Annotated in this window: 90 protein-coding genes and 1 tRNA gene (2 of these 91 cut by a window edge); 39 read left to right on the top strand and 52 right to left on the bottom strand. The window is 65.0% G+C overall.

The features are described from left to right. Positions 1–803, top strand: the 3' portion of a protein-coding gene (locus VFA60_11590) for a UDP-glucose--hexose-1-phosphate uridylyltransferase (GenBank protein HZQ92428.1). The gene continues 259 nt to the left of window position 1, outside the view; only the last 803 of its 1,062 coding nucleotides appear in the window; its start codon lies beyond the left edge, outside the window; its stop codon occupies positions 801–803. Between the two features lie 68 nt (positions 804–871). On the opposite strand, the gene VFA60_11595 is transcribed toward VFA60_11590, so the two are convergent. From VFA60_11595 to VFA60_11660, 14 genes are all read right to left on the bottom strand, one after another. Continuing rightward, a complete protein-coding gene (locus VFA60_11595; protein ID HZQ92429.1) occupies positions 872–1,918 on the bottom strand; it encodes a Gfo/Idh/MocA family oxidoreductase in 1,047 nt (348 codons plus the stop codon). Between the two features lie 21 nt (positions 1,919–1,939). After that, the gene (locus VFA60_11600; GenBank protein ID HZQ92430.1) at positions 1,940–2,812 is read right to left on the bottom strand and encodes a sugar phosphate isomerase/epimerase family protein; all 873 of its coding nucleotides are present in this window, start codon (positions 2,810–2,812) and stop codon (positions 1,940–1,942) included. 2 nt (positions 2,813–2,814) lie between these two features. Next, positions 2,815–3,783, bottom strand: coding sequence for a sugar phosphate isomerase/epimerase (locus VFA60_11605; protein ID HZQ92431.1), 969 nt, complete (start codon positions 3,781–3,783; stop codon positions 2,815–2,817). A gap of 208 nt (positions 3,784–3,991) precedes the next feature. Continuing rightward, positions 3,992–5,245 carry a Gfo/Idh/MocA family oxidoreductase gene (locus VFA60_11610; GenBank protein ID HZQ92432.1) on the bottom strand — a complete coding sequence of 418 codons (1,254 nt, stop codon included), beginning with the start codon at positions 5,243–5,245 and terminating at the stop codon, positions 3,992–3,994. Beyond that, complete coding sequence (locus tag VFA60_11615) at positions 5,242–6,297, bottom strand: FAD:protein FMN transferase (GenBank protein ID HZQ92433.1); 1,056 nt, start codon at positions 6,295–6,297, stop codon at positions 5,242–5,244. The genes VFA60_11610 and VFA60_11615 overlap by 4 nt, the downstream gene beginning before the upstream one ends. Before the next feature lie 114 nt (positions 6,298–6,411). Beyond that, on the bottom strand, positions 6,412–6,855 hold the full coding sequence (locus VFA60_11620; GenBank protein HZQ92434.1) for a cupin domain-containing protein: 444 nt from the start codon (positions 6,853–6,855) through the stop codon (positions 6,412–6,414). A 144-nt stretch (positions 6,856–6,999) separates the two neighbouring features. Beyond that, the gene (locus VFA60_11625) at positions 7,000–7,776 is read right to left on the bottom strand and encodes an alpha-L-fucosidase (protein HZQ92435.1); all 777 of its coding nucleotides are present in this window, start codon (positions 7,774–7,776) and stop codon (positions 7,000–7,002) included. A 54-nt stretch (positions 7,777–7,830) separates the two neighbouring features. Beyond that, positions 7,831–8,169 carry an L-rhamnose mutarotase gene (locus tag VFA60_11630; protein HZQ92436.1) on the bottom strand — a complete coding sequence of 113 codons (339 nt, stop codon included), beginning with the start codon at positions 8,167–8,169 and terminating at the stop codon, positions 7,831–7,833. Further along, positions 8,166–9,476, bottom strand: coding sequence for an L-fucose:H+ symporter permease (gene fucP / locus VFA60_11635; protein ID HZQ92437.1), 1,311 nt, complete (start codon positions 9,474–9,476; stop codon positions 8,166–8,168). Before fucP ends, VFA60_11630 begins: the two co-directional genes overlap by 4 nt. A gap of 9 nt (positions 9,477–9,485) precedes the next feature. Further along, the gene (locus VFA60_11640) at positions 9,486–10,268 is read right to left on the bottom strand and encodes an SDR family oxidoreductase (protein ID HZQ92438.1); all 783 of its coding nucleotides are present in this window, start codon (positions 10,266–10,268) and stop codon (positions 9,486–9,488) included. 64 nt (positions 10,269–10,332) lie between these two features. Further along, a complete protein-coding gene (locus VFA60_11645) occupies positions 10,333–11,214 on the bottom strand; it encodes an amidohydrolase family protein (GenBank protein ID HZQ92439.1) in 882 nt (293 codons plus the stop codon). Between the two features lie 30 nt (positions 11,215–11,244). Beyond that, positions 11,245–12,066: an SDR family oxidoreductase gene (locus VFA60_11650; GenBank protein HZQ92440.1), complete on the bottom strand. Its 822-nt coding sequence runs from the start codon at positions 12,064–12,066 to the stop codon at positions 11,245–11,247. Next, the gene (locus VFA60_11655; protein ID HZQ92441.1) at positions 12,042–13,730 is read right to left on the bottom strand and encodes an altronate dehydratase family protein; all 1,689 of its coding nucleotides are present in this window, start codon (positions 13,728–13,730) and stop codon (positions 12,042–12,044) included. Before VFA60_11655 ends, VFA60_11650 begins: the two co-directional genes overlap by 25 nt. Positions 13,731–13,936: 206 nt before the next feature. Beyond that, positions 13,937–17,683, bottom strand: a complete 3,747-nt coding sequence (locus tag VFA60_11660; GenBank protein ID HZQ92442.1) for a TonB-dependent receptor — start codon at positions 17,681–17,683, stop codon at positions 13,937–13,939. Between the two features lie 305 nt (positions 17,684–17,988). On the opposite strand from VFA60_11660, the gene VFA60_11665 reads away from it, so the two are divergent. Together VFA60_11665 and VFA60_11670 are read left to right on the top strand one after the other, a co-directional pair. Then, positions 17,989–18,792 carry an IclR family transcriptional regulator gene (locus VFA60_11665; protein ID HZQ92443.1) on the top strand — a complete coding sequence of 268 codons (804 nt, stop codon included), beginning with the start codon at positions 17,989–17,991 and terminating at the stop codon, positions 18,790–18,792. A 122-nt stretch (positions 18,793–18,914) separates the two neighbouring features. Then, positions 18,915–20,723, top strand: coding sequence for a glycoside hydrolase family 36 protein (locus VFA60_11670; protein ID HZQ92444.1), 1,809 nt, complete (start codon positions 18,915–18,917; stop codon positions 20,721–20,723). A 134-nt stretch (positions 20,724–20,857) separates the two neighbouring features. On the opposite strand, the gene VFA60_11675 is transcribed toward VFA60_11670, so the two are convergent. The 10 genes from VFA60_11675 to VFA60_11720 form a co-directional block, all read right to left on the bottom strand. Continuing rightward, complete coding sequence (locus tag VFA60_11675; protein ID HZQ92445.1) at positions 20,858–23,149, bottom strand: LUD domain-containing protein; 2,292 nt, start codon at positions 23,147–23,149, stop codon at positions 20,858–20,860. Beyond that, complete coding sequence (locus tag VFA60_11680; protein HZQ92446.1) at positions 23,146–23,670, bottom strand: LUD domain-containing protein; 525 nt, start codon at positions 23,668–23,670, stop codon at positions 23,146–23,148. The genes VFA60_11675 and VFA60_11680 overlap by 4 nt, the downstream gene beginning before the upstream one ends. 42 nt (positions 23,671–23,712) lie before the next feature. Then, positions 23,713–24,513, bottom strand: a complete 801-nt coding sequence (locus tag VFA60_11685) for a fumarylacetoacetate hydrolase family protein (GenBank protein HZQ92447.1) — start codon at positions 24,511–24,513, stop codon at positions 23,713–23,715. Continuing rightward, positions 24,510–26,786: an endo-alpha-N-acetylgalactosaminidase family protein gene (locus tag VFA60_11690; protein HZQ92448.1), complete on the bottom strand. Its 2,277-nt coding sequence runs from the start codon at positions 26,784–26,786 to the stop codon at positions 24,510–24,512. Before VFA60_11690 ends, VFA60_11685 begins: the two co-directional genes overlap by 4 nt. A gap of 148 nt (positions 26,787–26,934) precedes the next feature. Beyond that, positions 26,935–28,311: an amidase gene (locus VFA60_11695; GenBank protein HZQ92449.1), complete on the bottom strand. Its 1,377-nt coding sequence runs from the start codon at positions 28,309–28,311 to the stop codon at positions 26,935–26,937. 115 nt (positions 28,312–28,426) lie between these two features. Continuing rightward, a complete protein-coding gene (locus tag VFA60_11700) occupies positions 28,427–29,299 on the bottom strand; it encodes a hypothetical protein (protein ID HZQ92450.1) in 873 nt (290 codons plus the stop codon). Between the two features lie 55 nt (positions 29,300–29,354). Then, positions 29,355–29,852, bottom strand: a complete 498-nt coding sequence (locus VFA60_11705) for a hypothetical protein (GenBank protein ID HZQ92451.1) — start codon at positions 29,850–29,852, stop codon at positions 29,355–29,357. Positions 29,853–30,088: 236 nt separating this feature from the next. Continuing rightward, entirely contained in the window at positions 30,089–30,880 is a 792-nt protein-coding gene (locus tag VFA60_11710; GenBank protein HZQ92452.1) for a hypothetical protein, read from the bottom strand. A gap of 4 nt (positions 30,881–30,884) precedes the next feature. Continuing rightward, the gene (locus VFA60_11715) at positions 30,885–31,412 is read right to left on the bottom strand and encodes a DUF488 domain-containing protein (GenBank protein ID HZQ92453.1); all 528 of its coding nucleotides are present in this window, start codon (positions 31,410–31,412) and stop codon (positions 30,885–30,887) included. A 9-nt stretch (positions 31,413–31,421) separates the two neighbouring features. Beyond that, positions 31,422–31,772, bottom strand: a complete 351-nt coding sequence (locus VFA60_11720; protein HZQ92454.1) for a hypothetical protein — start codon at positions 31,770–31,772, stop codon at positions 31,422–31,424. A 111-nt stretch (positions 31,773–31,883) separates the two neighbouring features. Between VFA60_11720 and VFA60_11725 the strand changes: the two genes are divergently transcribed. Then, a complete protein-coding gene (locus tag VFA60_11725; GenBank protein HZQ92455.1) occupies positions 31,884–32,732 on the top strand; it encodes an IS1 family transposase in 849 nt (282 codons plus the stop codon). Positions 32,733–32,902: 170 nt separating this feature from the next. Further along, positions 32,903–33,610 carry an NYN domain-containing protein gene (locus VFA60_11730; protein ID HZQ92456.1) on the top strand — a complete coding sequence of 236 codons (708 nt, stop codon included), beginning with the start codon at positions 32,903–32,905 and terminating at the stop codon, positions 33,608–33,610. Positions 33,611–33,724: 114 nt separating this feature from the next. On the opposite strand, the gene VFA60_11735 is transcribed toward VFA60_11730, so the two are convergent. Continuing rightward, the gene (locus tag VFA60_11735) at positions 33,725–36,205 is read right to left on the bottom strand and encodes a DUF993 family protein (protein ID HZQ92457.1); all 2,481 of its coding nucleotides are present in this window, start codon (positions 36,203–36,205) and stop codon (positions 33,725–33,727) included. Continuing rightward, positions 36,202–37,446, bottom strand: coding sequence for an MFS transporter (locus VFA60_11740; protein ID HZQ92458.1), 1,245 nt, complete (start codon positions 37,444–37,446; stop codon positions 36,202–36,204). Before VFA60_11740 ends, VFA60_11735 begins: the two co-directional genes overlap by 4 nt. Positions 37,447–37,575: 129 nt before the next feature. On the opposite strand from VFA60_11740, the gene VFA60_11745 reads away from it, so the two are divergent. The 11 genes from VFA60_11745 (at position 37,576) to VFA60_11795 (ending at position 50,935) form a co-directional block, all read left to right on the top strand. Next, entirely contained in the window at positions 37,576–38,370 is a 795-nt protein-coding gene (locus tag VFA60_11745; GenBank protein ID HZQ92459.1) for a cytochrome b/b6 domain-containing protein, read from the top strand. A gap of 7 nt (positions 38,371–38,377) precedes the next feature. Further along, positions 38,378–41,419 carry a molybdopterin cofactor-binding domain-containing protein gene (locus tag VFA60_11750; protein HZQ92460.1) on the top strand — a complete coding sequence of 1,014 codons (3,042 nt, stop codon included), beginning with the start codon at positions 38,378–38,380 and terminating at the stop codon, positions 41,417–41,419. A 112-nt stretch (positions 41,420–41,531) separates the two neighbouring features. Further along, positions 41,532–42,527: a xanthine dehydrogenase family protein subunit M gene (locus VFA60_11755; GenBank protein HZQ92461.1), complete on the top strand. Its 996-nt coding sequence runs from the start codon at positions 41,532–41,534 to the stop codon at positions 42,525–42,527. Next, complete coding sequence (locus VFA60_11760; protein ID HZQ92462.1) at positions 42,524–42,763, top strand: hypothetical protein; 240 nt, start codon at positions 42,524–42,526, stop codon at positions 42,761–42,763. The genes VFA60_11755 and VFA60_11760 overlap by 4 nt, the downstream gene beginning before the upstream one ends. 165 nt (positions 42,764–42,928) lie before the next feature. Next, complete coding sequence (locus VFA60_11765) at positions 42,929–44,176, top strand: efflux RND transporter periplasmic adaptor subunit (GenBank protein HZQ92463.1); 1,248 nt, start codon at positions 42,929–42,931, stop codon at positions 44,174–44,176. 81 nt (positions 44,177–44,257) lie between these two features. Next, on the top strand, positions 44,258–44,980 hold the full coding sequence (locus VFA60_11770) for an ABC transporter ATP-binding protein (GenBank protein ID HZQ92464.1): 723 nt from the start codon (positions 44,258–44,260) through the stop codon (positions 44,978–44,980). Then, positions 44,977–46,116, top strand: coding sequence for an FtsX-like permease family protein (locus VFA60_11775; GenBank protein HZQ92465.1), 1,140 nt, complete (start codon positions 44,977–44,979; stop codon positions 46,114–46,116). The genes VFA60_11770 and VFA60_11775 overlap by 4 nt, the downstream gene beginning before the upstream one ends. A 2-nt stretch (positions 46,117–46,118) precedes the next feature. Continuing rightward, a complete protein-coding gene (locus tag VFA60_11780; GenBank protein HZQ92466.1) occupies positions 46,119–47,288 on the top strand; it encodes an ABC transporter permease in 1,170 nt (389 codons plus the stop codon). Between the two features lie 733 nt (positions 47,289–48,021). Next, positions 48,022–49,278 (top strand): tetratricopeptide repeat protein, encoded by a 1,257-nt coding sequence (locus VFA60_11785; protein ID HZQ92467.1) that lies wholly within the window; start codon positions 48,022–48,024, stop codon positions 49,276–49,278. Between the two features lie 65 nt (positions 49,279–49,343). Beyond that, positions 49,344–49,709, top strand: coding sequence for a hypothetical protein (locus VFA60_11790; protein ID HZQ92468.1), 366 nt, complete (start codon positions 49,344–49,346; stop codon positions 49,707–49,709). Positions 49,710–49,747: 38 nt separating this feature from the next. Further along, positions 49,748–50,935, top strand: coding sequence for an AAA family ATPase (locus tag VFA60_11795; GenBank protein HZQ92469.1), 1,188 nt, complete (start codon positions 49,748–49,750; stop codon positions 50,933–50,935). A gap of 59 nt (positions 50,936–50,994) precedes the next feature. On the opposite strand, the gene VFA60_11800 is transcribed toward VFA60_11795, so the two are convergent. The 6 genes from VFA60_11800 to VFA60_11825 all read right to left on the bottom strand — a co-directional run bounded on the left by VFA60_11800 (position 50,995) and on the right by VFA60_11825 (position 58,770). Then, positions 50,995–53,031, bottom strand: a complete 2,037-nt coding sequence (locus VFA60_11800) for a diguanylate cyclase (GenBank protein ID HZQ92470.1) — start codon at positions 53,029–53,031, stop codon at positions 50,995–50,997. Between the two features lie 389 nt (positions 53,032–53,420). Further along, on the bottom strand, positions 53,421–54,092 hold the full coding sequence (locus tag VFA60_11805; protein HZQ92471.1) for a hypothetical protein: 672 nt from the start codon (positions 54,090–54,092) through the stop codon (positions 53,421–53,423). A gap of 413 nt (positions 54,093–54,505) precedes the next feature. Further along, the gene (gene yiaK, locus VFA60_11810) at positions 54,506–55,534 is read right to left on the bottom strand and encodes a 3-dehydro-L-gulonate 2-dehydrogenase (protein ID HZQ92472.1); all 1,029 of its coding nucleotides are present in this window, start codon (positions 55,532–55,534) and stop codon (positions 54,506–54,508) included. Between the two features lie 76 nt (positions 55,535–55,610). Next, positions 55,611–56,423, bottom strand: a complete 813-nt coding sequence (gene cobA, locus VFA60_11815) for a uroporphyrinogen-III C-methyltransferase (GenBank protein ID HZQ92473.1) — start codon at positions 56,421–56,423, stop codon at positions 55,611–55,613. Beyond that, positions 56,420–57,070, bottom strand: a complete 651-nt coding sequence (locus VFA60_11820; GenBank protein ID HZQ92474.1) for a bifunctional precorrin-2 dehydrogenase/sirohydrochlorin ferrochelatase — start codon at positions 57,068–57,070, stop codon at positions 56,420–56,422. Before VFA60_11820 ends, cobA begins: the two co-directional genes overlap by 4 nt. Further along, positions 57,067–58,770, bottom strand: coding sequence for a nitrite reductase (locus tag VFA60_11825; GenBank protein HZQ92475.1), 1,704 nt, complete (start codon positions 58,768–58,770; stop codon positions 57,067–57,069). The genes VFA60_11820 and VFA60_11825 overlap by 4 nt, the downstream gene beginning before the upstream one ends. Before the next feature lie 298 nt (positions 58,771–59,068). Here VFA60_11825 and VFA60_11830 point away from each other — a divergent pair, with 298 nt between their 5' ends. The 3 genes from VFA60_11830 (at position 59,069) to VFA60_11840 (ending at position 63,952) form a co-directional block, all read left to right on the top strand. After that, complete coding sequence (locus tag VFA60_11830) at positions 59,069–60,289, top strand: TIGR00300 family protein (GenBank protein HZQ92476.1); 1,221 nt, start codon at positions 59,069–59,071, stop codon at positions 60,287–60,289. 568 nt (positions 60,290–60,857) lie between these two features. Next, positions 60,858–62,132 carry a porin gene (locus tag VFA60_11835; protein HZQ92477.1) on the top strand — a complete coding sequence of 425 codons (1,275 nt, stop codon included), beginning with the start codon at positions 60,858–60,860 and terminating at the stop codon, positions 62,130–62,132. A gap of 176 nt (positions 62,133–62,308) precedes the next feature. Then, positions 62,309–63,952, top strand: a complete 1,644-nt coding sequence (locus VFA60_11840) for an ammonium transporter (protein HZQ92478.1) — start codon at positions 62,309–62,311, stop codon at positions 63,950–63,952. Positions 63,953–64,016: 64 nt separating this feature from the next. Here the strand turns inward: VFA60_11840 and VFA60_11845 are convergent, their stop codons facing one another. Genes VFA60_11845 through VFA60_11860 form a run of 4 tightly spaced genes read right to left on the bottom strand, consistent with a single transcriptional unit; the run spans position 64,017 to position 67,553 of the window. Next, entirely contained in the window at positions 64,017–64,679 is a 663-nt protein-coding gene (locus tag VFA60_11845; GenBank protein HZQ92479.1) for a methyltransferase domain-containing protein, read from the bottom strand. A gap of 21 nt (positions 64,680–64,700) precedes the next feature. Then, positions 64,701–65,501: a hypothetical protein gene (locus tag VFA60_11850; GenBank protein HZQ92480.1), complete on the bottom strand. Its 801-nt coding sequence runs from the start codon at positions 65,499–65,501 to the stop codon at positions 64,701–64,703. Continuing rightward, complete coding sequence (locus tag VFA60_11855; GenBank protein HZQ92481.1) at positions 65,498–66,823, bottom strand: hypothetical protein; 1,326 nt, start codon at positions 66,821–66,823, stop codon at positions 65,498–65,500. The genes VFA60_11850 and VFA60_11855 overlap by 4 nt, the downstream gene beginning before the upstream one ends. Then, positions 66,810–67,553 carry an ABC transporter ATP-binding protein gene (locus VFA60_11860; GenBank protein HZQ92482.1) on the bottom strand — a complete coding sequence of 248 codons (744 nt, stop codon included), beginning with the start codon at positions 67,551–67,553 and terminating at the stop codon, positions 66,810–66,812. Before VFA60_11860 ends, VFA60_11855 begins: the two co-directional genes overlap by 14 nt. 100 nt (positions 67,554–67,653) lie before the next feature. On the opposite strand from VFA60_11860, the gene VFA60_11865 reads away from it, so the two are divergent. The 13 genes from VFA60_11865 to VFA60_11925 all read left to right on the top strand — a co-directional run bounded on the left by VFA60_11865 (position 67,654) and on the right by VFA60_11925 (position 82,755). Next, positions 67,654–69,051, top strand: a complete 1,398-nt coding sequence (locus VFA60_11865) for an alpha-L-fucosidase (GenBank protein HZQ92483.1) — start codon at positions 67,654–67,656, stop codon at positions 69,049–69,051. Between the two features lie 209 nt (positions 69,052–69,260). Then, on the top strand, positions 69,261–70,154 hold the full coding sequence (locus tag VFA60_11870) for a xanthine dehydrogenase family protein subunit M (GenBank protein HZQ92484.1): 894 nt from the start codon (positions 69,261–69,263) through the stop codon (positions 70,152–70,154). Next, positions 70,147–70,629: a (2Fe-2S)-binding protein gene (locus VFA60_11875; protein ID HZQ92485.1), complete on the top strand. Its 483-nt coding sequence runs from the start codon at positions 70,147–70,149 to the stop codon at positions 70,627–70,629. The genes VFA60_11870 and VFA60_11875 overlap by 8 nt, the downstream gene beginning before the upstream one ends. Beyond that, a complete protein-coding gene (locus VFA60_11880; protein ID HZQ92486.1) occupies positions 70,629–71,108 on the top strand; it encodes a DUF2505 family protein in 480 nt (159 codons plus the stop codon). Before VFA60_11875 ends, VFA60_11880 begins: the two co-directional genes overlap by 1 nt. Beyond that, on the top strand, positions 71,101–73,704 hold the full coding sequence (locus tag VFA60_11885) for a xanthine dehydrogenase family protein molybdopterin-binding subunit (protein HZQ92487.1): 2,604 nt from the start codon (positions 71,101–71,103) through the stop codon (positions 73,702–73,704). Before VFA60_11880 ends, VFA60_11885 begins: the two co-directional genes overlap by 8 nt. Then, positions 73,701–74,699, top strand: a complete 999-nt coding sequence (locus VFA60_11890; protein ID HZQ92488.1) for a ketopantoate reductase family protein — start codon at positions 73,701–73,703, stop codon at positions 74,697–74,699. The genes VFA60_11885 and VFA60_11890 overlap by 4 nt, the downstream gene beginning before the upstream one ends. Before the next feature lie 4 nt (positions 74,700–74,703). Then, positions 74,704–75,909, top strand: coding sequence for a Xaa-Pro peptidase family protein (locus VFA60_11895; protein HZQ92489.1), 1,206 nt, complete (start codon positions 74,704–74,706; stop codon positions 75,907–75,909). 2 nt (positions 75,910–75,911) lie between these two features. After that, positions 75,912–77,210, top strand: a complete 1,299-nt coding sequence (locus VFA60_11900) for a M20/M25/M40 family metallo-hydrolase (GenBank protein HZQ92490.1) — start codon at positions 75,912–75,914, stop codon at positions 77,208–77,210. After that, complete coding sequence (locus tag VFA60_11905) at positions 77,207–78,361, top strand: M24 family metallopeptidase (protein HZQ92491.1); 1,155 nt, start codon at positions 77,207–77,209, stop codon at positions 78,359–78,361. Before VFA60_11900 ends, VFA60_11905 begins: the two co-directional genes overlap by 4 nt. A 42-nt stretch (positions 78,362–78,403) precedes the next feature. Then, the gene (locus VFA60_11910) at positions 78,404–79,378 is read left to right on the top strand and encodes a 2-dehydropantoate 2-reductase (GenBank protein ID HZQ92492.1); all 975 of its coding nucleotides are present in this window, start codon (positions 78,404–78,406) and stop codon (positions 79,376–79,378) included. 23 nt (positions 79,379–79,401) lie between these two features. Beyond that, positions 79,402–80,409, top strand: coding sequence for a fumarylacetoacetate hydrolase family protein (locus tag VFA60_11915; GenBank protein ID HZQ92493.1), 1,008 nt, complete (start codon positions 79,402–79,404; stop codon positions 80,407–80,409). Positions 80,410–80,427: 18 nt separating this feature from the next. After that, the gene (locus VFA60_11920; GenBank protein HZQ92494.1) at positions 80,428–81,648 is read left to right on the top strand and encodes a hypothetical protein; all 1,221 of its coding nucleotides are present in this window, start codon (positions 80,428–80,430) and stop codon (positions 81,646–81,648) included. Between the two features lie 21 nt (positions 81,649–81,669). Beyond that, on the top strand, positions 81,670–82,755 hold the full coding sequence (locus tag VFA60_11925; protein ID HZQ92495.1) for an LLM class flavin-dependent oxidoreductase: 1,086 nt from the start codon (positions 81,670–81,672) through the stop codon (positions 82,753–82,755). A 13-nt stretch (positions 82,756–82,768) separates the two neighbouring features. Here VFA60_11925 and VFA60_11930 read toward each other — a convergent pair whose 3' ends face one another. From VFA60_11930 to VFA60_11980, 11 genes are all read right to left on the bottom strand, one after another. Then, entirely contained in the window at positions 82,769–85,480 is a 2,712-nt protein-coding gene (locus VFA60_11930; GenBank protein ID HZQ92496.1) for a phosphoenolpyruvate carboxylase, read from the bottom strand. A gap of 363 nt (positions 85,481–85,843) precedes the next feature. After that, positions 85,844–87,007 carry a M20 family metallopeptidase gene (locus VFA60_11935; protein ID HZQ92497.1) on the bottom strand — a complete coding sequence of 388 codons (1,164 nt, stop codon included), beginning with the start codon at positions 87,005–87,007 and terminating at the stop codon, positions 85,844–85,846. Between the two features lie 180 nt (positions 87,008–87,187). Then, positions 87,188–87,850, bottom strand: a complete 663-nt coding sequence (locus VFA60_11940; GenBank protein HZQ92498.1) for a hypothetical protein — start codon at positions 87,848–87,850, stop codon at positions 87,188–87,190. Further along, the gene (locus tag VFA60_11945) at positions 87,837–89,267 is read right to left on the bottom strand and encodes a sodium:solute symporter family protein (GenBank protein HZQ92499.1); all 1,431 of its coding nucleotides are present in this window, start codon (positions 89,265–89,267) and stop codon (positions 87,837–87,839) included. Before VFA60_11945 ends, VFA60_11940 begins: the two co-directional genes overlap by 14 nt. A gap of 47 nt (positions 89,268–89,314) precedes the next feature. Next, positions 89,315–90,073 carry an aspartate/glutamate racemase family protein gene (locus tag VFA60_11950; protein HZQ92500.1) on the bottom strand — a complete coding sequence of 253 codons (759 nt, stop codon included), beginning with the start codon at positions 90,071–90,073 and terminating at the stop codon, positions 89,315–89,317. Continuing rightward, positions 90,070–91,047: a GntR family transcriptional regulator gene (locus VFA60_11955; protein ID HZQ92501.1), complete on the bottom strand. Its 978-nt coding sequence runs from the start codon at positions 91,045–91,047 to the stop codon at positions 90,070–90,072. The genes VFA60_11950 and VFA60_11955 overlap by 4 nt, the downstream gene beginning before the upstream one ends. Positions 91,048–91,105: 58 nt before the next feature. Beyond that, positions 91,106–92,332 carry a membrane dipeptidase gene (locus VFA60_11960; protein ID HZQ92502.1) on the bottom strand — a complete coding sequence of 409 codons (1,227 nt, stop codon included), beginning with the start codon at positions 92,330–92,332 and terminating at the stop codon, positions 91,106–91,108. A gap of 36 nt (positions 92,333–92,368) precedes the next feature. Beyond that, positions 92,369–94,276: a S9 family peptidase gene (locus tag VFA60_11965; protein ID HZQ92503.1), complete on the bottom strand. Its 1,908-nt coding sequence runs from the start codon at positions 94,274–94,276 to the stop codon at positions 92,369–92,371. Beyond that, the gene (locus VFA60_11970) at positions 94,273–96,279 is read right to left on the bottom strand and encodes a prolyl oligopeptidase family serine peptidase (GenBank protein ID HZQ92504.1); all 2,007 of its coding nucleotides are present in this window, start codon (positions 96,277–96,279) and stop codon (positions 94,273–94,275) included. The genes VFA60_11965 and VFA60_11970 overlap by 4 nt, the downstream gene beginning before the upstream one ends. Before the next feature lie 64 nt (positions 96,280–96,343). Continuing rightward, complete coding sequence (locus tag VFA60_11975; protein ID HZQ92505.1) at positions 96,344–99,517, bottom strand: carboxypeptidase regulatory-like domain-containing protein; 3,174 nt, start codon at positions 99,515–99,517, stop codon at positions 96,344–96,346. A gap of 200 nt (positions 99,518–99,717) precedes the next feature. After that, a complete protein-coding gene (locus VFA60_11980; protein HZQ92506.1) occupies positions 99,718–100,401 on the bottom strand; it encodes a TetR/AcrR family transcriptional regulator in 684 nt (227 codons plus the stop codon). A 165-nt stretch (positions 100,402–100,566) separates the two neighbouring features. Here VFA60_11980 and VFA60_11985 point away from each other — a divergent pair, with 165 nt between their 5' ends. The 5 genes from VFA60_11985 (at position 100,567) to VFA60_12005 (ending at position 107,310) form a co-directional block, all read left to right on the top strand. Continuing rightward, positions 100,567–103,920 (top strand): TonB-dependent receptor, encoded by a 3,354-nt coding sequence (locus VFA60_11985; protein HZQ92507.1) that lies wholly within the window; start codon positions 100,567–100,569, stop codon positions 103,918–103,920. A gap of 169 nt (positions 103,921–104,089) precedes the next feature. Then, positions 104,090–105,361, top strand: coding sequence for an amidohydrolase family protein (locus VFA60_11990; GenBank protein ID HZQ92508.1), 1,272 nt, complete (start codon positions 104,090–104,092; stop codon positions 105,359–105,361). Positions 105,362–105,384: 23 nt separating this feature from the next. Next, positions 105,385–106,782: an amidohydrolase family protein gene (locus VFA60_11995; GenBank protein HZQ92509.1), complete on the top strand. Its 1,398-nt coding sequence runs from the start codon at positions 105,385–105,387 to the stop codon at positions 106,780–106,782. 205 nt (positions 106,783–106,987) lie between these two features. After that, complete coding sequence (locus VFA60_12000; GenBank protein ID HZQ92510.1) at positions 106,988–107,221, top strand: hypothetical protein; 234 nt, start codon at positions 106,988–106,990, stop codon at positions 107,219–107,221. A gap of 12 nt (positions 107,222–107,233) precedes the next feature. Continuing rightward, positions 107,234–107,310: transfer RNA gene (locus VFA60_12005), tRNA-Ile, on the top strand. A gap of 3 nt (positions 107,311–107,313) precedes the next feature. Here the strand turns inward: VFA60_12005 and VFA60_12010 are convergent. Continuing rightward, positions 107,314–107,589, bottom strand: coding sequence for a hypothetical protein (locus tag VFA60_12010; GenBank protein HZQ92511.1), 276 nt, complete (start codon positions 107,587–107,589; stop codon positions 107,314–107,316). An 862-nt stretch (positions 107,590–108,451) separates the two neighbouring features. Between VFA60_12010 and VFA60_12015 the strand changes: the two genes are divergently transcribed. Both VFA60_12015 and VFA60_12020 read left to right on the top strand, forming a co-directional pair. Next, the gene (locus tag VFA60_12015) at positions 108,452–109,816 is read left to right on the top strand and encodes a copper oxidase (protein HZQ92512.1); all 1,365 of its coding nucleotides are present in this window, start codon (positions 108,452–108,454) and stop codon (positions 109,814–109,816) included. Between the two features lie 196 nt (positions 109,817–110,012). Continuing rightward, positions 110,013–111,302 carry a TolC family protein gene (locus tag VFA60_12020; protein HZQ92513.1) on the top strand — a complete coding sequence of 430 codons (1,290 nt, stop codon included), beginning with the start codon at positions 110,013–110,015 and terminating at the stop codon, positions 111,300–111,302. Positions 111,303–111,494: 192 nt separating this feature from the next. Here the strand turns inward: VFA60_12020 and VFA60_12025 are convergent, their stop codons facing one another. The 4 genes from VFA60_12025 to VFA60_12040 all read right to left on the bottom strand — a co-directional run. Then, a complete protein-coding gene (locus VFA60_12025) occupies positions 111,495–112,817 on the bottom strand; it encodes a Zn-dependent hydrolase (protein HZQ92514.1) in 1,323 nt (440 codons plus the stop codon). A 63-nt stretch (positions 112,818–112,880) separates the two neighbouring features. Next, positions 112,881–113,474 (bottom strand): YceI family protein, encoded by a 594-nt coding sequence (locus tag VFA60_12030; GenBank protein HZQ92515.1) that lies wholly within the window; start codon positions 113,472–113,474, stop codon positions 112,881–112,883. A 12-nt stretch (positions 113,475–113,486) separates the two neighbouring features. Then, entirely contained in the window at positions 113,487–114,119 is a 633-nt protein-coding gene (locus tag VFA60_12035; protein HZQ92516.1) for a hypothetical protein, read from the bottom strand. A gap of 94 nt (positions 114,120–114,213) precedes the next feature. Then, on the bottom strand, positions 114,214–115,343 hold the final stretch of the coding sequence (locus VFA60_12040; protein HZQ92517.1) for a 2-oxoglutarate dehydrogenase E1 component. It continues 1,342 nt past the right edge of the window; the window shows 1,130 of its 2,472 coding nt (coding positions 1,343–2,472); its start codon lies off the right edge, out of view; its stop codon occupies positions 114,214–114,216.

Below are 115,343 nucleotides of genomic sequence, written 5' to 3' on the forward strand. Positions count from 1 at the left end.
TCTTCGACAACGATTACCCGGCCATGCTGCCTGAGACCGGCGACGCAGCGCTCGATCGGGACGGATTGATGGTGGCACGCGCCGAGCGCGGGTTGTGCCGTGTGCTGTGTTTTTCACCGCGTCACGATCTGACGGTTGCGACCTTGAGCACGGAAGATCTGCGGCGCGTGGTGCAGGTGTGGACGGAGCAGTATCGCGAGATCGGCGAGCTGCCGTGGGCGCGGTACGTGCTCATCTTCGAGAACCGCGGCGTGATGATGGGCGCGAGCAATCCGCATCCGCACTGCCAGATCTGGGCGAACGCGACGCTGCCGAACGAAGCGGCGGCTGAGCAGGCCGCGCAACTGCAGCACATGCAGACGCGGCGCTCGTGCCTGCTGTGTGATTACCTGCGGCTCGAGCAGACGCAGCGCGAGCGCCTGGTGTGCGAAAACCAGAGCTTCGCGGCGCTGGTGCCGTTTTGGGCGGTGTGGCCGTTCGAGATCATGGTGATCAGCAAGCGGCACACCGGCGGCATGGACGATCTGGGCGCGGGCGAGCGCGATGCGCTGGCCGACATCCTGCAGCAGGTCACGCGGCGCTACGACAATCTCTTTGGCGTCACGGTCCCCTACTCGATGGGTTTCCATCAGCGGCCCACGGACGGCGAGCCGCATCCGGAGTGGCATTTTCACGCGCACTACTATCCGCCGCTTCTGCGCTCGGCGACCGTGCGGAAGTGGATGGTGGGATACGAAATGCTGGGCTCGCCGCAGCGCGACCTGACGCCGGAAGTGGCGGCGGAGCGGCTGCGAACCACCTGACGCAAAAGGAAAAAGTAAAAAGGCAGACCGCTCTCGAAACGCAGCCCTTTTTTTCGCCTTTTGCCGCTTCAAGGCTTCCCTGCGCCGGCAGCCGCCCTCACGCGTTCCAACGCGCCGCTCTTGGCGGCGGCGTAGATCGCTTCTACAACGGCGACGCTGCGGCGCCCTTCATGTCCATCGCAGCGCGGCGGGCGATTGTCACGGACGGCTTCCAGAAAATCTTCGAGTGCGGCTTTGTGTCCGCGAATGTCGGAGACGACGGGAGAGGTTGCGCTCGGGTTGGCGTCGGCCGATTCGCTGCTTATTTCAAAGCGCGGGCTGCCGAACCGCAAGTCGGCGGCGATGACGCGGTCGTTCTCGATGACCAGTGTGCCGTTGTCGCCGGAGATTTCGACGCAGCGCGGGTAGCCGGGGTAGATCGAAGTTGCCGCCTGCAAAATCCCCTGTGCGCCGGAGCGAAATTCCAGCAGGGCAGTGAGCGTGTCTTCGACTTCGATGTTGTGCAGCGCGGTGCGCGACTGTGCCTGGACGGTCGCGACGTCACCGAGCAGCCAGAGGACCAGATCAACGGTGTGGACTCCCTGGTTCATGAGCGCGCCGCCGCCGTCGAGCGCGCGGCGTCCCCGCCACTTCGAGCCGGAGTAGTACTCGGGCGGGCGGAACCATTTGACGCGCGCGTCCACCAGATGGATGCGGCCCAGGCCGCCGGAGGCAAGAAACTCACGGGCGCGCTTCAGCTCGGGCTTGAAGCGGTCCTGAAAAAAGACGCCGAGCTTCACGCCGGCTTGCGTTGCGGCGGAGATGAGCGCGTCGGCGCGGGCGACGCTGACGTCAATCGGCTTTTCGGTGAGGACGTGCAGGCCGCGGCGGGCGGCGGCGATGCCCTGCTCGGCGTGCAGCGCCGAAGGGCTGCCGATGGCGACCATGCTCATGGGGCGGTGCGACAGAAAACGATCGAAATCGAAATAGGCCGCGGCGCCGAATTCCTTCGCGAACGCCGGGACGCGCTCCGGGTTCGTGCCGAAGACGGCGGTGACTGGAATTCCAAGCGCCTGTGCGGCCTGCGCATGCGTCTGGCTGATGTTGCCGCCGCCGATGATGCCGAGAGAAACCATTTGCGATTTGTGATTTGTGATCTATGACGCGGCGCCGGCTTTGATCAACAGCTCGCGCATGCCGGCCCAGCTTTGCCGCGTGGATTCTTCCGGCGTGCCGGCGCCGCGCCAGTGCGTTTCGAGGCTCACGGCGAGACGGTAGCCGTCGCGTTTGAGCGCGCGGAACTGGCCAAGCCAGTCCACAAGGCCGCCATTCATCGGCGCCCAATCGCGCTCTCCGCCAGGTTTCTGGAGAACGTCTTTGCAGTGCACGTGTCCGATGCGGTCCTTGGGAAGCTTCTTGTATCCGTCGGGGAAAGGCAGGTCGCCAATCCGGGCCGCGTTGCCGGGGTCCCAGTTGAGCTTGAAGTTCGGCGAGCGGACTGCGTTGAGCGTTCGAACGGCTTCGTCGGCCGTGGCGGTGTTGCAGGCGTGCTCGTTTTCGAGAATGAGGATGACGCCCTTCTTGGCCGCTCTCTCGGCTGCTTCGTTGAGTTTGGCGTCCATGGCGGCGCGAAACGGCGCGGGGTCCTGGATGCGCCAGAAGTCGAAGCCGCGCAGGCGATCGGTGTTGAAGGCGCGGCATAGTTCGAGCGCGCGCTCCAGGACTTCGTCCTGTTGCTCGTAGGTAAAATCGGCGCCGAAGCGGTCTTTGGGGGCGTTCGAGGGCGGTGCGCCCCGGAAATCGCACTTGAACAGCGGCGAGGCAACGTCCGTGACGCGCAGTTTGTACTTCTCGAGCAGCGCGCGAGCCGAAGCGATCTCGGCGGCGTCGAGCAGCATGATGTTCTTGTTCCACAGCGTGCGCAGCTCGACCCACTCAAGGCCGAAGTCGCGCGCGATGATACTGAGGCCGCGATCGAAGTCCTGCGTGATCTCGTCGGAGATGACGGCGACACGGAAGTCGGATCTCATCGTTAGCTGACCTTGTAACCCAGCTTCTTTTCCAGATAGTCCTTGCTGGCCACCGCCGACTCGGCGGGCGTGTGGATGGGCGCGAGCTGGCCGTCGAGTTCCACGATGGCCCATCCGCGGAACCGCGCTTTCTTCAGCGCGGCAAAGACGCCCGGCAGGTCAACGCGCCCGCGGCCGAGTTCCACGAACTCGTAGTTCTTGCTGCTCCCCTCGCGCGGCGTGACGTCGTGCACATCCTTGATATGCAGGAAGAGCAGGCGGTCGTGGTAGCGCCCGATGGCTTCGGCGGGGTCGCCGCCGCCCTGCGCGTAGTGCGCAATGTCGAGCTCGAGCTTGACCCACCGCGGGTCAGCGAGCGCGAGCAGGCGGTCCACTTCCTCGGGGCGCTCCCCCATGCTGTTCATGTGGTTGTGGTACCCGAGCTGCACGCCCAGGTCGGCGGACTGCTTGGCGATTTCCGTCATCAAGCGGGCCAGGCGCTTGTAGTCGTCGAGTGTGGCGGCACGGTCTTTGGGCTTGGTGTCGGTGACCTGGAGATAGAGGCCGCCGGCGTCGTGCAGGAATTTTGCGTTCGCCACGTGCCTGGCGATTTCGTCTTTTTCGTCGGCCGTGTCGGCGCGCACGCCGCCCGAGGAGAGCGCGACAAACGTGAGCTTGTGCTTCTCCAGGTCGGCGCGCAGTGCGGCGGGATCGTTGTTGTACTCGGCGATGACGTTGGAGCGGATTTGAATGCCGGGATAGCCTGCCGCGGCGATCTCCCGCATTGCCTTGCGGTCGTCGCCGTTCCAGGTGATGGCGGCGTAACCGAAGCGAATGGCGCTTGGCCCCTTGGCAATCCGCTTCTGGAAATAGGAGAGGTCGAGCGGCGGGTAGAGCAGGCCGGGCGCGGCGTGCAGGCGCAAAGGAACAGCCGATGCGGCGGCGACCGCGCCGGCGCCGATGAGGAATTCGCGGCGGTTGAAGCGATTCATTGGGTGACCTCCGGGGCCAAAGCCCCGACTCTTGTGTCCTAAAGCGCGCGGCTGAAGCCGCCCTCCCCAAAAGTGATTTCTGTGTGCGGCGCCGCCCTTGGCTGTACGGCACGGTGAAACAACTACATTGGTCCTGAGCGCGCAGAATACGCGCGCTCAGGATGACCTCAAAGATCGAACGACCCGGAAACAGAGGTCAACGCAGCCGCTACGCCGGCTTCTTCACATGCTCGGCGAACACGATGCGCTGCCCGCTTTCAATCGCCTCGTTGCCGAGTGCAACGGCCACGCCGGAGATCCATCCCCACATCTCGTCGGCGCCGGGCTTCTTGTTGTTGCGCACGCAGTCAATAAACGAAGCGCACGCGAGATAGTCGGCGTTACCGCGCACGTCTTCGGGGACTGGCAATGGCGTTCCCTGCCCGCCGTATGGCTTTTCCGCGCGGAAGCTGGCCGTGGTGGTGACGCCGCGCTCCACCACGAGTTCCTGCGGGACGGCTGAGTTGGCGCCCTGCGCCGGCTCGTAATACGACATACCGTCGGCCTGCGTGAACACAATCGTGCCCCCCGTGCCGTACACCTTGATCTGCGCGCCTTCCAGGCGGTTGGTGGTAATCGCGCTGAAGAAGAGCGTGCGCCCGCCGGGATAGCGATAGACGACCTGCACGTTGTCAGCGACTTCGCGCCCGTCCTTCCAATAGTCGATGCCGCCGGCGCCGATGACCGACTCGGGCACGTCGCCGAAGACCTGGTTCGCAAGGTGGATGTGGTGTGTGCCGAGTTCGGCGAGAAGTCCGCCGGAAAACTCCTTGTACATGCGCCAGTTGAACAGGCGCTCGAGCTTGGGGTCCTTGGGATCGGGCACGGCGCGGCGCCAGTTGTTGTTGCGGTGCCAGTAAGCGTAAATCTGCGTGACCTGTCCGATCTTGCCGGCGCGAATCTGGCGCAGGCCTTCCTGGTACCAGGGCGCGTAGTGATATTGCAGCCCCACCTGGTAGAGCTTGCCGGTGCGGCGCACCGTGTGAACGACTTTGTCGCATTCGGCGACGGTCTTGGCCTGGTCTTTCTCACCGTAAACGTGGCGCCCGCTTTCGAGGGAGTCGGTGACGTGCGCTGCGTGGAACGAAAGCGGTGTCGCGATGACGATGGCGTCGAGATCTTTGGCTTCGAGCAGACGGCGGTAGTCGGCGAACCCCGGCGTGTCCTCGCCGGTGATCTTGCGGGCGGCGGCCAGGCGCGGCTCGTAGACGTCGCACAGCGCGCGGAACTTCACGCCGGGCACGCGCAGGAATGCGCGCATCAGTGCTGAGCCGCGGCTGCCCGGGCCGATGATGCCGAGGTTGACCTGATCAGACGGCGGAACGGCCGCGGCCGCTCCTGAAGATGCCGCCAGCGCGCCGGCGAGCGCGCCAGCCGATGTGCCGATGAATTCGCGACGATTGATCCGAAAGTGATCGTTCATTGCGGTTGCGTCCTTCCTGCATGTTTGCGTTCGTTCGAAGAAACGGCGGGCCCGGAGGCGCGCCACGGCAGCCCCGCCTCGGTGGGCCAGCGGAACGAATAGAACGCCGTGGAGTGCTCGGAGCCCGCGTCGCCGGTGATGAACAGCGCCCGCGCGCCGGGGATCGTTTTCAGCAGCGCGGCGCCGCGCTCGCGCCCCATGACGAACGTCGCGGTGGAGAGCGCGTCGCTGTCAGTGGCGCTGGGAGCGATGACGGTGGTCTGCATCATGCCCTGCACCGGCTCGCCGGTGCGTGGATCCATGATGTGGCAGTACATGCGCCCGCCGAGGCGGAAGAATTTCTCGTAGTTGCCCGACGTGGAAAGCGACTCGTCGCGCAGCAGGACGTCCGAGACAACGGCTTCGCGACGCTCGGGTTGCGAGATGTGCACCAGCCATCCGGCTTTGCCGGGCGGCGTTCCGATGGCGTAGAGCGTGCTGCCGCCGGCGTCAATGAGCGCGGCGGTAACGCCTGACTCGCGCAGCAGCGCGGCGGCGCGGTCCACGGCGTAGCCCTTGCCGATGCCGCCGGGATCGAGTTCCACACCGCGGCGGGCAAAGCGGACCGTACGCGCGGCCGGGTCGAGCGCGACCAGTTGCCAGCCGACTTTGGAGCGGGCGGCCGCGAGCGCTTCGGCGCTGGGATAGCTTCCCTGTCCGCGGAAAAATCCCCAGGCGCGCATGAGCGGCCCCACGGTGATGTCGAACGCGCCATCGCTCCGGCGGGAGAAGTCGAGGGAGCGCTGGAGTAGCGCGAAGACTTCAGGGTCCGTGGTAACGGATACGACCGCGGCATCGCGGTTGATGCGCGAGAGCTCGCTCGACGGGCGATAGTTGCTCAGCGCCTCCTCGATGCGCTCGACCTCGTCGAACGCGGCGTCGAAGTGAGCGGAGGCCTGCCGTGCGTCCGGCGCGTAGAGGTGGATGGTGAAGATGGTGCCCATCGCCGGGCGCGAGTCGGTGAAGAGCCGGGGCTGCTGCGCGTGGGCGAGCGTGGCCAGCGCGAGCGCCACGCATGCTATCCGAGTTGGTCTTCCTCGCAGCAACTGCATCCCTCGGGAACTAATGCCCCTGCGCGTTTTTGCCTTACAGCGGCGCGGCTGGAAGCCCCGCCATTCAAGGCCCGCTCAGCGTCCGCCGTCGGCCCCTGGGCCAATCGCTACCACAAAATAGCGCGCCGGCGTGGTGCCCACGTTCTTAATGCCGTGCTCGTCGCCCGACTCGACGAATCCAATGGAGCCTGGTCCGAGCCGCTGCGCTCTTCCGTTGATGGTGAGTTCGGTTTCGCCTTCGCGGATGAGCCACATCTCGCTGTGCACGTGGTGGTGCGCGGCGTGCGGCATCCCTCCCGGTGGCAGTACGGTGGCGTGCACCTCGACCGGCTCGCCGGTCTTCAGCTTGCCCTTGAAGACGGCGCGCGTCTCCGAGCCATTGGCGTTCTTCTTCACCGGAAGCTCATCGTAAGGAAACGTGGCGGAGGGCAGCGCGCTGGCGGTTCCCTGCTGCGCCCACGCCTTGAGGACGAACGCGCCCGGCAGCAACGAGCAGAGCGCGCGACGGGTGATTGGCATGTGGTTCTCCTTGCTGTGCACATCCCCGGCCGGCAACGGCCGGTGGCGGCGTTCACGCACTACACAAAATCCTTCGCTTCGCTCAGGATGATGCTCCTGAGGTTTGACCGGAGACGCGGCAAGCCACGTCTCTACGAAAAACTTCTAAACACCCATGCGCGGCTTTTCGCGACGCACAAAAATGTTGTCCTGCACCGGCTCGGCATCGCACTCCAGCGCGATCGTGGTGACCGGCGAATCCGGCGGGTCGTGCGGCAGGCCGGTGATGCGAACGCGGTACGGGTCCTGCTCGAACTTGAGCGGCTGGCCGGTGGCGAACATGCGCGCCGATTTCACCTTGACACGCATGCCGCAGATGGCGGCGACCTCGTGAGGCCACCAGTAAAAGTGCGCGAACAGCGTGTCGCCGTTGCGGGTGAAGCTGGCGGTGTGGCTCCGCGAAGGCTGGGCGGGCTGCGTGTCGTAGATGGTGCCGCCATTGCGCTGCATCCAGCGGCCGACTTCGGTCAGGATGCGGACTGATTCTTCCGGAATCGAGCCGTCGGGCTTGGGCCCGATATTCAGCAGGTAGTTGCCGCCGCCGTGCGCGCACGTGATGAGGTTGCGAATCACGGTGCGCGGGGACTTCCAGTTGTCGTCCACGTCGTGGTAGCCCCCCGGAATGCCCTCGTTCTCCATGACCCACTCGTGGCGTCCGATAATGCTGTACAGCCCCCAGTGAATGAACATGCCGAAGCGAGCGGCGTGCCACCACGCCATGCGGCGTTCGCGATCGGCCTGCTCGGCAGCCGACGCTGGTTGCGTAGCCGTGGTGGGTTGTTCAGAAGCCAGCTGCGCGCTTGCGGGCAGCGCCGTCAGCGCGGCGGCGGAAGCGGCGCCTGCCAACAGGTCGCGGCGCGTCAGGCCGTTGGTCGGTTGCATCGTGTTCTCCATCGAGTTTCTAGCTTCTCGTTTCTGGAAACTGAAAACTGGTCTTCATGCTTCGAGCTTGAAAATCCTGTCCATGAGCAGCCACTTCTCGCCGGGACGCGCCTGCGGCAGCGGCTTCTGGAACTTCCACATCAGCTGTTCCCAGTCCTGAACTTTTTGATTGGCGGCGTCGGCTTTCGCTTTGGCTTCGAAAGAAAATCCCGGGCCGACTTCCATGATCATGAACATGCGCGTGCCGAGCAGGTAGATTTCCATGTCCTCGATGCCGGACTCGCGGATGCTGCGCGTGATCTCCGGCCAGATTTTTTCGTGGTGGCGCTTGTACTCGGCGATCAGCGCCGGGTCGTCCTGCAAATCGAGCGTCAGGCAGTAGCGGCGGTTCATGGGCGCACCTCGGCGGCAGCGCCGCCGGCCAGACCGGCAGGGCGATGGCCGGCAACGGCGAAGTAGAGAATGTAAACGTAGCAGACAAGCGGCACGATGAATGCCGTCTGGATGTTGGTCGCGTCGGAGATGCGGCCCATGATCGCCGGGAAGAGCGCGCCGCCGATGATGGCCATGACCATGAAGGACGATCCGCGCTTGGTGTGCGCGCCCAGGTCCTTGATGCCGAGCGCGAAGATGGTCGGGAACATGATCGAGTGGAACAAGCCGATCAGCACCACGGCCCACACCGGCACGATGCCGCTGGCGATCAGAGCGACGCCGGCGCACAGCACGCATCCGGCGGCGAAGATGGCGAGCAGGCGCGCTGGCGCAACCGCCTTCATGATGGCGGAGCCGGCGAATCGGCCCAGCATGAATCCGAGCTGATGCCCGAGCAGGTAGTAGGCGGCCACCTTCGCGGCCATTCCCGGCACAGCGTGCTGCGCGAAGCGGATGACGAAGCTGGCCACTCCGACCTGCGCGCCCACATAGAAGAACTGCGCGATCACGCCTTTCACCAGGTGCTTGTGGGCAAAGATGCTGCCGGTGGGCGCGTCGGAATGGACCGTGTCAGTCTTTTCGGACACTTCCGGCAGCCGGGCCATTGCGATGAGCACGCCAACGAAGACGAAAATTCCCGCGATCAGCAGATAGGGCAGCTTCACCGTGCTGGCTTCGGCCGCGCGATACGCCTGCAGTTCCGCGGCGGACATGGCCGCGATCTGCGCCGGCGTGTATTCCACGCCGGTGAGAATGAGCGCGCGGCCGAGCAACGGCGAGACAACGGCTCCGACCGAGTTGAACGACTGCGCGAAGTTCAGGCGGCGTTCCGAGCTGGCCCCCGGGCCGAGAATCGTGACGTAAGGATTGGCGCCGACTTCCAGAAAACTTTGCCCGCAGGCCATCACGAAGAGCGCGAAGAGGAAAAAGTCATAAACGCCGGCCGAGGACGCGGGCACGAAAAGCACGGCGCCGGCCGCGCACAACCCAAGTCCGGCGAGGATGCCACGCTTGTAACCGATGCGCTCCATCAGCCACCCGGCTGGAAACGCGGCGACGAAGTATCCGCCGAAGAAGGCCACCTGAATGAATGAGGACTGAAAGTCGGTCAGGCCGAAAGCCTTCTTCAGGTGCGGGATCAGAATGTCATTCAAATTGACGCCGAACGCCCACAGGAAAAACAGGCTGGTGATGAGCACCAGCGGCAGCGCGAAGCGCGGTTCGGTGAGTGGCGCGGAAGCCTTCGCGGGTTGCGGTGCGGCCATTCGTTTCTCCTAGGTGAGGGCGCGGTCCAGGTGCACGTATCCGCCGTCCACGAACACGTGCTGGCCGGTGATGTGTCCGGCCTGGCTGGAGATCAGGAACAGGACCATGGCAGCGATTTCGGCGGCGGTGGTCATGCGCTTTTCCAGCGGAATCTTGGCAACAATGCCGCGAAGTTTCGCTTCGGGATCGGGAAACGTCTTGAGCCACTGCTGGTAAAGCGGCGTCATGACTTCGGCCGGGACAACGGCGTTGACGCGGATGCCGTAGGGCAGAAGTTCGGCGGCCCACTCGCGCGTGAGGGCGAGGATGGCGCCTTTGGCCGAGGCGTAGCCGCTGGTGTTGCCCTGACCGGTCATGGCGACCTTGGATCCGACGTTCACGATGGCGCCGCGCGCCTGCTTGAGTGCGGGCAGCGCGTAGTGCGCCATGTTGTAGTAGTGCAGCAGGTTGCGCTCGAGCGAGGCGACGTAGTCGCGCGGCGAGCCGCGCTCCAGGCCGACGCCGTCGTTCACGCCGGCATTGTTGATGAGCGCGTCCAGACGGCCGCACGTATTGAGCGCGAGTTCGACGGCGCGCTGGCAGTTCTCGGCGGCAGCGAGCTCGACGGCGACCACCTGGCTGGTCTGGCCCTGGCCGCGCAACTCGGCCTGCAGCTCGCGCGCGGCGTCGGTGTCGCGGTCCACGATGACCGGCACGGCGCCTTCCTGCGCCAGCGCGCGCACCACCGCGGCGCCGATTCCCTTCGCGCCTCCGGTCACAAGCGCAACCTTATCTTTGAGCCGCAGGTCCATTGATCAGTCACCCATGTTCAGCGACTTATTCGTCAGTAGACTCATGCGTCGGTGGACTCATGCGTCAGTTGGCGGGGCCTTCGACTGCGGCCAGATGGCCGGCCGGCAGTCCGTAAAATCGGACGGCGTTCCCGCCGAAGATACCTTCACGCTGTGCCAGCGGCAACGGCGCAACGTAATCGGCGATAAGCTTCTTCACCTGCGAGTAGCTGGCTGCGAGCAGGCACACCGGCCAGTCGGAGCCGAACATGAGCCGGCCGGCGCCGAAGGCGTCGAAGACGACGTCGAGATACGGCGTGAAGTCGCCGGGGCGCCAGGTCTTCCAGCTGGCCTCGGTGACCAGGCCGGAAAGCTTGCAGAAAACTTCCGGGCTGCTCGCGAGGCGTTGGATGCCGCTCTGCCAGTCAGCGAATTCGCCCGGGCCGCGCTGCCACTTCGCGATGGCCGGCTTGGCAATGTGGTCGAGCACGAAGCGCTGGCCGGGACACGCGGCGACGAAGTCGATGGCGGCGGGAAGCTGGTTGGCGTAGATCAGGATGTCATAAGTAAAGTTGTGCTGGCGCAGGGTGCGCACGCCAGCCAGAAAGTCAGGGCGCAGGAGAAACCGCCGATCGGGTTCGGCCTGCACAATGTGGCGAAAGCCGCGCAGCTTCGGTTTACGCGCGTAGTGCTCCAGCCGCTCGGCCAGGCGCGGCGAGCGCAGATCGGTCCAGCCGACGACGCCGGTGATGGCCACATTTTTCGCCGCCAGGTCGAGCAGAAAATCGGTTTCGGCTTCGGACTGGTCGGCTTGGACGGCGATGCACGCGTCAACGCCGCCCGACGCCATCTCGCGCGTTAACTCAGCGGGCAGGAAGTCGCGGCGCAACACTTGCATGTCTTCGGTGATCCAGGAGTCCCTGACGGGATCGAAGCGCCAGAAGTGCTGGTGCGAATCAATGGTCATGGCTGAGCCGGTATGCCGCGAGGTCGCCCGTCACCCGCGGAGGTTGAAGAAGCCTCCGTCAATGGGATAGTCGGTGCCGGTGATGAACGATGCTTCGTCGGAGCAGAGGAACAGCGCCAGCGAGGCGACCTCTTCGGGCGCGGCCATGCGTCCGACCGGCTGCGACTGCGCCAGTTTGCTCAGCATCTCCTGCTCCTGCCCCGGGTAGTTCTTGCGCACGAAACCTTCGACGAAGGGCGTGAGCACGCGCGCCGGCGAGATGCAGTTGCAGCGGATGTTGTCCTTCAGGTAGTCCTTCGCCACCGAGAGCGTCATGGAAACGACCGCGCCCTTGCTCATCGAGTAGGCGAACCGCTCGGGGAGCCCGGCGGTGGCCGCGATAGAGGCCAGGTTCAGGATGACGCCGCCGCCGTTGGAGCGCATGTGCTCCACGCAGGCGTGCATGCAGTTGTACACGCCCTTCACGTTGACCCGAAAAACGCGATCGAAATCGGGCTCAGCCGTCTGGTGCAGCGTGCCGACATGGGCGATGCCGGCGTTGTTCACCAGGATGTGGATGTGCTCGCGCGCCGAGATCTGGCGAAACACGCTGTTCACCTGCTGCTGATCAGAGACATCGCAGGCGTAAACGCAGACGTCGCCGCCGGCGCCGCGGATTTCCGCGGCCACCTCCTCGGCGTGCTGGCGGTCGAGGTCGAGGATGCGCACGCGCCCGCCGTGCGCCGCAAAGCTGAGCGCGATGGCGCGCCCGATGCCGCTGGCGCCGCCGGTGACGACCACCACTTTGCCGTCGAGGCGGAAGCTGCCCGCGTTGTTGCCGTTCGTGCTCAGAGCGAGACACCTCGCTTCCAGGGAATGAAGTCGTCCTGGCGGAGCTGCTCCGCCTTGGTTTGCACTTCGCCGGACGCCACCTTGACGACGAAGTCGAGGATCTGTTCGCCCGCCTGCTCCACCGTCGCTTCGCCCGCGACGACCGCGCCGGTGTCCACGTCAATGATGTCGGCCATGCGCTCGGCGAGCGACGAGTTGGTGGCGATCTTCACCACCGGCGCGATCGGATTGCCGGTGGGCGTGCCGAGCCCGGTTGTGAAAAGCACCACGCTCGAGCCGGCGCCAACCTGCGCGGTGACGCACTCCACATCGTTGCCGGGCGTGCACAGCAGATTGAGGCCGGACGTCGTGCAGTACTCGGGATAGTCGAGCACCGCGGTGACCGGCGACGAGCCGCCCTTGCGCGCGGCGCCGGCTGACTTCATGGCGTCGGTGATCAGTCCGTCGCGGACGTTGCCGGGCGAGGGATTCATGTCAAACCCGGCGCGGACGGCTTTCGCGCGCGCGGCGTAGTCGCGCATGAGCTGAATGAACCGGTCGGCAACCGCGTCGCTGGTGGCGCGGTCAATCAGCTCCTGCTCAACGCCGCAGAGTTCGGGAAACTCGGCCAGGATCGTGCGGCCGCCCAGCGCGGCAATCACGTCAGAGACGTGGCCGATGGCCGGGTTGGCGGAGATTCCGGAGAAGCCGTCGGAGCCGCCGCACTTGAGCGCCACGCAAAGGTCTGAGAGCGGCGCCGGCTGGCGGCGGAGCTGGTCGGCTTCGGCGAGCGCGACGAAGGTGCGCCGGATGGCTTCGTCGAGCATGGCGGCTTCCGACTTGCTCTGCTGCTGCTCCAGCACGATCAAGGGCTTGGAAAAATGCGGATCGCGCTTTGCGATTTCCGCCTGGAGGATCTCCACTTGCGAGTGCTGGCAGCCCAGGCTGAGCACAGTGGCGCCCGCGACGTTGGGATGGTGCAGGTATCCGGCGATGAGCGCGCACAGGTTGTTGGTGTCCTCGCGCGTCCCGCCGCAGCCGCCTTCGTGCATCAGGAACTTGATGCCGTCCAGGTGCGGGAACAGCCGGGGCGCTCGCGCGCCTTCCACGGCCGCGCTTAACTCGAACGCCTTCACCTGGCTGAGCTTGCCCTCGCGGTAGAGCTTCGCCATCTCCGCCACGCGCCGGCGATACGGCTGCGGCGCGGCGAACCCGAGCTCTTCCTCGAAGGCCTGCTTGAGCACCGCGATGTTGCGGTTCTCGCAGAAGACCAGCGGCACAACGAGCCAGTAGTTGCGCGTGCCCACCTGACCATCCGCGCGGCGGTATCCGTGGAACTTGCTCGAGGCCCAGCGCGACACGTCGGGCGCCTTCCAGTGAATCGCCTTCGACTTCTGGTGAAACGCATCCGCCTCGTGGTGCAGGTTGCGGGTCGTAATGGCCTCGCCGCGGCGAATGGGCTGCATCGCCTTTCCGACAAGAACGCCGTACATGATCACACGATCGCCGACGGCCAGGTCCTGGGTGGCGAACTTGTGCTTGGCCGGGACATCGGAAACCAGCGTGTACTCGGCGCCGTCGAAGCCCACCGACTCGCCTGTGCGCAGGCTGGAGAGCGCAATGAGCACGTTGTCCCGCGGATCGAGCTGCAACACCTTGGCCGGCATGGTTGGGGTACTCGCCTTGATGGCCAATAGTGTATGCATTTCGGCGCGTCTCAGAAACGCTTCACGCGGCAGCGCGTGTCCGCGCGGAAGCGGTCGAGCGGCACATCGCGCAGCCGAAACGGGCGGCGCCTCAGGCAAGACGCACGCCGCGCTTCCGCCGCGAAGACCCGGGCAGGAGGGCAGCCTGTCCGAAGTAAGCAGAAAGCCGGAGGCGGCCGATGCAAGCCGCCTCCGGGACACAGCGTTTAGAACTGGAACCGCAGACCGAACTGCAACTGCCGCGGCGTGGTGCCCTGCGCGAGCGAGGTAATTCTGCCCGCGCCGGTCGCCATCGTCGTGGCGTTGGTATTCACCACCAGGTTGTTGTTGCCCGTCGGCTTGGGCACGTCGTAGTTCTGGATGTTGAACACGTTGAACGCTTCAAAGCGAAGCTGCAGACTCATGCCTTCGCGATGCAGGGGCAGCGTCTTGAACATGGAGAAGTCCATGTTGGTGACGTGCGGCCCGCGGAAAGCGTTCTTGCCCAAATTGCCGAACGCGCCCGACGGAATACCGAACGCGCAGGTGTTGAACCAGCTGGCCACCGTGTGCGTAGCGTCAGCCGCCTTGCCGCCCTGCGAGATGGTCTTCTGGCAGAGCGGGTCGGGATTGGCCGCCACCGGACCGGCAGCGAACGGATCGGCGATCAGGTTCGGACGCAGATACGTTCCCGGTCCCGCTGGCGCGCTGCCGCGGATGTTGGCCAGGTCGCCGGTGATCTGCAGGTTGTACGGCTGTCCGGAGCGGACCTGGAAAATGGAGTTCGCCTGCCAGTCGCCGAGCAGCCAGGCCAGCGGCCCGCTGTTGAGGAACCGCTTGCCGTGGCCGGCCGGCAGGTCGTACATCGTCGCCCACGAGACAAAGTGCGGAATGTCGTAGCCGGAGACACCACGTGCCGTGTTGAAGTCGTAGAAGTTCTGCACGGTCGAGCCGCCGCCCACGCCGTTTTCCACGTTGAAGTAACCGCTGGAAACGTCAGTGGACTTGCTCCAGGTGTACGACAGCAGCGAGAACAGCCCGTTGGAGAAACGCTTCTGGAAGCGCGTCTGCAAAGCGTTGTAGTGGGCGAAGCCGATGCTGCGGGTGTAGGCCAGTCCGGCCGAGACCCAGGGCATCTGCCGCGCCGCGTCCACCGTTGCCGTGGGCGTGCCGTTGGGAAAGGCCTGATTGGCCGAGTTCGCCTGGCCGGTGTACGGCAGGCGTCCGCTCTTGCTGCCGACGTACGCGGCTGAAACCATCATGGTTGAAGTCAGCTCGCGCTGCAGTTCGAAGTTCCACTCCTGCGCGTAACCGTCACGATAGTGGGCCGGATCGTCGAAGAAGTTGTTGTTGGGTACCCACGGCTGGCCGGTCGCGCCCGAGTACGACGGCAGCGGCGTGGCAAAGCCGCGTCCCTGCTGCGTGATCAGGTCAACCGCGGTGCCGTTGGTGAAGGCGCAGGCCCCTCCGTTGGTGCAGGCGTTGGCCGAGCCGCTGAACGCAGTGGCGTCGGGCCACACGGCCGCTTCCAGGTCGTTCTGCGCGTACTGGCTGCGCGCGGTGAGTGAATCCCAGTAGAGACCGTAGCCGCCGCGCATGACGGTCTTGGGCGTGATTTGCCACGCCAGACCTACCCGCGGGCCCCAGTTGTCTTTGATCGGAGGCGGGGCGAAGAACGGCTTGCCTGCCGCCACCACGTTGGCCCGGTGCGGATCGTTCAGGAAAGCGTCGGGCAGACATGGCGCCGAGCCGACCTTGCTGCACACATCGGGCAGCTGCGTTGCCCCGACGATGTAGAGCTGCCGCGCGATGTCGAGCGAGTTCCACAGTCGGCCATCGAGCGTGTGCGGCTGCGTCACGTAGTCGTACCGCAGGCCGTAGGTCAGCGTGATGCGCGGGGTGATGCGCCACTCGTCCTGCAGGTAGGCGGCCCACGACGCGTATCCGAACTTCACCGGCCCGCCGTGCAGGATGGGCAGCTGCGCCTGGAACGAGCTGGGGAAGCCCAGCAGCGCCGAGGCAAGCGAAAGTCCCGTTGTGCTGGCGCATTGGACCCCGGCCACCGTGATCGTCGAAGACGAGCAGGCGGTCTGCGCGTCGGAGAACGTGTAGGTCTGAAAGGTGTTCAACTGGATGCGTTTCGCGTTGATGAACCAGAAGCCGGTCTTGATGTTGTGACGCCCACGCAGCCAGCTCAGGTTCGGGTTCACGCTCCAGCTCGGGTTCTCGCGCGGCGCCGGGCCGCGGATGCCGAAGTTGTTGTTGCCGCCATTGGTCCAGTTCGAAAGCGCGACCAGCAGGCCGTGATACTTGTCCACGTCCTTGAATCCGGCCGTGTTCAGCGGATCGAGGCCGGCAGGATGGTCGTTCTGCTGGCCGGCATCCACCGCCGGACGGCCGGCGTACCCGCCGCGAACATCGAGGATCAGGTTCGGATTGAAGATGTGCGTCCAGCCGCCACCGTAGTTGCGGCCCTGCGATCCGCCGCCGGTAGAACCCACGGTGCCGATTGGCGTCAGGATCGTGTTGCGCTGCTCCGTGTAACGGAAGAAACCGTTGTCGCGGTCGTTGAACTTGTGGTCCACGCGCGCGGTGTAGCCGTTCGAGTTGTTCAGGGTCGGCCGCGAACGTACGAAATTGTTATTGCCGGCCGGGTCCACAAAGTTGGGGACGGCCGAGTAGGTCTGGAAGAACTTCTGCATCGCCGGATTGATCAGCGCGGCGGGAAGCTTGTTGCAGATGACGCCCACGTTCTGCGCCTGCTGCTTGGTCACCGGATCCACCGGAAGCGGATTGCCGGCCGCGTCGCAGCGGAACGCGTCGCGGATGAAGTTGGTGCCCGACGCCCGCGACGAGAACGGATTGTAGATCTGTCTGCGGAACGCCGAAGTGGTATTGGTAAAGTCGCCGGCCAGCTCCGCGGCCGTGGGAACATAGGACTGCGCCAGGTCGGCCTGGCTGAAACGCCAGCCGTCGTATCCGCCGGAGAAGAACGTCTTGTTTTTGATGATCGGGCCGCTGATCACGGCGCCGAATTGGTTCTGGTGGAATGGCGCCGGCCCGCTCACCGGAGTCGTCGCGAAGTTCGCCGGCGCAACCTTCGGGCAGCGCGGCGCGCTGCACACCGCGTCAGTGATCGAGTTGCGCGCGTCGAAGAAGTTGCTGCGCACGTACTCGAAGGCCGAGCCGTGGAAAGCGTTGCCGCCGCTCTTGGAGACCAGGTTCACCACGCCGCCCGTGGCGCCGCCGTATTCGGCCTTGGCGTCGTGACCCACGACCTTGAACTCCTGCACCGCATCGACGTTGGGGATGAGGATGTATGTCGGTCCGCGGATGTTGGTGTTGATGATTCCGTCGTAGAAGTAGAGCTTGGAGCGGTTCGCCTGGCCATGGAACGAACCGTCGGAGAAGCCCGACCCCGGAATGCCGACGTTGCCTTCACAACAGCCCACGCTGTTGTTCTGCGAGGTGGAAACCGGTGTCACGCCCGGTGTGAGCGTGAGCAGCTGCGTGAAGTTGCGCCCGTTCAGCGGCAGGTCGTTCACGACCTTCTGGTCGATGACCGTTCCCAGCTCCGTGGTGGTAGCGTCTACCAGCGCCGCCTCGGCGGTGACCTGCATGGTTTCGGTCACGGCCCCCACCGCAAGCTTTAGGTCCTGCTTCACGGCCTGGCGCACGCCGATGGGAAACGCAGCCGTCTGCACGCTCTTGAAGCCCGCCTTTTCCGCGCGCAGCGTGTACGTGCCGGGCTGCACGTTGATGAAAAGATATTCGCCCGAATCGTTAGTGGTGCGCACGGTCTCGACGCCCGTCGCCTGGTTGATGAGCCTGACGGTGGCGCTGGAAATGACCGCGCCCGATGGGTCGGTAACGGTCCCGTTCGCTTCGCCCGCCGCGGTTTGCGCTACCAGTGTCGTGCCCGAAGCCAGCAGCACAACGAGCAGGAAAGTTGCGGCTGCTTTCGCCCAACGCATACTTTGCCTCCTACCGAACTTGCTGAAATGTCCCCTGCACGACGTGATTGCAGAACCACTCGCCCCCGCGCGGTTCTTCGTAGGAACGGCCCGAAGCGCTGCCGGGCCGCCGAAAAAACTGGCGTCCATATAGCACCCTTCCAGACTAGAATTCAATATTGAAAATTTATGTTTTACGTATTAAAACAACCGTGGCGCTCCGCCTGGCGCGGGCCCGGCAGTCACGAGGCCGCGCTTGCTGCTTTGCTGAGGATGCAATCCCGGGGAACGCCTTTCCGCGTCGCCCCGGATGGAGGAAACATCAGATGATCCGCGCGCGCGAATCCAAGGCTGCTCCCGTCGGCGTCGTTTCAAAAGTATTGCGAATTCTGGAAGTGCTCGACCGGGCGAACTCGGGGTTGCAACTTCGCCAGATTGCCCAGCAGACAGGAATTCACAAGAGCACGGCCTACCGCTTCCTGGCGCACCTGGAATCGGAGGGCTATCTGTTCCGCGACAACACCGGCGCCTACCTAGTTGGGCCGAAGCTGGCACGGCTGGGATCGGGGATCGCCTACCACGCCACGCTGCGCACCGTCAGCCATCCGGTGCTGCAGGAACTGTGGGCGCTGACGCGCGAGACGGTGAACCTGGCGGTGCTGGAAAACCATCAGGTGCTGTACCTCGACGTGATGGAGAGCACGTACACGTTCCGGCTGGTCTCGCAGGTGGGCGCGCGGCGTCCTCTCTATTGCACGGCGCTGGGCAAGGCGATGCTGGCGTTCATGTCGGAGACCGAGCGCGAGGCGGCGCTGGCAACCACGCGCTTTGAGCGCATCACGCCACACACCGTCGGCGACCTGCCGCGGCTGCGCCGCGAGCTGGTGAAGATCCGCCAGCAGGGGTTCGCCCTCGACGATGAAGAGGCTGCCGTCGGTGCTCGCTGCGTGGCAGCGCCGATCCTCGACGAAAGCGGAAAGGTGGCGGCGGCGATCAGCGTCTCGGGGCCGATTGCGCGCATCGGGCGCGAGAAGATCCCCAGCTTCGCGGTGGCCATCAAAGACGGCGCCCGCGTGATTTCGGCGCGGCTGGGATTCAGCGAAGCGCCGGCGGCCGCGACAGCGTCATAAAAGCAGTTTCAAGTTTCACGTTTCCGCCTCTGGTGCGGGCGCCCGGGGCGGGGCTCTGCCGGCTGGAAGCAATCAGCCGCAAAATCTCTGTAGCGGCGAACGTTTGTCCTGCGGGAGGCTGCATGGATCGCAGAGAATTTCTGCGGGTGTCGTCAGGTGCGGCGGCCGGGTGCATGCTGCTGCCGCCGGCGCTGGAGGCGGCGCTGGCGCCGGGGTTTGGCGCGGCGTTTCGTGCTGATCAGGGCAAGGTCGTGCCGCTCGACGCCGCGGCGAACGTGGACAAGATCGTGCTCGTGCGCCGATGGCGCGGCGACGTGCTCACGTCGCAGGTGGTGAATCGCAGCAAGCAGCCGGTGCGCATCCGCGAGATTGTGCTGGCGAGCGCGCAGCATGGCATGCCCGCTGAGGCGCGGCTCTACGGCGAGAGCTTCCAGATGCTCTCGCAAACTTCCGGCACGCTCGCCCGGCCCGAAGACATGGGCTACTCCGAGCGCAAGCACTACCGCATTCCCCAGCCCGAAGACGCGACTTCGATTTTCAGCCTGCTCATGCTCACACCGCCCGGCGGCAAGACGACGATGGCGGCGTTCACCTCGTGCCGCCGCTTCATTGGCCGGTTCTATCTGCGCCCGCAAACGCTCGACACGGTGATCGACACCGAGGGCCTCGAGCTGAACCCGGGCCAGTCCTGGGAGCTGGAAGAATTCATGCTCGGCGAAGGCGCCGGCCGCGCCGGCCTGCTCGGGCAGCTCTCGGCGCGTCTCGTACAGAACCATCCGCGCAAGCCGTTCACGCCAATTCCGACCGGGTGGTGCTCCTGGTATCACTTCGGCCCGCGGGTGACCGCAAAGAACGTTCTCGACAACCTGGAGTACATCGCCGAAAACATTCCCGGCCTGCGCTACATTCAGATTGACGACGGCTACCAGGCCGCGATGGGCGACTGGCTGGAAACGGGCAAGGCCTTTGGCGGCGACGTGGTTTCGGTGCTGAAGGAAATCAGGAAGCGCGGCTTCGAGCCGGCCATTTGGGTGGCGCCCTTCATCGCACAGAAGGATTCGCACGTCTTCCAGCAGCATCCGGAGTGGTTCATCATGGATGTGGACGGCAATCCTCTCGCGTCCAACACCGTCACGTTCGGCGGATGGCGCTTCGGGCCGTGGTACGCGCTCGACGGCACGCATCCCGAAGTGCAGAAGCACTTCGAAGAATTCTTCGGCCAGATGCGGCGCGACTGGGGCTGCACTTACTTCAAGCTCGACGCCAACTTCTGGGGCGCGATGCACGGCGGCCGCTTTCACGACCCGCGGGCGACGCGCGTGGAGGCGTACCGGCGCGGCATGCAGGCGATCCAGCGCGGCGTCGGCGACGGGTTCATTCTGGGATGCAATCATCCCATGTGGCCGTCGCTCGGGCTGATTGACGGCTCGCGCTCGTCCGACGACATCAAGCGAACGTGGGCGAAATTCCGCGGCGCCGGCCGGCAGAACCTGGCGCGCGGATGGCAGAACGGCAAGCTGTGGTGGAACGATCCCGACGCGGTGGTGCTCACCGGCGAGATGAGCGATGACGAATACCAGCTGCACGCCACCGTGATCTACGCCTGCGGCGGCATGACGCTCAACGGCGACGACCTGACGACCATCTCGCCGGCGCGGCTGGAGATGCTGCGCAAGCTGCTGCCGCCCACCGGCGTCGCTGCCGAATTCGAAGATGACTCGCTGCGCGTTGGTTACATCCGCCTGCCCAAAGCGCTCATGGTTTGCCTGTTCAACTGGGAGGAGACGCCGCAGACTTTGTCGTTCCGGCTTCCGGCCGGCGGACGGCGCGTCTCCGATTATTGGTCGGAGGAGGACATGGGACGGCGCGACGGCGTGGTTGAGGTCAAGGACATGCCGCCGCACTCGGCGCGGCTGTTCAAGTGCGTGTGATGTCACAGGAGCCATGCTGAGCGGAGGCTCGCGTAGCGGGCCGGAGTCGAAGCATCTCTGCCTTCAGCACGGCTCGTGGCACGAGCAGGGATCCTTCGACTCGCCCCTCGCCAAAGAGCCGGCTCGGGGCTCGCTCAGGATGACAGCATCAGAGGCTGCGCAATCTCCGCCAGCAGGTCCATCGGGTGGTAGACCGTTCGGCTCAGTCCCTGATGCAACTGCTCCTGGCATGAAGTTCCTGTCGCCACCAGCACACGCTTACCGTCGCGCTCGGCTTCTTCCACCTGCTTGAACAGGTAGCTGCCCACGTTCATGCTCAGATCGTAGAAGTCCTTCTTGTAGCCGAAGCTGCCGGCCATGCCGCAGCACTCCACCTGCGATGTTACGACGTCGAAGCCGCAGGCGCGCAGCAGTTCTTCGGTTGCGGTCGCTGCGCCGACCGTCTTCTGCTGGCAGTGGCTGTGGTAGAACAGGCGCGTGCCGAGCTGCAGGCGGTGTGCCGGAAACTGCCGCGCCGCATCGAGACGCTCGCGCTGCGCCAGGCGCCACACGTACTCGGCCGAATCGAAGCAGCAAGTGCGAAGCTGCTCGAACAGCTTTCGACCGGCGTCATCGGGAAACAGGCGGCCGAGGTCGAGACGAAACGTTGCCAGCACGCTCGGCTCCACGATCACCACGTCGCGATCGTTCGCCACGTAATCCCGCAGCAGTTCGGCAGCGCGGCGCGCCTGCTGCGTGGCGGTGGCGATCAGGCCCTGCGAGAGTGCGGCGCGCCCGTCGGGCAGCGAGTCGCTGACCACCACGTCCACGCCGAGGCTGCGCAGCACGCGCAGCGTCGCTAATCCGCGGCAAGGTGAGCCGTAGTTGGTAAAGACGTCGGCGAAGAGCACCACGCGCGCGCGCGCCGGTTCGATGGGCGCGGGCCTTTCCGCGCGGCACAGCTCGGCCATCGTCCGCGCGGCGAACGGCGGCAGCGCGCGGCGGCGATCGAGGCCCACAACCTTTTCCATCAGCGCGCGGCTGGCGCCGAGCTTGCCCATGCGGTTCGCCAGGCCTGCCATGCGCGACCCCCACCTGCCAAACAGGTCGTAGTGGCCGAAGAAAATCTTGGAGAGCGGGGCCGCTCCGTCTTCGCGCGGCAGCCCGGGCATGACCGCCTCGAGCATTTTTGCGCCCGCCGACGCGTCCTTCTGGTTCAGCCTTTGGCGGAGCACGATGTTCAGCCAGGGAATGTCAATGCGCACCGGGCAGTTCGGCAGGCAGCGCGAGCAGCCGGTGCAGAGTTCGCTGAAGCGTCCGTGCTCGAGCGTGCGCGTGCCCGCCTCCCACGGTCCGCCGATGCCGCCCGAGTAGGTTGCGCCCCCGAACGCATGCCCGCCCACCGACTGAAAGTTGGCGCACGAGTTCAGGCAGGCGCTGCAGCGGATGCAGTAGAGCGCTTCCCGAAGCTGCGGGTCTTCACGCATGCGCAGCCGGCCGTTGTCGATCAGGACTAGGTGGAACTCGCGGCTCGCGTTCGGTGCGTCCAGCAGCGGCGCCTTCAACGGCGGGCTGAAGATGCTGGTGTACACCGAGAGCGGCTGGCCGGTGCCGCTGGCGGCGAGCAGTTCCACAAACGGCGCCAGTTCTTTGCGCGATGGAATCACTTTCTCCACGCCTGCAATCGCGATGTGCAGCGGCGGCAGGATGCATGAGGCCCGGATATTGGCTTCGTTTTCCACGAGCGCGATCGTGCCCGAGTCGGCGCAGACGAAGTTCGCGCCGGAGATGCCGGCGCCCGCGGCGAGGAATTTTTCGCGAAGACGCTCGCGGGCGAAGCGGGTCAACTCTTCCCCGCTCTCGAGCTGCTCGGTTGTTTTGAAGACGCGCTGGAAGAGCGCGCGAATCCGCTCCGGGCTGTAGTGCAGCGCCGGCCCGACGATGTGCGAGGGCTGCTCGTCGGCAATTTGAATGATGAACTCGCCCAGGTCGGTCTCAACCACCTCGACGCCGGCGGCCTCCAGCGCGCGATTCAGGCCGATCTCCTCGGTGGTCATGCTCTTCGCTTTCACCGCGAGTTTGGCGCCGCGCCGGCGGCAGACCTCGGTGGTGTAGCGGGCAGCGTCTTCGGCGTCGCGCGCCAGGTGGAAGTGGCCGCCGTTGCGCTTCACGGCCGCTTCCACGGTTGCGATCAGTTCCGGCAGGCGCTCGATCGCGTCCTCTTTGATGGCGCGGGTGCGGTCCTTGAGCTGCTGGTAGTCGGGAAGAAGCGAAATGGCGCGGTAGCGTGCCGCGTTGTGATGCTGGACGTTGTGGTGGACAGCTTCGCTCTCGTCGCGCAACGCCATGCGGATGGCGGCGAGCAGCCTTCCCTTGGCGCTCTTGTCGGCGAACTTGCGCGGAGACTCGGACGCGGCGCCCTGCGCGTTGGAGGCGGGAGCGCTCATACCAGCACCAGAACGTGAATGCGATGCGGACCGTGCGCGCCGCGCACCAGTTCGCCCATGTCGCCGGTGGCGCTCGGCCCGGTGATGAAGACAAAGTTGCGCGTCAGGCCGGCGCCGCCGAGCACATCCGGACGAAACAGGTCGGCGGGGCGGGCGACGATTCGCGCCGAGTCGAGCACGGCGACGTGCGCGCGCGGCAGCAGGCTCACGTAACCGGCGTCCTCGTGATCAATGTCCAGGCACACCGAACCGGTGCGCGCCACGCCGGCAAACACGTCGGTAAGGCCGGCGTCGGCGGCGGCGAACTCTTTCTTGCCTCCGCCGGAAAACGCGCCCGGAAGACGGCGGCATGCGGAAAACAGCTCCGCGTCGACGTCCATTGGCTCGGCAATCGCGATTCGCTTCGCGCCAGGTTCGAGCCTTTGCACGGCGGCTGCGATCGCGTCCGCAGAGCGCGGCACGCGGTCCACCCTGGCGGCAGCGGCGCGGGCTGCCGCTTCAAACTGTTCCACAAGCTGCATTACCGGCGATTGTGCCACGAACGCAAACATGGATGCGGGCCGCTAGCTTACCCCGATCACGGGATTGGTGAGCGTGCCGATGCCCTCGATCACGATGCTGCACCGGTCGCCATTCTTCAGATAGCGCGGCGGCTTGCGCGCGAAGCCGACGCCGTCGGGCGTGCCGGTGAAAATCGCGGTGCCCGGCGCAAGCGTGGTCCCGGCGCTGAGGAATTCAATGAGCGTGGGCACGTCGAAGATCATATTGCGCGTGCTGGAGTCCTGCATGACCTGGCCGTTGAGCACGGTTTGGATGCGCAGCGCGCCGGGATCGGGAATCTCGTCTTTCGTCACGAGACATGGCCCGATCGGCGCGAACGTATCGAACGTCTTGCCGCGGCACCACTGGCCGCCGCCGGTGGTGAGCTGCCAGTCGCGCGCGCTGACGTCGTTGCCGCAGGTGTAGCCCAGAACGTACTCCAGGGCGGAGTCGCGGGTCGCGTCTTTGCAAGGCCGCCCGATGATGACCACCAGCTCGCATTCGTAATCAACTTCATTCGGTGCGGCCGCGGGCAGCAGAATGGGCGCGTCCGGATGCTGGATGGAATTCACGCCCTTGGCGAAGACGACGGGAACGGTCGGCTCATCCATGCCGGCTTCGGCCGCGTGCGCACGAAAGTTTTTTCCGATGCACCAGATGGTCGTGGGCACAACCGGCGCCAGCAGGTAGCGAATACGCGCCGGTTCCTGCGTGGGGCGCAATCCGCCGTAGATGTCGCCTTCCAGGCGCAGGCGCTCGCCGCCAGGCTGCTCGGCGGCGCAGTGAATGCGGCCTTCCGGATCACGGTAGCGGATGATCTTCATGCGCGCGCGTCCCCCAGCAAGCGGCGGCGGGCGGCGTCGCCGTCGCGATAAATTATGACCGGCCGGCGCGCCGCCACGGCGACGCGCAGCTTGCCCGCCTCGAGCTTCACCGGCACTTCTTCCGGCTTGGCGGTTGAAAGAACAATCGCGGCAACCTTGCTGATGTCCCATCCTTTCGGCAACGCGGGAACCAGTTCGCCCGCGCTCACGCTGTAGAGCGCGATGCGGCCTTCCCCGAAGGGGCAGTAGATGCTCGTATCGCGCGCCACTTCGTTTCCGGCCAGCGAAAGGGTGTAACTCTTCGCGGACCAGTCAACCTCCAGCAGCGCATCGCCCTCGAAGCCGATTTGCGTGCGCTCGCCCTCGCGGCGGAAGCTTTCGACGTTGCGCTCGTGCATCAAAAACCACGGCGCCATGATGAGGTAGTAGTTGTCGGTTATCTCGCCGCGGTCGATGTCGGCGCGCAGGATCATGTGCGCGCGGGCGTTGTAGAACAGCATGTTGAGCAGGCGCTCGTTGAGCGGGGCATTGCGCTGCCCGCCGGAAAGTCCCCAGGCGGCGCTCTTGCGGTAAATGGTGGCGAGCAGCGGAATCGCTTTGCCGCCGAAGGGACACGCGCGCGGCCCGGTCATGTACCAGAAGCAGCTGATGCGGCCGATGAACGGATAGCGCAATGCTTCCGAGCTTACGTCAACGCCGCGCTGGCGGAATTCGTCGAGGATCCGGCAGCGCGCTTCGAAATTCTTGATCGCCCCCGCCGGGCGCCGCCGGTCCCAGTCATTGCGCATGGCGTAGTAGGAGAGCACGTCAACGTGCGTGCTCTCGCGCAGCTTGTAGCGCTCGCATGTGTACCTGATCCGCTCCCGGCCTGGGCCTTGCATGTATTTCGCCAGGCCGATGATGTAGGAGTTTTCGCCCGTCCAGTTGCGGCTCAGCCACAACTCGCCGTCGGGGCGGCGCGCAATGATGGCTTCGTCCCACTCCGGGCTGCTGCGGTAGGCGTCGTCGTAGTTGTCGGAAAAGGTGACGTTGCAGTTCAGCGGGCGCATCTCGTCCATGAGCCGCATCATGCGGTCGAAGCCGCCGAGGCGCTGGTTGACCTCGCGGACGGCGGGGTAACCGGTGTCCTTGCCTTTGTACTGCCAGCCCCACAGGTGCGCGACCTGGGGCGCGTGATCGGTGAGCGCGGCCACGTCGCGGATGAGTTTGTCGCAGTCATCGAACGTCGCGCTCGGCTGCGGGAAGCGCGGCTCGTCGCAACGGATGCCGTAAGTGAACTTGTCGTCGTAGTAGCGCGTGGGGATGGCCGGCATGCGCGCGCGCACGAGCTTGGCGCCGAGGAGCCAGTCGGCTTTCCCCCCGGCGGGAGCTTCGACGAAGTCGAGACGACATGACGACGGCTGCTCGATGAGCAGGTTGGGCGTCGTTGCCGTGCCGCAATTCTTCGGCGGCTTGTCGGGGTCGGAGTTCATGTCGTAGCAGCCGCTGCCGTCCACGCGATGCGTCTTGACGGTGCCGAGCGACGCGCGCCGCGGACCCGCCCCGCCGGAAACGGTGAGCTCGGTGCCGTCCATGTAGGCCGTCGTCTCCTGCACGCAGAGCGCGCGGTCGGTGCCGACCATGACGAATGGCAGAGTGCCAAGCACTTTTCCCCAGAAGCGGTTCGGCGGAAGGCTCCCTGGCTTGGCGTCGGCGAGCTGCGCGACGTTGCCGCCTTCGTCGCCGTGCGCAAGCCACGCGCCGGGATCTGACTCGGTAACGGTCACCAGGCGCGGCATGGCGACCTCGATCAGCTCGTAACCGTCGTGCTCCTGCACGTCGAACATTGAGACGATCACCGTCGCGCCGGAAAGTTCGTAACCAATGGAGAAACTCGCTGCCGGGCGCGATTCGTGGGCGACGTCGAAAACGAATTCAGCGTGGCGGGCGTTGCGCTCCGGCTTCATCACCGCGCGTGTGGTAACGGGAATGTTGGCGAACTGCCATTCAGCTTTGCGACAAACACGCGCCGTGATCGGCTGGCCCAGGTCTTCGCCGAGCATCACCGTGCGGCCGGGGAGCAGCCGGTACTGGTACGGCAGCCCGTGGGCGGAATCGAGCGTGAGTTCGAGCTTGCCGGTGCGCAGCACGACCGGCTTTGCCGGCGCGGCGCGCCACGTGGGCCTCGCCTCGGGCAGTTGCGCGAACAGCGGCGAACTCGCGATGGCCGCGACACCTGCGCCGCCAATTTTCAGAAATTCACGCCGCTGAAGCCGCTTCCGCTCCTCGTGCATGGTTCTCCCGCTGGTCTCGGAATGAACGCTTGTTGGAATGAAGCTCGCAAGAATAACTCAGCGGGGTTGCGCGCCGTAGCGGGGCCCGAGAAAAAATTGCGCCAGTTTCAGGTTCTGAAATCAACACGCGACCTTTCTTTGACCTTCGTCAGAGCGCCGGCCGGCGCGTATGCCACTCGGTTGCGCGCTCGTAGGCGTGCGCCAGGCGCAGCACATCGGCCTCGCGCCACGGCGCGCCGGTGATCTGCATGCCGATCGGCAGTCCGCCGCGGGTGAAGCCGCACGGAATCGAAATGGTCGGCAGCCCGAGGGCGTTGAACGGACGTGTGTTGCGCAACATCACGATCTCCTGCTTGCGCAGGTTCTCCATGTCGGCGAGCAGATCGTCAATGCGCGGCGGCGGAATGGCCGTCGTCGGCGTGATCAGCAGGTCCACGTCGCGAAAGAGCTCTGCCGGCGAATGCCGCAGCGCGTCGACTTCCCTCCGGTGGGCGATGTACTCCGCCGCGCTGATTTCGGCGCCGGTGCGGATGCGGCGCAGCGTCTCTGGCTGGTAGAGCTCGGGAGAGCGCTCGACGTTCTCGCGATGAAACGCGTACGCCTCGGCGCGCACCAGCGTGCGGTCGTTGCTGGCGGGAATCGTGATGTCGCGAACGCTGGCGCACAGACTCCTCAAAACATCGATCGCGGCTTCCAAAGCCGAGCCGATCCCGCCGTCAATCTCCTCGAAAAAATACGCTCGAGGAACGCCGAGGCGCAGAAGCTTCGGGTCCTGCCGAAGCGCAGCCGTGTAGTCGGGAACGGGAACGTCCGCGCTCGCCGGGTCGGCTGGATCGTGCCCGGCGATGGCCTGAAGCATCACGGCTGCGTCGGCCACCGTGCGCGTCATCGGGCCAACGTGGTCGAGCGTCCAGGCAAGCGGCACTACGCCGCGCGTGCTCACGCGGCCGTACGTCGGCTTCAATCCCACAATGCCGCAATAGGCGGCGGGCTGGCGGATGGAGCCGCCGGTGTCGGAGCCCAGCGCGCCATAGCAGAATTGCGCCGCCACCGCCGCGGCTGAGCCGCCGGAAGAGCCGCCCACGCTATGATCCGGCGACCACGGATTGCGCGTTGGCCCGAAAGCGCTCACCACCGAGCTGCCTCCGTAGGCGAACTCCTGCATGTTCAGCTTGCCCAGCAGGACTGCCCCGGCGGCCTTCAGCCGACGAACGACTTCAGCATCCTCGGCTGCGATCCGGTCCTTATATAGGTTGCTGCCGGCCGTGGTGGGCAGGCCGGCGACGTCAGCCAGGTCCTTGAGCGCGATCGGAACACCATGCAGAGGCCCGCGGTACTCGCCGCGCTGGATTTCCACTTCGGCGGTTTTCGCTGCGGCGAGTGCCGACTCCGCGGTTACGCGAATGAAGCTGTTGAGCTTGCCGTCGAGGCGCTCGATGCGGCTGAGGCAGCCCTGGGTCAGCTCGACGGGCGAAAGTTGTTTCGCGGTAAGAAGTTGAGCGGCCCAAATGATTGAGCCAGCCACAGGAAATGACGAAATCTGCAACTGTGACACTTGCGGCATTGTAATAGCGCGGAGTGTGTCCCCTGCGAGTCGGGGCCTAGACACACCTTCTTGTGTGAAGCTCACGATGCACAGCTTATTTTACGAGCTTCGCCTTAATCAGCCGCAGGGTCGGCGCACCGATGGCGCCGTAAAGATTGTCGTCGTCGTCCTTCGCCATCAACATCCCGAATCCTAGGGCTGGAACGAAAGCAGTGTGCTTGAATGACGGGTCCAGGACGTCCAGAATGAGGGCTTGCTGCCATACCGCGTTGCCCTGCTGGTGCGCCCTGACTGTGAGCACTACGTAACTGCCGTCGTGCAGCTTGAAGAAGCGGGCAGTGTAGTCCGAAGGTAGGAACTGCGTACCGCGGGCAGAGGTTGTTACCCGCGTCGGCCCGAACGTCACATCGGGCTCGTGCACCGAACGCGGTGTTCCCTCCATGTCAAGTACATGGATACGGTACGGATTCTCCGGCTTATACAGAATCTCACGACGCTCTTCATCAACGACGAGTGAAGTTGACACCGTGTTGAAGTTAGCGGTGATCGGGTTGGGATATCGAGGCATGTCGCCAAACGATACCAACGTTCCGCTGGGTGACAGGCGATGAATCAGCTTTCCCTGCCACAACCCGGCGCCATAGATATTCCCCTCACGATCCACAGAAATGAAGCGGAAAGGCCGCGGGAACTTCACGGCGCGCACCACGGTCAGCTCATGAGAATAGACGAGGACGAAGTTGGACTGGCGAATCCCAGCATAGATATATTCCCCCTGGCAAGCTAAGCTGCTTACACCGCTGATGGAAAAGTCGGTCTTTGTCTGCTGAATCTGACCATCAGCGGATACGACGGTCCAGCTCCCCTCTGGATGAGCTACATAAACCATCCCCGCCGAAACGCACACGGCTGGTCCTCTCGCTTGAGCGTCGCCAATCGAAATGTCCCACGCCTTCTCCAGGTGCATCTCCGCTGCTAGCGAACAGCAGCCGCAGAGCAGAAGAGGAGCGAGGAGGAGCAACCTAAATGGATTGCCTCGACGACGCTGCGTCATCGCCCTTGCGCGAAAACGACGCTCGATTGCGTTTTGCTTTAGGTTTTGAGGCTTTGACATTGTGGAACTCCTTAATGCCCGATGGCACAACACAGCCCTGGCCGTCGCGCCACAGTCTGGTGAACCAGTCGCTTTTTGCCGGGCGCACGATCAGGCGCGCGAAGCCGCAGTCGCAGGCCGTTGCAAAGCAGTTCTTGTTCTCCACCGAACCCCCGCCAGGACATTGGCAGAACAGGTCATTGTCGGTGTAGCAATTGGCACACATTTCGTTCCCTGGATCTTGTTCCGCCGGTGGACACTGGTTGCACATTCCTTGACGCTCGCAGATACGGTCCGGACAGTAGCCATCAGGGCACTTTGGGAGGTCATAGACGCAGGTGCGATTATCGCAATCCCAAATCTGGGCAACACTGACTGGAGCGGGCAGGAACAAAGCAACTGCGGCGAGGTAAACGAAACGGGGCATCGCGCTCCTCCAGCGCATCCGAGTGGCTGACACTGGGGCCTAACGACCCGACAGGTGGGTAGTGGTGCAGTTTGAGAGTCACGGGATATAGCGGGCAGTCGCGGGATGTGGCAGGATGGCGACATGTCCAAGAAAAAGAAATCTCCCAAAAAGCCCGCCAAGCGCAAGCCCGCCCGCAAGCGTGAGGATTTCAGCCAAGCTGCCGCCCGGATCGTGCGAGAGGCAACAGAGCGAGGCTAAAACAGAGCGGCCTGCGCTACCTTTGGCGGGTAAAACAGCCCTACGATTATCCAAGTGCCCGGGTGCTGGTGGACGGTGCCGACATAAAAGCTCGTATCGTATTTTTCGATCATCTCCTTCTCATATCGCTGTCGGAACTTCTCTTCCCATTTTTCGCTGTAATCCTGCTTCCATCTGCGGTACGACTCAGCCATTTCCCAATCGGTACAAATCATCGTGTGACCACTGCAGGAACTGTCATCGCAGCCGAACTTGTACTGAAACCTAAACGGGATTTTTTCTAGCTGCTTCTTCGGCTTCTCTGCGAACAAGTGTCCCTGCTCAAGGATCGCGCGTTGCGCTGCCGTCCAGTCTGGCGTATCGGGCGCGATAATCAGCTTCTCGATGTGCTTGGGGCGGAAGATGCCGAGCGTCGGATGGCCCTGCGCATCGCGCTGTTTTGCAAGGCAGCACAGGCAGTGGGCGCGCAGGGGTTCAATAATCTCCTTTCGCGGTCGCCAGTCATGGTCGGTTGGGAGGGGTTCCGAAAGAATCTTGATGCCATTCTGTTTTAGTTTGTAACTCTCTGGTCGCGGGTCGGTGGCCTTTTCCACCGTAAGCTCTACGTGCTGATAGCGTCGGAATTGCTGTTCTGCGGCCAGGTATCGCCACGGCACAGGGAACAGGCGCAGCCACTCGCCTTTGTCGGTGATCGCAGCGGTGCAGGAAACTTCCGCGCCATTCTTTGCCGGCGTCGGATAAGTTCTAACAACAATCAGGGCTTTCTTGATTTCTGTCTTTGCGGCCATGAGTTCATATGTCGAAACCCCTCATGCCGAGCTCTTCCAGCGCCAGCGCCACGCGATGCCGATGGCATTCCTTGGGGTCCATCTCTGTACACATGAGGGCGACGGGATGCTCAAAGCCGTTAATGAAGAAATGCAGATTACGACCAAAGAATGATTCCACTACATTGTCGTCGTACCACTCCCAGATGACATCCCGCGTACCCGCTTCGATAGCTTTGGCGCGAATGTCGCGCGGGACGCCAAGCTGCGGCAGATGAACGTAAGCGATGCCGTGCTCCTCTAGCAGCGTCGCTATATTTCTTTTGCTCAATTCAGGCCTGTACATACTGACTGGGTTCTGGCGAATATCAATCAGCGTCCTAACGCCGAACGACTTGAGAGCCTCGATGATTTCATGTGTTTTCCTGCCGGAATATCCGAGCGTGAAAAAGTCAGCATCATCGGCAGAACGGGTTTCATTCCACACGTCCCTGCCATCACACTGATCCTTGAGCGAGCCAGTAGGAAGGCTTAGCCGATTCTCTTGTGGCATGAGCACAGTCTAGCCCACCTTCCACTTGATGATGCCGTTCTTATCTTTGTTCCGCTTCAGTGCTATGTCCGATTCGAGGCGATGCACCCATTTGTTATTCGGGAACTTCTCAGGGAGCCTTGCTTCGGTTCGGAGTTCCGTCCAAGTTAGCGGCCCAGACTTGCGCAACGTGTATTCGATCTTGTCGCGGAAGTCCTCATAAGTAAGCATCGGGGCTGCACGGCGCGGACGGTTCCAATAGGGACTTTTGCATTTTGGGCAGGCGACGGGTTCTTTGTCAGAGGCGGGGTCTTTCGGTATCCACTCCCCGCCGCAGCGCTCACAGCGGTATCCCATTACAGTGATCGGTACTTTTGGCATATTATCCCCCTCTCCTTACCTTCCGAGATATTAGCCGAATCGGGTTATATTAGTCAAGAAAATACTTGACAATATATCCTATCAAGATAACATATCAGGCAGGATAAGGACATGAATCGCCTCAAGACCGAAAAGCGGATTCAGGTAATAGCGGCTCTCGTTGAAGGAACGTCCATCAATGCGACTTGCCGCATGACAGGCGTTGCCAAGCACACCGTCTTGAACCTCCTGCGCGACCTCGGCTGCGCTGCCGCTGCCTACCATCACCACAACGTTCGCGGCCTCAGCGTGCGCCGTTTGCAGTGCGACGAAATTTGGGCATTTGTCGGTTGCAAGAAGAAGAACGCCACACCCGAACAAAAGCAGCAGGGCTGGGGTGATGTTTGGACGTGGACGGCCATTGATGCCGACACGAAACTCTGTGTCACGTACCTGATTGGCCTGCGCGATAAAGCGTGCGCGATGGAGTTCATGCAGGACTGCCGCGACCGCATCGTTAATCGCCCGCAAATCACTACCGACGCGCACAGGCCGTACATGGACGCCGTTGACGCCGCGTTCGGTATGGAAGTGGACTATGCCCAATTGCACAAGGTTTTCGGGGCACCGTCCGATGAAGAGCAGCGCCGCTATTCACCCGCGACCTGCATCGGCTGCGACATGAAAACCGTGACGGGCGACCCCGACCCAAAGCACGTCAGCACGTCATTTGTCGAGCGTCAAAATCTGACAATGCGCATGTCCATGCGCAGGTTCACACGGCTCACAAATGGCTTCAGCAAAAAGCTGGACAACCACGGTCACGCTGTTGCCCTATATTTCATGCACTACAACTTCTGCCGCGTGCATAAGACGCTGCGCGTTACGCCCGCGATGGAAGCAGGCCTAGCAGATCACATTTGGACGCTTGAAGAGCTGGTGGGATTGCTCGTACCAGCACAGGCTACAGCAGTTGCTTAGGGAAGCACCTTGGACGTTACTAAGGGCATCTGTTAGCATTGGATTTGTCATCAAAACTGTTGACACGGCTGGGCGGCGTGAATACGCTTTCAGCCGAAGTTCTGCCCTCTGTTACGCCCATGATCCAAGTAGGCAGCGATGCCTCGCGTGATGGAGGGCATTAATTTTTTATGGCCGAAAGAGTGGTCGTTCTGCTCGACGGAGGTTTTGTAAAGAAAAAACTAGAAGAAACGAGCCGTCATTTCCCGACCGTTGCCGAGATCGTTGCGCTGTGCGGCGGCATCTTGGCCAAACCGTCACTCGCAGGTAAAGACCTCTTCAGAATCTACTACTATGACGCTCCGCCGTTTGAGGGCAGCGTCCGCCACCCGCTGACGCGCCTGAATGTAAATTACTCAAACACGCCAGTTGCCAATCAGAATAAGTCGCTAATTGATTCGTTAGAACTGCAACCGGATTTTGCAGTGCGACGGGGAACCCTCAAGTGCTCCGGCTGGAAGCTTGGGCGTACAGCCCTGCGACGCCTGAGCAGGATCGCTCCCGTCGCTGCTCCTGGAGCCGTGGTGGCCCCTCCAGTTCCTCAGCAAGGTGTAGCGCTGGCCGCCGTAGCGGTCGCCGCGCCCGCCCCGAATCTTGCTGTTACCCCGACCGATTTCGTGCCCAACATGCAACAAAAGGGGGTGGATATGCGAATTGGCCTCGACATGGCATGGATTGCCCTCAAGCGTCTGGCGGAAATCCTTGTGCTCGTGACCGGCGATTCAGATTTCGTTCCCGTGATGAAGTTTGCCCGGAAGGAAGGCATGCGCGTATTCCTCGAATGCATGAATCATCCCGTGTCTCGGGATTTGAAAGCCCACGCCGACCGCGTGCTCTGAGGCCAAACTGCACCACTACCGACAGGTGGTGGAGTCTATCAGGCGAGCGAGGGGAGGCAAGCGTCAGAATGCGTCAAGTTAGATAGGTCACTGTGCCTATCGCCAATTGGTCTTTCATCTTTCCGAAGTGGCATGTAACTTGGCCGTATTCACCTCGTATCCCAACCTGCGCGCGCAGTCGGCCAGGATTTCAGCCTCCCACTCCGGACGCCGCGGGCTCTTCGGATGCGGTTCAGAACTGGGAATGCGCCCGATCAAGTGGAGGAACACGGCAGCGGAGTGCTTGTACGCTGGGACGGGATCGCGGAACGCGATGTTGCCCAGGTGCTGCAGCGCGTCGGAGAACTCGTAGTAGCCGGTTTCGCCCTCGCTCCACAGGCGGTCGCGCTCGGCGAATTTCTCCGGCGCGAAGGTGGCGAGCCCGAGCAGGTAGTCGGAGCCGTACTCGATCATGCTGATGCCCAGGTCGTTGCCCGTATAGATCTTGAAGTCGGGCCGCTCCACGTCGCGCAGCCGCAGCCGTGCCAGCTCCTGCGTGCGGTCCAGCGAGGAATGCTTGATGCCGATCAGCTCGGGAATCTCCATCAGCCCGCGAATGGTGGTTTCGTCGAAGATCTCGCCGTTCGGTCCGAACATGCGGCCAAGTTCGAACGCGATCACCTGCTTGTAGCCGCTGCAAATGGAGCGATACACGGCCAGCTTCTCGCCAGACTCCTTGCCGTGCAGGCGCTTGGTCTGGAAGATGATGGGCGTGCCGCCGCGTTCGGCGATGGCGTCCATCTGCTTGCGGTAGAGCTTCACGATGTCGCCCTCGCGGCCCTCGATGTAAGCGCCGGCGATGAACGGCGTGTTGGGCCCGACGGCCTGCCGCGTCCAGTCGAGCACCAGCCGCATCTCCTCATCGTCGAGCAGGTTGACGTAGCCGGTGTCCATGTTGACGGCGTTGGTCAGGCCGGCGCGATGCGTAAACGCCAGGTGCGCCTGGAAGGACTCGACCGCGATGCGCCCGTCGGCGCCGTACGGCAGCAGCGCCGCCGCAATTCCCTGCGGCTTGCGGCCGGGGCGGCGTTGCGCTTCGTAGTCGCGCAGCGCGGGCCCGGTGCGCGCCGCCTGCGCTTTGTACTCCTTGCCCTCCTTCAGCTCTTTCAACTGCGCCGAAAGGTGCGAGTTCTTGTAGTAGTCATCGAGCGGATAGCAGCCGGAAGGTAGGCCGTTGCGCGGGGCCGTGGTGCAATCGCTGAAGGTCCGGCAAATCCGCTTGCGCTCGAGCGGCTTGCCCTTCGTGGCGTCAAGCAGGATCTCCGGATACGGCAGCACCATGCGCCCCAGCCCGACCAGGTCGGTCCAGCCTTCTCGCACCGCGGCCTGCGCGACGTTCGGCAGAAACTCCTGGAGATACGTGTATCCGGTTCCCACGAAGATCAGCTTGGGGAAGCGGTGCTTGAGCCGGCGCGTCACGTCGAGCTGCCGCGCCACCTCGACCAGCGGGTCGGCTGGCGGCAGGTAGCCGTCGGAGGGCGGATAGAGCGCCGGCCGTTGCAGGTGCGGATTGTAATAAGGACTGCCCGCCGAGATGTTGACCAGGAAAATCTCAAGCTGCTCCAGCAGCTTCAGGAATTTCGCCGGCTCGTTCAGGTCGGCCTCGAGCGGCTTCAGCGGGTTCACGCCGAATCCCCAGCGATACGGCGTGTAGCGCGCCATGTCTTCGGGAATCCCGACGCCGGCGTGGTTCTCGTCGGCAGTGAGCGGATCGGGCATGAACGGAGCGATGTCGAAGGCGGAGAGCCGCACCGCGATCTTCAGGCCGGGCGCGGCGCTGCGGATGCCGGCGACCACATCGCGCAGGAACCGCGTGCGGTTTTCCAGCGCGCCGCCGTACTTGCCGGGACGCGTGTGCGCGCTGAGGAACTCGTGGCCCAGATAGCCGTGGCAGTGCTTGATGTCGACGAAATCGAAGCCCAGCTCGCGCGCGATGTGTCCCGCGCGGTGAAAGTCGGTGATGATGCCCTCGATTTCGCCGTCGGTGAGCACCGGGTAGCGCGAGCTGAGGCCCAGCCGCCGATCGAGAATCGGATGCCGGTACAGGATGCGCGCCTCGCGGCGGCCGTGCTCGTTGGGACACGAGTAGCGCCCGGAATGCGTGAGCTGGAGGCCGATCACCAGACCTTCGGCCGAACCGGTTGTCTTGCGGTGGTGTTCGATGAGCGTGCGGCGCAGCCGGGACAGCCCGGCTTTCGTGTGCTCGGCAATCAGCAGCTGATTGGGATTGGCGCGCCCATCATGCCGGACCGCCACCGCTTCCCCGCCCCAGATGAGTTTTGCGCCGCTCTCGCCAAAGCGCTGCCAGCGCCGCAGCGTTGCGCGCGTCGGATTTCCTTCCGATGTGCCGTCCCATCCCTCCATCGGGTGGACCGCGATGCGATTGCCGATGCGGATCGATTCGTGGACGAGGGGCTTCAACAGCGGCGACTCGTCGCCGGTAACAACTTCGTCGTCGCAGGGCAATTCGATGTTGAGCTTGTCGAGGTGCTCGCGGAAGCGGGCAATGTCGTGCAGCCCGCCGACGCGGACGATGTTGGGCGAGGTCGTGCTCATGCCGTCCTCCGGCGTGCGGGCAACGCGGCCACCGCCAGCGCCCCGGCGAGCGCGGCCGCGATGAGTACGGCGAAGCCGGGACCGTAGCTGCCGGAGGCGTCACGCATCCGCCCCACCAGCCACGGCGCGACCGCTTCGGCAACGCCATCGGCGGTAATGATGATCCCCATCAATCTTCCTAGCACGGCGACGCCGAAGACTTCCGCGGTCATGAGTGGAATGATCATATAGTCGCCGCCCAGCGCGATGCCCGAGATCACCGCGTAGACATAAATCACCGCGCGCGATTCGGCTATGAACAGCAGCGGAATCGCCGCCGCCACCAGACCGTAGATCAGCAGCATGACGTACTTCTTCGGGAAGCGGTCGGCAAGCGAGCCCATCAGCAGCCGGCCGGCAATGCTGGAGGCGAGCACCAGCGAGAGCACGCGTGCCGTCTCCGACTGCGAGTAGTGCCGGTCGAGGCTGAGAAACAGCTTCAGGCTCTGCTGCGCGCCGGCCACCGCCGCAATGGAGCACATGCTGCCGATCGCGAGCAGGTAAAATGCCGGCGTCTTCAAGGCGCCGGCAGCGGATGTCGGCGCGGTGGCGGTTCGCGCGCCTGCCGGTGCCTCCTTCAGCACAAAGGCGAGCGGCAGGGCAATCAGGATGACGAGCCCTCCCAGAATCTGCAATGCTGCGTGCCATCCGAAGCGCTGCGCCAGTTCATTGGCGATCCAGGGCACGGCCGCGCCGCCAAACCCGATGCCAAGGTACGCAATCCCCATCGCCTTGCCGCGCGCGCGATCGAAGTTCCGCGAGAGCAGCACCTGGCACGGCAGCGGACCGCCGCACACGTATCCCAGAGCGTTGCCTATATAGAAGATGTAGAACAACCCCAGCCTCGAAACCGTGCCCAGCCCCGCGAGCGCCGTCCCGGCGAGCAAGATGCCGGCCATCATCAGGCGTCGCGGACCGAAGCGGTCCACCAGATATCCGGCAACAAAGCCGAAGGCCGGGCCCACGATGAGCTTGCCGAGCGCGTTGCCTGACGTGACCTGCGCGCGCGTCCAGCCGAACTCACGCACCATGAAGTCGTAGAAGAACGGCGGCCCCCACACGGCGAAGCCGACGATAGTGAACAGCGCGAAGAACGCCGTCCCCAGCACCTGCACCGAGCGGGCGTCGCGAAATAATTCAGAAGCTGCGGCCCCGTGGGCGGGTGCGACGGCGGGTTCGGATGTTGCAACACGGGCCGGCATGCTGCTGGCGGAGTATAGCGCGAGAAGCAGCTGCTGGCTGCTGGCCTCGCGACGGCGAGAATTCTTTCGAGCAGCTGGCAACCGGCAGCCGGCGGCGTTTTGCGCTATCATGCGCGGCAACCCTCGCCCATGTGCCTGTTTCGCTACGCGCGCGACTACTACGATTCCGCGACGGCGCAGCAACTCCTTTCGGCGGCGGCCTGCCTGACGGTCGCGCTGGTGTTCGTCTTCATCGCCATCCACTTGTTGCGGCGCGCGGCGGGGTACCCGGTCGGGCTCCAGGACGGGGCCAAGCTTTCGCCCCAGGCCCGGGTTGAGAAATATCAGATCGGCGCGCGGCTCTACCACTGGGGCAATTCGCTGTTTCTCCTTGGGCTCGTGGTAAGCGGCCTTGCCCTGTTCGCGCCCGCGTCCCTGGGTCCGGCGCCCTGGCTGCGCGTGCATGAAGTCTTTGCGGTGCTGTTCATCGGCGGCCTCGTGCTGCACATCGTGGTGGCGCCGCGGCGCGGCGATGGACGCGCTATGTGGTTCGAGCGCCGCGATTGGGCCGACCTGAAGCAGATCGCGGCGAACTTCTTCGGCCGCACGCGCGAGTATCCCGCATTCGGGAAATACGACCCGTTGCAGAAGCTCTATCACGCGCTGCTCACGCTGGTGGCGGCGGCGGCCGTGGTGAGCGGCGCGTATCTGCTGATCAGCGCGGAAGTGTTGGCCACCTTCACCCATGAGCTGATGCGCCGGATGCGCCTGACGCACGACGTTGCGGCCTTCATCTTCATCGCCGTGGTGATCGGACACATTTACTTCGGCATCATCCGCGTGAACTGGCCGCAGCTGCGCGCCATGATCACCGGCCGGCTGCGCGGCGCCGAGTTCAACCTGTATCACGACGCGGAGCGCTGGCAGCCGAAAGGGGACGACTAGAAAACACTTGGCCGACGACCCAAAAGGCGAAGCCGCCAAGCTCCACCGCGATCCGACCGACGGGCTCGCAGGCGACGTCTCCCGCCGATCGTTCCTGCGGGCCGCTTCCGGCGTGGCCGTTGCGACGGCGGCGGTGGCCGCCACGCGCCAGCAACTGGTCCAACTGGGTGGGCCGCCGCATGCTCCCAAACTGCGCGACGCGCCGTATGGCGATTACCCGGCGCACGTGGCCAGCGTCACGCTGAACGTCAATGGCAGCGCGCACACGTTGCAAGTGCCGCACCATCGCACCCTGTTGCTGGCGCTGCGTGAAGATTTGGGCCTGACCGGCGCCAAGAAAAGCTGCAACCTGGGCCAGTGCGGCGCCTGCACCGTGCTGCTCGACGGCGCGCCGGTGTACTCCTGCTTCGTGCTCGCGGCCGATGCCCAGGGGCGCCAGGTCCGCACGATTGAGGGACTGAGTGAAGGCGGAAAGCTGCATCCCGTGCAGCAGGCCTTCTGCGATCACATGGGCAGCCAGTGCGGACACTGCACGCCGGGCATGATCATGTCCGGCGTCGCGCTGCTGGAGCAGAATCCGCGCCCCACAGAGGACGAAGTGCGCGCGGCCCTGGCGGGGAACCTGTGCCGCTGTGGAAATTATCCAAATGAGATCGCGGCGGTGCTGGCGGCGGGAGGGGCGCCAGTCAAAGCGGCGGCCAGTGCGACCGCCCCTGGGCTTCCGTCGCATGTGCAAACCCTCGACGCGCGCGCCAAAGCTACCGGCGAGGCCAAATACGCAGGCGACTACGGCTTCGGCAGCGCCGACCTGCCGGCCCGTCCGCTGTTTGCCAAGGTCGTGCGCTCGCCATACGGTCTGGCCGACATCGCTGACATTGACGACAGCGAAGCGCGGACTGTTGCCGGATTTCGCGGCATGGTCACCTTTCGCGACGTTCCCGGCTACCGGGCGCACATAGAGGACCCACACTCGCCCGTCACTACCGACCGCTGGTGCATGAATGGCCGCGCCCGCTATGTGGGCGACGCGATCGCCGCCATCGCCGCTGACGATCTGTACGCCGCCACCGAAGCGGTGCAGCGCGTTCGCGTGGACTACCGCGTACGCAAGGCGCAGCCCGACGCTGAGTACAACCTGCGCAACAACGTGCGCGCCATCCACCAGGGCGGCGCCGTCGCCGGCTTCGGCGGCCCGCAGCCGGCGGACAAGCCCACCATCGAGTACAAGCGCGGTGACATCGCGGCCGGATTCAAGCAGGCAGACTTGATCGTCGAGCAGCGCTACGTCACGCCGATTCAGTGCCACGTCCCCATCGAGCCGCACGCGGTCATCGCGCACTGGGCGGGCGACCGCGTCACCTTCTGGGACTCGCAGCAGAGCGTCTTCGCCGCACAGGAGACCATCGCCAACGCGCTCGCGCTGAAGGCCGATCAGGTTCGCGTTATCGCCCACTACGTAGGCGGCGGCTTCGGCGGCAAGTGTACCGATACGCCCGGCAAGACCCTCTACCAGGCCATCGCGGCGCTGCTCTCGCGCAAGACCGGGCGTCCCGTCCGGCTCGAATACACGCTCAAGGAGCTGATGTTCGCCGAGGACACGCGCAATCCGTTCATCTTTTATTTCAAGACCGGAGTGAAGAAGGACGGCTCGATTACGGCGCTTGAGTGCAAGGCGATCCAGCCCACGGGCGGTTACGCGTCCAGCGGCCCCCCGGTGGTGAGCGTGGCCGGCGAAGGCGTGGTGGACACCTATCGCATCCCCAACTATTGGTTTCACGGCTACTCGGTGTACACCACGTCACCTGTGGGCGGCGAGTTCCGCGGCTTCGGACATCCGCAGGCGGTGTTCGCGCGCGAAGTCCACATGGACGAGGTCGCCGAAGCGATCGGCATGGATCCGGTCCAGTTCCGCCGCAGGAACACGCTGCACGCCGGCGATGTGATCGATACCGACGTGGTCCCCAACGTGCCGCTGCTCGCCATCGGCGCCGAAGAGTGCCTGCAAAAGGGCGCCGAAGCGATTGACTGGAAGCGCTGGCAGCCGCCGTCGAAGAAGTCGGGGCGCATCCGTCGCGGGCTCGGCATGCGCTTCAGCCAGGAGCACACCGGCCGCAACGCCAGCAACGGCCTGGTCTGGATGGGCCGCGACGGCAAGGTCCACGTGCCCATCGGCTCCGGGAACCTCGGCACCGAATCGCACACCGGTATCGCCGTGATCGTTGCCAACGTGCTCGGTGTTCCCGTCGAACAGCTCGATGTCAGTTGGGGCGACACCGACACCTCGGCGTGGGATTTTGTCAGCGACGCCAGCCGCGCCATCCACTGCCACGGCAAGGCGATGTACAACGCCGCGCTCGACCTGAAGCGCCAGCTCGACGCCCAAAAGCGTGGACAGCTCACGCCGCGCACAGACTTCACGCCGCTCTGCGACGCCAGGAACGACATGAGCCCGTACCTCGACGAAACAACCGGCAAGGTCATGAAACCGGCGGCCCCCAAACTCAGTCCGGCCACCGAAGCGATGGCACGCGCCATCGTCGGCGAAGGCGGCATCGTCGGCTTGGGCTTCTATGTCTGGAACCCGGGTGTTGAGGCTTGGGGCGCGAGCTTCGCCGAAGTCGAAGTGGACATGGAGACCGGCCAGGTGCGCGTGCTCAAGCTGGTGGCCGCGCACGATTGCGGACGCGTCATCCATTGTCCCGGCGCCGTCGCGCAGGTGCAGGGCGGCGGCATCATGGGCCTCGGCTACGCAACCACCGAAGAGCTGGCGATCGATCCGCACACCGGCATCCCGGTGAACCAGTCGCTGTACGAGTATCGTCCGCCAACCGTGCTCGATGTCCCCGAACTGGTGCCGATCCTGGTGGAAGCCCCGGTCGATCCGGGTCCGTTCGGCGCCAAGGGACTGGGCGAGAATCCGATGTTCGACGCGGCCGCGGCCGTGGGCAACGCGATCTACAACGCCACCGGCGTGCGCATGCGCGAAATTCCGTTCACCGTCGGACGCGTTTATGCGGAGCTGAAGCGGGCGGGAAAGCTCGAAAGCTAGTTGCCGGTTGCCAGTTTTCGAGAGCGCCACACCGCTGAGGAGCACCGGAATCGGCAAGCGCACGGCGGAAAGCGTTTTTACTGGCAACTGACAACTCGCAACGGACAACTGCATGTGGTCCATCGCCATTGACGAGCCGAAGCCGTTCGAGCTGCTCTCGCCGCGCACGCTCGATGAAGCCCTGGAACTCGCCTCCCGTCACGGCGTTGATGCCGCCTTCCTGGCGGGCGGCTGCGATCTGATCGACCAGCTCAAGCACCAGTGGAGCACGCCGCACTACGTCATCAATCTGAAGACCATTCCCGGCCTGCGCTACGTGGAGCCCGGGTCGCAGGCGATTCGCATGGGCGCCCTGAGCACGCTGGCGGAGCTGGAGCGCAACCGTGAAATCAGGTCGGCCCTGCCCGGATTGGCGCGCGCGGCGGCGCGCGTGGCTACGCCGCAGATCCGCAACCTGGGGACGCTCGGCGGCAACCTGCTGCAGGATTCGCGCTGCCCGTACTATCGCGGCCCATGGTACTGCTATCGCCACGGCGGCATCGTGTGCGATGCGCGCCACGGCGTCAACGCCGAGCACGCCATTTTCGGCGGAAACCGCTGCTACACCGTCACGCCGTCGGATACCGCGCCCATGCTGGTGGCGCTCGACGCGCGCGTCACCATCGCCGGGCGCGATGGCCCGCGCGAGATGCCGCTGGCCGAGATGTTCGTGGGGCCCGAGGAAAATATCCTCGTCATGCACCGGCTTCGCCCCAACGAGATCCTGGCCAGCGTGACCGTCCCGCGGCGCCCGGACCAGCGCAGCACGTTCATCAAGTACGCCATGCGCGGCTCCTGGGACTTCGCGCTGGCCAGCGTCGCGGTGGCGTTCACCGCCGGCGGCGGCTACTGCCGCGACGCGCGCATCGTGCTCGGCGGCGTGGCGCCCGTGCCGTGGCGCAGCGCGGCAGCGGAACGCGAGATCGAGGGCAGGCCGCTGACAGCAACGAACATCGAATCGGCGGCACGCGCCGCCATCGCGGGCGCCGAGCCCCTGGCGCATAACGAGTACAAGCTTGGCTTGGTGAAGAAGCTGGTGCGCGCGGCGCTGACGGAGCTGGCCTCATGAACAACTTCTTTCGCGACTGGTTCTCCCGGACCCGCACCGAGACCGCGCCGCGCTCCACCGCCGGACGCGAGGTCGCTTGGGCGGGCGGATACAGCCTGCTCGAACTGGAGCGCGCCGGAGTCACGCCGGAGCAGGCTGCGGCAGCCGGGCTGGCCATCGACCGCGAGCGCGGGTCGGCCCTCGGCTGCAACGTCCTGCAACTGGAAAAGCTGCGCCGCATCCACGGCTGGCGCTGAGCGGTTCACCGTGACCTTTTCCGCTTTCGCCGGTTTTCCCTTGCAAGGGCCGTGCCGGTGGGCGAGCGTGTGCCACGGTTCCACACAATGGCGAAACAAAAGCGAATGACTCCGCCGGTTTTTTCGGCTAATATCGTCGATTAGTCACTCGAGGCCCATTCGCACATGGCGCATCCAGAACCGGCCGAACGCCGGCCCGCGGGCGGTCCCGACCTCTCCGGCCTGAGAATCGCCGACACGGCGCGCAGCGGCGGCGGCTCGCGCTGGCTGCGCTGGTTCGCCGCCGCGCTGGGTGTGGCGGTGCTTGCCTTGGGCGGCGTTCTCGCCCTGCGCGGCAAAACGCCGACCGTTGAAGTTGTCACCGTGCATGCCTCCACGCCCGGCGCGCGCGCCACGCTGCTGAACGCGTCGGGCTACGTGACGCCGCGGCGGCGCGCGACGGTGGCCGCCAAGATCACCGGCCGCGTTGAAGAACTGCACGTCGAAGAAGGCATGCGCGTGAGCGAAGGTCAGGTGCTCGCGGTCCTCGACTCATCGGACGCGCGCGTGCGGCTCGCCTCCGCCAAGGCCGACCGCGACGCGCAGTCGGCGCAGTTGCGCGACCTCCAGGTCAACCTGGGAAACGCCGAGCGCGAGCTGGCGCGTACCGAGTCGCTGGTGAAGCAGGGCGTGAGCACCGACCAGGCGCTCGACGCCGCCCGTACGCTGGTCGACAGCCTGCGCGCGCGCATCGCGCTCACCAACCAGCAGGTGCAGGCGGCCGAGGCGCGGATCAAAGTCGCGCAGCAGGACCTGGACAACACGATTGTGCGCGCGCCCTTCGCCGGCATCATCGTCTCCAAGGACGCGCAGGTGGGCGAGATGGTCTCGCCGGTTTCGGCCGGCGGCGGCTTCACCCGCACGGGAATCGCCACCCTGGTGGACATGAACTCCATCGAGACGGAAGTGGACGTGAACGAGTCGTACATCGCCCGCGTCAGGCCCGGCATGCCGGTCACCGCCACGCTCGACGCTTATCCCGACTGGCAGATTCCGTCCAAGGTCCGCACCGTGATTCCCACCGCCGACCGCCAGAAGGCGACGGTGAAGGTGCGCATCACCTTCGACAAGCTCGATCCGCGCATCCTGCCCGACATGGGGGTAAAGGTCGCGTTCCTGGAAGACGCGCCAGCGGCGGCGCAGTCCTCGGCCGCGCCCAGGATCACCGTTCCCGCCAGCGCCGTGAAGCAGGAGAACGGCAGCGCCGTGGTGTACGTATATCGCGATGGCAAGGTGGAGCGGCGCGCGGTGCGCACCGGCTCCAGCCGCGGCGACTCGCGGGAGATCGTGGCCGGCTTGAACGAGGGCGACCAGGTCGTGGTGCGCGGCAGCGAAGATCTGCGCGACGGCGCGAAGGTGGCGCTGAAGCAGTGAGCTTCCCCGCGTTCGCGCCGCACAAACCGCGGCGCGAACGTGGGGCGCCATGGCGACATTATCGAGAGTGATGGAGGAGTGATGGTACGAGTTGACGGCAAGGGCGAGAGCAGCCTCATCCGCGTGCGCGGGCTCGACAAGAAGTACGTCCGCGGCAGCGAAGAGATACACGTCTTGCAGGGACTGGACCTCGACGTGGACAAGGGCGACTTCGTCGCCTTCATGGGCCCGAGCGGCTCGGGCAAGACAACGCTGCTCAACCTGCTGGGCGGGCTCGACGTGCCTTCGGCGGGCAGCATCAGCGTGGCGGGCGACGAGATTACGCGCATGTCGGCGAGCAAGCTGACCACCTGGCGCGCGCGCCACGTTGGTTTCGTCTTCCAGATGTACAACCTCATCCCCGTGCTCACCGCCTTTCAGAACGTTGAGCTGCCGCTGCTGCTCACCAAGCTGAGCAAGGCGGACCGCGAGAAGCACGTCGCCACCGCCCTCGAAGTCGTCGGGCTCAGCGACCGCATGCATCACTATCCGCGGCAGCTCTCCGGCGGACAGGAGCAGCGCGTGGGCATTGCCCGCGCCATCGTCGCCGATCCGACCTTCCTGCTGTGCGACGAGCCGACCGGCGACCTTGACCGGCGCAGCGCCGACGAGATCCTCGGCCTGCTGGAGAAGCTGGTGAACGACTACGGCAAGACCGTGCTCATGGTGACCCACGATCCGCTGGCCGCCGAGCGCGCGCAAGTGACCCTGCACATGGACAAGGGCGTGCTTCGCGAGGCCGAAGAAGTAGGAGCGGTGCGATGAGATACCTGCATCTGATCTTCGCCAACCTGTTTCGCAAGAAAATCCGCACCACGCTCACGGTGGGATCGTTCGCGGTGGCGCTGTTCCTGTTCGGCCTGCTGGCCATCGTGCGCGCGGCCTTCGGCCAGGGCGTGGAGGTTGCGGGCGCCGACCGCCTGGTGGTGGTCAACAAGACGGCGATCATCCAGCCGCTGCCGCTCTCCTATCGCGACCGCATTCTCGGCATCCAGGGCGTAAAAGGCGTGACGTTCGCCAACTGGTTCGGCGGCGTTTACCAGGACGAGAAGAACTTCATCCCGCAGTTCGCCATCGATCCAGACACCTACCGCCAGATGTACCCGGAATTCGCCATCAGCGACGAGGAGTGGAAAGCGTTCGTGGCCGACCGCGAAGGCGCCATCGCCGGCGAGGGCACGGCGAAGAAGTTCGGCTGGAAGGTCGGCGACCGTATTCCCATCAAAGGCACGATCTTCCCGGGGCAGTGGGAGTTCAACCTGCGCGGCATCTACCACGGCACGCGCCAGGCCGACGACGTGACCCAGTTCTGGTTCCAGTGGAAGCTCCTGGACGAGCACAAGCAGTTCACCAAGGGACTGGTGGGCTGGTACGTGCTGCGCATTGATAATCCCGACAACGCGGTGCGCATCTCGCGCCAGATTGACGAGATGTTCTCCAACTCGCCCTACGAAACCAAGACCGACACCGAGAAGTCGTTCGCCGCGGGCTGGGTGAAGCAGATGGGCAACATCGAGTTCCTCATCCTGTCGATCGGCGCGGTCGTGTTCTTCACCCTCCTGCTGGTTACGGGCAATACCATGGCGGTCGCGGTGCGCGAGCGGGTCCGCGAACTGGCGGTGCTGAAGGCGGTCGGCTTCTCCAACCGCTTCGTGCTGGTGCTGGTGCTGTGCGAGTCGTTCGTGATCGCCGGCATCGGCGGCGCGCTCGGAATTCTTCTGGCGAAGCTCTTCTCCTTGCGCGGCGATCCCACCGGCGGCATGCTGCCTTACTTTCACCTCGACACGCTGGCCATGGGCCTGGGCGGAGTGCTGGCGCTGGCGGTCGGCCTGGTCTCCGGCATCCTGCCGGCGGTGTCCGCCAGCCGGCTGCGCGTGGTTGACGCGCTGCGGAGGGTCTGACGATGGCGATTCCCATCAACTACAACCTGCGCAGCCTGCGCGTGCGCTGGAACTCGACCGTGGTCGCCGTCCTGGGCATTGCCGGCACGGTCGGCGTGTTCGTCGCCATGCTCGCGATGGCGCGCGGCTTCAAGGCCACGCTGGTCAACTCCGGCTCGGCGCAGAACGCGATTGCCCGTCGCGCGGGCGCGACCAGCGAGATGGACAGCTCGGTCACGCTCGACCAGGTGCGCGTGCTCTCCGATGCGCCGGGCGTGGCGCGCGATGCGAACGGCGCGATCGTCAGCCCCGAAGTGGTGGTGATTGCCGCCTTCCCGCTGAAAGCGACCGGCACCGACGCCAACGTCCAGGTGCGCGGCCTTTCGCCACGCGTGCTCCAGGTGCGCGACACCGTGAAGGTGGTCGAAGGGCGCTTCTTCCGGCCCGGCCTGAACGAGCTGGTGGTGGGCCGCAACGTGGCGCGCTCCTACCAGGGTTTTGACCTGGGAAGCAACATCAAGTTCGGCGGCGGCGACTGGAAGGTGGTCGGCGTGTTCGACGCCGGCGGCAGCGCCTTCGATTCCGAAGTGTGGTGCGACCACACCGTGCTCAGCGAGGTCTACAAGCGCCCCGCCAACATCTTCCAGTCGGTCACCGCGAAGCTCGCGTCGGCCAACGACCTGACGCGCTTCAAGGACTCGCTCACCTCCGATCCGCGGCTCACGGTGCAGGTGGACCGCGAGGTGGAGTATTACGAGAAGCAGTCGCGCATGTTCACCACCCTGATCACGGTGCTGGGATCGCTGGTGGCCGCGGTCATGGGCGTGGGCGCGGTCTTCGGCGCGCTCAACACCATGTACTCGGCGGTGGCGGAGCGCGCCAGAGAAATCGCCACCATGCGAGCGGTCGGGTTCGGCGCCGGGGCGGTGATCACCTCTTTTGTCTTCGAGTCGCTCTGCATCGCCGCGGTGGGCGGCGCGCTGGGCTGCGTCGGTGTGCTGCCGCTCAACGGCCTGACCACCGGCACCATGAACTGGCAGACGTTTTCGCACCTGGCGTTCGCGTTTCGCGTCACGCCACTGCTGCTGGTGGTTGGGATCGTGTTCGCGCTGCTGATGGGGCTGCTGGGCGGCGTTCCGCCGGCCGTGCGCGCGGCGCGCGGACCGATTGCGATGGCGCTTCGCGAACTCTAGCTCTTGCCACCGACTTACGCGGAGTCTCACCGATCAGCGTCAAGCCCGCCGTGTCGACCCGGGCCGACCTCACCCGCGTTGCTTGACCCGCCCCCCCTGCTTCTATTGCCTGCAATAACTTGGCGGGGCGGTTCGCTGCATGATATTGAGCAGCAGGAGCTTGAAACCGAGGTCTTAAGCCCTTTCTTTCCAGTGATTGTTTGGGACCACCGCCGAGGCCTCTTCTTGGCCCTCTTACTTCCAGCGTAGCAGGTTGGGCGGAGTGAATGGGAAGGCGACGAGGAAAAATTGTGCCCGCGTTTCCACGCAGTTAGCGGGAAAACTGGGGTTGCCGGGGCTTGACAAGGATCGGACACGATGGCGCTTCCCGCCAGGGCGCGCGGGCGGGGTGGCGCATCTGCACCGGGTCCGTGCTCGCACACCGGTTTGTTGAAGCGTGCCGACGGCGAGGGCGCCCGCCGCTACATCATGGTAAGCACGGAAACCGGGCATTTGGAGCGGGATACGGCCTCAATCCGGGAAAAATCGGCTAAAAAACCCGGATTCTCAGGTCCAGGGGCTTGTGTTTCGGCTGTATACTTGGCGGCAACGCTGGCCCAGCTTCAGAGCGCGCACGCCCTCCCTCTGCAACGCGGCCTGTACCGCATACGAGGATTTCCTGACGGCTCCTGCCATCGCGACCATTGGTCCCGGAAAGGCGCCCACACCACCGGACCCGAAGAATCTCGCAACCATGCTGCGCGACTGGTTGGGACAGGAACGGCTCAACTGGTCGGGCACGCCGGGCGAGCTGGCGTCGGCGCTGAAGGTCAGCGTGCCCGAACTGCTCAGCCTCATCGAAAACAGCGGGCCCGCGCTGGAGCGCCTGGGAGTGCAGGCCATGGTGCGCACCCAGAAGAGCGGAATGCGCCAGGTGGTGCTGTCGCGCAGCGATGCGCGCGCTTCGGCTGCCGCAAGTGCGCCGGGACCGGCTTCGAAGACCATCCAGCCGCCTGCGGCGTCGCGCGAAATGGCGAGCGCGACGGTAGTTGATCCGCGGAGCGTGGTGGTCCGGCCGCCGGCGGAGGAGGTTGCTCGCCGTCCGGCGACCGCTCCCGCTGCGCCGGGCGCTTCGCCGGTGACCGCCGCCAACACGCCCGCACCGGTGGCTGCTTCAACAGCGGCGGCAAACACGGCCTCGGTGGCCACAATTGCGGCTCCCGATACAACCGCCGCGCTGACGGCTGCGCCGCGTTCGAGCGCCGCGGCCGCCCCGGCCGTCGACTACGGGCGGCTGATGGGTTCCGCGCCGGACCCGGCCGGCGCCGAGTCCGCGCGCCGCATGCGGCTGTTTGGCGCCAGTGCCGCGGCCGCGCTGCTGGGGGCAGTGGCCCTGCTCTGGCTGTTTGCCGGCAGCAACGGTCCCAGGGGCCTGGTGCAATCCGAGCAGGCAGTGCAAACCGGCGACGTGGGCGCGAACAATCCCGCGCTGCTGGAGGCGGCGAAGGCGGGCGACACCTCGGCGCAGTACACGCTGGCGATGAAATATCTGCGCGGCAACGGCGGCGACATCGACCGGACGGCGGCGGCCGAATGGCTGCATCGCGCGGCGCGCAGCGGACACGCGGCCGCGCAGTTTGAGCTAGGCAATGCCTATGCCGCCGGCAAAGGCGTGCGGGCGGACCAGCGCACTGCCTACGCGTGGCTGGCCGTCGCCGAGGCCAACGGCGAGCAGCGTGCGGCCGATGCGCTGCGCCAGGTGGCGGAGAACATGTCGCGTCCTGAAGTGGGCGAGGCACGGTTCAAGGTGGGCGACATGTATGCGCGCGGCGTCGGGGTGCGGCGCGATTCGGTGGCCGCCTACTCCTGGTATGCCCTGGCTGAACAGGCCGGCAATGCGAGCGCCAAGCGGACCACGGCGGGACTGGCCGGCCATATGTTGCCCAGCGACGTCGCGGCCGGACGCAGCCGCGCCGCCGACTGGCTGCAAGCGCACGGCGGCGGCAAGTAGGCGCCGTGGGGTGGAAGTCTTGAGCAAAGGTTGATTTTTCAAATCCGTGAGTAAAGGACTGGCAAATGCCCGACAGCGTGTACGACATTGCAGTTGCCGCCGCAAAGACGACGGGACCCGATAAGCCTGGTTCATCGGATACGTACTACAAGGTCCAGGTGAGGGCGTGGACCAAGTTCGATCCGACCAATGCCGAGCTGATCGATATCGCCAGCGCAGTGGAACAGGGGACCGCGTTCCTGACCGCCATCGAAGTGGCCCGCGTGGCGACGGGCACGCACGAGATTGACGATCCCGACGTGCGTGAGCAGTTCGAGAACGTGGCGGCGGCGGAGCGTGTCGTGCGGCACCTGGAGGACCTGCCGGACGCGGTGCGCGACAAACTGCGCAGCGCGCTGGCCGGCGGACAGGCCAAGCGCGTCGCCGGGTAGATTTCTGCTCCCTCGCTATGCCTGCCGGCACGGATAGAGTGCTCACCGAACCCGCGGCCAACGCCTCTCTGTATCTGGGCGGACGATACGCCCAGGCGCTGGAATTTCTGTGCGCGGCACGCGAAGGCCCGGCCAACATCACGCTCCTGATCTCGGAACCGGGACTGGGCAAAACCTGCCTCTTGCGCGCCGCCCTGGCGCGCCTCGAACCAGGCTCGCGTACCGCATTCGTCTTCTGGACACAACTGGAGCCGCTGGAGTTCATCCAGCATCTGCTTTCGGCGGCCGGCGTGTCCGAACCGGCGGGCGACGTGGCGACGGCGCAGAAACAATTGCAGGAAGTGCTGCAGGATTCCGCCCGCGCCGGGAAGCGCTTCGTGCTGGCGATTGACGAAGCGCAGAACCTTTCGCCCGAGGCGCTGGAAAAACTCTCCGCCGTGCTGGACTTCGGACTGGCGAAGACCGGGCGGCTGCACGTCATTTTCGCGGCGCTGCCCGGCTTTACCGCCTCGCTGGAAAGACCGCAGGCGCGCCGCCTGCAGGAGCGCGTGGGGGGAGTGGTGTCACTGGCGGCGCTCACCCACAACGAGACGGCGGAGTACATCGAATTCCGCAGCCGGCGTGCGGGCGAAGCGCGCCTTCCGCAGGAAGAGGCCCGGAGGATCGTTTCGGGCAGCGGCGGCGTTCCGCGAGTGATCGATCAGCTCTGCGATGAGGCGTTGCGCCGCATCGCGGGCAATGAGCAGGAGACCGCCGAGATCACGCTCCTCGATAGCGCGCTGGGCGCCCTCTTCCCTGCCGGTCAGTTGCCGCGCTACGCAATTCCCTTCGAGCCGGCGCAACCTCCACCGTCGGCTGCGCCAATTGCCCGGCCCGCGGCCACGGCGGACGTCCCGGCAAGGCCTCCTGCGGCGGCGCGGGAACGGGCAGCAGCTCACCGAGCGCCGGCGCCGCCCGCTTCACCGCCGCGGCCCGCGCCATCCCGCCCACAGGCCGGCCCGGCCGATCCGAGCGTGGCGAAAGTTTGCGAATGGTTCCTTGAGCCGCGGCGATCGTGGTCGGGTACGCCCGCCGAACTTGCTGTGGCCAGCGGCGCCGCGGCAGAGGGCCTGGCCGAGCGCCTTCAGGCCAGCGCCGACGTGCTGCGCGGATTCGGCGTGCAAGCAGCCGTGGTGCGGCGTCCCGGCCGGCCGCGCATGATTACCCTCTCCCGCTTGTCCGCTTAGCGATCTCCCAAACCGCCGGGCTTGTTCGCCATCGAGCTGATCTGCCGTTGCGGCGGCATTCAGGCTTCCGTGGTGAGGGCTGCGCGCTCAGCGACAGCGACGCGGTCGCGCCCGGAGTGCTTGGCGCGATAGAGCGCATGGTCGGCGGCACGCAGCAGATCGGCCGGGGTGCGGCGGTGTTCGGGAAACGCGGCAACGCCGATGGAAAGCGTGATGGCCGCGAGCAGCTCGCCGTGCAAGCGGACCGAGAGGCGGCGTGCGCGTTCCAATTGCTGTTCGGCGCGCCGGCGTGCCTCGTCGGCCGCGGCATCGGGAAGAACCAGGGCGAATTCCTCGCCTCCATAGCGGCAGGCGACGTCTTCACCTCGGACGCCGGTCTGCAGCAGATTGCCGATTTCGCGCAGCATGAGGTCGCCGGCCTCGTGTCCGAAGGCGTCGTTGAACCGCTTGAAGTGGTCGACATCCACCATGAGCGCGGCCAGCGGCTTGCCGGAACGCGCCGCGCGATGGACCTCGCGCTCCAGCGACTCCTCGAGATAGCGGCGATTGAACAGGCCGGTGAGTGGATCGCGCAGTGACTGGTGGCGCAGGGTTTCGCGCAGGCGAAGGTTACCGAGCGCCAGCGCGATGTGCTCGCTCACCGTGATCGCGAGCCGGCGGCGCGCCGCTGGATCGCGCCCTGAGGCCTGCGGCTCGGGGATGGCATTCCCCAGCAACATGAGCATACCGATCGAATCACCCTGTGCGGCCAGCGGAATGCACACGCTGGCCACGCCGGCGGATGCCGGCAGGTGCGAGCAACGCTGCGCCGGATCCAAACTGAGATTTTCATGCGGGCGATTGCGGCGCAGGGCCCAGCATTGATCGGGCGCAAACACCATCTCGCCGGGCTGGCGGTCGCCCCAGCGAACGACGGCGTCGAGCAGATTGTGAGACGCGGTCAGGACGAACAAAGCGCCCGAGCAGTCGGGGAAAAAGCCGGGCATGGCGGAGGCGATAACAGCGTGCGCTTCCTCGCTTGTATAGCACGACTGGAGGAAGTCAGCCAGTTCGCTGAGCCGGCGCAGCTGCTCTTCGCGGAGGCGGGCCGCCGCCTCGCTTTCTCGCTCGCTGGTAATGTCGCGCACCACCGAACTGAAACCGCGGATGCTGCCGTCGCCATTGCGGACCGCGGCCACGTTGACGTCGGCCCAGTAGCTGCTCCCATCGCGGCGCAAGCGACGGGCAATCTCGTGATGGCGGCCGTGCGCGCGCGCTGCTGCGAGCACCAGTTCGGGCTTGCCGAGGTCGCGGTCCTCCTGGACGAAGAAGCGCGAAAAATGCTGCCCCACGACCTCGCTCTCCTGGAAGCCGGCGAGACGCGCCGCGCCCTGGTTCCAGGAAACGATGTGGCCGGCAGGATCGAGGAAGACGATGGAGTAGCCGCCGATCTGGTCGATCAGCAGGCGCAGGTCTTCACGGCTCTCGCGCAGCGACGACTCGAGCACGCGGCGGCGGCAAATTTCGCGGCGCAGAAGCAGCACCACGCAGAGCAGCAGGAGCATGCTGGCCCCCGAGCCGCCGATCACCAGCCACTGCACCAGGAACGTCTCGTGGCGCTGAGCGGCGAGGTGCTGCTCGCGCAGCCGTTCTTCCTCCGTGCGAACCGCGCTGGCGATTCCGGCGATGTCGGCGTGGTCCTGCATGGTGGGCGGTTCCACCGGATAACGCAGCTGCGCTTCCAGATCGGCGCCGGCATGGATGGAATCCTGGAGCGATTGCTGCAGCAGCGCCAGGCGCGCTTCCAGCACAGGCTCCAGCGTGCGCAGCCGCTCCTGCTGAGCGGGGTTGTCCCGGGTGAGCGTGCGAACGCGCCGGAAGTGAACCCGCGCCTGCTCGGCCGCCTTCAGGAAACGCTCCCGATGCTCGTGGCGGCCGGTGATGGTGAAGCCGTGGTGTGCCACCTGCGCCTCGAGGGCGTGCTGCTGGAACTGCTCGAGCGCATTGATGACCTCGTGAGTGTGCTCGACGCGCTCCACGGCCGACTCCAGGCGCCGCATCTGCTTGACCGCGAGCACGTCAATGGCGATCAGGATTGCCAGGGCCGCCGCGAACAACAGCAGCGCATTGCGATGCGGTCTGTTCCTGTGCGCGGTCTCTTGCCGCCCGGTGTTCGCCATATGGACGTTCGCCTGAGGGAGGACTCGATGCTAGCCAACGCGGCGCGGCGGAAGAATACGAATCAGGAGCAGGGGGCGGGCGAGAGTTCCCGTTTTGGCATGCACAAAAGTGGGGTGGCGAATGGGGACGCGGTGGCGTCGGGACTTGTGGTGGCGTGAACAGCGCGGACGGGGGTGTCCGCGCCACGCGGCCTGTGATCGATTCGCAGGCCTGGTTGCGCGCCCGGCCCCGTCCCTCCATCACCGTTGCGGATTACGGTGACGGCGTCATCGCTGAAAAAAGAAGCGCGTCCGAGATGGACGCGCTTCAGCAGGACCCTGGGGATCTAGCGCCTGTAGATGCCGTTGCCGTAGCCCTGACGATAGCCCTGGTTGTAGGCCTCGCGATAAGCGTTCTTGTAGATCTGCTTGTCGCCGCCCACGGTGCTCTGGCCATGATCGGCGTCCTTCCAGGTGTCGTGCTCGGTCGGACGGAAGCTGTGGCCGGTCTGCCGGTCCTTTTCGCCGTCGTGCAGGCCGTCCTGGTAGCCGTACTGCCGCGCGGTGCTGACAATGCTGCCGTTGCCATAGCCGCCGTAGCCGCCGTTGCGCCCGTAGCCGCCATTGCCGTACCCGCCGTTGCCGTAACCACCGTTCCCGTAGCCCCAGTTGCCGTAGCCGCGCCGGTTGCCTTCCTCCCAGCCACGCTTGTAGCCCTGGACGTAGGCGGCGCGGTCCTGGCCGCGGTAGTCGTGATCGTCGGCGCGACGGCGGCGGCCATTGCGGGCGTCGGAGAAGCCTTCCCGGTAGCCGGCCTGCCAGGCGGCGCTGTTGTTGCGGCCGTTGCGGTCCCATCCGCGATCGTCGTCATCGCGATAGTTGCGGTCGCGGTCGCGATCATGGTCGCGATCACGATATCGGTCGTCGTCGTGGTAGTAGGACCAGCTCTGCGCCGCGGCCAGCGACGCGCTGCCCGCCAGCAGAGCTGCTCCGAAGAGCGCGATTGTGAGTTTCCTCATCGTTCCCTCCCTGCCTCGGGAGGGCCGGAATCGCGGCCCTGCCGAAAGCCTGGTTTTTCGTTCTGGCGAAAGTGGCTGCTGGTGTAAACACCGCGCCAATCGCCTAGTTGCGACCCCGCCCGAACCGATCGGGCGTCGCCTTTCGTGGCCCTGTTAACACATAGAACGGCAGCCACAACCAGAGTTGCGGGTGTGAGACATGCGATGCCGACGTGAGTTGCCGGGTTGCTTGGGGGGTACCACAGTTTCGAGTTTCGCGCAGCTATGTTCCAGGGGAAGCTGAAGGCGGGCGTGCCCAGGCCGCGCACCTGGCGCAGCACGTTGCCGCGCTTGACCGCGTCAAACATCAGCGTCGAGGTCTCAACACAAAGGACACGAAGCGGCACAAAGGGGACGAAGGACGACGCAGGCGTTCAGAGCGCTTGTATTTCCCGCCAGATGTCGGCTCTTACGGCGATGCCGTCGCGCTCGGCGCGGGCACGGCGCTCGGCCATGCGCTGCCCGGGGACGCTGGGAACCTCGGCGCCGGGAGCGGAGGGCGTGGCCGAATTCACGTCGGCAACGATGGATTCCACGATGACGTTTGCTTTCTCGGCGGCGATTCGCTTCAGGTCGATCGCGATGAAGATCTGCGACAGCGAAGTCTCGGCGGAACCGGCGGTGATGTGGTGGGTTGCGTGACCTTCGGAGACCGCAGCGGCCAGCGTGTCGAGAAGAATGCGCAGGCCCACGCCCTTCCACAAGCCGATCGGCAGCAGCCGCTTGGTCTTTAATACTGCGGCCGGATCGCGCGTCACGTGATTGCTGGAATCGAAGCCTGCATCGGCGGGAAGCGGTTCCCCCGAGCGGGCCGCGCTCTCGATGCGTCCCACGGAGAACTGGCTCATGGCCATGTCGAGAAGAAGATGTCCGCCCTGGCGCGGCGCCGCAATGACCACGGGATTGTTGCCGACGCGCACCTGCTGGCCTCCCCAGGGCGGCATGAGCGCGATGGTGTTGGTCCAGCAAATGCCGATGCAGCCGGCGTCGGCGGCCTGGAGTCCGTAGGTGCCGGCGCGCATCCAGTGGTTGGTGTGTCGCAGGCCCACGCAGCCCACGCCGTGCTTTTCCGCCAGCGCGATGGCGCGGCCCATCGAATGCAGCGCGTTCAGGATGCCCGCGCCACCGTGCCCGTCCCAGCGCTCGAAGGCGCCCACCGCGTGCACCAGCTCAGGCGCAACGCCGGTCTTCACAATCCCTTTGCGGACGTGCTGTATGAAGAGCGGAAAGCGATTGACGCCATGCGAGTGCACGCCGTCGCGCGTGCTCTCGGCGAAAACGCGCGCCATGGTGGCGCTTTCATCCCGGGTGAATCCGTTCCTGCTCAGAACGCGCTCCAATTCGCCAACCAGCTGATCGAAGGTCACGCGCTCGTTTCGCGGCTTGAGGGTGATTGGTGGCATGAGCACCGGCGAGCATAATTCGCGAGTCGGCGTTTGCCAATCGGGACCGGTCTCGGCGTTTCGGATCGCGCGACGACTACAGCAACGACTCGATGCACGTTTCCCTCTCGTGCGGCAGGACCGCATGCGGGACGTCGGGCCCTGTCGCGGCGGGATGTTCGGCGGGATGTTCGGCGCGCTTTGCGAGCGCTTTGCCCACCAGCAGCAGCGCGGGTGTGGGCAGCGGGTCCACCTTGCCCAACTCGGCGAGCGTTTGCGTGGCGGTCTGCTGCTCACGCGTGGCGGCGCGCGAGACAATGATGCAGGGCGTGCCGCGCTCCAGGCCCGCGGCGATCAATTCATCAGCCACGCGGCCGTAGTCGCGTCCGGGCATGTAGATGGCGAGCGTGGCGTCGCTGCGCGCGAGGCCGTGCCAGTCCGTCGCTTCACCGGCGCAGCGGTTGGCGGTGGTCACGATCAGCGTGGCGGCCGCGCGGCGGTCCGTGAGCGAGCGGCGCACCGACGCCGCGGCCGCGAATGCGGCGGTTACGCCGGGCACGATCTCGTATTCCACGCCGGCCGCGTCCAGCGCATCCATTTCTTCCCCCGCGCGGCCGAAGACCAGCGGATCGCCGCCTTTCAGGCGCAGCACGTCGCTGCCGCCGGTGGCGAAGAAGACCAGCAGCGCGTTGATCTGCGACTGCGTGGTGCGCTTTTCGCCGTGCGGCTTGCCCACGTTCACCAGCAGCGCTTCCGGCCGCGCCAGCGCGAGAATCTCGCCGGAAACAAGATCGTCGTGCAGCACCACGGAAGCTTCGCCGAGCAAACGGTGCGCTTTGCGCGTGAGCAGCTCGGGATCACCGGGGCCGGCGCCCACCAGGTACACCTTGCCGTTGCGCCTGGCTGTCATCCAGCCTCCTCACGTTTCCGCACCAGGTGTAGGCCGCTGCCTCGCTGCCGCCCGAGCGCCTGCGCGGCCAGGTCATGCAACCGCTGCTTGCGCGCTTCGCCCGGCGCCTCGGCGGCAAGCACGCTGCGCCGCTCGCGGCCTATCGCGCTCACAAGGTCCTCGTACTCGGGACCGAACTGCGCCTCGAGCTGCTGGCGAAGCTGCTGCGCCATGGCCGGGCTCTGTCCCGCGGTCGAGATGGCAATCTGCAGGTCGCCGCGGCGAACGACCGCCGGGAAATAGAAGTCACAGTAGTCGGGATCATCCACCACGTTGCAGAGCACGTTGCTCTGCCGCGCGAGCGCGGCAACGGTGTGGTTCACGTCGGGCGATGACGTGGCGACAATCACGACAAAGATGCCGCGCAGGTCGTCGGCGCGAAACGGACGCGGGTCGAACGCGATCGCGCCGGCGCCGGCCCAGCGCAGAATGCGCGGCGTGGCGCGTGGCGCCACCACCCGCACCTGCGCGCCCGAACGCAGCAGCGGTTCGATCTTCGACTCGGCGACGCTGCCGGCGCCGGCCACCAGCGCGCGCCGCCCGGCGAGCTTCAGCATGAGCGGAAACAGCGCGCGATGGTTCGCGGTATCTGGACGAAGTTCGCTCATGCTTCCACTCCGTGCGGCGGCGCGCCCGGCGAGGCGTCGCGGAGAACGGCCTCCGTGCGCTCGCCGGCGGCAAACGTGCGCAACTCGCCCTCGCTGTGGCGCGAGAAAAACTGCCGCAGGTTTTCTCCCGGCGAACGCTGCGCCAGGTAGTGCCGCAGCAGGCGCTCGATGGCCGCGGGAACTTCTTCGGCCAGGCAGCGGTACCCGATGGGCCGCGCAATCGATTGATGGAGTCCCACCGCGCCGCCCACGCAGAAGTAATAGGCGTCGCGCATCTCGCCGTTGACCTTGATCTTCTTTCCGTCGAGGCCGATATCGGCGATCCAGTGCTGTCCGCAACTGTTGGGGCAGCCGGTCACGTGCAGCTTCAGGTGCTGATCGAATCCCGGCAGGCGGTCTTCGAGCTCTTCCGTGAGCCAGCGCGAAAAACCTTTCGTCTCGGTGATGGCGAGCTTGCAGAATTCCGATCCGCTGCACGCGATCGCGCCGCGCCAGAACGGCGAACCCTGCACCGGCAGGTCGGCCTGGTTCAGTTCGTGCGCCAGCGCCAGCGCATTCTGCTCGGGCACGTTGACAATGAGCAGGTTCTGCATGTTGGTGGTGCGCAGCTCGCCGGAACCAAAACGCTCGGCGAGGCCGGCGGCGATGCGCATCTGGGTGGCGCTGATGCGCCCGCGCAACACCGCCGAGCCCACGTAAACGTATCCCGGCTGTTTCTGCCGGTGGATGCCGACGTGGTCGCGATACACGTCGTTCGGCGGCTGCTCGGGCACGGCCGGATCGAGCGCAAAGCCGATGCGGCGCTCCAGTTCCTGCTGAAAGCTTTCCGCCGTCCAGCCGTGCCGCAAAAACAGAAACTTCAGCCGCGCGCGCTCGCGGTTCTCGCGGAGAACTTCGGCGTCGCGAAAAATTTCTGCGATGCCCTTCACCACCGGCGCCACCTGGTTCCAGCGGACAAAGGCGTTCAGCCGCAACGCCAGAAAAGGATCGGCCGAGAGTCCGCCGCCCACGCGCAATGAAAAACCGGTTTCCGCATGTCCGTTCATGCCCCGCGTGATGGCGGTGAGACCCACGTCGTTGATCTCCGGATACGAGCACCACACGCGGCATCCGGTGATGCTGACCTTGAACTTGCGCGGCAGGTTGTAGAACTCGGCGTTGCCCACGAGCATGCGCGTGACCTGCACGGCCAGCGGCGACGCGTCGCAGAGCTCGTCGGCGTCCACTCCGGCCAGCGGGCAGCCGGTGATGTTGCGCGTGTCGTCGCCGCACGAGCCCATGGTCGTGAGCCCGGCGCGCCACAACGATTCGAGCAGCTCCGGCAGCGCTTCAATCGTGATCCAGTGCAGCTGAACGTTCTGCCGCACGGTCAGGTCGGCGGCGCCGCGCCCGTAGCGCTCCGTCACATCGGCGATCGTCCGCAGCTGGTGCGAAAGCAGCAGCCCGTTCGGGATCCGGATGCGCACCATGAAGTACGGCAGCGCCTTGCCCTCGCCATTCTTGCCGCCCACCACGCCGGCGCCGTCGCCCTGCGTGTACACGCCCCAGGCGCGGAAGTACGTGCCCAGCCACTCCGGCGGGATGGAAGCGAAACCGGAGCGCGCGAACGCGCGGATTTCGTCCAGGTGCTCCCACGCGTTTTTCTCGCGCTTCAGGCGTTCCACACGCTGCGCCTTGGTTTCCTGCACTGCCTGCGCCATAAACCTCCCGGAAAAGCAAAAGACCCACTCCCGTTGCCGGTGAGTGGGTCCTGAATGAATAATTGCCGGTTAAATCAGATCATCCATGATCACTCGCCAGAACGGACACACACCCGCGGCAACAACACATACACGCGGCGTTCTGGCAGATGCACATCATGGACGCACAAAGTACAACACGCGACGCGAACCCTGTCAAACATCGCCCGCGATGCGGGACGAGCCGTCCCGCCCCGGCGATGCGATATAAAGGATGCGGCCACGAATTGGCGGGTGCAAAGAATTTTGGGAATACGGCATGAACGAGTTCAGCGAAGAGATCGCCCTGGAAGGCCACATCATCGACTCCTGGGTCCTGCCCAAGGTCTTCGACGCGGTCATGGACCTGGGCGGCTCCTTTGATCTGAAGGAGATACGCGTCGGCCGCCGCAAAGACGAAACCTCGTTCGCGCGCCTGCGCGTCATGGCCGACAGCGAGCAGCGGCTCGACCGCATCCTGACCGCGCTGCAGCAGTACGGCGCGGTGCTGGTTTCCAGCAGCGATGTCCACACCGAGCCGGCGCCCTGCGATGGCGCCCTGCCCGACGGTTTCTACTCCACCACCCACATGCCCACCGAGGTGCGCCTGGGCGGCAAGTGGGTGAACGTGGCCGATACGGAAATGGACCTGGCCATCGTGGTGGACTCCGCGCGCCGCTCCGCGCGCATGCTGCCGATGGCCGACGTGCGCAAGGGCGACGCCGTCGTGGTCGGCCACGAGGGTATTCGCGTGCTGCCGCCGCAGCGCGCGCGCGAACGCGAGATCTTTTCCTTCATGGCCAGCGACGTTTCGTCGGAGCGCCCCAAGCGCCTGGTGATCGACGAGATCGCGCGGCAGATGCGCGAGATCCGCTCGCATGGCGGGAAAATTCTCGTCGTCGCCGGGCCCGCGATCGTGCACAGCGGCGCTGGGGCCTACCTGGCGCGCATCATCCGCGCCGGCTATGTGCAGGCGCTGTTCGGCGGCAATGCGATCGCCGCTCACGATGTGGAAAGCGTGCTGATGGGCACCTCGCTCGGCGTCGCCCTCCACAGCGGACAGCCCGTGGAAGGCGGACATCGCCACCACATGGTTGCCATCAACGCCATCCGGCGAGCGGGCTCGCTGCGCGCGGCCGTGGAGACGGGCGTCCTCCGCGAAGGCGTGATGTACGAGTGCATCCGCAACAATGTCGAGATGGTGCTCGCCGGCTCGGTGCGCGACGATGGCCCGCTGCCCGACGTGGTCCTCGACATGACCGAGGCGCAGCGCCGCATGCGCGCCGCTGTCAGGGGCGTGGAGATGGCGCTGATGATCGCCACCATGCTGCACTCCATCGCCACCGGGAACATGCTGCCCGCGGCGGTGAAGGTGGTCGCGGTGGACATCAACCCGGCCGTCGTCACCAAGCTGGCCGACCGCGGCACCTTCCAGGCGCTCGGGCTGGTGACGGACGCTGAATTATTTGTGCGCGAGCTGGCCGAGGCGCTCGGCGTTTAGCGCTGCTTTCCGGGACTTCAGTGGTGTGTCTCATGGGAATGCGCCGCGAAGAAACGGAGCCACGGAGAAGCTCGTTCTTGTGTTTCTCCGCGCCTCCGCGCCTCCGCGCCTCCGCGGCTGAGCGAACTACCGCAGGGACACGCTGATTTAAGACCTGCGCTGCGCCGTGCGCCCCTTCCGCCGCACTTCCGGTTTCACGCCGGCGGCCCTGCTCTCGCTGGTGATCGGCGGCGGCGCCCACACCGCCATCTTCAGCGTGAGCGGCGCTCCGCTTGCCCGCCTTCCGGGTTTTGCTGGGCAAAGCATTGGGCTTCGCCTTTCTTTCATTTCAGCAGTCGCGACTGAGCGTCGCGTTGCCTATCCTCGACGCGTTATAGACCCCATAACTTTTCTTTCTTAGAAGAAAACCGGATAAGCGCGAGAGGAACTATCAATTGGACGCGCCGGCGCCGCTCCGGTACTGTCGCTCGCGGTCGAGTTCTTCGCTCAACCAAAAAAACAATTGAGCGCAGGCATTGGGGAGAAGGCGAGCCGTCTCTCGATGAGAAGGGTGTTTTTTGCTGCGGTGATGATGTTCTGTTCAGCCATTTCCGTCCCGCCAGGGTGCGCCGCCCAAACCTCCGGCGACGCGCCGCCGGACCTCACGCGGCGTGTGCAGGAGCTGGAAAAGCAGTTGGAGGACCTGCGCGGGCAACTGGCCGCATTGCGAAACGCCGGTTCTCTGCTCGGCACAGCGGCACGGGGCGCGACCCCGGCAATCACAAACGCGGTCCCGGCGGCGCCGCCGGCAACTTCACCGTCGCTCTCGCGGCTGCTCGGCAACACCACGTTCAGCGGCTTTGTGGACATGTACTACAGCACGAACTTCAATCAGCCGGCCGCGCGCACGGCCGGACTGCGCTCGTTTGACGTGAACAGCAATCAGTTCGGGCTGAACCTGGTCGAACTGGTCGCCGACAGGACGCCCGACGTGAACAACAGCCGCACCGGCTATCGCATCGCGCTCGGCTTCGGGCAGGCGATGAACGCGGTGAACGGCAGCGACGCCGGCGGCCTGAATTTCGCGCAGTATCTGAAGGAAGCCTACTTCTCGTATCTCGCGCCCGTCGGCAAAGGCCTGCAGGTGGACGCGGGCAAGTTCGTCACGCCGCACGGCGCCGAGGTCATCGAGACCAGGGACAACTGGAATTACTCGCGCGGTCTTTTGTTCAGCTACGCCATTCCCTACTACCACTTCGGAATGCGCGCCAGGTACAGCTTCAGCGACAAATACTCGCTCACCGGCTTCTTCGTGAACGGCTGGAACAACGTGGTCGACAACAATACCGGCAAGACCTACGGGCTGGGCCTGGGCTGGAACCCGACGAAGAAGATCAGCGTCGCGCAGAACTACATGGCCGGCCCGGAGCAGGGCGCCACGAACTCCAACTGGCGCCAGCTCTCCGATACCGTCGTCACCTGCACGCCCAACCCGCGGCTCTCCCTGATGGCCAACTACGACTACGGCCGCGGCGATCGCGTCGCCGGAGTGAAAGGTCCGGTGTACTGGACCGGCATTGCCGGCTACGTGCGTTACGCGCTGGGCGAACGCTACGCGCTGGCCACGCGCTACGAGTACTACCTGGACCACGACGGATTCACTACGGGCACGGCACAGCACATCCACGGCTTCACCGGAACGTTTCAGCGCGCCATCGCGCAGCACCTGCTCACGCGGCTCGAGTTCCGCCGCGACGTCTCGAACCAGCCGGTGTTCGCGCGCGGCCCGGGGCTCGACAAGGCGCAGAACACCTTCGCGGCGGGCATGGTCTACATGTTCGACAGCCGCGAAGGCGCGAACTGAGCCTGCCGATGCGCAACCTTGCTTTGTTCGAACGGACGTTGGGCGGCGCCTTGGCGCCGGCATTGCGCGGGAGCCCGGCTTGGGCGCGCAGCACTCAAACACCCCAACGACCAGTGCTCAAGCCGGCCCGCACCAGAAACGAAGCTGGCATTCAGCGACGAGAACGAGGAGCAAGCATGCAGACCGAATCGAACAGCGGTAGCGGTACCGGAAGATTTTCGCGACTGTCGCGGCGCCTCCGCGACCGTGAGTGGAGGCGCTACGGCGCCCTGCTGCTCAGCGGCAAGCTCATGGGCATCGGCCTGGCGCTGATGATCATGTTCGTTGTCTCCAGCGTCTTCTTCACCACGGCGCTGGCGGCGGCAAGCGAGGTCAGGGCCGCCGACATCGTGAACCCGATCAACACCGTGTGGACGCTGCTGGCGGCTTTCCTCGTCTTCGGCATGCAGGTGGGCTTCACCATGCTCGAGGCCGGGTTCTGCCGCTCGCGCGAAACCGTGAACGTGCTCATGGAGTGCATCGTTGACACGTGCCTCTGCGGGCTCCTGTTCTACGCGTTCGGTTTCGCCTTCATGTTCGGCAGCGGCAACGGGTTGATCGGCCGCCAGTATTTCTTCCTCCAAGGCGCGCCGCCAACCTACGGGACGACGGGCGTGGCATTCCTGGCGTTCTGGCTGTTCCAGTTCGCCTTCGCCGACACCTGCTCGACCATCACCTCGGGCGCGATGATCGGCCGCACAGGCTTCGTCGGCGATCTGCTTTACAGCGTCGGCGTCTCCGGATTCATCTATCCCATCATCGGCCACTGGGCATGGGGGCCGGACGGCTTCCTCGCGCTGATGGGGGCCGAAGGACACTTCCTGCCCTCGCTCGGCGCCGGCTTTCACGACTTCGCCGGCTCAACCGTGGTGCACACCATCGGCGGCTTCATCGCGCTCGCCGGTGCGATTGTGCTCGGCCCGCGCCTGGGAAGGCGCTTCAAGCGCGACGGCGGCGGGCCCATGCTGCCGCACGACCTGGTGATCGCCGCCAGCGGCGGACTCATTCTGTGGTTCGGCTGGTACGGCTTCAACCCCGGCAGCACGCTTTCGGCGATGGACTACGAGGGCATCGGGCGCGTGGCCGCCAACACCACGCTGGCCGCCTGTTCCGGCGGATTGATCGCCATGATCGCCGCCTACTTCGCCACCAAAAAGTGGGACCTGGCGTTCACCGTGAATGGATTTCTGGCCGGACTGGTGGCCATCACCTGTCCCTGTTACTGGGTGAGCCCAGCCGGCGCGATCATTCTGGGGGGCGTCGCCGGGGTGGTTGTGTATCTGGGCGTAGAGGCGCTGGAGTGGCTGCGCATTGACGATCCCATCGGCGCGGTCCCGGTGCACGGCTTCTGCGGCATATGGGGCACGCTGTCGCTGGGCCTGTTCGCCTGCGGAAAGTACGGAGCCACGGGGCAGCTGGCGGCCGACAACTCCGCGCCCCTCACCGGCCTGTTCTACGGCGGAGGCTGGAAGCTGCTCGAGGCGCAGTTGGTGGGCAGCGCGATCGTCACGGCGTCAACTTTCAGCGTAGCGCTTGCGCTCATGTACCTGGTGCATGCCACCGGCCAGTTGCGCGTCTCGCGCGCGGGCGAGTTGTTCGGGCTCGACCTGCACGAGCACGGCTTCCCCGCGTATCCCGAGTACGTGATCGCGGCCGGCGCGTCGCCCGCGGGTTTGCTTGCAGTCTCAGAGCCGGCGGCGGCGAAAGCGGCCAGCGCTTCGGTGCCTCCGGTTGCCATCATCGACACCGGCAGAGCGGCAGAGGCTTCGGCCGGATCTTAGCTGGCCGGTGGGTACGACCGCGGCGGGCGCCAAACCTGGCGCCCGCCGGTTTTTGCTGCGCGTCTCAGCCCTTCTTTTTCGCGCGCTCGATGTTCCTGGCCACGTACCAGTCGTACGCCTTCACCAGCATCCAGGGCGGCAGGGCGGCCAGCGCGATTTCCTTCCACGAAGTCGCGTCGTGCCTGCGCCAGGCCTCGACGGCGTCGGCAATCTTGCCCTTCATCTCCGCCGCGACCGGCGCCTTGAAACCGATGCCAACCACCGAATGTGGCAGCGTGCGCATCCCCGCCGCGGTCACCACGCAATCGTCGAACGGCGCCAGCAGCGAGCGGAAGCCGCTGGCGGTGAAGCGCCAATAGTCGTCAGGAAACAGGTGCACGGGAAAAAACATGACCGAGCTGAGGATCACCACGCCGCCCGGCGCCAGCACGCGATGCAGCTCCTGCAGCGCCAGCCACGGCTTTTCCACGTGCTCGATCGTCTCGAGCAGGATGGCGGTGCCCGCGACTTCGCTCGGAAGATCGAGCCTCTGAACGTCGAGGACGCGGTCAACCCCGATGCCGGGCTCCATGTCTGACGCGACATAGTTCCTGCCGCGAAAGAAGTCGCGCACCTTGCCCCGCGACTCCTGCCCGACGGTGTGCCCCGCGCCGAACTCGTAGATGGGTTGCGGAAGCTGGGTCACCGCGTCAATCCGCTTCACCAGTTTGAGGATGGTGGTCCGCATTCGGCTCGGACGCGAGAGTTCCTACTTCGCGCTGATCACGTAATCCTTGAAGTAGCTGCTGCTGTCGGTTTTCGACCACAGCCCGATGCGGCCGGCGACGGGCGGCTGCAGCACCGGGTTGTTCGCGGGAAACAAATCCGGATTGGGCGGCGCGCCGCCGCGTCCCGGACCGGGCTGGCTGCCGAGCGTGTACTCCAGCGCGAGCGTGCCGTCGAGCCAGGCCTTGAAGTCGGCGCCTTCGACCGACATCTTCAGCTCATGCCACGCCGCGCGGTCGAGCATGAACGGTCGGGCGCGATCGCTGAACTTCACCGGGCGCCGGATGCCGTTGTGGAACTCCCACAATGCCACGTTGTTCTCCGTGTCGTTGTAGCGGACGGCGAGCCAGTCGCCGTTCGGCTTCACGTTGAACAGAATGCCCGAGCAGCGGTCCGCGTCACCGGCGATGGTCTTGAACTTGACGCTGATCGTGCCGTTGGAAAAATTGTCCACGCCGCGCAGCACGGCCACCGGGTAATAAGCGAACTGCTTGGCGTTGTCCATCAGCTCTTCGTTGCTGGTGCCATAGAGCCGGCGCGCGCTTTCCACCAGCAGGCGCGTGGGATTGTCCTTGCTCGCCACCCAGGGCCGCCCGTCGACCATGATGACTTTGTCGGGCCCGTCCTGTGCCACGACCCACGTTCCCACCATTGGCTCAAAAGTTGCCGGGGGCTTCCCTGGCTGCTCCTTGCCGAAGTCAATCTTCTTGTCGGCCGCCGGCGACCCGCTCGCGCGCAGCGCGGCGAACAGCGCCAGCAAAATCAGGACACGACAACTCTTCATCTGCTCCTCCGGTAATTCAGCGCGGCGCACGCCAGCGCCACGCCCGGCCATGCGACGTAAAACACAACTGCCGCGCCGCGCGGCTCGGCGGCGAGCGGGTGTCCGCGAAAGTCATCGTCATTGTCGGCGCTCGGCGCGATGCCCGCAAGCGAATAGATGCTCTCCAGCACGGCTTCCGGCGTGGTCGCGCGGCTGCTTGCGCTGCGTCCGTTCAGCTCGTACTCGATCTCGCCATAGCCGGCGGCGGTCTGCTCGAACAGGCCGATCGAAGTCGTGGAAACATACTCCACGTGAAGCTGCGGCAGCACGCGGCGCAGCTTCGAGAGCGTCCTTCGCTCCAGGTCAACGCGCCTGGGATCTTCCGGCGCCAGATGCACGCGAATGCGCAGGGGCGCCGCGATCGTGCGCAATGCGGCTTCGTCGCCGCGCGAGAACGAGTTCATCCGGTTCTCGGCCAGGTCCCAGCTCGGCCGGATCAGGGAGAGCGCCCCTGTGAGGGCCACGGCGGCCACCCCGAGCGCGAGTGAAGCCCACGCACGCCTTCTGACGGCAGTACCGATGCGGATCCAGATCGCGGCGAAAGCCAGCCCCGCCGCAATCAGCGCAACCGCGATCAGCAACGAATCGAGCCGCACCAGCCCGTGCTGGAACTGGCCGACCATCGCCGTGGGCGTGTAAGCCGCCAGGCGCTCCCAAAGGCCTCCGTGGATCGCCGCGATGAAACTCACGATCCACGTGCCTACCGTGATGCTGAGCGTGATGATCGCCGCAGTGGAGGGATGCTCCGCGATGGCCGCCGCGGCGCAGGCGAGCGCGATGGTGAGCCCCGCATTCAGCAAGTGCCCGAGCACTACGGCGGCCAGTTCGGGTGCGTAGATGCTTCCGCCATACGCCGCCCACAGCAGAACTGCCGCCGCGGCTGCCAGCGACGCGATCAGCCAGCCGGCAAGCAGCACCGCGGCCTTCACCGCAACCCGCACCCATGTGGCAGCAGCAAGCTGCGATTCGATCTTGAGGGCGCCGCTCTGCTTGTCGCCGGCAACCAGCCGAATCGCGACGAACGGCAGCAGAAATGCCGCCGCAATCTCACAGCCGCTGAACGTCGGCGCCCAGATGCCCACCAGCGGCGAGAATGCCTCGCCCACGCCGGCGGAGGTGCCGCCACGTCCGCTGGCTTCGCCATACGCGCGGACCGCGCTGATGAATGCCACTCCTACCAGCGGCCCCATCAAGACGAGGAAAATCCACCAGGCGCGCGACGCCAGCAGTTCGCGCCACTCTTTTCGGATGAGAGGCCAGACGACTCCCCTAGGTGAGGCCAAGAAACACCTCTTCCAGGCCGGGACCGGCCGGGGCCGCGCCACGCGCGGCGGCCAGCGCGCAGAGTTCCGCGAGCGTGCCTTCGCCGCAGACGCTGCCGGCGCTGATCAGGACAAAGCGGTCGCACACCCGGGCCGCGTCGGCAATCTGATGGATGGAGAGCAGCATGGCGCGATCGCCGCCGGCGAATGCGCGCAGCTTGCGCGCAAGGTCGCGCGCCTGGCGCAGGTCGAGCCCTTCGAACGGCTCGTCGGCCACCAGCAGCGGCTGCGGCGTGAGCAGCCCAATGGCCAGCAGCGCGCGCTTCCGCTGGCCCTTCGACAGCCGGCCGAGCGGACGGTCCAGCAGCGGCCCCAGCTCGAGGGCGCGCAGCACGTCTTCACGCAGCGGGCGGCGGCCGCCAAAAATGTCCATCGTGTAGTCGAGCGCCCAGGCAAGCGGCTGCGAGGGCCACGGCGCGATCGCATCGGGCAGATAGAACAGCAGCGCCGAACGCTCATCCGGCGTCAACGGCCGGCCGTCGCGAACGATGGCGCCGCTGTCGGCCGCGAGCACGCCGCCCATGCACTCCAGCAGCGTGGTCTTGCCGGAGCCGTTGGGGCCGATCAGCCCCAGGATCTCGCCGTGGCGGATGGAAAATGACGCGTCCTCGACGGCAACCACCGGTCCAAAGCGCTTCGTGACACCCGCCACCTCCACGAGCGGCGTTACCGCAGGATTTGGCGCAGACATGAGGAGAATTCAGCCCGTCATTCTACCGGATGCGCCGCCGCCAGTTTCAAACCGTGAGACGCGGTTGACGGTATTCGGCGCGTGAGTAAGATGACGCACCATGCGTCGACTGCGTACGTTTTTTCTGACCGCGCTCGCCCTCGCGCTCCTGAACACCGCCTTCGCCGCCGCTCAAACCGCTGACGTCAACTCCGCCGCCGCCCGCGAGGCGCGCCTGGCCTGGTTCAAGCAAGCCAAGTACGGCATGTTCATCCACTGGGGCCTGTACGCGATTCCGGCGGGCGAGTGGAAGGGACGGCGTTCGCTCGGACTCGGCGAGTGGATCATGAACCGCTCGCACATTCCCGTGAAGGAGTACGAGCAGCTCACCAAGCAGTTCAATCCCGTCAAGTTCAGCGCCGATGCCTGGGTGCAGCTCGCGCAGGACGCCGGCATGAAGTACATCGTGATCACGGCAAAGCATCACGATGGCTTCGCCCTCTTCGACTCCCGGGTCAGTAAGTACAACGTGGTCGCGGCCACGCCGTTCAAGCGCGACATCCTGAAAGAGCTCGCGGCCGCCTGCCAGAAGCGCGGCATGCCGCTCGGCTTCTACTACTCCCAGTCCCAGGACTGGCATGAGCCCGGCGGCGCCGGCAACGATTGGGACTTCGGCCCCGACATCGGCCCTGACGGCAAGGAGCGCAAGGACTATGACGCCTACCTGCGCGGCAAGGCCGAGCGGCAGGTGAAAGAGCTGCTCACCAACTACGGCCCGGTCGCACTCATCTGGTTCGATACCCCGCGCATGATGACGCCGGAGCGCGCCCAGCGCTTCACCGACATTCTGCGCAGCACGCAGCCCAGGACGCTGATTGACGGTCGTCTCGGCGCCGCCGGCGACTACGTCTCCACCGGCGATAACGTCGTCCCTTCCGGCGTGCAAACCGAGTACTGGGAGGTCCCCGCGACCACGAACCACACCTGGGGCTATCGCACCGACGATACGGACTGGAAGTCGCCCGGCGAGATCACCTTCAAGCTGATCGACATCGTCAGCAAGGGCGGCAACTATCTGCTCAACGTTGGCCCCATGGCCAGCGGCCTCATCCCGCAGGCGCCGCAGGACAACCTGCGCACCGTCGGCCGCTGGCTCAAGGTCAACGGCGAAGCGGTGTACGGCGCCGGCCCGTCACCATGGGGCGAAGAGATGGGCGAGATGAGTTCGAAGGGAGCCAAGGACCTGCGCGGGCAGCCGCTGGCGCTGCCCCACAACGAGTGGCGCGTGACCACCAAGCCCGGCAAACTCTACTTCACGTTCTTCCAGGAGCCTCGCGTCCCGTTTGAATTGCCGGCCATGAAGAACGCAATCAAGCGGGCCTACTATCTCGCCGACGGGAAACCGGTCGAAGTGAAAGAAGAGAACGGGCGGCGGCAACTCGTCATTCCGCGTCCCATCCTCGATCCCATGGCCACCGTCGTGGTGGTCGAGATCGAAGGCGACAAAGTCGAGCGCTGACCCGCAAACTGCGCTTCACGGCCCCGGGCACTCACGCACGGGGCTGTTCTCTGGCCATGGGAAGCCGCGTGCCGGCCGGTATACAGCTAGTCGCCAATCGGTATACCGCGAGCGGGGTGGCCGGCGCCGGGACCAGTTGCCGCCGAAGGTTCTCATGGCGTATAAGCGTGGATGCCGCGCCAAGCGGCCCAAACGACGGAGAAAATAGGATGTACCCCCGGACCTTTGCCTATCATCGCGCTGCGTCGTTGAGCGAAGCCGTGCGCATGCTGGGCCAGCTTGGCCCTGAGGCGCGGCTGCTGGCCGGCGGCCAGAGCCTGATCCCGCTTATGAAGCTGCGGCTGGCCAGCCCCGCGGCGCTGGTCGACATCGGCCACGTCCCCAACCTGAACTACATCAACAAGACGAATGGCGGCTTTGCCTTCGGGCCGCTGAGCCGCCACGCCGAGGTCGAGCGTTCACCCGCCGCCGCGCAAATTCCCATCCTGCACGACTGCGCCGCCGGCATCGCCGACGTGCAGGTCCGCAACTGGGGCACGCTGGTTGGCTCCATCGCCGAGGCTGACCCGACCGGCGACTGGGCGCCGGTATTGCTCGCGCTGGGCGCCGATGTCGTGTGCCAGGGCGAGAGCGGCGAACGCACGCTGCCGCTGGCCGAATTCATTACCGACGCCTTCACCACCCGTTTGCTGCCCGGTGAAATCGTGCGTGAAGTACGCGCCCATCGTCCGGCAAAGAACAGCGGTGGCGCGTACATCGCGTTCAAGCGCTGCGCGCCTGTGTATGCCTCGGCCAGCGCCGCGGTCCAGCTCACACTGGAAGATCGCGTCTGCCGCAATCCGCGCATTTTCCTCGGCGCAGTGGGACTCACGCCGGTGCACGCGCGCGAAGCCGGGCGCGCGCTCGAAGGCCGCGCCATCGACGAGAAAACCATCGCCGCCGCGGCCGACGCCGCGCGCGCCGCCGCCGATCCCCAGTCGGATCAGCGCGGCTCGGCCGAATACAAGCGCGAGCTGGTTCGCGGACTCGTCACGGAAGCCATTCGCGCCGCCGCGCGCCGCGCCGCCGGCCAGCCCGTGGAGGTGGCGCACCACTATGCCTGAGGCGGCCAAGATCGCTCTCTCCTGCCGCGTGAACGGGCGCGACGTGCAGGCCGAAATCGAGCCGCGCACGCTGCTTGTCGAATTCCTGCGCGACGAACTCGACCTCACCGGCACGCACATCGGTTGCGACACCAGCTTCTGCGGCGCCTGCACCGTGCTGGTGAACGGGCGCTCGGCCAAGTCCTGCACCTTGTTCGCATTCCAGGCCGGCGGCGCCGAGGTCCTCACTGTCGAAGGCCTGGCGCGCGATGGCCAGCTGCATCCGGTGCAGCAGGCGTTCGTCGACCATCACGGCTTGCAATGCGGCTACTGCACGCCCGGCATGATGATGTCGGCGGTGCACCTGCTCGCCGAAAACCCCGACCCCAGCGAGCACGACATCCGCAAGGGCCTCGCCGGCAATTGCTGCCGCTGCACCGGCTACCAGAACATCTTCAAGTCCGTGGCCGCGGCCGCGAAGATGGGGGGCCGCTGATGGCGTTCAGCTTCGGTGGCGGCTTCCAGGTCCAGCGCTCGCCCGAGAGCGTCTACGAGTTCCTCACCGACCCGCAAAAGTTCTGTCCCCTGATGCCCGACTTCCAGTCCATGACGATGCATGACGCTACTCACTTCACGGTCAGGGTCAACGTCGGCGTCTCGCACATCCGCGGCGTCGCCGACGTGAAGATGGAACTGGCCGCCGCCGAGCGCCCGCGCCGCGCGCAATATAAAGGACAGGGCGCTGTGCCCGGCGGCAACGTCTCGCTCACCGCCGGCTTCGAACTCTCGCCATCCGACGGTGGTACGCAGGTCACCTGGAAGGGTGATGCGCAAGTCTTCGGGCGCATCATCTCCATGGCCGGCGGCCTGCTCGAGCCCCTCGCCAGGAAAAACCTCCAGAAGCTGATTGATTCGTTGCAGGCGGCGCTGAATTCCGGCGCGGCGGCGCCGCCGGCGGAGGCCCGCCATGCCTAAGAAGGCTTCCTTTGCGAAGCGCGCAGCCAGCGGCAAGCCCCGCCGCAGACCAACAACGCTGCCGCGCCAGCAGCGCGCCGTCGAGCCATCCGCCGACAAGCAGGAACGCTGGGTTGGCAAGCCGCTGGTGCGCAAGGAAGAGGCGCGCCTGGTTCGCGGCAACGGCAAGTTCATTGACGACTTCAAGCTGCCTGGCATGGCGTATATGCGGCTGGTGCGTTCGCCGTTTGCGCACGCGCGCATCACCGGGGTGGACGTTTCCGCCGCGCAGAAGCATCCCGGCGTGCTGGCCACGCTGACCGGCGCCGAGGTGGCCGCGCTCACCACGCCCTACATCGAGATCGGGCCCGATCCCAGCTCACGCATCAAGGACTACTGCCTGGCGGTTGACGTGGCCCGCTACCAGGGCGAACCGGTTGCGGCCGTGATCGCGCAAACGCGCGGCGCCGCCGAAGACGCGGCCGAACTGGTGCACGTCGAGTATGAAGTGCTCGAGCCGGTGGTGGACGCCGAGTTCGCGCTGAGCGACAAGGTCGTCCTCCACCAGGCGATGGGCGCCAACAAAGTGTGGAATGGCGTCTTCGAGTACGGTGACGTCGCCCAGGCGTTCAAGGACGCGGCGTATGTCGTCAGCATCGATCGCATGCACTTCCATCGCTTCTCCTCCACGCCGCTGGAGAACAACGCCGTCATCGGGCAGTGGGACAACAAGGACGACCGCGTCTGCTTCTGGACCAACAATTCCTTTCCCACGATCGGCATCCAGCTCATCGCACCGGCGCTGGGCACGCGCATCGACAACATCCGCGTGCAGACGTTCGACATCGGCGGCAGCTTCGGCATCAAGATCACCAATTACCCGTACATGACCCTGTGCGCGCTCGCCTCGCGCAAAATCGGCGGCAAGCCGGTGAAGTGGACCGAGACTCGCACCGAGCACATGCAGGCCAGCGCGCACGGCAACGAACGCACGTTCCTCGATACACGCGTCGCGCTCGACAAAGACGGCGTGATCACCGCCATCGAGTCGCGACACATTGACGATTGCGGCGCCTACCCGCGCTACGAGCCGCTGGGCTGCGTCATCTGGTCGCAGGTCTTCCCCGGCGTGTATCGCTTCAGGAACGCTCGCATCGATTTTTCGCAGGTGGTGACCAATAAATGCCCCGTCGGGCCCAACCGCGGCTACTCGCGCATGCAGCACCTCTGGTTCCTGGAGCGCGTGGTCGATATCTGCGGTCACGAACTCGGAATCCCCGCCGACGAAATGCGACGGCGGAATTACATCCGCGCCGAAGAGTTCCCCTACACCACGCCCAACGGCTGCGTGTACGACTCGGGGAATTACGCCGCCATGCTCGCGCTCGCGCAGAAGCTGATCGGCTGGGACGACTGGAAAAAGAAGCAGGCCGCGGCGCGCGCCGAAGGCCGCATGATCGGCATCGGCATCGGCACCACGCTCGATTCCGGCACCAACAACTTCGGGCAGTCGCGCATCGTCAATCCGCACGCGCCGTTCAGCGGCAATTCCCAGGCGGCGAACGTCAAGCTCGATATCTACGGCGAAATCGTGGTCAGCGTCGGCTCGGTGCCGCAGGGCCAGGGACACGAGACCGTCGCCTCCCAGGTCGTGGCCGACGTGCTCAACGTCACGCCCGACATGATCACCGTCCGCGTCGGCTTCGACACCGAGCGCAACGTCCACACCGGCCACACCGGAACTTACGCCAGCCAGTTCGCCGTTTCCGGTCTTTCGGCCGTGCACGGCGCCGCGCAAAAGCTGCGTTCCGAGCTGCTGCGCCTGGCGGCCTACGCGCTGAACGCGCCCATCGCCAAGCTCGAGCTTGGCCTGGGAAAAATGGGCGCCGAAGTCCGGGTCAAGGGGTCGGACAAGTCCATCAACTACTGGGCGCTCGCCAACATTATTAATGTGAACAATGCCGGCCTGCCCGACGAACTGCAGGATGTGACCCTGAACTGCCGCTACACCTGGCGCGCGCCCTTCAAGGTTCCCGACATCGAGAAGAAATACGGCAACCTGACGCTGACCTACTCCTCGCAGCTGCACATCGCCGTGGTGGAGATCGAGCGCGGGACGTTCAACCCCAAGGTGCTCGACTACGCCGCCGTCGACGACTGCGGCACGGTGATCAATCCGCGAATCGTCGAGGGCCAGGTGCACGGCGCCACCGCGCACGGCATCGGGGCGGCGCTCATGGAAAACTGCGCGTACGACCAGGCCGGCAACCTGCTCGCGAGCACCTTCAGCGAATACACGCCCATCATGACGGTGAACATGCCCACGCTGAAGTGCGGATACATCGAGACGCCGTCGCCGCACAGCTACAGTGGCGCGAAGGGGATGGGCGAGGGCGGCGCGGCGCCGATTCACACTATTTCCGCCGCGCTCCAGGACGCGCTGCACTCCGCCGGCATTTACGTGACCGATTCGTTCAACAACGGCGACAGCATCTTCCGCGCCCTCGAGCAGCGCAAAGCCGGAAGGCCGGTGGGCAACGTGCGCACTGAACAACGCGCAACCCGCAAGGGTCGCGCGACGGCTTCGCCAGGCAAATCAGGCGGTGGGCGCAGGTGAAGCGTATCTGCATCGTCGGCGCCGGGGCCATCGGCAGTCTCTATGCCGCGCACCTCTCGCGCGTGGCGGAGGTGTGGGCGCTCGTCCGCCGGCCTGAGCACGCCGCCAGCCTGCGCGACCAGGGCCTGCGCGTGAGCGGCGCGCGCCAGTTTGCGGCAAAGTTTCACGCCACCGCGACCGCGGCCGATGTCCCCGAATGCGACTTCGCCATCGTCGCCACTAAGGCGATGCAGGCGGAAGAAGCCTTCGCCCCGGTAGGCGCGAAGATTCGCACCGCCGTCCTTTCGGCGCAGAACGGACTCGGCTCGGAAGAAGCGCTGGCGCGGCACACGCGCGCCTTCGTGGTTCGCGGCGCCACCTTCATGAGTGGCACGCGCCACTCCGACACGCATGTGCAGTTCGAGCTCGAAACGCCTACCTGGATGGGCCCGTTCGAGCCCACCCGCACTCCGTTCGAAGTCGTGCGCGAGCTCGCCGACCTGGTTCGTGCCGGCGGCCTGCGCGCCGAGGCGCTGGAAGACGCCCGCCCTGCGCAGTGGGCCAAGCTGGTGTTCAACGCGTCGGTGAACAGCGTCGCCGCGCTCACCGAACTGCCGCACTGTCCCGCGTTCGCTGACGAAAAGGAGTTCGGCAGCCTCGGACATCTTCTTCATGAGCTGATCGACGAAGGTGTTCGCGTGGCCGCGGCGCTGGGCATTGATCTGCGCGAGGACCCTTGGCGCATGAACTGCGTCGGCGCGCAGACGAACCATCCGCCGTCCATGCTGGCCGATGTCCGCGCCCACTCGCCGACGGAGATCGACTTCCTGGGCGGCGCGATTGCGCGCGAAGCCGCGCGCGCCGGCGTCGCCGCGCCGCTGCACACGGCGCTCTATCGCCTGATCAGGGGAAAAGAACTAAGCTGGACGTTTGCCGATGAGAACGTCGCCCACGGCGAGCGCTCGCCGGAAGCGGCGCAGTGGGAAACCAGCCAGGCGGTGACGATCCGCAAATAGTTCGATGCCATGGCCCGTTGACAACACGAAGCTCGATCGCGTGCGCGACCTGATGCGCCTGCACGACGTTGAGGCGCTCGTGGTGCGCGCGCCTGACAACGTGCTCTATCTCACCAACTACTGGTGCATGAAGGGCTACGATGCCGCGATTTTCCCCCGTGAAGGCGGGCCCACGCTGCTGGCTCTCGAGCCGCAGCGGGAAGATGCCGAGCGCATGTCGTGGACGCGCGACATCCGCCTGTTCAGCGGCTACGACCCGCGCGATCCGCGTCCCCCGCAGATGCGCTGCCTCGACCGTGCGCTGGAAATACTGAAGCAGCGCGGCCTCACCGGAAAAGTCGCCATCGAGCTCAACAACGGTTCGCAGGCCGCCGATCGCATGGTGGGCGAACCGACCGTCTATACGCAGGAATACTTCGACGCGTTCCGCAAAGCCTGCGGCGCCGTGACCGATGCCACGCCGCTGCTCATCGAGGCCCGCGCCATCAAGACCGCGCAGGAGATCGAGCGCATGCGCCTGGCGAACGAACTCGCCGCGCTCGCCATGGAGCACACCCGCGAGCACATACGCCCGGGCATGAAAGAGAGCGAAGCGGGCGCGATGTTGGAAGGCTTTGTGCACGGCGTGGGCATCGGTTACAAGGGCAAAGTCGAGATGGCGCGCGCCTTCACCCTGGTCTGGTCGGGTCCGGGCATCAAGACATTCACCGCCACGGGCGATCGTCCGATCCAGCGGAATGAGCCCACGCTCTTCGAGATCTGGGTCTGCGCCGACGGCTACTGGACCGATCTGACGAAAAACCTCTGCCCCGGTGAACTGACGTCCGAGTATCACAAGCTGGCCGACCTCCTGCTGGCCACATTCAACGAAGCCGCCGCGTTCGCGCGCGATGGCGCGCCGCTGCCGGAGATGGACCGCCTCATCCGCGCGCGCATTGCCGAGGGCGGATACCCGGGTCAGCCGTCGCATCCCGTGTGCCACGGCATCGGCGCGCGCGCGCATGAGCCGCCCTACGCGCACCAGGCTGGCGCCGGCACAATTCGCAAGGGCATGGTGCTCTCCATCGAGCCCGGCGCCTACTGGCCCGGCGGCGGCGGGCTGCGCATCGAAGACTGCTTCCACATCACCGCCGACGGCAACGAAAAGCTGTGCAGCTATCCCGACGACTTCCGCGTGTTTTCGCCCGCATATAAAGGAGGGCGCGCGTAGCCATGTCGCAAGCCCCTCCGCCCGCGAAGACCGCCGCAGCCCACGATCTCGACGCCGCCCTCGCGCGCCGCATCGCCGGCGCAGTGCGCGAAGACGAGATCGTCTCTGCCTGTTGCGACGTCATCAACATTCCCAGCCCGACCGGCCAGGAACTGGAGATGGCGAGGCACATGCGCGCGCAATTCGAAGTGCTCGGACTCAGCGTGACCTGGCAGGAAGTGGAAGATGGACGCGCCAACGTCATCGGCCGGTGGGAAGGAAGCGGCGACGGCCCGAACCTGATGTTCAACGGCCACATGGACACGTCGAACACCGGCAGCGAGCCGTTCCTCACCGGCATCGGCTACAAGCCGCATGCGGTCGTGCGCGACGGCCTCATCTTCGGCCTCGGGATCTACAACATGAAGGGCGCGCTGGTTTGCTACATGCACGCCGTCAAAGCGCTCCAGCGCGCCGGCGTCCGCTTGCGTGGCGACGTGGTCCTGGGCGCGGTCGCCGGCGAGATCGAAAAGGCGCAGTGGGGCGAGTTCATCGGCAAGCAGTATCGCGGGTACGGCGTGGGCTCGCATTACCTGGTGAACCACGGCGTCCTGCCGGACATGTGCATCCTCGGCGAGCCCACGGACATGAAGCTGGTGCTCGATCACTACGGCTCGCTGTGGGTCCGGTTCTCCACGCGCGGCAACTACGTCCATACCGCGTTTGCCGCCGGACGCGAAGACGAAAATGCCATTCGCCGCATGAACCACGTGCTCGCCGAAATCGTTCGCTGGTCGGAGAAGTGGAATGCCGGGGCATGCAGCGGCGATCGCCGCGGCACGGTCAACATCGGCTGCATCCGGGGCGGCGATCCGTGGCGCGCCAGCCGCACGCCGGAACGCTGCGACGTCTTCCTCGACGTCCGCGTGCCGCCGCACATCGACATGACTGAGGCGCGCCGCCGCGTGAAGGCGCTTTTCCGCGACTTGAAGAAGCAGTTCCCTGCCTTCGGGCTGGAGTTTGAGACGTACGTCTCCGTGCCTGGCGCGCAAATCGCGCCCGGGCACGCGATGGTGCAGTCCATCATCGCTTCCCACGCCGACGTGATGGGCTCACCGCCGCAGCGCGACACCGTGCTCTGGTGCTCCGACGCGTCCGTCCTCAGCCGCTACGGCGTGCCCACGGTGAACTACGGTCCCAGCAGCGGGCCGCGCGACGCCGAAGGCGAAAAAGTGCGCATCAAGACCCTGGTGGACGTCACCAAGGTCTACGCGCTCACCGCGGCGCGCATCTGTGGAGTTCACGAGGAACACCGCGCATGACCAGCGCGAAAGAAATTCAACGCCGCTACACCGCCCTGCGCGAAGCCATGCAGCGCGACTCGCTTGACGCGCTCGTCGTGTGCGGCAACCAGTACGCCGGCTTCGAGGGCGCGGTGCGCTACTGCTCGGGCTTTGAAATCGTGCATCGCTACTGCTACGTCATCCTGCCGCTCAACGGCGAGCCCACACTGGTCTTCCCCAGGGAAGCCCGCTGGATCGGCGACAAGAAAAAATCGTGGGTCGGCGAGCACGTCTGGCCGGAGATACCGGGGCAGTTCATTCGCCAGCGCGCCGCCGACCGCAAGTGGAAGCGCGTCGGCGTCTATGGCCTCGACTTCGTGATGGCCGTGCGCGATTACCGCGAGCTCACGCAGGGCGGCTTCGAACTGGTCCCCTGGGACTTGCCGTTCGACATGGTCCGCGCCGTCAAGAGCGAAGAGGAACTCATCGCGGTGCGCGACAGCATGGACATCATCGTTGACGGCTTCTGGGCGCTGACCAGGGCTTTCGAGCCCGGCAAGACCGAGGCCGAGATCATGGCGCCCGCCGTCGAAGTTTATTTCGCCCGGGGCGCCGGCCCGCGCATGATGAACATCGTGCTCTCGGGCACGCACGGCGCCGCCGAGGCGCACTTCAAGGTGCCGGGCGATCGCCGCGTCGGGCGTGACGACTTGATGCTCTACTCGCTGGAAATTACGGGCGTGGACGGCTACTGGGTCGAATTTTCGCGCCCCCTGATCCGCGGCAAGCTGAGCGACACCACCGCGCGCATGCTCGACGCGTATCCCGCCGCCATCGAGGCGGCGCGAAAGCTGCTGCGCGAGGGCGAGATCGCCGCCGACGTCCATCGCGTAGTGGCCGGCACATTCGCCAGGCACGGGTTTTCGCTCGGACATCTTTCCGGACACTCCATCGGCGCCACCATGCTCGAGCTGCCCAACATCGGCGCCGGCTGGGACGTGCCCCTGCGCGAGAACATGATCTTCTCGCTGCATCCGCAGGTCGTGGACCAGGACGGACAAGTTTGTCTCTACACGCAGGACACGTATCGCGTGGGCAAGCACGAAGGCGAGTCGCTCTGCGACGTTGAATGGAAGCTCTATCGCGGCGGCGAGACACCGGCGCGCGCCACGACGACCGTAGAGACGTAGCTTGCTGCGTCTCCAGGGAAGCGCCGCTGCACGAGGATCATATTGAAGATTTGCATTGTCGGTTGCGGAGCCGTCGGCAGCCTGTTTGCCGCCCACCTGGCGCGCTCGGGCAAGCACGAGGTGTGGGCCTACGACGTTTCACGCGATCACGTGGACGCGATCAACCGTTCCGGGCTGCGCATCTCCGGCGCCGCCGATTTCACCGCGAAGCTGCGGGCTACGGCAAATGCCGCCGATCTCCCGGTTTGTGACTTCGGCATTGTCGCCACCAAGGCCATCCACACGGCCACCGCCATCCGGCAGGCCGCTCGCGCTTTCGGACCCGACAGCGCGGTCTGCTCGGTGCAGAACGGTGTGGGTAACGAGGAGCTGATTGCCGAACACGTGCGCTACGTGGTTCGCGGCACCACCTTTCCCGCCGGCCACATCGTCGCCGCCGGCCACGTGAGCTTCGACATCCAGGGCGACACGTGGATCGGACCGTTCGAGCCGGCGCACACGCCGATGGATAAAGTCGAAGCGCTGGCCGCCGCGATCACCGAGTCGGGCATGAACACGCTGGCGCTCCCAGACGCCCGCGGCGCGCAGTGGACCAAGCTGATCTTCAACGCCGCGACCAATCCCGTCGGCGCGCTCACGCGGCTGCACCACGGCGCGGCGGCACGCTTTCAGCCAACCGGCGACCTGTTTGACGCGCTCATTTCCGAAGGAGAAGCCGTCGCTGCCGCGCTCGGCATCAAGCTGCACGGCGATCCCCGCGCGCTCGTCAGGAAGGGCGCCAGCGCGCCCGGCCAGCACAAGGCCAGCATGCTGCAAGACGTGCTTGCCGGCCGCCAGACGGAAGTGGATTTCATGTGCGGCGCCATCGTCAAAGCGGGCGCCCAGCTCGGCGTCCCGACGCCGCTCAACCAGGCGATGTGGGCGCTCATCAAGGGACTGGAAGAATCCTGGAAGGAAGAACGCGAAACCGAGCAACCCGCAGCCGCCGCGTCAGCCAGGCAGAGGACCGGAAGTTGAGACCCGGAAACTGAGTACTCGAAATGCGACTTGTCACCTACTCACACGGCACGCACCGCAGGCGCATCGGCGCGCGCCTGGAGAATTCGATTGCCGACCTCAACAGCGCCTATGCGGCGCTGCTTGCTGCCCGCGGATACGGCGCCCCCCAGCGCGCCGCCAACGCACTCGTGCCGCCCGATATGCGCCAGCTGTTTGAGGGCGGCGACCGCTCGCTCGACGCCGCCCGCGAAGCGCTCGAATTTGCGCGCACTGCCGGGAGCGCTGCGGCCGGTCCTTCCGGCTACCCTCTTCTTCATCCGGCTGCCGACGTCAGGATTCACGCTCCCATCGCGCCGCGCAAGTTCTTCCACACCGCCGGCAACTTTCGCGAGCATCACGAAGAAGCCTCGAAGGCCGGCTTCTCGCATCCCGTGCTTCCCTGGATCGTTTTCTTCCAGAACATCGACGCCATCATCGGTCCCGACGAGCCTGTCGTCTTTCCCGAGCACCTCACGCAGGAACTCGATTACGAACTCGAGCTTGCCGTCGTGACCAAGAAAGCCGGCAAGCACTTCGGCGTGGAGCAGGCCGGCGACTACATCGGCGGCTACGTCATTTTCAACGACATCACCGCGCGCGACATTCAGCGCCGCGAGATGAAGTCCGGCGTCTTCAGCTTCTGCAAGGCCATCGACACCTTCTGCCCGCTCGGCCCGCACATCGTCACCGCCGACGAAATTGCTGACGCCCACAATCTCGCCATGGAGCTGCGCGTCAACGGCGAACCCCGGCAGCGCTCGCACTCCTCGAAGATGTCGGTCAAGATTCCGGAAATCCTCGCGCACTACTCGCCCATGGGCTACAGCGCCGGCGACGTCGTCTCCACCGGCACCGTCTCCGGCGTCGCCGCCTTCAGCGGCGATCCCAAGGCCTGGTATTTGAAGCCGGGCGACGTGATGGAGTGCGAAATCGAAAAGATCGGCGTGCTGCGCAATCCGGTCATTTCCTGGCAGCAGGCACACGGAGGCAAGGCGGCGCGCGCGCAGTGAGGGAGCGCCGCAACGTTTATGCCGGCTCAACCGATTGATCCTTCGCTGGTTTGGGTGTCAGAGCTGAACTCCAGGCCGGAAGTGCGCGCGCCGTTTGCCGCGCTCGGCCCGGTGCGCTTCTACGACGCCACTTTGCGCGACGGCGAGCAGACCGTGGGCGTCGTCCTCAGCCCGCAACAGAAGCTCGACATCGCCCGCGAGCTCGACGCTCTTGGCGTGGCGCGCATCGAGGCCGGGTTCCCGCGCGTCTCCGCCGAAGACGCCGAAGCCATTGCGCTCATCCAGAAGGCCGGCCTCAAGGCCGAGGTCTGGGGATTTTCCCGCGCTGTCCCCGCCGACGTTGACGAACTCGTCCGCCTCCACGTCCGCTTCTCCGTCATCGAAGCGCCCACCAGCGCCATCAAGCTCCGCGCCTACGGCGTCTCGCCCGAGAAGATCGTGGAGCGCGTCGTCGCAGCCGTGCGCCATGCCGCGAACGCCGGCATCCACGTGGCCTTCTTCGCCGTTGACGGCACCCGCTCCGACTTGCCGTTCTTGCGTGAAGTGTACTTGCGCGCGCTCGATGCCGGCGCGAAGGAACTCGTCGTGGTCGATACCATCGGCGCCTGCGGCCCGGAGGCCGCCGCGTTCCTGGTTTCGCAGGTTCGCGAGTGGGCCGGCCCCGGCGTTCCGCTGCACTGGCACGGCCACAACGACTTTGGCCTCGCCACCGCCTCCGCCATCGCCGCGGTTCGCGCCGGTGCGCAGTGGGTGCAGGGCACAATCAACGGCATGGGCGAGCGCGCCGGCAACGCCGATATCGGCGAGATCGCCCTGGCGCTCGCCTGCCTGTACGGCGTGCCGGTCGAGATGGACCTGCCGCGCCTGCGCCGCGTCTCCGAAGTTGTCCGCCGCGCGTCGCGCTATGAGCTGGAGCCGTGGAAGCCCGCGATTGGCGAGAACCTGTTCGTGCGCGAGAGCGGCGCCGTGGCCAGCCAGTTTCATGTCCCCGAAGCCATCGAGCCGTACGCCGCGCAGATCGTCGGCGCCAGCCGCGGCATCGTGCTGGGAAAGAAGAGCGGCCTCGATTCCATCGACTTGAAGGCCCGTGAGCTCGGCATCGAGCTCGATCCCGCGCTGCGCGACGGTCTGCTCGCCGAAGTGAAGCGCCGCGCGATCGCGAAGCCGGGGTTACTCACCGATGACGAATTCAAGCAAATCATCCGCACCATGAGCGCCGCCAGCTCCGGGGCGCGCTGATCAGGGTCAAAGGAGAAACTCTTGGTTCCCTTTCGCGTGGGCGTGTTGCAGTTGAGCATGGAGCCGGTCCGCGAAACCGTCGCGATGGCGCGGGCCTGTGACGCCGCCGGCTTCGACACCTTCTGGATCGCCGAGGCCTATCCGTGGTGGCGCAAGCACGGCTACGAAGCGCGCTCCTCCACCTCCATCAGCGCGCTCATCGCCGCCGAAACGCGCCGCATCAATGTGGGCTGGGGAATCATCTCGCCTTATACGCGGCACCCGGTGCAGATCGCCATGGAAGCGCGCGTGTTGCAGGACCTTTGCGGCGAACGCTTCCTGCTCGGACTCGGCGCTTCGAAAATCTTCATGAAGGAGATCGGCGAATCCGGCGCGCCCGGCGCCGGACCCGCCACCGTGATGCGCGAGGGCCTGGAGATCATTCGCGGCGTGCTGGCCGGCGGTGCGTTTCGCTACCAGGGCAAAGTCTTCTCCGCCGACGTTCCCGCGCTCAAAAACGAAGCCCGCGTCCTCCGCGGAAAGACCCCCATCTACTTCGCCGGCACCGGCCCGGTGTTGCAGAAATTTGCCGGCAGCTACACCGACGGGCTGCTCACCGCCAGCATCACCACGCCGGAATTCTGCCGCTACTCGCGCCGCAACATGGAAGAAGGCGCGCGCAAGGCGGGCCGCGATCCCGCCCAGCTCGACCTCGGCGCCGTCATCGTGGGCAGCATCCATCGCGACTCGCGCCGCGGCAAAGAAGGCGCGCGCGAAATGGCGGCCATGTACCTGGCCAACAAGGTGCAGAACATTCAGGGATCGGCCGACATCCTGCTGCAATCGGCCGGGCTCACCTTCGACGAGATCCGCCCCATCGCCGAAGCCATGGAGCGCGGCGGACGCAAAGCCGCCGCTCGCGCCGTAACCGACGCGGTCTTTGAAAAAGTAAAGGCGATTGCCGGAACTCCCGACGAGTGCCTGGCGCGCCTCGAGGAATACCGCCAGGCCGGCTGCACCCACATCATGCTCGAGCTCTGGGGCGACGATAGGCTGGAGCAGGCAAAACTTTTTGGCGAAGCCGTTCTGCCGCAGTTGCGCGGCCGGCCGTCCACGGCGCCAGCTTGACCGCGCACGGCGATCATCCCGTGTTGTGCAGGCCGGCCGCGATGCCGTTGATCGTGGCCGCCAGTGCGTACGTGAGGTCCTCGCTCGTGTCGCCGCTCCGTTTGCGCCGCAGCAGCTCCACTTGAATCAGGCTCATCGGATCGACATACGGATTGCGCAGGCGGATTGAGCGGTCGAGGACCGGATTGTTTTCCAGCAGTCTTGATTGGCCGGTCACGCGCAACAGCATCTCCAGGCTCCGCTGGTATTCCTCTGCGATGATCGCGCCGATTCGCTCGCGCAGCTCCGCCCTTTCCACCAACCCCGCATAGATGCGCGCGATGCCCAGGTCTGCCTTCGCCATACCCAGTTCGACGTTGTGCAGCATGACCGAGAACAGCGGGAAGCGCTCCCAAAGCGCGCGCAGCCGCTCCGTGCCGCCGGGCCGCGCGGCCAGCTTGGCGAGTGCGTGGCCAACACCAAACCACGCCGGCAGCCCGTGCCGGCTCTGCATCCATCCGAACACCCATGGAATCGCGCGCAGGTCCTCCAGCCGGCGTCCCTGCCCGCGCCGCGCGGGCCGCGACCCGATGTGCGCGTGCTCCAGTTCATCCACCGGAGTGGCCTGCTCAAAGTACTCCAGCATCCCCGCGTCTTCGGCCACGTGGTTGCGATAGAAGGCGAACGCCTCCTGCGACATCTCTTCCATCGTGTCGTCCCACTGCGCATCCTCTCCGGGGCGCGGCCCGCTCGGCCGCGCCAGCGCCTCAAGTGAGGCGGCCAGCGTCAACTCCAGGTTCCACTCGGCGAGGACCAGGTCAGAGTACTTCCAGTTCATCACCTCGCCCTGCTCGGTAATGCGGATCGCGCCGGTAAATGCGCCGGGAGGCTGCGCGGCAACGGTTGCGTGCGTCGGGCCGCCGCCTCGTCCCACGGTGCCGCCGCGTCCATGGAACAGTTGCAGCCTCACGTCGCACTCAGCCGCCACGCGATGCAGCGCGCGGTGCGCTTTGTAGAGCTCCCATGTGCTGGTCAGCATGCCGCCGTCCTTGTTGGAATCCGAGTAGCCGAGCATGACTTCCTGCCGGCGCCCCCAGCTCGCCAGCAGTGGCGCGTATTCGCGCGACCTCCACAGTCCGCGGCAAACGTCCGGGCAGTTCCGCAGGTCTGCGATGGACTCGAACAGCGGCACCGGCATCAATCCCGGATCGCCGTTCTGGCCGCGGAGCTCCACGCCAGCGACCCGCGCCAGGCGCGCCAGGTTAAGCACGTCTTCCTGCGATCGCGCGCCACTGATCACGTACGCGCGGATTGTCTCCGCCGGATATTGCCGCTTCAACTCGCCCGCCGTGCGCAGCAATTCCAGCAGTTCACGCGTGGACGGCTGCACGCCGCTCTCGCCGTGTTCGAGCGCCGACGCCAGTTCTGCCACCGCCGCCGCGTGCAGCCGCGCATGCTCGCGGACGTCCAGCGTTTGCAGGTGGAAGCCGAAAACGTCCACCAGGATCAGCAACGGATCGAGCAGTTCACGCGCCAGCGGCTCGGCTCCGTAAGCGGCCAGACTGGCGCGCACCAGCCGCAGGTCGCGCGCGAAGTCGTTCGCGGTGGCGTACCCGTGGACGTGGCCGGCGTCGTCGCGGCTGTACGCGAGCCGTTGGTGCACGTAGCTGAGAAACACGCGGTAGGCCTCGGCCGCCGGAAAACGCCGCTGCGGCAATGGCGGCAGCGTGCGCGCATATTCCTCAATTCGTTGTCGCAGTTCAGGAAGTACGCCCACCTGGTGCGTAGAGGCGCTCACGCGCCTCAGGTTGTGCACGCGTGCCAAATAAACGCCGAGAATGAGCGAGCGCGCCATCGCAACCGCTTCGCGCGTGCTCGCCGCGGTCACGTTCGGGTTCCCGTCGCGATCGCCTCCCACCCACGATCCGAACGACAGCACGCGGGGCAATGTCGCCGGCTCGGCGCCGTACACTTCGCGGAAGCTCTTCGCGATTTCTTCGTAGACCCGCGGCGCCGCCTCCAGCAGCGACATCGGGTAGTAATCCAGCGCCATGCGAATTTCGTCCGCCACTTCCGGCCGCTGCAGCCGCACCTCGTCGGTCTGCCACAGCGCCGTGATCTCGGCCAGGATCTCCTGCTCGCGGCGCAGCGCCTCTTCCTTCGACAGCGGCAGCACATCGAGCGCCTCCAAACTGCGCGCGATCCGCCGCCGCGCGCTCAGTACGGTGCGTCGCGCAACCTCGGTCGGGTGCGCCGTAAATACCGGCGTGATCAGGATTTGTCCCAGGAAATTCAGCGCGCCTTCGGCGTCAATGCCGGCCGCGCGCATGCGCCCCAGCGTCCCTCGGAACGAGCCCGGCTGCGGAGGATTTAGGCCGTCGAGCTGCGCCGCCCGGCGGCGGCGTTTGCGGTGGTTGGTTTCCGCCAGGTTGGCCAGCTCGAAATAGATCGTGAATGCTTTCGTGGTGCGGTAGGCGGCCGCCAGCGGCAGCGTCGCGATCGTCTGTTGCGCGCGCGCCAGCAGCTTCGAACTGCCGCCACTTTCGCGATGCTGAATGAGCGCCTCGCGCAGGGCCTCCACCGTGTCGAACAGCTCATCACCACCTTGCGCCCTGAGGACTCGCCCCAGCAGCACGCCGAGGCAGCGCACGTCGCGGCGCAGCGGCACAACTTTCAACTCGCCGTCGCTCGCCACCAGCTCCGCCAGGCGCGCATTTTGATCGGCAGGCCACCAAAGTGGCTCCACCGCTTTCTCCGACGTTGGATGCTCTGCGCCTCTCCTCGCCATGGGTGCCTGACGATTCTACGTCGCGTTTGACCTTGCCGAGGCCGGCGTCTCACATCGCGCAATTCCCGCTGTGCCGCCCGATCCATCTTCCGCAACTCACATCGTCGTTCGTCGGACCGGTAGGGTCCGACGGCGCCCGCAATTCGGTTGGAAGCGTGAACCAACAACAGGAACGGCCCACCCGGGCGGAGATAAGAGGCTTCGAGGTCTTTCCAGGTCGGAATCGGCCTTTCACAAGGCCGCTCGTGCCCTTGGTATCGCCGCGACATATGGGCGAGCGCGTCTCGGTCGCGAGTGCGGCGGCCTGGTTCGCAACGGAAATCAGGCCTTGCCGCTGATCAGCCGCTCACGTAACGCGGGATTCGAGGCCGCGTCGAGCGCTGTCCACGCCATGGCGACCGCGCCGTCGAGCACGGCCTTGTCCGCTTCCGCGGTGATGCAGTGCGCGGCAAACTCCGGCTGGTGATTGACCGCGGGCAGCGAACCGATGCCGATCATGGGATGGATCGACGGCAGCGCGTGCGACACGTTGCCCATGTCGGTCGAGGCGGCCACGCCGTGCACCGGGCTGCTTGCCGGGAAATGTCGGCCGAGCGCCTGCGCGTTGCGCTGGTAGAGCGCGCCCAGTTCGTGGTCGAAGCGCATGTCGGCGTAAGGCTTGTCGCCGCCGCGAATCTCCAGCTTCGAGCCGGTGGCAACGGCGCCGGCCTCGAAACAGCGACGGACTTTCCCGCGCAGCTCATCGAGCTGCTCCAGCGTCTCGGAGCGAATGATGTAGCGCGCCGAGGTGTGCGCCGGAATCACATTCGGCGCGTCGCCGCCGTGCGTCGTGAATCCGTGGATGCGGTCCGTGCCGCGAATGTGCTGCCGGAGCAGCCCGAGCGAGACCTGCGCCACGGTGAGCGCGTCGGCCGCGTTGATGCCGAGCTCGGGGAACGCCGAGGCGTGCGCTTCCTTGCCGGTGTAGTGCGCCTCGAACATCGACGCGGCAATGATGCGCAGCTCGATCATGTCCACCGGATAGGGGTGGACCATCATCGCGGCGTGCAGCCCCTTGAACGCGCCTCGCTCGAGCATCAGGATTTTTCCGCTGGCGTTTCCAACTTCTTCCGCCGGCGTGCCCAGCACGGTGATGGTGAGGCCGGCCTCGCCAGCCACTTTCGCTGCGCCCAGGGCGGCGCCGACCGCAGACGCCGCGATGATATTGTGTCCGCAGGCGTGTCCGATGCCGGGCAGGCTGTCGTATTCCGCGCAGATGCCGATGTGCAGCGGGCCATTGCCGGCGGTGGCGACCAATGCCGTAGGCAGGTCGCAGGCGCCCCGCGTCACGCGGAAGCCGGCGGCGTCAAGCGCTTCGGCCGCCCACGTGCTGGACTTCTCTTCTTCGAATCCGAGTTCTGGATGAGCGTGAATGCGATGGCTGAGCGCAAGCAGCGAATCCTGCGCTCGCATCACCTCTTCCCGGATCGCGGTCCTGGCATCCATGCGAACCTCGCTCTTCACTGACCCTGGCGTGAGGCCCTGCGCCCGCTTGCGGCGGCCTCACGCCGGCGTTCGCGCGCGTTGACGCGCGATGCCCAAACGAAATAGCCACACACCCACAGCGCGGCGAAAACGAAATAGCCGTAGAAGTTCAACCCGAATCCGGACATCCTGACTCTCTCCTTATCCGGCCCTGCGGCGGTTTCTTGCGATCCAGAAAATCGATCCGAGTAACAACAGCGCCAACATCGCGGTCGTGCTGAGCGTTTCGGGCGTCAAAAGCCTGTCGGCCGGGGTCACGGCCTCGCGCGGCGCAACCCGCAGCACGATGACCGACGGCACGGCGGCAAGCTGCGCCGAGCCGTGCTCGGCATCACGCCATTGCAACCCCGGAAAGCTGTTCGCCACGGCCACGTGACCGCGCGGCAGCACCACAGCGATGGATACCGGCCGCTGCTGTGGCAGCGCCGCGACGCTCGGCGCGGGCAGCGGAATACGGTGCAGGGTGCGGCTTGCGGTGACGCGATAGCGCACACTGAAAGCTTCCGGCACGATGCCCTCAATGCGGACCACGCCGTCTTCCCAGCGCGCTTCGGCCGCCACCGGACGCCCGCCTTCGTCAGTAACGGTGATCCCCTCGATCGTCTGGTCGGCCTGCGGCGCCAACAGCAAACGGCCCGATCCGCCGGCGGCTGAGGTGCGCACTGAGACGCTCACGCTGGCCGCGGCGGGGCTGCCGAATTCCACCCTTGCCTGGTACTCCGCCAAGTGCCGCTGCTGCGCGTTGCCGCACAGGTATAGCGCCACCCAAACCAGCACCAGCCGCGCGTATCTATGATCGCGCATCTGCCGGCCTGGAGAGCGATGCAGCGTCGCTTCTGGTAAATGCGTTCACGGCAAAGTAGGAGAGCGCGCTGCACGCGATGCCAACTTCAACCGCGTCAATGTTCGAGGCGTGACGCGCGGTCCAGATGCTCCACGCCAGGCAGCCGGCGACGCCCCCGGCCATCGAGCTGACCGCGCTGGCGGAATTGCCGCCGCGCGTGTTCAAGCCGATGATCATCGGCACGAAAAAGAAGCTGGCGATGAAGCGCGTCTGGACGACCACGATGGACTGCACATCCGTGTAGCGGTTCAGGGCAAACCACACCGGCGCCAGGCTGAGCGCCACGATGCTGGCGCGGTTCACCAGCAGCTTCACGCTTTCGCTGGCTCTGCGGTTGATGAACTTGCCATAGATGTCGTGCGCCACGCCGGCCGAGGCGACCAGCAGGATCGCGTTCACGTTCGACATGATGGCCGAGAGCAGCGCCACCATGAACAATGACCCCACCAGCGGCGGCAGAACGTTCAGCGCCATGATCGAACTGGCCTGGTCGGGTGACGGCAGCGCGGGAAAGAGCGCGCGCGTCATCAGGCCCATGATGAGGACGCAGGAGCCGATCAGGGCCTGGAAGATGAAGCACACGCCGATGGCGTTGCGCACCGTCGCCTTGTCGCGCATGGAGTTGAAGCGGACCATCTCGTACGGCGCGGCGGCAATGGCCAGTCCGAACGAGAGCGCGAACCCAAACAGCTGGCGCCCGTTGTACCAGGAGCCCGTGATGCGCGTGTCCATCGCCCGCAGGTAGGCGCCCGCGTGATTCAGCCCGCCAAACATATATACAAGGACCGGCACCGAGAGCACGAGCCCGGAAACGACGATCAGGATCTGCAGAAAATCAATGTACGAGCTGGAGCGGACGCCCCCGAGCGTCGTGTAGAGCAGCGTGCTTACCGTCAGGATCGCCATCGCGTACACCGGGCGAATGCCGAAAATGGATTCAAAGACGACCCCGCAGGCCTGGTACTGCGCGACCAGCAGGATCATGTACGCGAAGATGATGAAGATGGCCGAGAGCAGCCGCGCCGTCTCGCTGCGGAAGCGCGCCGCCAGGTACGCCGGGATGGTGACCGCGCCGAACTCCCGCAACTTGGGCCCGACGAAAATCGCCGACACCAGCCACCCGCACCAGACGCCCGGCCAGACCCACACCCAGCTCACACCCGTCGAGTAGTGGCGTCCTACAGTGCCCACCAGCGTTCCGGCGCTGATCTGCGTCGCCGCCAGCACCGCGCCGCCCACCCATGGGCCTATGCTGCGTCCGGCGGTAAGAAAGTCTTCTTCCGTTTTTGTTTTCCGCATCCCGAAGACGCCGATGCCCAGCACCACCGCGAAGTACACGGCGGCCACGACGGCGAAATGGAGGGACAGCGGATTCATAGGTTCAGCGTTGCTGGGGCTGGCGTGGTGCGGCCAGCACGGCTGCGTTATCCCGCCGCTGCGGAGACCGATTGGGCCGGCACAGGAAACGCTTTCTTGCTGTGCGAAAGCCCGCAACGCACCAGCGACTGCGCGAATTCCACGGCGGCCGCCAGTGGACACACCACGGGAACACCGAGGCGGCGCGACAGGTCGGGCGCAACGTTCAGGAAACTGACGCTCATGCAGCCCAGAACCAGAACATCGGCGCCGTCGGTGTCCAGCGCGAGCCTGCCGGCGCGCTCCAGGCGGTTGAGCATCGCTTTGCGGTCGTCGGCCACGTGGAGCACCGTGGTGCCTACGGTGCGAATGCCGGCCATGCGCTGCTCCAGGCGCAGGTGGCGGACCACTTTTTCAATCAGCGGCACCACGCCTTCCGACGTGGTGAGAATCGCGTACCGGTTGCCGAGCTGGCAGGCCAGGTGTAGTGAGACTTCCGCGGGACCGACCACGGGAATGCGCAGCAACGCTCGCGCCGCGTCGCTGCCCGGATCGGCAAAGCAGCCGAGCACGATCGCGCTGAAGCCGTTGTGCTCCGCCTGCACCGCGGCGCGCAGCGTGCCCGGCACCGAGAGCTGTTCGTCCACGATGGACTCGATGGTGAACGGGCCCTCATCCGTGTCCCGGACTTCGAACCTGAAGCCCCCCCATGCGCGCTCGTTCAGCAGCCGTTGCCGCCGCGTCAGCTCGCTCGCGCCGAACGGGCCGCGCGACATCGGCGCCGGCACCAGATAGAGGATCCGCTTGGCCGTGGATTTCTGGCTCATACGATCACGCCGGCGCTCAGCCGGGCCCGTTCCAGCGACATGCGATCAACCTCCAGCCGCGGGTGCGTTACGTTCCGGACCTTGCGCACCGAGGCCGGCAGCCGGTCCCAAATACTGTTGCTGACGATCGTGAGCCCATAGCCGTTGGTCACGGCTATCTGCTTCAGGTCGCGGAAGCTGCTGGCGGGACGCACCGCAAATTCCAGGTCGTGCTTGCCAAAGACCTCGGTGTAGGCGTCGGCAAACGGCTGGCGGCCATGGCGGCGATATTCGTTGTCTTCGGCCACCAGCAGCACCTTCGACGCAGCCGGCAGCCCCGTGACCTGCTTCACCATCTCCTCGCTGAAGCGCACGCTGACCGGCACCACTTCGGCGTGCTCGCCCTTTTGCAGCCGTTTCACCAGGTCGCTGACCTGGTCATAGCGGTAGTAGGTCACGATGATGCGGTGGATGTGGTGGTTCTCGGAAGCGAACAGCTCGGGCAGTTCCGAAACGCTGGCGCCGTGGATCGGCACTTCCCACAACCGGCTGATCTGCTGCGCGATGTTTTCTGCCAGCGCCTTGCTGGTATCGACGAAAAGATACGAGAGCCGGTTGCGGTCCAGCTCCAGCGCCCGCATCAGGAGCAGTTTGGCGAACGACGAGTGGCTGACGTTGAGCTTGCGGACATCGCGCAGCGTTTTCTCCACCAGCTGCTGCAACTGGCGCGTGGCGCTGGCATCGGCGCGGAGCTGCACGTCTTCGCTGATGCACACCCGCCGACCGTGCCGGATTTCCAGAATCCCGCAATCCTGCAACTCCAGATACGCGCGCCGCACGATGGCGCGGCCCACGCCCAGTTCCTGCTCCACGTCGCGGATCGAGGGCAGCGTGTCGCCGGGGCGCAACTCGCCGAAAAGCAGCGCCGTCTTGATGCGCTCCTTGATCTGCGCGTGAACTGGAATGGATGAGTCCTGCTGGATGACGAACTTCATCACGCCCTGTCCCCTGCTTGCCCGCGGCCGCTGATCGACGGGTATTCTACCCGCGCGTTCACGCCTTGGCAGCCTTGCCGCGCGGCCTTGCCCACACCTGTTCCAAAACGCGAAGAATGTTGCCGGAAACGCTCTTGCGAATCTCCTCGTCCGAGTAGCCGTGCGCAACCATCCAGCGCACGATATTGGGGAAGGCCTCGGCCGGGTTCTCGATGCCCTTCACGTACTCAACTTCGTCGAACGGCTGCTTGCCGTGCGCCGACTTGATGGAGAGTGCGTTGGCGAACACGTGGTGCAGGCCCACGTGGTCGCCGAACAGCGTGTCTGGCCCGAAGGCCACATGATCGATCCCCACCAGGTTGGCTATGTACTCGAAGTGCTCCATGTAGGACTCGATGGAGTGCTGAATGTGCTTCTTCGTGAGCGTTGTGTGCGGCGCGGCTTCAATGCCGATCACCCCGCCCTTTTCCGCGCAAGCCTTGATGACGTGGTCCGGCTTCATGCGCGGACTGTCCCACAGGGTGCGCGTGCCTACGTGCGTAATGAAGATGGGCTTCTCGCTGAACTCGATCGTGTCGAGCGAAGTCTGATCGCCGGAATGCGAAACATCAATCGCCATTCCGATCCTGTTCATGCGTCTCACGGCCCTGCGCCCCAGATCTGTCAGGCCGCCGTCGCGCCGCTCTTTCAGCCCGCAGCCGAGCGAGTTCGCTTCGCTGTAAGCGATGCCCATCATGCGCACGCCGAAGCCGTAGAGGATGTCGATCCGGTCCACCTCGTTTTCGATCATGGTGGAGGCTTCCAGCGCGGCCACCAGCGCCACCCGCCCGGTCTTCTTCGCTTCGTAGAAATCGTCCACCGTGGTGGCCAGAAAGACCAGGTCCTGGTGCGCAATGTCGCTGTAGCGCATGCCAAGGTCGTGGATGACGTCATCCCACTTCCAGCCCGCCTTGCTGGTGACCATCGCCGTGCCGTCCATGAAGTTGTCGAAGACAACGTCCAGGCGCGACGCCGCCAGGCCCTCGTACCCGGTCCAGTCGCGGCCGGCGCGGCGGTATTCCCAGATCTCGTTCACGTCCTCGGGCACCACGAAGGCGTGGTCGTGCAGCGAAATGATGAGTTCATTGTCGAGCAGGCGGTCAACCCGTGCTTCCTGTTCCTCGGTGACCTGGACCGAGTAGCTCGGAACTCTGCCGATCTCCTTCGCCAGCCGGAAAGGCTTGTAGTCCACACCCTCTTCCAGATACTGAAATGAGCGATAGCCGTCGTACTGTTTCGTCTTCAAGCCCTTTCTCCCCGGCACGATAGTTTGACCCTACTACTACTGCAAATACTTGGCAAACCAGGCTTCCATTCGAGTATAGGCGTCCACGAAGTTCTCCGGGCGCCGGATTCCGTGCTGCTCGTTAGGATAGTGGAAGAACTCAAACGTCTTTCCTTCCTTCTTCAATGCTTCCGTCAAGCGGATCGCCTGACTATACGGCGCGCGGCGATCCAGCTCGCCATGCTCGATGAGCAACGGAACGTTGACATCCTTGATGAAGTTAATGGTGGAGTTGCGATAGTACATGTCGGGGTTGTCTTCGGGACGGAAGCCGTCGAACCCCGTGACCAGAAATATCTTACCCAGCCGATCGGCGTCGTCATACGCCGCGACCCAGTCGTAGATTCCGTAAAACGGCGCCGCTGCCTGAAACTTCGACGGATCGCGCGTGACCGCGGCCATACTCATGATGCCGCCGTAGCTGCCTCCATAAACTCCAATCTTGCCGCTGCAACTGGGCAGAGAGCGCAAAAAGTCGGACGCTGCCACCGCGTCCCAGCCCTGGCCGCGCGTCCAGTCGCCGACGCTCAGCCGCTGGAACGGCCGCCCATAACCGGAGCTGCCGCGATACTCAATGGCGAGCACGATGTAGCCCTTCTGCGCCAGGTACTGTTCCATGGCATGGAAAGTATTCGCATAGGAATTGGTGCCGCCGCCGTGTACGGAAACCAGTCCGGGATACTTCTTGTTCCCGTCCATCACCGGCGGTTTGTACAGGTAGCCGTGGATGTAGAGACCGTCGTTGCTGCGGAATGAAACCTGGATGGGCGCGCGCACGTCCTTGAACTGCGTTGCCCACTTGGTGAGCTGCGCCGCCTCGCCGCCCCTGGTCGACATCGCCCACACATCCCCGGAGCTGACCGGCGTGGTGCGCGTGAAGGCGATGATGCTGCCGTTGGCGGCCACGTCCATGGACTGCATGCCGCCCTCGAAGTTGGTGATCTGCGTGGCGCATCCCTCGCCATTCGCCGGCACGGCCCAGATGTTGGTGTTGCCGCGACTGATATTGCGGAAGTAGATCAGGCTGCTGTCGGGCGACCAAAAGACGTGGGCGTTCATTTCGAAGTCGCTCACGTCCACGTCCATGTGCACGTGGCGCACTTTCCCCGTGGCCACGTCGTAGATGTAGAGATACGACATGTCTTCGAACCAGTAGTCGGACTGGCTGTTGCCGTTGAACGCGATCGACTTGCCGTCGGGCGACCACTCGGGATTTCCCATCACCCACACGCCGGTGGTGATCTTGCGCATGCCCGAGCCGTCCGCGTTCACCATCCATAGGTCGTCGGAGTAGTAGTCGCTGCGCCCGGAGACAAACACGATCTGCTTGCCGTCGGGCGACCACTCCGGCGCCCAGCGGAACTCGTCCCACTCGTTCGTCTTCTGCGTGAGCTGTTTCGGCTCGCCACCCTTCGCGCTGACCACCCAGATGTCCTGGTCCTTCGCGCGATTGGAGATGTAGGCGATCTGCGTACCGTCGGGCGACCAGCGCAGCCCGTGCTTCGCGCTGTTGTCATTGGTCACGCGCGTCGGCTCCCCGCCCGCAACAGGAATCGTGAAGATGTCCACCTGCCCGCCGCCGCCCGCGCCTCGGCCCCCGCCGGAGAGATAGGCGATCGTCTTTCCGTCGGGCGACCACTGGATGGAGCCTCCCTCGGTGAGCGCGCGCGGTTCGCCGCCGCCGGCGGGAATGAGCCAGATCCTCTGTCTGCCGCCATAGTTCGAACCGAACGCGATCGTGCGGCCGTCGGGCGACACCGCTACGTCGCCAGTGCGCGTGATTTGTGTCATGGCGCGGAGCGTGAGTTCAGCCGGACCGGCCGCAGGTGCCGCGGGCTGCTGGGCCGCGGCTGCGATGGCGGCGGTCAGCGACAGAATCAGGATGCTGAGGTTTGGCCGTGTCATTGCGAGCCTCCTGACGCGCGCTGCGCCGGCGCCTGGCTCTCTTCGCCTTTCAGGTACTTGTCGAACCAGGCCTCCATTCGCGTGTACGCGTTGACGAAGTTGTCGGGTCGCCGGATGCCGTGCTGCTCATCGGGAAACGAGAAAAACTCGAACGTCTTGTTGTGTTTCTTCAGCGCCTCCACCAACAGTTGCGACTGGGTGAACGGCGCGCGCCGGTCCAGTTCGCCGTGCTCGATCAGCATCGGCGTGGTGATCTTGTCCACGAAGTTGATCGTCGAGTCGGCGTAATACACGGCGGGATTTTCATCCGGCTTGTAGCCCTTCATCCCCATCACCACCCAGAATTTCATGAGACGGTCGCCATCGCGGTAGGCGGCAGACCAGTCGTAGATCCCGTAGAAGGGCGCGGCCGCATCGAACTTGGAGGAATCGCGCGTGAGCGCCGCCAGCGTCATGATGCCGCCGTAGCTGCCTCCGTAGATTCCGACTTTCCCGTTGCAGTACGGCAGGCTGCGCAGGTAGTCGGCCCCGGCCACCGCGTCCCAGCCCTGGTCGGCCGCCCAGCTTCCCCACGACGCCAGTTGGAAGCGGCGTCCGTAGCCGGAGCTGCCGCGGTACTCCACCGACAGCACCACATACCCTTTGTGCGCCAGGTACTGCTCCATCCCGTGAAAGCCGTTGGCAAACGCGTTGTTGCCGCCCCCGTGCACGGAAATCAGTCCGGGATACTTCTTCGCCGGATCGAGTCCCGCCGGCTTGTACAGATAGCCGTTGATATACATGCCGTCTTTGCTGAGGAATGAAATCTTGGCCGGCGCCGCAACGCCGTCAAACCGCGTCGCCCAGTGCGTGAGCTGCCGTTCTTCCCCGCCGTTCATCGGCATCCAGGTCAGCTCGCCGGGCCCGGTCTGCGTCGCGCGGACGAACGCAATACCATCGCCCTTCGGCGACACCGACATGCTTTGAATCACACCCTGGCCATTGGTGACTTGCGTCGCCACCAGGTTGCCTTCCACGTTCACGGACCAGATGTTGGTGTCCCCTCGCGTGTTGTAGCGATAAAACAGCGACTTGCTGTCGGGCGACCAATACATGTGGATGTTGCCGTTCAGGTCGGTCGCATAACCATCGGTCGCCAGCTTGCTTACCTTGCGCTCGGGCATCTTCACCAGGTAGAAGTCCGACATGTCGTCGAACCAGAATTCCCAGTTGCGCACCGCGTTGAAGGCGATGTACCGGCCATCCGGCGACCACAGCGGGTCGGTCATCACGCGCACGTTGGTGGTGAGCCTGGTCAGGTGCGAGCCGTCCACGTCCACCATCCACAGGTCGTCGGCAAAGTAGTCGCTGCGGTTGGAGACAAAAGCGATGTGCTTGCCGTCGGGCGACCATGTCGGCGCCCAGCGGTTCTCATCCCACTCGTTGGTCTTGCTCGTCAGCTTGCGCGGTTCCCCGCCCGCCGCGCTGACGATGTAGATGTCCTGCGTCTTGTCGCGATTGCTGATGTAGGCGATCCACTGGCCGTCGGGCGACCATCGCACCCCGTGCTTGGCTGACTTCTCATTCGTCACACGCTGCGGCTCGCCCCCCTCCGGACTGATCGTCCAGATGTCGCTCTGGCCGTCGCGCATCGCAAGGAAGGAAATCTTCTTGCCGTCGGGGGACCACTGCGGTCCGCTTTCCCCGGGCGACGACGGGAGCAGCGCCTTCGGCTCGCCGCCGGCGACGCTGACCAGATAGATCTTCGACCCTGCCCCCCGGCCACCGAACGTGAACGCGATCCACTTGCCGTCGGGCGAAATTTCCGGATCGCTGATGCGGCTTACTTGCGTGAGATTGCGCAGTGTCAATTCGGTGCCGCCGCCCGCCGCCGCGCCCGCCCTGGCCGGTTGGGCTTTCGCCGCCGCCTTCGCCGGCCCGGTGGTTTTCTTCTGCGCCGCCGCGGAAAGCGCTGCCGCCAGCAGCGTACACGCACAAACGAACCTCACCGTGGCTCGAGACATGGGACCTTCTCCTCGCAATGCGGACGGCCGGGGGCGGCTTGCGCCGCCACCCGGCCCCCAATCGTCAGAAGTAGAACTTGAAGCCAAGCTGTATCTGGCGCGAGTTCGTTGCCGTCCCCAGGATCTTGCCGAACAGCGGCGACGACAGCGTGCTGTTGGGATTGCTGAAGTTTGTGTGATTGAACAGGTTGAAAAACTCCGAGCGGAACTCGAAGCGCCGCTGTTCACCCATGGGCACGTTCTTCTGCACGGCGAAGTCTACGTTGAACAGCGCCGGGCCTTCGAACGCGTCGCGCCCGGTCAGCACGCCGCCGGTACGCGCCAGGATCACATTGTTCACCGCGCTCTGCACCTTGAGGAACTGCGTCTTGTCCGTTGCGCCGCTCGCATACACTTCCCTGATCGAGTGCCCCGGGAGCACCTGCGCGCGGTCGGTGGCGTTGCCGTCGCCGTTCACATCGGCCCCTGCCGTAATCGAGAACGGCTGGCCGCTGTGCGCGCTGAACACCCCGGAAAGCGCCCAGTTGCCCAGGATGTGCGAGGCGATGCCCGACGTGAGCCACGGCTTGCCGTGCCCAAACGGCAGCGAGTAAACGCTGTTGGCCACAATCATCTGCCGGAAGTCGGCTTCCATGCGGCCCTTGTCGAGGTTGTAGTTGAAGTGGTCGGTCGGCACCGCGCCCGCCTCCACCAGTCCGATGTTCTTGCTGTACGTGTAGGAAACCTGCGCGCTGAACCCGTGGCTGTAGCGGTGGTTGTACTCCACCTGCAGGCCGTTGTAGTGCGAGTTGCCCAGGTTTTCCGTGATGCTGATGGTGTTGAAGACCGAGTTCGGACGCACGCCGGTGAACGCCGCGCCAAAATTGGCCGCCGTCCCGATGTTGTAGTGCAGCGTGTGCGAACCGGCGTAGCCAACCTGCAAAAAGCCGTTCCGGTCCGTCTTGAACTGCAGGTTGAAGGTGTAGTTCTGAACATAAATCGCCTGGTTGCCCGGATCGTAGCCGGAGATGTTCTTCTTCGTCGTCGCAAACTGCGCCGGATCGGCCACCGTGCCGAAGACCTGGTTGGTGATGCTGGTCGGGAACGAGAACGGCGGGTTCCCCGTGCCGGTGTTGAAGCCGAACAGGTCGGGCCGCTGGTAGTAGATGCCGTAGCCTCCGCGGACCACCATCCAGCCCATCGGCGACCAGGAGAAACCCACCCGCGGCTGGAATTCGTTCTTGTGGATCGGCGCGTAGCCGAAGCCCTTGGGCAGGAACAGGCCGACGTTCGCGATGTTGGTAATCGGCGCGTCCGGAATCGGATTGCCGTTCGAATCCAGCTGATAGATGTTGTTCTGGGTGCCGTTTTTCTCCCGCGGAATCGTGTTGATCTCGTAGCGCAGCCCCAGGTTGATCGTGAGGTTGCGGCGCGCCTGCATCGCGCCGTTCACGAAGCCCGCAAACAGCGAGTAGCGCGGGTATCGCTTCGACGAGTTCAGCGGCACTAGGTTGAAAGTTTGCGTCTGCGTCTGGAACTTGGCGGTCGTCACCCCGTTCACCGCCGTGTCAAACGGCGGGCCGAAACCCACAAACGTAATGTTGCGGCGCGGCGTATCGGCGCCGAACGAGTTGATCTGGTACCGGAAGGCGTTGAAGCCGGTCTTGATGTTGTAGCGGCCCCTGGTCATGCTGAGCGTGTCGGTCCACTGGAAGACGTTGTCATGCCGTCCCTGGGGAATATTCGTGCCCACCCCGGCATTCGTCAGCCCCGTGCCGGAGAAGGTGATGCTCGGCAGCCCGTTGGCATCGGCCGCGCTCTTGGAAAATCCCAGCGCCGCAACCGCGTCCGGCGGCTCGTCCCAGGAAACGCTCAGGGCCGACCGGTTGTAGTTGAATCGCGCTTCGTTGACCATCGTGTTCGAGATCAGCCGCGTCCACGCGATCTCGGGCACGAACGTGTTCCACCCGAAGCCGTTGTTGCCGCCCTGCAGCCCCGTGCTCAGGATCACGCCCGGCGTGCCGGTGGCGTGGTTGTAAACCACGCGCGCGAAAAAGCGGTCTTTCGACGAAATCTGCGCATCGTCGCGCACAATGAAGGCGTTGCGGTCGTTGCCCTGGTTTTGCACCACGTGCAGCGGCGCCACCAGCGCCGTGGGCGAGAACCCGGGATCGGGCGCCGGATAGAACGCCTGCAACAGTTCCTTGAAGTTGCCGTTGGCCGGCCCGCCCTTCACGGAAGCCAGCAGCAGCGGCGTCGGAACCACCGGAACGGCCGTGACCTTCAGCGTCTGCCGGTAGGCTTCGTACGATCCAAAAAAGAAATTCTTGTCACGGACCACCGGCCCGCCCAGCACGCCGCCAAATTGATTGAGCGTGAACGGAAGCTTGGCGGTGTTGGGCGGATCGAAGTAGTTGCGCGCGTTCAGCGCGTCGCTGCGGAAGAACTCCCACCCCGTCCCGTGGTACTGGTTGGTGCCGCTCTTGGTCACGACGTTCACGTGCGCGCCGGCCACCGTGCCGAACTCCGCATCGGCGCCGCCTGTCAGCACCTTGAACTCCGCGATCGCATCCGGAGGAATGCCGGTCCCGATGAGCGCCTTGTTGATCAGCGATCCCGGAACGGAGATGTCGTTGAAGTCGCCGCCGTCGATCGTGAAATCGTTGTAGAAATCGTCGGTGCCGTTGATGAAGCCGCCGTCGTTCCGCGTGGCGCTGGTGCGTCCCCCCGCCGTGCTGATGATGGGCGTGGCTCCGGCCTGCAGGCTGACCAGGTCAACGAACGAGCGCCCGTTGAGCGGCAACTCCGTCACTTTCTCGTTGCTCACCACCCCGCCGAGCGACGCGTCCACCGTGTTCAGCACCTCGGCCGACGCCGTCACCGTCACCGTCTCGGCGGCGCTGCTCACCTGCATGGTGAAATTGACCACCGACGTGCTCTGCACCGTGACCTCCAGCCGCGACTTCGCCGCCGCAAAGCCGGTGTGCGTCACTGTGATTTCGTATTGCCCGATGGGCACGTTGAGAAATTCGTACGTCCCCGACCCTCCGGTCGTGGCCGTCCGTTGTTCATTGGTCTGCACATTGCGCAGCATCACCGTCGCGCCCGGAACGACTGCCTGGCTGCTGTCGACAATGGTTCCATTCACTCTGCCGGTGACCGAACCCTGCGCAAACGCGCGTTCCGTACTGCTTGCCACGAACAACAGCGACCACAGCAACGCCGTGGACGCGAGGATCGAGCGGGTGTGACGAGCCATTGCCATCCTCCTCGCAGCCGCAGGTGGGGTCCGTGTTCCATCGCCGGCTTGGCCGTCCGGCGCCTCTGCGACTGTTATCGTACAAAAACAGATGGCAGACTATGAAGACACTTTGAGGCGTTGTCAAGCGGTTTTTTGTTGGCTTCTGATGGCTCCGCCGAACCGGCGGCCCGCATTCGGGCGCCCCGCGGGGGAACACCTTACCGGCCAAACCTTGCCATCGAGTCAACCGCGCTCTCAGGCACGGGTTTCCGGCCGGCGTTCGGCAGCAGAAGATCTAGAAATGCATCCGCAAGTTCGTCAATCGTGAGGCGGCCGTCTTGTCGGTACCACAAGATCGTCCAGTTGAGCGCGCCGAGCAGGAAGAGGCGCAGAAGGGGCGTGTTTTGGTGGACGACCCCGTCTCTTGCCAGGTCCTCCAGCACCTGCCCGATGTGCCTTTCATACTCGTCGCGAAACTTCACCGTTCGCAGCCGGGACCTCGGAGGAAGAGCACGCCAGTCCAGCATCAGCACCACGAAGGTATCGCGCTCATCGCCCAGCGTCTGGCGCAAATGAGTGTGGAGGATGGCTGACATTTTCTCCCTTGGCGAATGTGCCTGCGCTACTGCTGCGTCGAGGGCAGCGACCGCACGCCGCATGCCTTCCTCGATCACCGCCTCGAGGATCTGCTCCTTGCTGTCGAAATGAAAGAAGATGCTTCCCGACTGGATTCGCACTGCCTTGGCCAGATCGCGAACGGTTGTGCGCTCGTATCCTTTGTGCCGGAACAGTCGCGCCGCCGCTTTGATGATGGCCCTGCGTTTGTTGCCCCGGCTGCCCTTGCTTGATGTCACGGTCAATCTCCACCCGCACTGAACGCTTGTAACAGGTCTGGGCGACACCAGAAAAGGGCGCCCGCGATTTGCGCTTGACAGCCGGTCAAAACTGATATTAGCTTTCCGCCCTCAAACCAAGCAAGCGCTTGGTTGCCTGGCCGCTGCGGAGCGGGGGCCCGCAGCGACGACTTTCTTCAACACGGAGGCAGGCGTATGACACACGCGAGCGGTTTGAAACGTTTTTTGCTCGTGTTTGCGGCCACTCTGGCGTGTCTCGCGACAGCGCGGGCGCAGGACACAGGGCGAATCAGCGGCGTCATCAGCGACCCTTCCGGCGCCGTCGTCAGCGGCGCGGCCGTCCGTATCACCAACGCGCAAACCGGCCTTGAACGCACCCTGCAGTCCGACGTCAACGGTCGTTACGAAGTCCCCAGACTTCCCGTCGGTCAGTATGGCGTCTCGGTTTCAATGCGCGGTTTCCAAACCGCCAACGTGCCCAACTTGGAGCTCCACATCGATCAGGACCTGCGTGTCGACGTGCAGATGCGCGTGGGCAGCGCCACCGAGACGGTCGAGGTCACTGCCGCGCCTCCGTTGACCGAAACCAGTTCGAGTGAGATCGGCAACGTGATCCAGGAAAACCGCGTCCGCGAACTCCCGCTCAACGGCAGGAACATCCTTCAGCTTGCCTTGCTCGCCCCGGGTGCGACCGAGGCCGAGCCGCAAAGTGGTATCGAGCGCTTCACGTTCAACAGCGGCGGCTTCACCGTCAGCATCAACGGCGGGCGCACCGACCAGAATCAGTACGTGCTCGACGGCGTCTGGAATGGCGTCGTTTACTTCAACCAGCAAAACATCAATCCCACGGTAGACATGATTTCTGAGTTCAAGGTCAAGGGCACGAACGCCGACGCCAGCAGCGGTTTTGGCCACGGTGGCATTGTGACGTACGCGACGCGCTCCGGCGGAAACGAGTTCCACGGAAAACTGTGGGAGTTCGTGCGTAACGATATTTTCGACGCAAAAAATTTCTTCGATACACGGAAGCCGGCTTATCGCCAGAACCAGTTCGGCGGCGTCTTGAGCGGTCCATTTCTCCGCGGCAAATACAAGACGTTTTTCGCCATCAGCTACGAGCAACTGCAAATCCGCAAGGAGCTGACCGCCGTCCAGACTCTGCCCACGGCAAAGCAGGTAAGCGGAGACTTCTCTGCCGACAAGCCCATCTTTGACCCGCTAACCACTCGTCCCGACCCGGCGCGCCCGGGCCAGTTCATCCGCGATCGCTTTCCGAACAACATCATCCCGAGCAACCGGATTGCCGCTCCCTCCGCTTACTTGGCCAGCTTCTTCCCGAAGCTTACGACTGGCGGTGTGGGCAACTACGTCAATAACTCAAAGCGCGTCAATCGGCGCGATCAGGCCAACATTCGGCTCGACCACAGCTTTTCTCAAAAAGACCAGACATTCGCCCGCTTCACCTTGGCGAACTTCCTCGGAATCGAACCCCTGGGCGTGGGAACCGGCGCCAATCCGCCGTTCAACGCAATTCCGGTCACCGAGAACGCTTTCAGCCGCAACCTGGCGCTCGGCTGGACACACTCGTTCAGCAGCACCCTTCTGAACGATTTCCGATTTGGCTTCAACCGGGCTCGCTTGCCGCGCGAACAGCGCGGCCCTGATTTCTTCAGCATGTTCAACATTCCCGGCTCCAACCGCAGCCCCGCCGACTTCGGTCTCCCCGCGGTTTCGGTCACCGGCTTCACGGCTTTCGGCGGGAATGACACGATCACACCCTTCAACCTCGCCGAAAACGATTTTCAATGGGCTGACGACCTGAGTTGGGTCAAGGGCAGCCATACCTTCAAGTTTGGCGGCGATTTCATTCGTACCCAGCTCATTCACCAGTTCGACTTCTTCGCAAAGGGTTCGCTCAGCTTCCAGGCTGCTTTCACCACGGACCCGCAGAACAAAAACAACACCGGGAACGCATTTGCCGATTTCCTGCTCGGATTTCCCACGCAGAATCGAATCGGCTTGGGGTCAACGTATACCCACAGCTTCGAATATCGCATCGAGAGCTACATCAACGACACTTGGAAGATTGCGCCCCGGCTCACCCTCAATCTCGGCCTTCGCTACGAGATGATGCGCCCGCCGTTGTTTGCCGAACCGCTTTCGACGCTCGCGTCTGACGGCCGGATCGTGATCAGCGTACCCGATAACGGACCGTTGCCCCCGCAGGTCAAACTGTACGACGGAAAAGGAATTACCTTCGTTACGGCAAAGGACGCGGGATATCCCGCGACCCTGATCGACACCGACAAGAACAACTTTGCGCCGCGAGTGGGTCTTGCTTGGGACGTTTCGGGCGACGGCAAGACGGTGGTCCGCAGCGCCTACGGATACTTCTACACCCAGCGGCAACAAATCAATTCGTCGGCCCAGTTCATCAACGACATCCCCTTCTACAACATGTCAACCGTGCTGAATCAGGGCGTTGGTTTCGCTGCCAATCCAACTTCCCTTACGCCCACGTTGACGTGGAGCAACATGATTGTGAACAACGTGTCGTTGCCCGGCGGCACAGCGTTTCCCAGGTCGCTCCCCTTCGGCGAAGTCCAGCAATGGAGTGTCGGTATACAGCGCTCACTCTGGCGCGAGGCGGCCCTGGAAACCGACTACGTCGGTACCACCGGGCGCAAGCTGCTCTCCAGCTACAACCCCAACCAGATTGACTTCCTCGGCGAAGGCTGCGTCGGGTTAGGGGCTGGCTACGCGCTTCCGGCCAATTGCACCCGTAACGCTCCGCGCACGCGCCCCTTTCCGCAGTTCGGAAACTTCACCAGTTGGCAACCGAAGTCGACCTCCGACTACAACGCCCTGATTGTCAATCTCAATCAGCGAAGCAGAAAAGGGCTCACCTTCCAGGTGGGCTACACGTGGGCCCACTCGATTGACACATCTTCCGGTGAGAACGTCGGCGGGACCTCAGGCAACGGCACTCGCGATTCCTACGCATCAGTCGACATCGAGCGCGGCAACTCCAATTTTGACACGCGTCACCGCCTGACCATCAGCTACATCTACCAGCTTCCAATCGGCCCGAAGCAGAGGTTCATGGGCCGCGGCGGCGCCGTCGGGAAGGTGCTCGAGGGTTGGCAGGTTGGCGGCATCACAACCTACTCGAAGGGCGTGTCGTTCACGGTCACGCAGGCCAATGATCCGACCGGACTTGGACTGGGCCTGATGCCGAACCTGGTGTGCGATCCCAACCAAGGCGCCCCGCACACGATCCAGCAGTGGTTCAACACGTCCTGTTTCGTCGCCCAGGGCTCCAGTTACGGCAACGCGGGACGGAACATCGTTGCCGGACCGCCGATCAAGAATTTTGACATCTTCCTCACCAAGAACACGTCGCTCAGTGAGCGCCTGAACCTGGCGTTCCGGACCGAGTTCTTCAACGCATTCAACTCCCCGCAGTTCTTGATCCCGCAACGTTCGCTCGGCGGGGCGGGGTTCGGGCAGATCTTGGGGGCCCGTGACCCGCGCGAAGTTCAGTTTTCGCTCGCATTGTCGTTCTAGCAGTTCGCTGTAGTGTCGGTCGTGCGTTAGGCAAGTAGGCGGAGGCGATTGCATGTCTCGAAGAAACCTTTGTTGGACATTTGTGGTGGTTGCCATGGCGCTTGCGGGATTGGCGGCACAGGAATCGCCCCAGGGTCCGCAACGGATCGCCATCAGGGCGGGACGACTGTTGGACGGCACCGCCAACCCGGCGATTGACAACGCTGTGATCATCGTGGCGGGCGAACGAATCGAAGCAGTTGGCCCCGCCGCCAGCGTTGCGATTCCGGACGGCGCCAAGGTCATCGACCTCAGCGCCGACACCGTCATGCCGGGACTGATCAACGGTCACGAGCATCCCACGGTGCGGGCCTACGTCGGCAATGAAGATCCCAGGCACGAGGGCCGAAATTCTCTCATCCAGCAACTGAACATGATGGACGAGCCGCCGGCGATGCAGGCAGCGCGAGGCGTGCGCGATCTGCGCGTGGAACTGATGTGCGGGGTCACCACCGCCTACGTAGTCGGCGAGCTGCAATACAACGACGTCTACCTCAAGAAGGCCGCCGACGCGGGGGTCTTCCCTTCGCCTCGTCTGTACCTGTCCGGTCCATGGATCACCACGACCGGTGGCTACTACCCCTTCCCGCAGACCGACGGTCCTTGGGACCTGCGTCGTATGGTGCGCCGGAACATCGAGGCCGGCGCCCACCATATCAAGATCGTCGTGAACCATGGCGGCATGGCAAGCGGACCCGCCAACGGGCGCCCCTTCGCCGGCACAAACTGGACCGACGAAGAAATGCGCGCTGTCGTCGATGAGGCTCACCGGCTCGGGGTCAAGGTTACCGCCCATGCCGGCGACGCGATTGCTGAGAAGCAGGCCCTGGAAGCAGGTGTCGATTCCATCCAGCACGCGTCCGTCCTGACACCGGAAATCATCAATCTGTTTGTGCAGCGCAAGGCCTCCATCGTCAGCACTGCCGGCGCCGGGCAGGGCTTTTTCCAGCAATCGGACTTTCGATACATGGATACCGAAGCAAACAGCGCTGCTGACTGGATTGGCTATGCCCGCAAACTCGTTCAGGGCGGGAGGTCCCTGCAGGGCGGTCGTGCAGCGCCCGATCCCCAGCGGCAACAGGCGCGTTACGCCGAGCTGAGAGCTGCCCGTGACCGCGGTGTCCCCATCGCGGTTGGCAACGACAACATGGTCGGCTTGCTGCACCTGGACATCTACCACCTTGTCGACGCTGGATTTACGCCAAGCCAGGCCATCTACGCCGCGACCGGTGGCGGCGCGAAGGCGTTGGGGATTGATCGTGACGTGGGAACGCTGGAGAAAGGCAAGTTTGCCGACATCATTTCCATAAAAGGCAAGCCTGATCAGAACATCTTGGATCTTGAAAAAGTGAATTTCATCATGGTCGGCGGCCGCGACTATACCGGTCTCACGTTCCGGTAATCACGCGCATGCGGAGGATAGATATGAATTCACGACGGCGGTTGGGCCTGCTGGCTGTTGCGGTTGCTTTGAACGTATGCGTCGCCCTTGCCCAGGAGTCAGCAGCGCCCGCACGCATTGCTATTAAGGCCGGCCGGCTGCTGGACGGCAGCACAAACCCCGCGATCGAGAACGCCGTGATCATCGTGGCGGGAGACAGGATTGAAGCCGTCGGGCCTGCTGCGAGCGTCCGCATTCCCGCCGGCATCAGGGTGATCGATCTCAGCAGCGATACCGTGCTGCCCGGCCTGATCAATGGCCACGATCACCCGACAATCCGAGCGTTCACCGGCATCGAGAATGCACGGCGCGAGGGGCGCAACTCACTTCTGCAGCAGCTCGATGAAATGGCCGAGCCAACCCAAATTCAGGCCGCCCGCGGAGTGCGCGATCTGCGGGTTGACCTGCTCTGCGGTGTCACGACTGAATACGTCGTCGGCGAAGTGAAGTTTAACGATGTCTACCTGAAAAAGCTTGCCGACGCGGGCGTCTTTCCGTCCCCCCGCCTGTATCTCTCCGGCCCGTGGCTCATGCCCACCGGCGGGTACGACCCGATCACGCCAACCGACGGGCCGTGGGAAATGCGGCGCTTCATTCGAAAAAACGTCGAGGCCGGCGCTCACCACATCAAGATGGTCGTCAACAACGGCGGAATGGCATCCGGCCCGAGCGCGGGCCGCCCGTTTGCGAATACCAGCTGGTCCAAGGAGGAAATGGAAGCCGCCGTCGACGAGGCCCATCGGCTCGGCGTCAAGGTCACCGTCCACGCCGGCGACGTCGCCTCCGAAAAACTCGCCCTCGAAGCTGGCGCCGATTCCATCCAACACGCGTCCAGCCTGACTCCGGAGATCATGGACCTGTTCGTGCAAAAAAAGGCCTCTATCGTCAGCACCTATGCCGCCGGACTTCAGGGTTATTTCACTCCCAAAGATTTCGCTTACCTTGATACGGAGGCCAACAGCGCCGCCGACTGGATCGGCCGTGCTCGCGCCCTCATCGAGCGTGTCCGGCGAGAGAACCCCCGCGGATTTGGCAATCGCACCATGCAAGACCGCCTCCAGGAGCGCTATGCCCAACTCCGCACTGCTCGCGATCGCGGAATCCCGATTGCCGTCGGAACCGACAACATGCAAGGGCTGCTTCATATCGACATCTACCACCTGGTGGATGCGGGCTTTACCCCCATTCAGGCAATCAGCGCTGCCACGGGGACCGGCGCCAAGGCCTTGGGCATTGATCAAGAAGTCGGAACTCTCGAGAAGGGAAAATTTGCGGACATCATATCGGTGAGGGGAAGGCCCGATCAGAACATCTACGACCTCGAGAAGGTCAATTTTGTGATGGTGGGAGGCAGGAATTTCACCGGCCTGAGCTTTCGCTGATTTCCAGGCGGACGGCGCCAGACCGGAACGAATCGCGCTTCACAATTAGCTGCGTCATCTCGAAAGTGTTGAGCGCCTTTTGCATTCGTCGGCGCCACATCCGTGACGCTCGGGCGCGGAATCACAAAGACCATCCAAATGACGTGCCGATATGCCCATCTGGGCCGGGCGTAGAACTGCACGCAGTTGATCAGATGGCCTCAAATTGCCGGCCGTAGAACTGCAAGCAGTTGATCAGATGGCTTCAAATTGGGCGAGAGAAGGTACCGAAGCTGCGGATGAGAAGCAAAAAGACAGCCAATTTGCCATCGAACGCCAGGTTCGCGCCCGTTTTCGCTTGCTGACCACAATCCTGCTCACGCCAAAACTGACACCAGGCCGTTTCCGGCCAATCGGCGTTTCGCAAGCAATAAGATTTAAGTGCTTACATTTCTGCTAGATTGAAGCAAACGGGCCCGTAGCTCAGCTGGTTAGAGCAGGGGACTCATAATCCCTTGGTCCCAGGTTCGAATCCTGGCGGGCCCACCAGCGTTAGCTCGCCTTACGGCCGGATTTGCGAGCGTTCGGGACGGCAGCAATGATCGAACGGAGGGCGCGATTCACGGACTCGGATGAGTGGAAGATTTCGGACACGTCGGGCTCCAAAATCACTGCAACTACATTGCCCCGCAGCCGTGAAGCGAAGCGGTTCCGGCGCAAGTCTTGCTTGATGCGCCCGTGATGCTTGCCTCGAACCCCACCCTTCATCGAGGCGAAGTCATGCTCAGGGCGCATGTCGTCGATGCGTTTCGATTGAGGCTTCTTCATAGGAGTCCCGCTCGCGCCGTGTCACGCGCCGCGCGCTGATGATCCTGAGTGTATCGCGTTCTGCCGCACTCTCAATCGTTCAGCCATTTTCGGGTTCGGGCGATGCACGAAATGCCTCTCAATTTTTGGACATTTGTGCATCTATGCGTCCGAGGCTTAGAATCGGTTCGTGTTCGTACGCCAGGCAGCAGCCATAGCGATCGCGTTGACCCTGCTCACGGGAACATCGGGTGCGGCTCGGATTTGCGAAAGCCGCTGCTTGAGCCAAACGGCGACAACCCCGCATCACCTCCAACCCTCTGCTTCGAATACCGCGTCCCGCTCGATGCATCACCACGTCCCGGCCAGTCAGCGAGGGCCGGCCCCGGCAAGGTTTGCCCAGCCAAAGGGCGAATCTGTATCGGTTGACACCTCAGCTTGCCCGTCCTATGCCCAAATGGCAGCTCTCATCGGGAAGGTTGGGTTGAACACCGTCGAGAGTGCTTCGTCGGTGGCGCCGCCGCCCGTGGCGCCGTCGATCGCAGCAGCAGCAGGCGATCACCAAACCGGGCGACACCGGCCGCCGCCTCGCATCCACCGCTCCCATCCTGCTGATCTGGCCCTGCGAATCTAGAAGTCACGCTTCTCCCGCCGTCTGGTCGCTGGTCGGAGACGACGTTTCACACAGGCGCTGTTCCTCCGCCCCGGCGACGCCGATCCATCTCCTGCGCTCCACGAGGGACCTATGAAGAACAGGCGCGACTTTTTGAAGAACTTTTTCGGCGCCGGCGCGGCCGTTGCCGGCGTGCCAGCGCTGCTCAACGCACAACATGAACACACGATGCCAGCCCGGCCCCAGGCTGGCGGTGCAAAACAACCGCCCATGCAGCCGCACACCGCGCGCGCTGCCGGCGCGCCAGTGATGGTCGAGACCCCGGATGTGCCACAACTCCCGTGGCGCGCGGTGAATGGCGCCAAGGAATTCCATCTCGTCGCCGAACCAGTCAGGCGCGAGATCGCGCCGGGCAAGGTCCTGGACGTGTGGGGCTACAACGGCAGCGTTCCGGGCCCTACCATCCAGATCACCGAAGGCGACCGCGTCCGCATCATCGTGGACAACCACCTGCCCGAACCCACCTCCATGCACTGGCACGGGTTTGAAATCCCGCACAACATGGACGGCGCTCCGGGAACGAGCCAGGGCCTGATCCCGCCTGGCGGCCGGTTTGTCTACGAATTCACCCTCCATCAGAACGGGACTTTCTTTTACCACTCCCACATGGCCATGCAGGAAATGCTCGGGATGATCGGCGCGTTCATCATGCATCCGAAGCAGGCCTACCAGCCGCGCGTCGACAAGGACTTCGCCATCATCCTCCAGGAGTTCGCGGTCCTGCCGAACAACTCCGTCCCCAACACGATGAACATGGAATTCAACTGGCTGACCTTCAACGGCAAGGCCGGGCCGGCGGCCACGCCCCTCATCGTGCGTCTCGGCGATCGCGTGCGAATCCGCTGGATGAACCTCGGGATGGACCATCATCCGATTCACCTGCACGGCCACACCTTCTACGTGACCGGGAGCGAGGGAGGGCGCCAGCCGGAGGCGGGATGGGGGCCGAAGAACACGGCGCTGGTCGGCGTCGCCGAAGCCCTGGATTTCGAGTTCGTCGCCAACAATCCTGGCGACTGGATGCTGCACTGCCATCTGCCCCACCACATGATGAACCAGATGTCGTCCAACGTCGGCCCGCTGACGCGCCGCCCGGGAATGCCCATGGGCGTGTCCATGGAAAACGGCATGGGGATGCTCGACGGCGCGCCGGGCGCGCCCCTCGGCGACGACTACGGCCCCAGCCTCGGGCGCGGCATGGGGGTTGGTTCCACCAACGACCAGCCGGTCGGCAACACCGCCCTGTCACCAGCGAAAGCGGCCCGGGCCATGCCGGGCATGCAGCACGGCCAGATGCGGCCTGGCGAATCGCCATCGCCGCAACTGCCCGGGAACGCCAACCAGGTCCCTGGGTTTCCGCAGGACGCCTTCATGGAGGGCCACATGATGGCGATGGACCCATTGGTCGCCAAACCTGAGACCTACGGGCTCAATCCCGGGTGGAGCGGCTTTATGCAGGGGATGATGACCTTCGTCCGCGTGCTGGAGCCCGATAGGTACGAAAAAATCATGGCCCTGCGCCGGCAGCAGAAGCCGGCGGAGCACTCCGGCACAGAGCACAACCACCATGGCTAAGCGAAAGGAGCACAGCATGGCGAACGATCGGAAAGCGCTTCCACTTCTTGCTGCGTGGGTGTTATGCGCGCCCCTGGTCAGTGCCCAGATGGCGGGTCATCCGGCGCAGCAGTCTCAGGCGGCGCAACCGCCTGCTCACCAACATCCGGGCGCGCCGCCGCCGCAGCCGCTTCCCTCGCCCCAACAGCCGGCGACGATGTCCGTGCCCGGGCCTCCGCAAGGCCCTGCGCTCAGCCTGGCCGCGTTGGAAGAAATGGCCGCCGCGAATAATCCGACGCTGAAACAGGCCGCCGCCGAGGTTCGGGCTGCTGAGGGCCGCAAGCAGCAAGCCGGTCTCTACCCGAACCCGACGGTTGGCTACACCGGCGAAGAAATCGCTGGCGGACCCTCGCGCGCCGGTCAACAGGGTTTCTTCGTCCAGCAGGAGATTGTCCTCGGAGGGAAGCTGGGCCTGAGTCGCAGCGTCTTCGAAAAAGAACGCCAGCAGGCCCTGGCCGAGGCCCAGGAACAGCAGATACGTGTGCTGAACAATGTTCGCCTGCTTTTCTATCAGGCGTTGGCGGCGCAGCAACTGGTGGAACTGCGGCGCAACCTCAGCAAGCTCGCTGCCGATGCGGTTGAAACGTCGCACCAGTTGTTCAACATAGGCCAGGCCGACCAGCCCGATGTTCTGCAGGCCGAAGTAGAAGGCGAACAGGCGCAGCTCGCCGTCACCTTCGCCGAACAGGACCAGGTGCGTGTCTGGAAATCGCTTGCCGCGACCATAGGCCGGCCCGATCTCCCGCTGGCGCGTCTGGAAGGCGATCTGGAGCAGGTGCCCGCGATCACCGACGAGTGGCTGGACGCCATCCTGCGCGACAGTCCCGCGGTCAGAATTGCGGAACTCGGCGTCGCCAGAGCGGAAACCGCCCTGACGCGCGCCCGGCGCGAACCGGTTCCCAACCTGCTTCTCCGTGGTGGCTTGCAGCAGAACCGCGAACTGCGCGAATCCACCGGACGGCCAGTTGGTCTCCAGGGCTTCGCCGAGATTGGCGTGCAGGTTCCCCTCTTCAACCGGAACCAGGGGAACGTCGCGGCCGCGCAGGCCGACCTGGAGCGCTCGCGCCTGGAAGTGCAGCGGACCCGGCTCCTGCTGCGCGAGCGCGCCGCGCCGTTCTTCCAGAACTATCTGACGGCGCGCGCCGCCGTCGAGCGCTACCGCGGCCAGATGCTTCCCCGCGCCCAGAAGGCATATGAACTCTATCTCAAGAAGCACCAGCAGATGGCGGCCGCATATCCGCAGGTGCTGATCGCACAGCGAACGCTGTTCCAGCTCCAGACCGATTACATCGCAGCACTGGAAAATCTGTGGACGAACTCCCTCGCCCTGAAAGGCTTCCTGCTTACGGATGGTCTGGAAGCGCCGGCGCGGCCGGGCGAGATGGATCGTCCGGTTCGCGAAATCAATCTGCCGACGTCGGCGGTCACACCGCCGCAGGCGAGGTGAGAAACGCGGAAATCGAGGAAGCGGGAGGTCGCTTCCCCTTTGCTGCTGGGGCGGTGATCGTTGCCGTGAGCGGCGGGGCGGTCATGGTCCGTCGCGGCTTCAGCGCGCGTGAGCAGCCCTCACGGCTGGAAACGCTGATGGCTCGCGCCGCCCGCAGCATGTCGGTCCCGGCAGGCTCGATTCACCGTTCTCTCAGCTCTGGTCGGCCAGCAGGACGGTGTGCAGCAGCACGTTGGCGCCGTTGGCGCAGTCTTCCCAGCGCGTGAGTTCTTTCGGCGAGTGGCTCACGCCGCCCACGCTGGGCACGAAGATCATGCCCATCGGCCCGAGCCGCGCCATCATCTGCGCGTCATGCCCGGCGCCGCTGGGCAGGCGCATGGTGCGCAGGCCGAGCGTGGCGGCGCTGCGCTCGACCAGTTGCTGAATCTGCGGGCTGGCGACCGCCGGCGGATCGTGCTCCACCTGCTTGATGCTGATCTCCGTGCCGGTCTCGCGCGCAATCCCCTGCGCGCGCTGTTGAATGTCGCCTCCCAGCCGCGCGATCTTCTCCGCTGAAAGATCGCGCAGTTCGATCGAGTGCCGCACCAGCCCGGGGACCACATTGCGCGCATTCGGCGAAACTTCCAGGCGCCCGACGGTGCCGACCTGCGCGCCCGGTTCCGAGGTCACCACCGCCTGCACTGCTTCGATCAGCTTGGCGGCGGCCAGCAGCGCGTTGCGCCGCTCCGGCATGGGTGTGGTTCCGGCGTGGTTGGCGAAGCCGCGAATCTCCGCCTCGTATTCGTCAATGCTCACAATTCCTTCCACCACCCCCACGGGAATGCCTGCTTTTTCCAGCTTGCCGCCTTGCTCGATGTGCAGCTCGATGTAGCAGTGGAACGAATGTTGAGGTATCCGCGCTTCCGCGAGTCGATCCGGCGCGCCGCCGATTTTCGCGATGCCCTCGCGCCGCCGAACGCCGTTTACCACGCGGTCGAGTTCTTCCGGCGGAAGCTCGCCGGCCGCGCTTCGGCTGCCCACCAGCCCGCCTTCCTCGTTCGCCCAGATCGCCACCCGCAGCGGATGCCGGGTGGTCGTGTTGCTTTCGTTCAGCGTGCGGATGACCTCGATCGCCGACAACGAACCCAGATCGCCGTCGAAATTGCCGCCGCTCGGCACCGAATCGATGTGTGAACCAAACAGGATGGGCTTCAGCGAGGCATCGGAGCCGGCGCGGTCCCCAAAGATGTTGCCCGCCGCGTCAACCCGCGGCTCGAGACGCGCCGAGCGCATCAGGTCCATCGCGAACTTGCGTCCGGCAACATCGGCGTCCGAGTACGCAACCCGGCTCACGCCGTCGGCAAACGTGCCGCCCGCCCGGCGCCCGAAAACGCTGAGCCCTTCGATGCTCTCCCGCAAACGCTGCGCGTTGATGCGCAACGGCTCCGGCGCGGCCCCGAACGAAGAGGAGGAAATGGCCGCGCCGGCCGACGCCAGCGCAGCGGCTTTGAGCAAGGTGCGACGGTCAATCGCCATGGCGGAGCGGATTATATGCTCCGCGGAGCGCGGAACTGCCTGACTAACGCGCCGAGGGCGGCTTCACTTCGAAAGCTTCACTTCGAACTCCACCATCACTTCGTTCTTCACCTTCACCGTGCCGCCGCCTGCCGTGACCGGCGTGATGCCGAAGTCGCGCTGCTTCACGATGGCGCTTCCTGTGAACGCGCCGCCGCTTTCTTTCACCGTGAACGTAATGGGACGCCTGGCGCCGTGCAGTTCCAGCTCGCCCGTGACCTGCCACGAGTTGCCGTCGCGCTTTTCCACGCGCGTGGATTGGAAGCGGATCTCAGGATACCGCTGCACGTCGAGCACCTCAGGCCCGAGCATGGTCTTCTGGACTTCGGCCCGCGTCGACTCCGATTCGCCGGGGTCAGCCACCACCAGGCTTGCGCTCTTCACGGCCAGCGCAACTTGCGCCTTGCCCCGATCTACTTCTCCGCTCGCAATCGGGGCGCGCACCGTGTGGTCGTGTCCAAAGGGGGAAAACAGCCCTGCCTTGCCCACGTGGATGGTGAAACTGGAGTGCTCCACGTCAATCGGCTGCGCCTGCGGCCACATGAAAGCGCTGCCGATCCCCGGCATGCCGCCGAGCAGCAGCGCCATGACGACGAATTTTCCCTGCGCGCGCGCCACGATGCAGTCAGTTCAGAACTTCAATACGATGCCGCCAGAAAAAACGACGTTGTGCTGGCGATCGTCAGTTGGCGCGCCGAAATTGGGCTGGTTGGAATAGAAGTCGCGGACCTCCGCCCGCAGTCCAATCGGAAACAGGATCTTCACCGGCGTTTTGAAGTCCACGCCGCCGCCAAACTGCGCCGCGCCCGAGTTGGCGCCGCGTGGCGACGCGTTCGGCGCGCCATCGATGCGCGTGGAGCTTTCGTCGAAGCGCGCGTAGCCGCCGCCCACGGCCAGCCACGGCGAGATGCCGCTGTTCGGCGCAAATGCAACCCGCACCCCCGGCGTGATGAACAGGCTGGCGTAGTTGCGCGGCGCCGCCGTAAAGGGCGAGCTTACGTCGGTGCTCGGCGTCGCCACGAACGGAACTTCCAGGTAGACGGCCGCCCGCGGACTCGAGGTCAACTTCCGCGCGTACGTCGCTTGCAGCGAGAGCCCGGTCCCGATGCGGACCGGCGCCGTGGCCGGCGCTGTCAGCCGCGCCGTCGTATCAGGCGTCTTGATCGCGCCCAGCAGCAGCCCAACCTCGTTGTTCCTCTCTTGGGACAAGGCCGGCGTCACCGGCAACAGCGAGGCACACAGCAGCACAGCGCTCGCACGCATGAATCTCTCCTGCCCATGGGACTCCGCACGACGGGAAAGGTTTCACCCGTGGAACGCAAAACGTGATGGCGCTCGGGCCGCCGCGTGGTGAACGTTATGCGGTCGTGAACGCCAGCGTGAGCAGCGTCTTCTGCTCCATCTCGTGCGCCTTGGCCGATCCGGTGGCAGGGCTCGCGCTCGCCGAGCGCTTCACCGAACGCACCGGTGTCGGCTTCGCCAGGCGCCGCAGCCGCGGCCCCACGTAGAACAGCGCGCCCATGTTTGCCGGCTCCTCCTGCACCCACACCACTTCGCGCGCCTTGGGATGCCGCCCCAGTTCCGCCGCCAACTGCGCTTCAGGAAACGGATACATCTGGTCGAGGAAAACAATCGCCGTGGCCGTGTCTTTCCGCTTCTGCCGCTCCTGCCTCAGTTCGTGCCCGATCTTGCCGGTGCAGATCAGCACGCGCTCGGCGTTGGTGACCTCGGCGTCGGGCACTACCGGCAGGAACGGTCCGCGCTCCAGGTCTTCAATCTTCGACGACGCCAGCGGATGCCGCAGCATGCTCTTCGGCGTGAACACCACCAGCGGCTTGCGCCATTTGCGCAGCGCCTGCCGCCGCAGCAGGTGGAAGTACTGCGCCGCCGTCGAGGGCTGTGTGATCTGCATGTTGTCTTCGGCCGCGAGCTGCAGAAAGCGCTCAATGCGCGCGCTGGAGTGCTCCGGCCCCTGTCCCTCGTAGCCGTGCGGCAGCAGCAGCACCACGCCGGAGAGCAGCCCCCACTTGTCCTCGCCCGCGCTGATGAACTGGTCAATGATGATCTGTGCGCCGTTGGCGAAGTCCCCGAACTGCGCCTCCCACCCCACCAGCGCCTCCGGATAATCGCGGCTGTAGCCGTACTCAAAGCCGAGCACGCCCTGCTCGGAAAGCGTCGAGTTGTAGATCTCGCAGCTCGCCTGGTCCGGCGCCAAATGTTGCAGCGGCACGTATTGCTCTTCCGTCTCGATATCGATCAGCGCCGCGTGACGCTGGTTGAAGGTGCCGCGCCGCGTGTCCTGCCCCGAAAGCCGGATCGGCGTCCCCTGCGTCACCAGCGACGCGAACGCCAGCGCTTCGGCCATGCCGTAGTCCACCGCGCGCTTCCCCGCCGCCATCTCGGCGCGCTGCTCGAGCAGCTTTTTGATCTTCGGATGCACGTGAAAGCCCTCCGGCGCGCGCGCCAGTCCCTCGCCCAGGCGCTGCA

Source organism: Terriglobales bacterium, assembly GCA_035651995.1.
Taxonomy (GTDB): domain Bacteria; phylum Acidobacteriota; class Terriglobia; order Terriglobales; family Acidobacteriaceae; genus DASRER01.

Excerpts from the sequence above, each read along its gene's own strand:
- VFA60_11905 (HZQ92491.1), top strand. The coding sequence starts at position 77,207 with ATGACCAGCGCGAAAGAAATTCAACGCCGCTACACCGCCCTGCGCGAA.
- VFA60_11620 (HZQ92434.1), bottom strand. The coding sequence starts at position 6,855 with ATGCCAATCACCCGTCGCGCGCTCTGCTCGTTGCTGCCGGGCGCGTTC.
- yiaK (HZQ92472.1), bottom strand. The coding sequence starts at position 55,534 with ATGCCACCAATCACCCTCAAGCCGCGAAACGAGCGCGTGACCTTCGAT.
- VFA60_11770 (HZQ92464.1), top strand. The coding sequence starts at position 44,258 with ATGGTACGAGTTGACGGCAAGGGCGAGAGCAGCCTCATCCGCGTGCGC.
- VFA60_11790 (HZQ92468.1), top strand. The coding sequence starts at position 49,344 with ATGCCCGACAGCGTGTACGACATTGCAGTTGCCGCCGCAAAGACGACG.
- VFA60_11875 (HZQ92485.1), top strand. The coding sequence starts at position 70,147 with ATGCCTGAGGCGGCCAAGATCGCTCTCTCCTGCCGCGTGAACGGGCGC.
- VFA60_11605 (HZQ92431.1), bottom strand. The coding sequence starts at position 3,783 with ATGAATCGCTTCAACCGCCGCGAATTCCTCATCGGCGCCGGCGCGGTC.
- VFA60_11805 (HZQ92471.1), bottom strand. The coding sequence starts at position 54,092 with ATGAGGAAACTCACAATCGCGCTCTTCGGAGCAGCTCTGCTGGCGGGC.
- VFA60_11915 (HZQ92493.1), top strand. The coding sequence starts at position 79,402 with ATGCGACTTGTCACCTACTCACACGGCACGCACCGCAGGCGCATCGGC.
- VFA60_11850 (HZQ92480.1), bottom strand. The coding sequence starts at position 65,501 with ATGAAGAGTTGTCGTGTCCTGATTTTGCTGGCGCTGTTCGCCGCGCTG.
- VFA60_11705 (HZQ92451.1), bottom strand. The coding sequence starts at position 29,852 with ATGCCCCGTTTCGTTTACCTCGCCGCAGTTGCTTTGTTCCTGCCCGCT.
- VFA60_11965 (HZQ92503.1), bottom strand. The coding sequence starts at position 94,276 with ATGACACGGCCAAACCTCAGCATCCTGATTCTGTCGCTGACCGCCGCC.
- VFA60_11870 (HZQ92484.1), top strand. The coding sequence starts at position 69,261 with ATGTACCCCCGGACCTTTGCCTATCATCGCGCTGCGTCGTTGAGCGAA.
- VFA60_11640 (HZQ92438.1), bottom strand. The coding sequence starts at position 10,268 with ATGGACCTGCGGCTCAAAGATAAGGTTGCGCTTGTGACCGGAGGCGCG.
- VFA60_11945 (HZQ92499.1), bottom strand. The coding sequence starts at position 89,267 with ATGAATCCGCTGTCCCTCCATTTCGCCGTCGTGGCCGCCGTGTACTTC.
- VFA60_12015 (HZQ92512.1), top strand. The coding sequence starts at position 108,452 with ATGCAGCCGCACACCGCGCGCGCTGCCGGCGCGCCAGTGATGGTCGAG.
- VFA60_11865 (HZQ92483.1), top strand. The coding sequence starts at position 67,654 with ATGCGTCGACTGCGTACGTTTTTTCTGACCGCGCTCGCCCTCGCGCTC.
- fucP (HZQ92437.1), bottom strand. The coding sequence starts at position 9,476 with ATGGCCGCACCGCAACCCGCGAAGGCTTCCGCGCCACTCACCGAACCG.
- VFA60_11860 (HZQ92482.1), bottom strand. The coding sequence starts at position 67,553 with ATGTCTGCGCCAAATCCTGCGGTAACGCCGCTCGTGGAGGTGGCGGGT.
- VFA60_11720 (HZQ92454.1), bottom strand. The coding sequence starts at position 31,772 with ATGCCAAAAGTACCGATCACTGTAATGGGATACCGCTGTGAGCGCTGC.
- VFA60_11765 (HZQ92463.1), top strand. The coding sequence starts at position 42,929 with ATGGCGCATCCAGAACCGGCCGAACGCCGGCCCGCGGGCGGTCCCGAC.
- VFA60_12025 (HZQ92514.1), bottom strand. The coding sequence starts at position 112,817 with ATGGCGATTGACCGTCGCACCTTGCTCAAAGCCGCTGCGCTGGCGTCG.
- VFA60_11955 (HZQ92501.1), bottom strand. The coding sequence starts at position 91,047 with ATGAAGTTCGTCATCCAGCAGGACTCATCCATTCCAGTTCACGCGCAG.
- VFA60_11665 (HZQ92443.1), top strand. The coding sequence starts at position 17,989 with ATGATCCGCGCGCGCGAATCCAAGGCTGCTCCCGTCGGCGTCGTTTCA.
- VFA60_11760 (HZQ92462.1), top strand. The coding sequence starts at position 42,524 with ATGAACAACTTCTTTCGCGACTGGTTCTCCCGGACCCGCACCGAGACC.
- VFA60_12010 (HZQ92511.1), bottom strand. The coding sequence starts at position 107,589 with ATGAAGAAGCCTCAATCGAAACGCATCGACGACATGCGCCCTGAGCAT.
- VFA60_11715 (HZQ92453.1), bottom strand. The coding sequence starts at position 31,412 with ATGCCACAAGAGAATCGGCTAAGCCTTCCTACTGGCTCGCTCAAGGAT.
- VFA60_11780 (HZQ92466.1), top strand. The coding sequence starts at position 46,119 with ATGGCGATTCCCATCAACTACAACCTGCGCAGCCTGCGCGTGCGCTGG.
- VFA60_11645 (HZQ92439.1), bottom strand. The coding sequence starts at position 11,214 with ATGACCATTGATTCGCACCAGCACTTCTGGCGCTTCGATCCCGTCAGG.
- VFA60_11880 (HZQ92486.1), top strand. The coding sequence starts at position 70,629 with ATGGCGTTCAGCTTCGGTGGCGGCTTCCAGGTCCAGCGCTCGCCCGAG.
- VFA60_11900 (HZQ92490.1), top strand. The coding sequence starts at position 75,912 with ATGTCGCAAGCCCCTCCGCCCGCGAAGACCGCCGCAGCCCACGATCTC.
- VFA60_11660 (HZQ92442.1), bottom strand. The coding sequence starts at position 17,683 with ATGCGTTGGGCGAAAGCAGCCGCAACTTTCCTGCTCGTTGTGCTGCTG.
- VFA60_11710 (HZQ92452.1), bottom strand. The coding sequence starts at position 30,880 with ATGGCCGCAAAGACAGAAATCAAGAAAGCCCTGATTGTTGTTAGAACT.
- VFA60_11785 (HZQ92467.1), top strand. The coding sequence starts at position 48,022 with ATGCTGCGCGACTGGTTGGGACAGGAACGGCTCAACTGGTCGGGCACG.
- VFA60_11670 (HZQ92444.1), top strand. The coding sequence starts at position 18,915 with ATGGATCGCAGAGAATTTCTGCGGGTGTCGTCAGGTGCGGCGGCCGGG.
- VFA60_11895 (HZQ92489.1), top strand. The coding sequence starts at position 74,704 with ATGCCATGGCCCGTTGACAACACGAAGCTCGATCGCGTGCGCGACCTG.
- VFA60_11935 (HZQ92497.1), bottom strand. The coding sequence starts at position 87,007 with ATGGATGCCAGGACCGCGATCCGGGAAGAGGTGATGCGAGCGCAGGAT.
- VFA60_11675 (HZQ92445.1), bottom strand. The coding sequence starts at position 23,149 with ATGAGCGCTCCCGCCTCCAACGCGCAGGGCGCCGCGTCCGAGTCTCCG.
- VFA60_11745 (HZQ92459.1), top strand. The coding sequence starts at position 37,576 with ATGTGCCTGTTTCGCTACGCGCGCGACTACTACGATTCCGCGACGGCG.
- VFA60_11970 (HZQ92504.1), bottom strand. The coding sequence starts at position 96,279 with ATGTCTCGAGCCACGGTGAGGTTCGTTTGTGCGTGTACGCTGCTGGCG.
- VFA60_11610 (HZQ92432.1), bottom strand. The coding sequence starts at position 5,245 with ATGAACGATCACTTTCGGATCAATCGTCGCGAATTCATCGGCACATCG.
- VFA60_11975 (HZQ92505.1), bottom strand. The coding sequence starts at position 99,517 with ATGGCTCGTCACACCCGCTCGATCCTCGCGTCCACGGCGTTGCTGTGG.
- VFA60_11950 (HZQ92500.1), bottom strand. The coding sequence starts at position 90,073 with ATGAGCCAGAAATCCACGGCCAAGCGGATCCTCTATCTGGTGCCGGCG.
- cobA (HZQ92473.1), bottom strand. The coding sequence starts at position 56,423 with ATGACAGCCAGGCGCAACGGCAAGGTGTACCTGGTGGGCGCCGGCCCC.
- VFA60_11600 (HZQ92430.1), bottom strand. The coding sequence starts at position 2,812 with ATGAGATCCGACTTCCGTGTCGCCGTCATCTCCGACGAGATCACGCAG.
- VFA60_11655 (HZQ92441.1), bottom strand. The coding sequence starts at position 13,730 with ATGCATACACTATTGGCCATCAAGGCGAGTACCCCAACCATGCCGGCC.
- VFA60_11690 (HZQ92448.1), bottom strand. The coding sequence starts at position 26,786 with ATGCACGAGGAGCGGAAGCGGCTTCAGCGGCGTGAATTTCTGAAAATT.
- VFA60_11730 (HZQ92456.1), top strand. The coding sequence starts at position 32,903 with ATGGCCGAAAGAGTGGTCGTTCTGCTCGACGGAGGTTTTGTAAAGAAA.
- VFA60_11725 (HZQ92455.1), top strand. The coding sequence starts at position 31,884 with ATGAATCGCCTCAAGACCGAAAAGCGGATTCAGGTAATAGCGGCTCTC.
- VFA60_11735 (HZQ92457.1), bottom strand. The coding sequence starts at position 36,205 with ATGAGCACGACCTCGCCCAACATCGTCCGCGTCGGCGGGCTGCACGAC.
- VFA60_12035 (HZQ92516.1), bottom strand. The coding sequence starts at position 114,119 with ATGCGTGCGAGCGCTGTGCTGCTGTGTGCCTCGCTGTTGCCGGTGACG.
- VFA60_11625 (HZQ92435.1), bottom strand. The coding sequence starts at position 7,776 with ATGCAACCGACCAACGGCCTGACGCGCCGCGACCTGTTGGCAGGCGCC.
- VFA60_11995 (HZQ92509.1), top strand. The coding sequence starts at position 105,385 with ATGAATTCACGACGGCGGTTGGGCCTGCTGGCTGTTGCGGTTGCTTTG.
- VFA60_11835 (HZQ92477.1), top strand. The coding sequence starts at position 60,858 with ATGATGTTCTGTTCAGCCATTTCCGTCCCGCCAGGGTGCGCCGCCCAA.
- VFA60_11830 (HZQ92476.1), top strand. The coding sequence starts at position 59,069 with ATGAACGAGTTCAGCGAAGAGATCGCCCTGGAAGGCCACATCATCGAC.
- VFA60_11885 (HZQ92487.1), top strand. The coding sequence starts at position 71,101 with ATGCCTAAGAAGGCTTCCTTTGCGAAGCGCGCAGCCAGCGGCAAGCCC.
- VFA60_11740 (HZQ92458.1), bottom strand. The coding sequence starts at position 37,446 with ATGCCGGCCCGTGTTGCAACATCCGAACCCGCCGTCGCACCCGCCCAC.
- VFA60_11775 (HZQ92465.1), top strand. The coding sequence starts at position 44,977 with ATGAGATACCTGCATCTGATCTTCGCCAACCTGTTTCGCAAGAAAATC.
- VFA60_11595 (HZQ92429.1), bottom strand. The coding sequence starts at position 1,918 with ATGGTTTCTCTCGGCATCATCGGCGGCGGCAACATCAGCCAGACGCAT.
- VFA60_11755 (HZQ92461.1), top strand. The coding sequence starts at position 41,532 with ATGTGGTCCATCGCCATTGACGAGCCGAAGCCGTTCGAGCTGCTCTCG.
- VFA60_11685 (HZQ92447.1), bottom strand. The coding sequence starts at position 24,513 with ATGAAGATCATCCGCTACCGTGATCCGGAAGGCCGCATTCACTGCGCC.
- VFA60_11680 (HZQ92446.1), bottom strand. The coding sequence starts at position 23,670 with ATGCAGCTTGTGGAACAGTTTGAAGCGGCAGCCCGCGCCGCTGCCGCC.
- VFA60_11820 (HZQ92474.1), bottom strand. The coding sequence starts at position 57,070 with ATGAGCGAACTTCGTCCAGATACCGCGAACCATCGCGCGCTGTTTCCG.
- VFA60_11700 (HZQ92450.1), bottom strand. The coding sequence starts at position 29,299 with ATGCACCTGGAGAAGGCGTGGGACATTTCGATTGGCGACGCTCAAGCG.
- VFA60_11940 (HZQ92498.1), bottom strand. The coding sequence starts at position 87,850 with ATGCGCGATCATAGATACGCGCGGCTGGTGCTGGTTTGGGTGGCGCTA.
- VFA60_11840 (HZQ92478.1), top strand. The coding sequence starts at position 62,309 with ATGCAGACCGAATCGAACAGCGGTAGCGGTACCGGAAGATTTTCGCGA.
- VFA60_11920 (HZQ92494.1), top strand. The coding sequence starts at position 80,428 with ATGCCGGCTCAACCGATTGATCCTTCGCTGGTTTGGGTGTCAGAGCTG.
- VFA60_11845 (HZQ92479.1), bottom strand. The coding sequence starts at position 64,679 with ATGCGGACCACCATCCTCAAACTGGTGAAGCGGATTGACGCGGTGACC.
- VFA60_12020 (HZQ92513.1), top strand. The coding sequence starts at position 110,013 with ATGTCCGTGCCCGGGCCTCCGCAAGGCCCTGCGCTCAGCCTGGCCGCG.
- VFA60_11825 (HZQ92475.1), bottom strand. The coding sequence starts at position 58,770 with ATGGCGCAGGCAGTGCAGGAAACCAAGGCGCAGCGTGTGGAACGCCTG.
- VFA60_11630 (HZQ92436.1), bottom strand. The coding sequence starts at position 8,169 with ATGAACCGCCGCTACTGCCTGACGCTCGATTTGCAGGACGACCCGGCG.